General features: G+C 64.0%; 74 protein-coding genes and 1 riboswitch. Of the genes, 35 read left to right on the top strand and 39 right to left on the bottom strand.

Features of this window, described 5'->3' with window-relative positions:
- Positions 1–334: 334 nt before the first annotated feature.
- The 14 genes from ftsZ to FJ426_RS27640 all read left to right on the top strand — a co-directional run bounded on the left by ftsZ (position 335) and on the right by FJ426_RS27640 (position 16,773).
- Positions 335–1,372 (top strand): cell division protein FtsZ, encoded by a 1,038-nt coding sequence (gene ftsZ, locus FJ426_RS27705; protein ID WP_140497755.1) that lies wholly within the window; start codon positions 335–337, stop codon positions 1,370–1,372.
- Positions 1,373–1,731: 359 nt separating this feature from the next.
- The gene (locus tag FJ426_RS27700; protein WP_181165158.1) at positions 1,732–2,706 is read left to right on the top strand and encodes a sugar-binding transcriptional regulator; all 975 of its coding nucleotides are present in this window, start codon (positions 1,732–1,734) and stop codon (positions 2,704–2,706) included.
- Between the two features lie 45 nt (positions 2,707–2,751).
- On the top strand, positions 2,752–4,197 hold the full coding sequence (locus FJ426_RS27695) for an extracellular solute-binding protein (RefSeq protein ID WP_140559298.1): 1,446 nt from the start codon (positions 2,752–2,754) through the stop codon (positions 4,195–4,197).
- A 160-nt stretch (positions 4,198–4,357) separates the two neighbouring features.
- Complete coding sequence (locus FJ426_RS27690) at positions 4,358–5,281, top strand: sugar ABC transporter permease (protein ID WP_013896837.1); 924 nt, start codon at positions 4,358–4,360, stop codon at positions 5,279–5,281.
- A gap of 12 nt (positions 5,282–5,293) precedes the next feature.
- A complete protein-coding gene (locus FJ426_RS27685) occupies positions 5,294–6,151 on the top strand; it encodes a carbohydrate ABC transporter permease (protein ID WP_140497759.1) in 858 nt (285 codons plus the stop codon).
- A gap of 4 nt (positions 6,152–6,155) precedes the next feature.
- Entirely contained in the window at positions 6,156–7,274 is a 1,119-nt protein-coding gene (locus FJ426_RS27680; RefSeq protein WP_140497761.1) for an ABC transporter ATP-binding protein, read from the top strand.
- On the top strand, positions 7,271–8,395 hold the full coding sequence (locus tag FJ426_RS27675) for an ABC transporter ATP-binding protein (RefSeq protein WP_140559299.1): 1,125 nt from the start codon (positions 7,271–7,273) through the stop codon (positions 8,393–8,395). The genes FJ426_RS27680 and FJ426_RS27675 overlap by 4 nt, the downstream gene beginning before the upstream one ends.
- Entirely contained in the window at positions 8,395–9,948 is a 1,554-nt protein-coding gene (locus FJ426_RS27670) for an FGGY-family carbohydrate kinase (protein WP_140559300.1), read from the top strand. The genes FJ426_RS27675 and FJ426_RS27670 overlap by 1 nt, the downstream gene beginning before the upstream one ends.
- 10 nt (positions 9,949–9,958) lie before the next feature.
- Complete coding sequence (locus tag FJ426_RS27665; RefSeq protein WP_140559301.1) at positions 9,959–10,999, top strand: 2-hydroxyacid dehydrogenase; 1,041 nt, start codon at positions 9,959–9,961, stop codon at positions 10,997–10,999.
- Positions 11,000–11,044: 45 nt separating this feature from the next.
- Positions 11,045–12,562 carry a glycerol-3-phosphate dehydrogenase gene (locus FJ426_RS27660; RefSeq protein WP_140497769.1) on the top strand — a complete coding sequence of 506 codons (1,518 nt, stop codon included), beginning with the start codon at positions 11,045–11,047 and terminating at the stop codon, positions 12,560–12,562.
- Positions 12,563–12,610: 48 nt separating this feature from the next.
- Positions 12,611–13,552, top strand: a complete 942-nt coding sequence (locus FJ426_RS27655) for a TIM barrel protein (RefSeq protein ID WP_140559302.1) — start codon at positions 12,611–12,613, stop codon at positions 13,550–13,552.
- A gap of 235 nt (positions 13,553–13,787) precedes the next feature.
- Complete coding sequence (locus FJ426_RS27650; RefSeq protein ID WP_181172716.1) at positions 13,788–14,621, top strand: transporter substrate-binding domain-containing protein; 834 nt, start codon at positions 13,788–13,790, stop codon at positions 14,619–14,621.
- Positions 14,622–14,686: 65 nt separating this feature from the next.
- Positions 14,687–15,985, top strand: a complete 1,299-nt coding sequence (locus tag FJ426_RS27645; RefSeq protein ID WP_246675621.1) for a cation:dicarboxylase symporter family transporter — start codon at positions 14,687–14,689, stop codon at positions 15,983–15,985.
- Complete coding sequence (locus FJ426_RS27640; RefSeq protein WP_140559304.1) at positions 15,982–16,773, top strand: amino acid racemase; 792 nt, start codon at positions 15,982–15,984, stop codon at positions 16,771–16,773. The genes FJ426_RS27645 and FJ426_RS27640 overlap by 4 nt, the downstream gene beginning before the upstream one ends.
- 21 nt (positions 16,774–16,794) lie before the next feature.
- Here the strand turns inward: FJ426_RS27640 and fba are convergent, their stop codons facing one another.
- Positions 16,795–17,859: a class II fructose-bisphosphate aldolase gene (gene fba / locus FJ426_RS27635; RefSeq protein ID WP_140559305.1), complete on the bottom strand. Its 1,065-nt coding sequence runs from the start codon at positions 17,857–17,859 to the stop codon at positions 16,795–16,797.
- A gap of 261 nt (positions 17,860–18,120) precedes the next feature.
- On the opposite strand from fba, the gene FJ426_RS27630 reads away from it, so the two are divergent.
- Genes FJ426_RS27630 through FJ426_RS27620 form a run of 3 tightly spaced genes read left to right on the top strand, consistent with a single transcriptional unit; the run spans position 18,121 to position 20,146 of the window.
- Positions 18,121–18,891 carry a DeoR/GlpR family DNA-binding transcription regulator gene (locus FJ426_RS27630; protein WP_140520894.1) on the top strand — a complete coding sequence of 257 codons (771 nt, stop codon included), beginning with the start codon at positions 18,121–18,123 and terminating at the stop codon, positions 18,889–18,891.
- An 18-nt stretch (positions 18,892–18,909) separates the two neighbouring features.
- Positions 18,910–19,668, top strand: coding sequence for a triose-phosphate isomerase (locus FJ426_RS27625; RefSeq protein ID WP_140559306.1), 759 nt, complete (start codon positions 18,910–18,912; stop codon positions 19,666–19,668).
- Positions 19,669–19,702: 34 nt separating this feature from the next.
- Complete coding sequence (locus tag FJ426_RS27620) at positions 19,703–20,146, top strand: RpiB/LacA/LacB family sugar-phosphate isomerase (protein ID WP_140520892.1); 444 nt, start codon at positions 19,703–19,705, stop codon at positions 20,144–20,146.
- On the opposite strand, the gene dhaL is transcribed toward FJ426_RS27620, so the two are convergent.
- From dhaL to FJ426_RS27600, 4 genes are all read right to left on the bottom strand, one after another.
- Positions 20,143–20,778 carry a dihydroxyacetone kinase subunit DhaL gene (dhaL, locus tag FJ426_RS27615; RefSeq protein WP_181167182.1) on the bottom strand — a complete coding sequence of 212 codons (636 nt, stop codon included), beginning with the start codon at positions 20,776–20,778 and terminating at the stop codon, positions 20,143–20,145. The two genes, FJ426_RS27620 and dhaL, sit on opposite strands and share 4 nt — an antisense overlap.
- Positions 20,779–20,788: 10 nt before the next feature.
- On the bottom strand, positions 20,789–21,796 hold the full coding sequence (locus FJ426_RS27610) for a dihydroxyacetone kinase subunit DhaK (protein ID WP_140559307.1): 1,008 nt from the start codon (positions 21,794–21,796) through the stop codon (positions 20,789–20,791).
- Between the two features lie 77 nt (positions 21,797–21,873).
- The gene (locus FJ426_RS27605; protein WP_140497787.1) at positions 21,874–22,347 is read right to left on the bottom strand and encodes a 6,7-dimethyl-8-ribityllumazine synthase; all 474 of its coding nucleotides are present in this window, start codon (positions 22,345–22,347) and stop codon (positions 21,874–21,876) included.
- A gap of 76 nt (positions 22,348–22,423) precedes the next feature.
- Positions 22,424–22,626, bottom strand: a riboswitch (FMN riboswitch).
- A gap of 59 nt (positions 22,627–22,685) precedes the next feature.
- Positions 22,686–23,876, bottom strand: a complete 1,191-nt coding sequence (locus FJ426_RS27600) for an MFS transporter (protein ID WP_140559308.1) — start codon at positions 23,874–23,876, stop codon at positions 22,686–22,688.
- A 49-nt stretch (positions 23,877–23,925) separates the two neighbouring features.
- On the opposite strand from FJ426_RS27600, the gene FJ426_RS27595 reads away from it, so the two are divergent.
- A complete protein-coding gene (locus FJ426_RS27595; protein WP_140497789.1) occupies positions 23,926–24,465 on the top strand; it encodes an Lrp/AsnC family transcriptional regulator in 540 nt (179 codons plus the stop codon).
- A 148-nt stretch (positions 24,466–24,613) separates the two neighbouring features.
- A complete protein-coding gene (locus FJ426_RS27590) occupies positions 24,614–25,432 on the top strand; it encodes a methyltransferase domain-containing protein (protein WP_140497791.1) in 819 nt (272 codons plus the stop codon).
- 58 nt (positions 25,433–25,490) lie between these two features.
- Here the strand turns inward: FJ426_RS27590 and FJ426_RS27585 are convergent, their stop codons facing one another.
- Together FJ426_RS27585 and oiaX are read right to left on the bottom strand one after the other, a co-directional pair.
- Positions 25,491–26,813 carry a four-carbon acid sugar kinase family protein gene (locus tag FJ426_RS27585; protein WP_140559309.1) on the bottom strand — a complete coding sequence of 441 codons (1,323 nt, stop codon included), beginning with the start codon at positions 26,811–26,813 and terminating at the stop codon, positions 25,491–25,493.
- An 8-nt stretch (positions 26,814–26,821) separates the two neighbouring features.
- Positions 26,822–28,072, bottom strand: coding sequence for a 3-oxo-isoapionate-4-phosphate decarboxylase OiaX (gene oiaX / locus FJ426_RS27580; RefSeq protein WP_140559310.1), 1,251 nt, complete (start codon positions 28,070–28,072; stop codon positions 26,822–26,824).
- A 282-nt stretch (positions 28,073–28,354) separates the two neighbouring features.
- Here oiaX and FJ426_RS27575 point away from each other — a divergent pair, with 282 nt between their 5' ends.
- Positions 28,355–29,068 carry a transcriptional regulator NanR gene (locus tag FJ426_RS27575; protein WP_140514647.1) on the top strand — a complete coding sequence of 238 codons (714 nt, stop codon included), beginning with the start codon at positions 28,355–28,357 and terminating at the stop codon, positions 29,066–29,068.
- A gap of 2 nt (positions 29,069–29,070) precedes the next feature.
- Here FJ426_RS27575 and FJ426_RS27570 read toward each other — a convergent pair whose 3' ends face one another.
- The 10 genes from FJ426_RS27570 to FJ426_RS27525 form a co-directional block, all read right to left on the bottom strand.
- The gene (locus FJ426_RS27570) at positions 29,071–30,909 is read right to left on the bottom strand and encodes a hypothetical protein (RefSeq protein ID WP_140559311.1); all 1,839 of its coding nucleotides are present in this window, start codon (positions 30,907–30,909) and stop codon (positions 29,071–29,073) included.
- A complete protein-coding gene (locus FJ426_RS27565; RefSeq protein WP_140559312.1) occupies positions 30,906–31,940 on the bottom strand; it encodes a Gfo/Idh/MocA family oxidoreductase in 1,035 nt (344 codons plus the stop codon). The genes FJ426_RS27570 and FJ426_RS27565 overlap by 4 nt, the downstream gene beginning before the upstream one ends.
- Before the next feature lie 2 nt (positions 31,941–31,942).
- On the bottom strand, positions 31,943–33,007 hold the full coding sequence (locus FJ426_RS27560; protein ID WP_140497803.1) for an ABC transporter permease: 1,065 nt from the start codon (positions 33,005–33,007) through the stop codon (positions 31,943–31,945).
- On the bottom strand, positions 33,007–34,554 hold the full coding sequence (locus FJ426_RS27555; RefSeq protein ID WP_140559313.1) for a sugar ABC transporter ATP-binding protein: 1,548 nt from the start codon (positions 34,552–34,554) through the stop codon (positions 33,007–33,009). Before FJ426_RS27555 ends, FJ426_RS27560 begins: the two co-directional genes overlap by 1 nt.
- Positions 34,551–35,195: a DUF2291 family protein gene (locus FJ426_RS27550; protein WP_140559314.1), complete on the bottom strand. Its 645-nt coding sequence runs from the start codon at positions 35,193–35,195 to the stop codon at positions 34,551–34,553. Before FJ426_RS27550 ends, FJ426_RS27555 begins: the two co-directional genes overlap by 4 nt.
- A gap of 76 nt (positions 35,196–35,271) precedes the next feature.
- A complete protein-coding gene (locus FJ426_RS27545) occupies positions 35,272–36,213 on the bottom strand; it encodes a D-ribose ABC transporter substrate-binding protein (RefSeq protein ID WP_140559315.1) in 942 nt (313 codons plus the stop codon).
- A gap of 275 nt (positions 36,214–36,488) precedes the next feature.
- The gene (locus FJ426_RS27540; RefSeq protein ID WP_140497811.1) at positions 36,489–37,316 is read right to left on the bottom strand and encodes a phosphogluconate dehydrogenase C-terminal domain-containing protein; all 828 of its coding nucleotides are present in this window, start codon (positions 37,314–37,316) and stop codon (positions 36,489–36,491) included.
- Between the two features lie 104 nt (positions 37,317–37,420).
- Entirely contained in the window at positions 37,421–38,470 is a 1,050-nt protein-coding gene (locus FJ426_RS27535; RefSeq protein ID WP_140514656.1) for an ABC transporter permease, read from the bottom strand.
- Positions 38,467–40,947: an ATP-binding cassette domain-containing protein gene (locus FJ426_RS27530; RefSeq protein WP_140514658.1), complete on the bottom strand. Its 2,481-nt coding sequence runs from the start codon at positions 40,945–40,947 to the stop codon at positions 38,467–38,469. The genes FJ426_RS27535 and FJ426_RS27530 overlap by 4 nt, the downstream gene beginning before the upstream one ends.
- A 74-nt stretch (positions 40,948–41,021) precedes the next feature.
- Positions 41,022–42,044, bottom strand: coding sequence for an ABC transporter substrate-binding protein (locus FJ426_RS27525; RefSeq protein WP_140520883.1), 1,023 nt, complete (start codon positions 42,042–42,044; stop codon positions 41,022–41,024).
- Between the two features lie 360 nt (positions 42,045–42,404).
- Between FJ426_RS27525 and nanR the strand changes: the two genes are divergently transcribed.
- The 4 genes from nanR to FJ426_RS27505 all read left to right on the top strand — a co-directional run bounded on the left by nanR (position 42,405) and on the right by FJ426_RS27505 (position 46,239).
- Positions 42,405–43,118: a transcriptional regulator NanR gene (gene nanR, locus FJ426_RS27520; RefSeq protein ID WP_140497819.1), complete on the top strand. Its 714-nt coding sequence runs from the start codon at positions 42,405–42,407 to the stop codon at positions 43,116–43,118.
- Positions 43,119–43,223: 105 nt separating this feature from the next.
- Positions 43,224–44,486 carry a ribulose-bisphosphate carboxylase large subunit family protein gene (locus FJ426_RS27515; protein ID WP_181172717.1) on the top strand — a complete coding sequence of 421 codons (1,263 nt, stop codon included), beginning with the start codon at positions 43,224–43,226 and terminating at the stop codon, positions 44,484–44,486.
- 46 nt (positions 44,487–44,532) lie between these two features.
- Positions 44,533–45,378: a phosphogluconate dehydrogenase C-terminal domain-containing protein gene (locus tag FJ426_RS27510; RefSeq protein WP_140559318.1), complete on the top strand. Its 846-nt coding sequence runs from the start codon at positions 44,533–44,535 to the stop codon at positions 45,376–45,378.
- 60 nt (positions 45,379–45,438) lie between these two features.
- A complete protein-coding gene (locus FJ426_RS27505; protein WP_181172718.1) occupies positions 45,439–46,239 on the top strand; it encodes a sugar phosphate isomerase/epimerase in 801 nt (266 codons plus the stop codon).
- Between the two features lie 37 nt (positions 46,240–46,276).
- On the opposite strand, the gene mtnA is transcribed toward FJ426_RS27505, so the two are convergent.
- Both mtnA and mtnK read right to left on the bottom strand, forming a co-directional pair.
- Positions 46,277–47,371, bottom strand: coding sequence for an S-methyl-5-thioribose-1-phosphate isomerase (gene mtnA, locus FJ426_RS27500; protein ID WP_140559320.1), 1,095 nt, complete (start codon positions 47,369–47,371; stop codon positions 46,277–46,279).
- Positions 47,368–48,639, bottom strand: a complete 1,272-nt coding sequence (gene mtnK, locus FJ426_RS27495; protein WP_140559321.1) for an S-methyl-5-thioribose kinase — start codon at positions 48,637–48,639, stop codon at positions 47,368–47,370. Before mtnK ends, mtnA begins: the two co-directional genes overlap by 4 nt.
- A gap of 134 nt (positions 48,640–48,773) precedes the next feature.
- Here mtnK and FJ426_RS27490 point away from each other — a divergent pair, with 134 nt between their 5' ends.
- The 3 genes from FJ426_RS27490 to FJ426_RS27480 all read left to right on the top strand — a co-directional run bounded on the left by FJ426_RS27490 (position 48,774) and on the right by FJ426_RS27480 (position 52,466).
- The gene (locus FJ426_RS27490) at positions 48,774–50,285 is read left to right on the top strand and encodes a sugar ABC transporter ATP-binding protein (RefSeq protein ID WP_140559476.1); all 1,512 of its coding nucleotides are present in this window, start codon (positions 48,774–48,776) and stop codon (positions 50,283–50,285) included.
- 92 nt (positions 50,286–50,377) lie between these two features.
- Positions 50,378–51,373 carry an ABC transporter permease gene (locus tag FJ426_RS27485; RefSeq protein WP_140520875.1) on the top strand — a complete coding sequence of 332 codons (996 nt, stop codon included), beginning with the start codon at positions 50,378–50,380 and terminating at the stop codon, positions 51,371–51,373.
- Positions 51,374–51,413: 40 nt separating this feature from the next.
- Positions 51,414–52,466, top strand: coding sequence for a substrate-binding domain-containing protein (locus FJ426_RS27480; RefSeq protein ID WP_140520874.1), 1,053 nt, complete (start codon positions 51,414–51,416; stop codon positions 52,464–52,466).
- Between the two features lie 74 nt (positions 52,467–52,540).
- Here the strand turns inward: FJ426_RS27480 and FJ426_RS27475 are convergent, their stop codons facing one another.
- The 4 genes from FJ426_RS27475 to FJ426_RS27460 all read right to left on the bottom strand — a co-directional run bounded on the left by FJ426_RS27475 (position 52,541) and on the right by FJ426_RS27460 (position 56,256).
- A complete protein-coding gene (locus tag FJ426_RS27475) occupies positions 52,541–52,813 on the bottom strand; it encodes a type II toxin-antitoxin system YafQ family toxin (protein ID WP_140559322.1) in 273 nt (90 codons plus the stop codon).
- A gap of 1 nt (position 52,814) precedes the next feature.
- Positions 52,815–53,072, bottom strand: coding sequence for a type II toxin-antitoxin system RelB/DinJ family antitoxin (locus tag FJ426_RS27470; protein ID WP_140559323.1), 258 nt, complete (start codon positions 53,070–53,072; stop codon positions 52,815–52,817).
- Positions 53,073–53,156: 84 nt separating this feature from the next.
- The gene (locus tag FJ426_RS27465; RefSeq protein ID WP_140559477.1) at positions 53,157–55,211 is read right to left on the bottom strand and encodes a bifunctional aldolase/short-chain dehydrogenase; all 2,055 of its coding nucleotides are present in this window, start codon (positions 55,209–55,211) and stop codon (positions 53,157–53,159) included.
- Between the two features lie 79 nt (positions 55,212–55,290).
- Positions 55,291–56,256 (bottom strand): sugar-binding transcriptional regulator, encoded by a 966-nt coding sequence (locus FJ426_RS27460; protein ID WP_140497839.1) that lies wholly within the window; start codon positions 56,254–56,256, stop codon positions 55,291–55,293.
- Between the two features lie 193 nt (positions 56,257–56,449).
- On the opposite strand from FJ426_RS27460, the gene FJ426_RS27455 reads away from it, so the two are divergent.
- The 4 genes from FJ426_RS27455 to FJ426_RS27440 all read left to right on the top strand — a co-directional run bounded on the left by FJ426_RS27455 (position 56,450) and on the right by FJ426_RS27440 (position 63,704).
- Positions 56,450–58,090, top strand: a complete 1,641-nt coding sequence (locus FJ426_RS27455) for an acyl-CoA synthetase (RefSeq protein WP_140559324.1) — start codon at positions 56,450–56,452, stop codon at positions 58,088–58,090.
- 405 nt (positions 58,091–58,495) lie between these two features.
- Positions 58,496–59,104: a TetR family transcriptional regulator gene (locus FJ426_RS27450; protein ID WP_140497843.1), complete on the top strand. Its 609-nt coding sequence runs from the start codon at positions 58,496–58,498 to the stop codon at positions 59,102–59,104.
- A gap of 56 nt (positions 59,105–59,160) precedes the next feature.
- The gene (locus tag FJ426_RS27445; RefSeq protein ID WP_140497845.1) at positions 59,161–60,306 is read left to right on the top strand and encodes an efflux RND transporter periplasmic adaptor subunit; all 1,146 of its coding nucleotides are present in this window, start codon (positions 59,161–59,163) and stop codon (positions 60,304–60,306) included.
- Positions 60,307–60,554: 248 nt separating this feature from the next.
- Positions 60,555–63,704: an efflux RND transporter permease subunit gene (locus tag FJ426_RS27440; RefSeq protein WP_140559325.1), complete on the top strand. Its 3,150-nt coding sequence runs from the start codon at positions 60,555–60,557 to the stop codon at positions 63,702–63,704.
- A gap of 77 nt (positions 63,705–63,781) precedes the next feature.
- On the opposite strand, the gene FJ426_RS27435 is transcribed toward FJ426_RS27440, so the two are convergent.
- The 16 genes from FJ426_RS27435 to FJ426_RS27360 all read right to left on the bottom strand — a co-directional run bounded on the left by FJ426_RS27435 (position 63,782) and on the right by FJ426_RS27360 (position 81,549).
- Entirely contained in the window at positions 63,782–65,491 is a 1,710-nt protein-coding gene (locus FJ426_RS27435; RefSeq protein ID WP_140559326.1) for an APC family permease, read from the bottom strand.
- A gap of 251 nt (positions 65,492–65,742) precedes the next feature.
- The gene (locus tag FJ426_RS27430; RefSeq protein ID WP_140559327.1) at positions 65,743–68,112 is read right to left on the bottom strand and encodes an aminomethyltransferase family protein; all 2,370 of its coding nucleotides are present in this window, start codon (positions 68,110–68,112) and stop codon (positions 65,743–65,745) included.
- A gap of 307 nt (positions 68,113–68,419) precedes the next feature.
- Positions 68,420–69,046: a sarcosine oxidase subunit gamma family protein gene (locus tag FJ426_RS27425; protein ID WP_140497853.1), complete on the bottom strand. Its 627-nt coding sequence runs from the start codon at positions 69,044–69,046 to the stop codon at positions 68,420–68,422.
- Positions 69,039–72,020 (bottom strand): sarcosine oxidase subunit alpha, encoded by a 2,982-nt coding sequence (locus FJ426_RS27420; protein WP_140559328.1) that lies wholly within the window; start codon positions 72,018–72,020, stop codon positions 69,039–69,041. The genes FJ426_RS27425 and FJ426_RS27420 overlap by 8 nt, the downstream gene beginning before the upstream one ends.
- A 202-nt stretch (positions 72,021–72,222) precedes the next feature.
- The gene (locus FJ426_RS27415; RefSeq protein WP_140559329.1) at positions 72,223–72,498 is read right to left on the bottom strand and encodes a sarcosine oxidase subunit delta; all 276 of its coding nucleotides are present in this window, start codon (positions 72,496–72,498) and stop codon (positions 72,223–72,225) included.
- Positions 72,499–72,508: 10 nt separating this feature from the next.
- Positions 72,509–73,762 (bottom strand): sarcosine oxidase subunit beta family protein, encoded by a 1,254-nt coding sequence (locus tag FJ426_RS27410; protein ID WP_140497859.1) that lies wholly within the window; start codon positions 73,760–73,762, stop codon positions 72,509–72,511.
- 35 nt (positions 73,763–73,797) lie between these two features.
- Positions 73,798–75,105 (bottom strand): type III glutamate--ammonia ligase, encoded by a 1,308-nt coding sequence (glnT, locus tag FJ426_RS27405; RefSeq protein WP_140514695.1) that lies wholly within the window; start codon positions 75,103–75,105, stop codon positions 73,798–73,800.
- Between the two features lie 63 nt (positions 75,106–75,168).
- Complete coding sequence (locus FJ426_RS27400; RefSeq protein ID WP_140514697.1) at positions 75,169–76,497, bottom strand: FMN-binding glutamate synthase family protein; 1,329 nt, start codon at positions 76,495–76,497, stop codon at positions 75,169–75,171.
- A 6-nt stretch (positions 76,498–76,503) separates the two neighbouring features.
- A complete protein-coding gene (locus FJ426_RS27395; RefSeq protein ID WP_140551135.1) occupies positions 76,504–77,235 on the bottom strand; it encodes a GXGXG domain-containing protein in 732 nt (243 codons plus the stop codon).
- 4 nt (positions 77,236–77,239) lie between these two features.
- Positions 77,240–78,136 (bottom strand): glutamine amidotransferase family protein, encoded by an 897-nt coding sequence (locus FJ426_RS27390; protein ID WP_140497865.1) that lies wholly within the window; start codon positions 78,134–78,136, stop codon positions 77,240–77,242.
- A gap of 86 nt (positions 78,137–78,222) precedes the next feature.
- The gene (locus FJ426_RS27385) at positions 78,223–78,552 is read right to left on the bottom strand and encodes a hypothetical protein (RefSeq protein WP_140497867.1); all 330 of its coding nucleotides are present in this window, start codon (positions 78,550–78,552) and stop codon (positions 78,223–78,225) included.
- Positions 78,549–79,238, bottom strand: coding sequence for a hypothetical protein (locus FJ426_RS27380; RefSeq protein ID WP_181165153.1), 690 nt, complete (start codon positions 79,236–79,238; stop codon positions 78,549–78,551). Before FJ426_RS27380 ends, FJ426_RS27385 begins: the two co-directional genes overlap by 4 nt.
- 43 nt (positions 79,239–79,281) lie before the next feature.
- The gene (locus FJ426_RS27375; protein ID WP_140514701.1) at positions 79,282–80,685 is read right to left on the bottom strand and encodes an amino acid permease; all 1,404 of its coding nucleotides are present in this window, start codon (positions 80,683–80,685) and stop codon (positions 79,282–79,284) included.
- A gap of 14 nt (positions 80,686–80,699) precedes the next feature.
- On the bottom strand, positions 80,700–80,861 hold the full coding sequence (locus FJ426_RS27370) for a hypothetical protein (RefSeq protein WP_140514703.1): 162 nt from the start codon (positions 80,859–80,861) through the stop codon (positions 80,700–80,702).
- A gap of 14 nt (positions 80,862–80,875) precedes the next feature.
- Complete coding sequence (locus FJ426_RS27365; protein ID WP_140497873.1) at positions 80,876–81,253, bottom strand: hypothetical protein; 378 nt, start codon at positions 81,251–81,253, stop codon at positions 80,876–80,878.
- 14 nt (positions 81,254–81,267) lie between these two features.
- Entirely contained in the window at positions 81,268–81,549 is a 282-nt protein-coding gene (locus tag FJ426_RS27360) for a hypothetical protein (protein ID WP_140497875.1), read from the bottom strand.
- A gap of 283 nt (positions 81,550–81,832) precedes the next feature.
- On the opposite strand from FJ426_RS27360, the gene FJ426_RS27355 reads away from it, so the two are divergent.
- Genes FJ426_RS27355 through FJ426_RS27340 form a run of 4 tightly spaced genes read left to right on the top strand, consistent with a single transcriptional unit; the run spans position 81,833 to position 85,615 of the window.
- Complete coding sequence (locus FJ426_RS27355) at positions 81,833–82,966, top strand: aminomethyltransferase family protein (protein WP_140514707.1); 1,134 nt, start codon at positions 81,833–81,835, stop codon at positions 82,964–82,966.
- Positions 82,967–83,006: 40 nt separating this feature from the next.
- A complete protein-coding gene (locus FJ426_RS27350) occupies positions 83,007–83,603 on the top strand; it encodes a dimethylamine monooxygenase subunit DmmA family protein (RefSeq protein WP_140559330.1) in 597 nt (198 codons plus the stop codon).
- A complete protein-coding gene (locus FJ426_RS27345) occupies positions 83,600–84,565 on the top strand; it encodes a PDR/VanB family oxidoreductase (RefSeq protein ID WP_140559331.1) in 966 nt (321 codons plus the stop codon). The genes FJ426_RS27350 and FJ426_RS27345 overlap by 4 nt, the downstream gene beginning before the upstream one ends.
- 9 nt (positions 84,566–84,574) lie before the next feature.
- The gene (locus tag FJ426_RS27340) at positions 84,575–85,615 is read left to right on the top strand and encodes a DUF3445 domain-containing protein (protein ID WP_140559332.1); all 1,041 of its coding nucleotides are present in this window, start codon (positions 84,575–84,577) and stop codon (positions 85,613–85,615) included.
- Positions 85,616–85,709: the final 94 nt, after the last annotated feature.

Below are 85,709 nucleotides of genomic sequence, written 5' to 3'. Positions count from 1 at the left end.
CTTCGACGCCAAAACAGAAGCGGACAGATCATGTGCTACCAAACCGGACAACTTGATTAGCTACCGACAGGCTCGGCATCGGGCTTGGCGCGCGCAGGGTGAAGCCGGGATGCCGGCATCACTCTCGGGCATGCGCGGCCGTCGTGGGGATATGAAACGTCCCTATCACAAATCTTGACCTTCCCCGCACTTGCACCTCTGGCCGCTCTCTGGCTTTTTGGGACACCCATCCGAGCGGACTGATTCGTCACGCCGCTCTGCGTCGATTGCCGTTTTGCGGTGTGATCGATCTGGCGGGGCGTGAAGCGCGAGCGACTGGCGAAGGAGAAGACGCATGGCCGAGTTCAAGAAGCCCGAGATCTCCGAGATGAGACCCAAGATCACCGTTGTCGGCGTCGGCGGCGGCGGCGGCAACGCCATCAACAACATGATCGCCGAGCAGCTTCAGGGCACCGAATTCATTGCCGCCAACACAGATGCACAGGCGCTCACCATGTCCAAGGCGACGCGGCTGATCCAACTCGGCGCGCATGTAACCGAAGGGCTGGGCGCCGGATCGCTTCCCGAGATCGGCCGCGCCGCGGCCGAGGAATCGCTGGACGAGATCATGGACCATCTGGCCGGCACCCACATGTGCTTCGTCACCGCCGGAATGGGCGGCGGCACCGGAACCGGTGCCGCGCCGGTCATAGCCCAAGCGGCGCGCAAGGCAGGCATCCTGACGGTCGGCGTCGTCACCAAGCCGTTCACTTTCGAGGGCAGGCGCCGCATGCAGATGGCCGAAGAAGGCATCGAGCGGCTGCGCGAAAGCGCCGACACCGTGATCGTCATCCCCAACCAGAACCTGTTCCGGATCGCCGACGCCAAGACCACCTTCGCCGATGCCTTCGTCATCGCCGACCGGGTGCTCTATGCCGGCGTCAGCTGCATCACCGATCTCATCGTCAAGGAAGGCCTGATCAACCTCGACTTCGCCGACGTCAAATCGGTGATGCGCGGCATGGGCCGCGCCATGATGGGAACCGGCGAGGCGTCAGGCGATAGCCGGGCGATGAAGGCGGCGGAAGCCGCCATCGCCAACCCGCTGCTGGACGAAATGTCGATGAAGGGCGCCAAGGGCGTGCTGGTCTCGATTTCCGGCGGCCGCGACATGACCCTGTTCGAGGTGGACGAGGCCGCCACGAGAATCCGTGAAGAGGTCTATGAAGACGCCGACATCATCGTCGGCGCCATCTTCGACAAGAGCATGGAAGGCCGGTTCAGGGTTTCGGTGGTGGCCACCGGCCTCGACCGCGGGCTCGGCGTGGAAGATGCCGATGCCGGCATGGCGCACGACCATTCCATGCCATTCGCGGCGCGGACGTTGCAATAGGCGCTGCTCGCCGGCGGCCTTGGCCGCTGCCGGGCACCTCGACGTCGCCGGCGCACCACCAAGTTCAGCCTGGACCTGATCACCCGAAAGCGGCTTGCCGAATGGTGCGATCCGCTCACCGGCGAATGCTGGGCGCCGCCGCTTCGCCTGGACGGCGACGATGGTGATCGAGTTCCTGTGCGAAACGTAAGTCGACACCGCTTTCTTTCGCTGCCGCTGTGACCCTGACCGGTGCCACGCCCGGTGTTCGCTCGTCCATTCTCGTTGAAAATCAGCGTTTGCAGGCGCTTGGCGCTTGACTCCGATGCGTCCATGTGAAAAATTTTGCAGAAACTGAAAAAAATATCAGAGGGCGGAACGTGGTTGGATTTGGAAACGGCCTCTTGCGCGATGATGAAACCGGCATGGCGGCACGCGCCGCCTGGCTTCATTACGCCGGCGGCCTGACCCAATCCGAGGTTGCCAAGCGCCTCGGGCTGACCAGCCTCAAGGCCCACCGCCTGATCACCAAGGCCAATCAGGAAGGGCTGGTGAAGGTCTATATCGACGGCGAAGTCTCGGAATGCGTCGAGCTCGAGGACGAGCTGTCGCGCCGCTACGGCCTCGATTATTGCGAGGTGGTTCCCGATTTCGATTCCGAGGAGTTGCCGCTCAAGGCGCTCGGCATCGCCGGCGCGCAATTCCTCAAGCGTGAGATCGAACGCGGCGAGCAGGCGCTGATCGGCGTCGGCCATGGCCGCACGCTCGCCGCCTGCGTGGAATACCTGCCGCGCAGCTCGACAGACAAGATCCGCTTCGTTTCGCTGCTCGGCGGCTTGACGCGGAAGTTCTCGGCCAACCCGCATGACGTCATTCACCGCCTCGCCGAGCGCACCGGCGCCGAAGCCTATGTGATGCCGGTGCCAATGTTCGCCAACACGGTGGACGACCGCGCGGTGTTGCTGGGACAGAAGGGCATCAGCGAGGTTTTCGATCTCGCAAGATCCGCCGACCTTTTGTTTGCCGGCATCGGCACGGCCGAACGCGAAGCCTCGCTCGTCGCCACCGGCATGATCGAGAAGGGCGAGATGGAGGAGATCCGCCGCAATGGCGGCGTCGGCGAATTGCTCGGCCATTTCTTCGACGATGCCGGCAAAGCGGTGGCGACAACCCTTTCCAATCGGGCGCTGGCGCTGGCGCGCGAGGACATCGCCAGCCGCCGGATCGTCGCGGTCGCCGGCGGCAAGGTCAAGGTTCGAGCCGTCAAAGCGGTGCTGGAGGGCCGCTATCTCAAGGGCCTGATAACTGATGAGCGGACAGCGCGATCGCTCGTGGAGGAGACGCCAGTCGGGTAGCCGGCGTCGGTTCAGTTAAAACTACCCTGTGGAGGAGAAGACCAAATGCATGAGAAAGAGAAAGACCTCATTGACGCTTTCCTGCGCGGACAAGTCGACCGTCGTGGGCTGATCAAGGGCCTGGGTGCGATGGGCCTTGCCGCCGGCACGGCCGGTACGCTGCTCAATTTTGGGCAGACCCGGGCGCTGGCCGCCGACTTCGACTGGAAGGCGCACCAGGGCAAGACCATCAAGCTCCTGCTCAACAAGCATCCCTATGCGGATGCGATGATCGCCAACCTCGAAAACTTCAAGCAGTTGACCGGCATGAATGTCGTCTACGACGTGTTCCCGGAAGACGTCTATTTCGACAAGGTCACGGCCGCGTTGTCGGCGAGCTCGCCCGAATACGATGCCTTCATGACCGGCGCCTATATGACCTGGACCTACGGCCCAGCCGGCTGGATCACCGACCTCAATGAATGGATCAAGGATCCGGCCAAGACCAACCCCAACTATGCCTGGGATGACTTCCTGCCCGGCGTCAAGAACTCCTGCGCCTGGAACGGCAAGCCGGGCGGGGCCCTGGGGTCCGAAGACGCCAAGCAATGGTGCATTCCGTGGGGCTTCGAACAAAACAACATCACCTACAACAAGGGGATGTTCGACAAGGCAGGCGTCAAGGTTCCCGGCAATATGGACGAGATGGTGGCCGCGGCCGCCAAGCTCACCAAGGATGTCGGCGGCGGCGTCTACGGCATTGGCGTGCGCGGGTCGCGCTCCTGGGCGACGATCCATCCGGGTTTCCTTTCGGCCTACGCCAATTTCGACCAGAAGGACCTGAACGTGTCGGCCGACGGCAAATTGTCGGCCGCCATGAACACCGCCCAGTCCAAGGCTTTCCACAAGCAATGGGTGCAGATGATCCAGGAAAGCGGTCCGAAGGACTGGTCGACCTACACCTGGTACCAGGTTGGCGCCGATCTCGGCGCCGGCGCCTCGGCGATGATCTTCGACGCCGACATCCTCGGCTACTTCATGAATGGCGGCGACAACAAGATGGCCGGCAAGCTTGCCTTTGCCGCCTTCAAGGCCAACCCGGAGGCCAAGGCGCCAACGCCGAACATCTGGATCTGGTCGCTGTCGATGTCCAACTTCTCCAAGGACAAGGACGCCACGTGGTACTTCATGCAGTGGGCCTCCGGACCCGAGCATGCTCTGTTCGGCGCCACCAAGATGGATTTCGTCAATCCGGTCCGCCAGTCGGTCTGGAAGGATGAGACGTTCCGCGAGAAGCTGAACAAGAGCTATCCCGGTTATGTCGAAATGTTCGACGCCTCGGCGCCGGGCGCCTCGATCAAGTTCACGGCGCAGCCGCTGTTCTTCGATCTCACCACCGAATGGGCGGCGACGCTGCAAAAGATGGTGGCCAAGGAAGTGCCGGTGGACGAGGGTCTCGACAAGCTGGCCGAAAGCATCAACGGCCAGCTCAAGGAAGCCGGCCTCGGCTAGATGTAACAGAGGACCGGCCAGCCTTGGCAGGCCGGTCCTCACCTGACCTTTTCAAGATTGCGACGCGGGGCCGTAAGGTGGCCGCCAATTCGCCCGACCGGCCGCCTTGCTCCCTTGGGCGGCCGGCAGGGCGGAGCGACAGGGACAACGGAGCAGCACGATGACTGCGGTGGTATCGCAAAGGCCCAAGCCCTCGGGCTTCAGGATCAGCAAGAGAGTGCTGCCCTACGTGCTCAGCCTGCCGGCTCTGCTGGTCTGCATCGGCATCCTGATTCCGTTCCTGACCTCGGTCGTCTATTCCTTCCAGCGCTATCGGCTGAGCCAGCCCTGGGCGCGGCAGTTCAACTGGGGCGACAACTATATCTCCTTCTTCACCGATCCGAAGTTCTGGAACACGCTCAAGATCTCGCTGCTCTATGCCGGCACCACGGTGGTGCTGGAACTGCTTCTCGGCCTCGCCATCGCGCTGCTTTTGCAGAAGCGCTCGACCCTGAACAACTTCATCTCGATCATGCTGCTGATGCCACTGATGACGGCGCCGGCACTGGCCGCGCTGATGTGGAAGCTGATGACCAATCCCGGCTTCGGCGTGCTGAGCTATCTTGCCAGCCTCATCGGCTTACAGGATTTCCGCTGGGCCTCGTCGCCGTCGACGGCTTTGTTCACCGTCGTTCTCGTCGATATCTGGGTCTACACGCCTTTCATCATGATCCTGCTGCTTGCCGGCCTGCGCAGCCTGCCGACGCAGCCCTTCGAGGCCGCGGCCCTCGATGGCGTGCCGAGGAGCTTCGTCTTCTTCCGCATCACGCTGCCGATGCTGACGCCGTATATCCTGACGGCGACTTTGTTCCGCCTGCTCGATTCCATCCAGCAGTTCGACATCATCTACGCCATGACGCAAGGAGGACCGGGCGACACGCTGACCGTCTTCCAGGTCGAGGCCTATCTCAACTTCTTCCAGTCGACCAATGTCGGCCGCTCGGCGGCGCTGATGATCATCCTGTGGGCGATCACCTATTTCCTCTCCAACATCTTCATCAAGAACTGGCTCAGGCTGCGCGAGCGCGCCCGTGGCCAGGCATAGGAGGAGGCAGCCATGGAACACACCTCCTTGCTTGAACGCACCCTGCGCGGCGCGGCACTCACGCTGGTCGTGATCTTCTTCATGTTCCCGATCGTCTGGATCCTGATGATGTCGTTCCAGACCAACGAGACCATCCTGCGCATTCCGCCGCAGCTGGTCTTCGAGCCGACGCTTGCCAACTACACAGCGCTGATCACCGGCAAGCTGACGACCGCCGCCGGGACGCTCGACATCGCCTTCATGCGCAACCTGTGGAATTCGGTGTTCCTGTCGGTGACCTCGGTCGCGGTCTCGCTGCTGCTCGGCGTCCCGGCGGCCTACGCCTTCGCGCGGCACAAGTTCCGCGGCTCGGAGGACATCGCCTTCACGCTGCTGTCGTTCAGGTTCGCGCCGGCCCTGCTGGTGCTGTTGCCGCTTACGCTCTATTTCCAGAAGCTCGGGCTGGCCAACACCTATATCGGGCTGATCTGGGTCTATCAGCTGATCTGCCTGCCGCTGATCCTGTGGATCGTGCGCGGCTATTTCGAGGATATTCCGGCCGACATCGAATATGCCTATCGCATCGGCGGCCATTCCTGGTTTGCCACCTTCCGCAAGATCGCGCTGCCGCTCGCCGGCCCCGGCATCGCCGCTGCCGGCCTGCTTGCCTTCATCTTCGCCTGGAACAATTTCGTCTTCGCGCTGGTGCTGGCCTCGGCCGACAAGCAACCGGTGACGGTCGGCGCGCTCGCCTTCATCACCTCCTCGGGCATCCAGTACGGCCAGATCTCGGCGGCCATCGTCCTGTCGATCACGCCGACGCTGGCGCTCGCCCTCTATGCGCAGCGCTACCTTGTCGAAGGCCTGTCGCTCGGCGCGGTGAAGGGGTAGTTCCATGGCCAGCCTCGAACTCAGAAACCTCGTCAAGCGCTACAAGAGCCAGACCGTGCTCGACAATCTTTCGCTGACCGTCGCCGACGGTGAGACGCTGGTCCTGTTCGGACCCTCCGGCGCCGGCAAGACGGTGCTGCTGCGCCTCGTCGCCGGCGTCATCGACCCCGACGAGGGCAAGATCCTCATCGGCGGCGAGGACATGACCGACGTCGATGCCGAATTTCGTGGCGTCGGCATGGCGTTCCAGAATTTCGCGCTATTTCCGCATATGAGCGCGTTCGACAACATCGCGACGCCGCTGGAGGCCAAGCGGTCGTCGCAGGGCGCGATCAAGGCCGGCGTCGAGAGCGTCGCCAAGCTGTTGAAGATCGCCCATGTGCTCTCCCACAAGCCGCGTGCGCTCTCCAATGGCCAGAAGCAGCGCACCGCGCTTGCCCGTGCGCTGGTCGGCTCGCCACCGCTGCTGCTGCTCGACGATCCCTTGCGCAATGTCGATGCCAAGCTGCGTTTCGAGATGCGTCTCGAACTGCCGCGCCTGCTAGCCGACCGCGGCGCCACCGTCGTCTACGTCACCCAGGATTATAAGGAAGCCATGGCGCTCGGCGACCGCATCGCGGTGATGTCGCAAGGCGTCATCAGCCAGCTCGGCACGCCCGAACAGATCTATCGCGAGCCGGCCAACATCGAGATCGCGCGGCTGTTCGGCGACCCGACCATCAACCTGCTCGACGTCAAGCCGGCGCTTGGCGCCAAGGGAATCCATGTCGCCCTGTCGAATGTGCAGGTCCATCTCGGCGGGGCTCCCGAGACCGCGGTCGGCCGCGACTGCATCATCGGGCTCAGGCCGGAAGCACTGCATTTCGTCGGAGAAAATGAACCCGGCGCCATTCCGGTGACGGTCGAGGCCGAAACCCCGCTCAACGAAAAGATCGTCACGCTGGTGCGCACGTTGCGCGGCCGCGAGATCCTGGTTTCGCGGCCGGCCGGAACACCGGGCCGCAGCGAAGGCAAGGCCCACATTGCCGTCGACGGCAAGAGCGCCCTGTTGTTCGATCGCGCCGGCGGCGAGCGCATCGGCTCGAAGAATGTCGTCAGTTTGCGCAACGGAGAAGCCGCATGAGCGCGAGCGCACTCACCATTTCCGGGGTCGACAAATTCTATGGCCCGATCGACCGGGGCGTCCACGCCGTCAAGAAGCTGACGATGGAGATCGGCAAGGGCGAGATCGTGGCGCTGCTCGGTTCGTCCGGCTGCGGCAAGACCTCGACGCTGCGCATGATCGCCGGCTTCGAGGAGGTGTCGCGCGGCGCGATCTCGGTCGCCGGCCGCCAGGTGCACACGCTGCCGCCGGTCAGGCGTAACGTGGCGATGGCCTTCGAGGGCTATTCGCTCTACCCGCCGCTGACGGTGCGCGAGAACATGGCCTTCGCGCTCAAGGCGGCCCGGCTGCCCAGAAGCGAGGTCGAGGCCAGGGTCGCCAGCATCGCCAAGCTGCTCGAGATCGAGGATATATTGGAGCGTTACCCAAGCTCCATCTCCGGCGGCCAGCAGCAGCGTGCCAGCCTCGGCCGGGCGCTGATCCGCGACGCCGATTTGCATCTGCTGGACGAGCCGATGGGGCAGCTCGAACCGCAGCTGCGTGCCGTGCTGCGCGGCCGCATCAAGCATTTCATCAAGGAGCGCGGCTTGACAGCGATCCTGGTCACGCACGACCAGACCGAGGCCAATGCGCTTGCCGACCGCATCGCGGTGATGGAAGGCGGCGTGCTGCAGCAGTTCGATACGCCGGACAGGATCAAGGAGCGTCCGGCGAACCTGTTCACCGGCACCTTCGTTGGCGAGCCGCCGATGAACGTCTTCGAGGCCTATGTCGGGACGGCCGCCGGCCGCATCAATCTCAGGCTTCCCGACGGGCTGTCGCTGGACTACGACAAGGACGCCTTCAGCGCTCCGGTCCGCGACCAGCTGCTCAGCCGCGAGCGGGTGGTCATCGGCATCAGGCCTTATGCGGTGCGGCGCTCGAAGGAGGGTGTTCCCGCCAGGGTCTCGGCCAACCAGTGGCTTGGCGACCAGACCCATATCGCGGCCGATTTCGCCGGCGGCTCGCTGGTCCTGGTCGAGCACGACCGCACCCGGCTGGACCTTGGCGCGCCGATCAATGTCAGCATCGACCCGAAGAACCTGCATGTCTTCGACCAGGCGAGCGGCGAGGCCATTTCGCACGGCATGGAGCTCGCCTGATGCGTGATCTCTTGATCGGTATCGACGCCGGTACTTCCGTCATCAAGTCCATCGCCTTCGACACGAAAGGCCGGCAGATCGCCGCCGCGGCAACGCCGAACCATTACGAGACGCTGCCGGGCGGCGGCGCCGAACAGGATCTGGCTTGCACATGGGCCGACGCGGCGGCGACCTTGCGCCAGCTCGCCGAGAAAGTGCCCGATCTCGCCAGCCGGACGATCGCCATCGCGGTGACTGGGCAGGGCGACGGCACCTGGTTGATCGACGGCAAGGGCGAGCCGGTGGCAAAGGGCTGGCTCTGGCTCGACGCGCGCGCCGCCGGCGTCGTCGAGGAGATCCGCGCGCGGCCGGAAGACAGGCTGCGCTTCGAAAAGACCGGCAGCGGCCTCGCCGCCTGCCAGCAGGGCTCGCAGTTCGTGTTCATGAAGCGCAACATGCCTGAAATGCTCGACAAGGCGGCGACGGCGTTTCATTGCAAGGATTGGCTCTATTTCAAGCTGACCGGCGAACGCGCCACCGATCCTTCCGAGGGAACCTTCACCTTTGGCGATTTCCGCACCCGCGACTATAGCGAGGATGTGCTCGACGTGCTCGGCGTCGCCGACCTCAGGCATTTGCTACCGCCGGTCACAGACGGCACCAGGCACAGCGCCGGTCTGTCGCAGGCGGCGGCCGCCGCCACCGGCATGCTTGCCGGCACGCCGGTCGTGCTCGGCTATGTCGACGTCGTCTGCACCGCGCTTGGCGCCGGCCTGCTCGACCGCGAGCGCAAGCCCGGCTGCACCATCATCGGTTCCACCGGCATGCATATGCGGCTGGCCGAGACGCCGGACGACGTGCAACTGAACGAGGCGGCAACCGGCTACACCATGGCCATGCCGGCGCCCGGCGTGTTCGCGCAGATGCAGTCCAACATGGCGGCGACCCTCAACATCGACTGGGTGCTTGGGCTCGCTTCCGGCATCCTCGCTTCGCAAGGCATCACCCGCAGCAATGGCGAGATGATCGCGCTCGTCGACACCTGGATCGCCGCCTCGCAGCCCGCCTCGCTGCTCTACCAGCCCTATGTGTCCGAGGCCGGCGAGCGGGGGCCGTTCGTCGATGCCAATGCCAGGGCCGGCTTCGTCGGCATATCCTCGCGCCACGGCTATGCCGACCTGGTGCGCGCCGTCTTCGAGGGATTGGCCTTCGCCGCGCGCGATTGCTACGCCGCCATGGGGCCATTGCCGCGCGAGATCCGGCTGACCGGAGGCGCCGCCCGAAGCCCGGCGCTGCGCAAGATCCTCGGAGCCGCCGTCGGCGCAGACATCCGCACCAGCCAGCGCGAGGAGGCCGGGGCGGCCGGCGCGGCGATGATAGCCGCGGTCTGCGTCGGCCTGTACAAGTCGATGGACGAATGCGTCGCGGAATGGGTGACGCCGCTGCTTGGCGAGGCGGAGCCGAGTGATCGGGACCTCGCCGCGATCTACGACAGGATGACCCCGTCCTACATGTTGGCGCACCAGGCGCTGCGGCCGGTCTGGCGCGCGATGGCTTCGGTGCAGGCAAATTGAGAAGTCGAGTATGCCCAGGAAAATAGCGATCATTGGTGACAACTTCATGCTTCCGGAGGTGTTTCGCGCCAAAATCGAGAAGGTCGCGAGCGGTGACCTCGATGTCAGGACATTGCAGACCGCCTGGCCCGACGAGCCGATGGAATTCGGCGATCCGGCGCTCGGCCTCGACAAGGTCAAGGAGTATTTCGGCCGTCCCGACGAGGTCGTCGAGTTCATTGGCGATGCCGAGATCCTCGTCACCCAGCTTGCACCATTGTCGGAGGGCATGATGCGCCGCCTGCCGGCCCTGAAGCTGGTCGCGGTGTCGCGCGGCGGCCCGATCAACATCGACATGGAAGCGGCGCGCGCGCATGGCATCACCGTCGTCAACGTGCCCGGCCGCAACGCGACCGCCGTGGCCGAATTCACCATCGGCGCGATATTGGCCGAAACGCGGCTGATCCGGGTCGGCCACGAAGCGCTGCGCAGGGGCGAATGGCGCGGCGATCTCTACCGCGCCGACCGCACCGGCCGCGAGCTTAGCGAGATGACGGTCGGCGTCGTCGGTTACGGCAATATCGGAACAAAGGTAGTCAGGCTGCTGCGCGCTTTCGGCTGCCACGTTCTGGTCAGCGACCCCTATGTGCAGTTGAGCGCCGAGGACCGCAACGCCGGCGTCGAACTGGTCGCGCTTGACGATCTCCTATCCCGCTCCGACGTGGTCACGCTGCATTCGCGGGTGACGCCGGAGACGCGCGGCCTGATCGGCAAGGACACCATCGCGCGGATGAAACCCGGCGTGATCTTCGTCAACACGGCGCGCGGGCCGCTGGTCGACTATGACGCACTCTATGAGGCGCTTGTTTCAGGCCAGATCGCCAGCGCCATGCTGGAGACGTTCGCGGTCGAGCCGGTGCCGTCGGACTGGCCCTTGCTGCAGCTCCCCAACGTGACGCTGACGCCGCATATCGCCGGCGCCTCGGTGCGCACCGTGACCTATGCGGCCGAGCAGGCCGCCGAGGAAGTGCGCCGCTATCTCGCCGGGCTGCCTCCGGTCAATCCGTGCTGAGGCGGCAGCCATGGTGTGTAAATCCGGCAGCGAGATCGTGACGAGATGAGCGGCGGACCCGAAATCGTCGACCTTTTCGTCATCGGCGGCGGCGTCAACGGCGCCGGCATAGCCCGCGATGCGGCAGGCCGCGGCCTCTCCGTCATCCTGTGCGAAAAGGACGATCTGGCGGAAGGCACCAGTTCGCGATCGGGCAAGCTCGTCCATGGCGGCCTGCGCTACCTCGAATATTACGAGTTCCGCCTGGTGCGCGAGGCGCTGATCGAGCGCGAGGTACTCCTGGAATCGGCACCGCACATCATCTGGCCGATGCGCTTCGTGCTGCCGCACAGTCCTGACGACCGGCCGGCCTGGCTGGTGCGGCTCGGCCTGTTCCTCTACGACCATCTCGGCGGCCGCAAGCGGCTGCCGGCCACCCGCACGCTCGACCTGCGCACCGCGCCCGAGGGCGCGCCGATCAAGGACGAGTTCAAGCGCGGTTTCGAATATTCCGATTGCTGGGTCGACGACGCCCGTCTCGTGCTGATCAATGCGCTGGATGCGCGCGAGCGCGGAGCGAAGATCTTCACCCGAACCGCCTGCACCGCCGCACGCCGGGAAGGCGGCCTCTGGTCGGTGGAGATGCGCGACGGCAAGACCGGCGTGAAAACCACCGTGCGGGCGCGGGCGCTGGTCAATGCCGCCGGCCCTTGGGTCAACGACATCATCAACCGCGTTGCTGGCCAGAACTCGACGCGCAATGTCCGCCTGGTCAAGGGCAGCCATATCGTCGTGCCCAAATTCTGGGAGGGCCGCCAAGCTTACCTCATTCAGAACAGCGACAAGCGGGTGATCTTCATCAATCCTTATCAGGGCGATCTCGCCTTGATCGGCACCACCGACATTCCCTATGACGGCCGACCCGAGGACGTGGCGGCGGATGAGAGCGAGATCGAATACCTGATCAGGGTGGTCAACCGCTATTTCAAGCGCGGCCTCGCGCGCGGCGATGTCGTCTATTCGTTCTCCGGCGTCAGGCCGCTCTATGACGACAATGCCGACAACCCGAGCGCCGTGACCCGCGACTATATTTTCGAACTCGACGCGCCGGATGCTGAGGCGCCGCTGCTGTCCGTCTTCGGCGGCAAGATCACCACCTTCCGCAAGCTCGCCGAGCATGCGCTGGACAGGATCGCTCCGTTCTTCCCCCGGATGGGCAAGCCCTGGACGGCGAAGGCCCATCTGCCTGGCGGCGACATCGCCAATGCCGATTTCGAACAGTTTCTAGGCGATCTCGGGCGGGAGTATCCATGGATGCCTGCATCGCTGCTCAAGCACTACGGCCGGCTCTACGGCACCAGGACACGTCTTCTGGTCGGCGCGGCCCGTTCGCTCGCGGAACTCGGGCGATGCTTCGGCAAGGATTTCTTCGAGCGCGAGGCCAGTTACCTGTTCGAGCAGGAATGGGCTGAGACACCGGCCGACATTCTCGAACGGCGCACCAAGCACGGCCTGCATCTTTCCGCCGAGGAGAGATCGGCTTTCGAACACTGGTGCGCGAGCCGGCTGGCGAGGGCAGGGTGATGGCAATCATCGCCAATGTAGCGCGACAGGGCTGAGAGGATCGCGATCGTGGCATTCACGCTCTCCCTCAACACCAATCCGCTGGTCAACCGCTTTGCCGAGCCTGACGACCTGGTCGATACCATCGCCTACGACATCGGCATCAGGGACATTCAGCTCACGCATGAATTCGTCAATCCGGGCTGGCCAGCGGCGACGATCGTGAAATTCGTCCGCCTGTTTCGTGGCGCACTCTCCCGCACGGGCGTGCGCGTGACCTCGGGCATGACCGGTCCTTACGGCCGGCTCAACCATTTCGGCCATCCAGACGCGGACGTGCGCCGCTACTATGTCGGCTGGTTCAAGACCTTTGCCGACATCTCGGCCGAGCTTGGCGCCGGCGGCATGGGTACCCAATTCGCGATCTTCACCCATCGCGATTATGATGATCCCGCGCGCCGCGCGCGCCTGTTCGACATTGCACTGGAATGCTGGCGCGAGGTCGCCGAACACGCCCGCGCGGCCGGGCTTAACTACCTGTTCTGGGAGCCGATGTCGGTCGGCCGCGAGTTCGGCCACACGATCGAGAATTGCAGGCTGCTGCAGAATGCGATCGACGCGGCCGGGATGGCCATTCCGCTGGAGATGATGGTCGACATCGACCATGGCGACGTCACCTCCAGCAACCCGGCCGATATCGATCCCTATGCCTGGGCCGAGGCTTTCCCCAGGAAGTCGCCGATCATCCACATCAAGCAATCGTCGATGAACAAGGGTGGCCATTGGCCGTTCACCGCGGCTCACAACAGGGACGGCCGCATCACGCCTGAAAAGCTGCTGGAGACGGTGCGGCGCGGCGGCGGCACCGACAACGAGATCTGCCTCGAACTGTCGTTTCGCGAGCGCGAACCGGTCGACCACCAGGTGGTCGCCATGATCCGCGAATCGGTCGACTACTGGGCGCCCTTTATCGACACGGGCAGGCCTGACCTGCTGCCGAAAAACGGGTAGAGGTCGGAGTGGGGAGCCGATGCCACTCGCGCCTGTTGGCGGTCCAACCGGTTGGCCCGCCAGCGAAGCAATCAGATATCCCAGATATATTAGATAATGCGAGTATTGCGGCAGCCTGCATCGTTGATTGCTATAAAAGTACAATGCGAAAGATACTTTTGTTTAACTTCGCCATGCATACTGCGAATTGGTCCGATTTGTTTGTCCGGCTTCCCTCGCGAACTGGAGAATCCGCATGTCGGTTACACGTCGCACGCTGCTCACGGCCGGAAGCGTCGGCTTGCTGGTCGCGCAAGCTCGGGCGGCCAATACTCCAGGACAGCAGGCGGAGATCGCTCCTGTCGTCGGCGACAATGCGCTGCGCATTGCAATGCCGGCCTTTGCCTCCGATCCATTCTTCCCGGCCGATGGATCGGGGAACAGCGGCATAGACATGGAACTGGCCCGCGGCATAGCAGCGGAGCTTGGCGTCGAGCCGGTGTTCGACCGATCCGCCGCAACGTTCGACGGCATGGTGAAACAGCTGACTTCCGGCCAGGCGGACATAGCCATCGGCAAGCTCAGCCGAACCCTTCGCCGTGGCCGCTCAATCCTCTATTCCCGGCCCTATGCCATGCTGCACCAAGGCCTCATCGCCAATCGCCTCAACCTGGCGCGCATCGCGCAAGGCAAACCACCCGAGCAGATCATCCGCGATTTCTCGGGCGATCTCGGCGTGATCGAGGGCTCTTCATTCGCAACCTATGCGGCGACGACCTTCCCGCATGCACAAGTTTATCGTTTTGCAGGCTGGGACATGGTTGTCGATGCGATCCGCGATGGGACGATCGACATGGCGTATCGCGACGATTTCGAGATCAAGAAGCTGATGGTCGACGATCCGTCGATGACGGTCGCCGCGCGCTCGATCACGCTGACCGACAAGGTAGACACGATCGCAATCGGTGTGCGACCGGACAATCCGCATCTCGCGGCGTTTATCGACCTTTACCTCGATCTCGCGCGCGGTCAGCAGGTTCTCAACACTGACGAGATCATCGCGCGCTACCGGTTGGGGAGCAAAGCCTGACGATGGCCGTCACGGAAGCAGCCGGACCCTTGGCTTTCGATTGGCGCCTGGCGGCGAGGCGCATATTGCGCTCGCCCGCGACGACGATTGCGATGATCGGGGCGGGAATCCTTTGCGGCCTCTATTATCCAGCATTTGCCCATGCGATCAGCCCTGTGGCGCAGCTCTACCTGAATTTCCTCAAGATGGTCGTCCTGCCCTACTTGGTCTCGTCGGTCATCTTCTCGATCATGTCGATGGTTCAGGATCCGAACTCGGTCCGTTACCTTGGCCGGGTGGGTATGGCGGTGCTGGTCGTGTCGTTCCTGAGCGTATTGGTGAGTGGCACCTACTCGCTTGTCCTTCAGCCGGGCCAGATCGAGAATCCTCAATCGCGCATCGAGCTTGGCGAGTTCATCAATTCGCAGGGTAGCGTATCCACCGATCTCGCATTCCCCTATCAACCGCCACCCAATGAAGGCTCCGACAACGGGCATTCGATACTGCTCGATCTTGTGCCGAACAACGTCTTCAGCGCGCTGGCCTCCGGTCAAACCATCCAGGTCCTGCTGTTCTGCCTGCTTTTCGGGCTCGCGATGGGCAAGATTCCCCAGCCTTCGTCCATGAGCCTGTCTCAGGCGCTGAACGCGGTTTACCGGGCCTGCACGGTCCTTACCAACTGGTTCATCTGGGGATTGCCGTTTGCAACCTTCATCCTGATCGCGGATCAGACCGCGTCGACCGGAACCAAGCCGCTCACGCTGATGGGCGGTTATCTGCTGGTGATGGGTCTTTCCTGCCTCACATTCATCGCCGGCGCATTTGGCGTTATCGCCATCCGCTCTCGGCGAAGCTACTGGGCCACGATCAAGACCTGTCAGCCCCTTCTCATGGTAGCCATCACCACGCGCTCTACCGTCGCCTCGCTTCCGTGGGTCATAAACCTGCTGAGCGAGCGTCTGCGGTTCAGCCTTGTGGTCGTCGAACTGCTCGTGCCGCTGCAGGCGGCATTGCTGCGGACAGGCCCGGCGCTGCTTTACACGTCGGGTGTTCTTTTCATCGCTCAGCTCTACGGCCGTCCCCTGGCAATCCCCGACCTCCTGCTCGTCGGCATCACCTCGGCGCTTCTCGCGCTGACGACTGGCGGCATGGGCAGCCTGCTCATCCTGTCCCAGATGTCGATCGTCTGTGGCTACCTGAAGATTCCCTTCGAGGCGGCGTTCGCCCTGTTCGTCGCGGTCGACGCGGCCGTCGACACGTTCATGACGCTGTCCAGCGTCTGCACCGTGGCGGCGAGCACCGCAATGATCGCGCCCAGCCACAGGGAGACGACGCAGCCTGTCGAAGCGGCGTCGGAACAGCTCGAAGCCGAGCCCGTCCGATGATCGACCATGGCGTCAGCCTCCAGCTCGGCGTCATCGGCGGTCTCGGGCCGTTGGCATCGGCTGACTTCTACTTCAAGCTGACCCGAATGACCCAGGCGTTCCGGGACAATGAGCATGTGCCCGCCGTCATCCTCAGCGTGCCTCAGCTGCCTGACAGGACCGAGGCGATCCTTGCCGGCCATGACGGTCCGTTGCCGTCTTTGAAAGCCGCGGTCTCGACGCTCAATGCGCTCGGCGTTGCCTGTATCGCGATGCCGTGCAACACCGCCCATCATTGGTATGAGCAGCTGGCGGCGAGCTCGCAGGCGCGGATCATCCATATCGCCGACGCGGTCGTGGCTGAAACCCATCGTAGCCTGAGCCGAGGCAAGGTTACGATCCTCGCCACGCAGGGCACGCTGGTCTCCGGCTTCTATCGGGACAGGATGTCGGCGGCGGGATTTGAGCTCTGCTTTCCCGCCGTCACGGAATTCCAGGGCCGCGTCGATAGCGCGATCGGCCTGGTCAAGGGTGGTTCGATCGCGGAGGCGGCGAGCGAAACCGAGCGCGCGCTTGAAATCGCGCGATCGGCCGGCGCCGATACGGCCGTTCTCGGCTGCACCGAACTGTCGGTGGTGGCCGCCAGCCTCAACCCTACGAACGGATTGGTCGTCATCGACAGCAATGCAGCCTTGGCGCGAGCCTGTTTGACACGGTTGGGCTTCGCCGCGCAGGACGTTCCGCGACCTCGGCCGGTGTTCTCATCCCGTAAAGAGCTGGAGCGGTTCGGCGGTTCTATCCAACACTGAACCGCTCCGGGAACTGGTCGTTTAGCCGAATTTCGGATCGAGGCTGCCCGCTTTGTAACGCTTGGCCATTTCCGAGACCGGCAGCGGCTTGATCTTCGGCGCGTTGCCGGCGGTGCCGAACTGCTCGAAACGCTCCTTGCACAGCTTCCTCATCGCCGCCATCGCCGGCGTCAGATATTTGCGCGGGTCGAATTCCGAGGGATTTTCCGTCAGCACCTTGCGGATCGCGCCGGTCAGCGCCATGCGGTTGTCGGTGTCGATGTTGATCTTGCGCACGCCATGCTTGATTCCGCGCTGGATCTCTTCCACCGGCACGCCCCAGGTCGGCTTCATCTGCCCGCCATATTTGTTGATGATCTCCTGCAGATCCTCTGGCACCGAGGACGAACCATGCATGACCAGGTGCATGTTCGGCAGGCGGCGGTGGATTTCCTCGATGACGTTCATCGCCAGCACCGCGCCATCCGGCTTGCGCGAGAATTTATAGGCGCCGTGGCTGGTGCCCATGGCAACCGCCAGCGCGTCGACATGGGTGTCGCGCACGAACTGCTCGGCCTGCACCGGATCGGTGAGCAATTGGTCGTGGCTGATCGCGCCTTCAATGCCGTGGCCGTCCTCCTGCTCGCCGCCGCCGCTCTCCAGCGAGCCCAGCACGCCGATCTCGCCCTCGACCGAAACGCCGCCCCAATGCGCCATGTCGACAACGCGCTTGGTGATGCCCGAATTATACGCGTAGTCGGCCGGCGACTTGCCGTCCTCCTTGAGTGATCCATCCATCATTACCGAGGTGAAACCATGTTGGATCGCGGTGACGCAGGTGGCTTCGTTGTTGCCGTGGTCGAGATGCATGCAGACCGGGATGTCGGGATGGATCTCCACCAGCGCATCGATCAGCTTGGCCAGCACCACGTCATTGGCATAGGCACGCGCACCGCGGCTTGCCTGCAGGATGACCGGCGACTTGGTCTCTTCCGCCGCCTCCATGATGGCGAGGCCCTGTTCCATGTTGTTCATGTTAAAGGCCGGCACGCCATAGCCGTATTCGGCGGCGTGATCGAGCAATTGTCTCAGTGTGATGCGAGCCAACGAATAGTCTCCCGTATCTGGTTTCGAACCTGTGGTTGCGGGCTGTCCGCGCATCGTCCAGCCCACCGATGCTTCTGGCCGGATTTCCCTGCAACCGCAACCGTCAGACACTGTCCCGGCAGCAATTCTTGTTACAGGGTCGTGATGAAAGCCACGGGAATGTCCCAGGAAAATATCTCATTATCACAAAAATCATGATAGTTTCAGGAAGAAATATGTTACCTTTATCGAGGAGCCAGCGTCGGTTAGCGGACATCGGCGATGAAGAGCGATAACAGGCGTCAAGGCATCATGGACTTTCTGATGGACGTCGGCGCGGCGAGCGTCGACGATCTTGCCTCACGCTTTGGCGTCTCCAGGATGACGGTGCATCGTGATCTCGACGACCTTGAGGAGAGCGGTTTCCTGCGCAAGGTGCGTGGCGGCGCTTCGATCCAGCCGAGCGGTCTCTTCGAAAGCGATTTTCGCTACCGGCAGAAGCAGGCGACAGGGGAAAAGCAGCGCCTTGCGGCGGCCGCCGTGGCGATGATCGAACCCGGCCAGACTGTCATCATCGACGACGGCTCGACGGCTGGCGGCATCGCACGGCATCTCGCCGATTTCAGGCCGCTGACGGTGATCTCCAACAATCTGGCCGTCATCCAGGACCTGGCCGGCGCCGGGGGCATCGACCTGATTGCGCTCGGCGGCCAGTATAGCAAGAAGTTCCACGGCTTCTTCGGACTGCTTGCCGAGGCTTCGCTGAGATCGCTGCGCGCGGACGTCGCCTTCCTGTCGTCATCGGCTATCCACGGCGCCTCCGCTTTCCACCAGGACCAGGAGGTGGTGCAGATCAAGCGGCTGATGATGGAAGCAGCGACCCGCAAATACCTTCTGGTCGATCACGGCAAGTTCGGCCGCACGGCGCTGCATTTCCTGACCGAACTCGAGGCGTTCGATGCCGTCTTCACCGGTCGCGCGCCCGAGCCCGGAATGCGCGCCGCACTGGATGCCGCCGGCGTTTCGCTGACGGTGGTCGCCAACAAGGATTGAGGATCAAGGAGCGCAGGCGTGGTTTATTGGGTCGGTACAAGCTGGAAGATGAACAAGACGCTCGCCGAGGCGCTGGATTTCGCCGGGGCATTGGCCGGCTTCGTGCCAGGCTTCGACGAGCGCATCCAGCCTTTCGTCATCCCGCCGTTCACGGCGGTGCGCGAGGTCAAGCAGGCGCTGTCGTCGACGCGGGTCAAGGTCGGTGCCCAGAACATGCACTGGGCCGATGCCGGCGCCTGGACCGGCGAGATCTCGCCGCTGATGCTGAGCGACTGCGGCCTCGATCTGGTCGAACTCGGCCACAGCGAACGGCGCGAGCATTTCGGCGAAACCGATCGCACCGTCGGTCTGAAGACGGCGGCCGCCGTCAAGCACGGACTGATACCGCTGATCTGCGTCGGCGAGACGCTGGCGGAGCGCGAAAACGGCAAGGCGGATGCGGTGTTGACCGGCCAGGTCGAGGGTGCGCTGCTGTTCCTCGAAGGCGAGGCGAAGGCGGCAAAAATCCTGTTTGCCTATGAGCCGGTCTGGGCGATCGGCGACAAGGGTATTCCGGCCAGCTCCGCCTATGCCGAAAAACAGCAGGCGCTGATCAAGAAAGTGGCCGGCGGCCTGCTGCCGTCCATCCCGCCGGTGCTCTATGGCGGCAGCGTCAATCCCGGCAACGCGGCCGAGCTGATCGGCCAGCCCAGCATCGACGGCCTCTTTATCGGCCGCTCGGCCTGGCAGGCGGAGGGCTATCTCGACATCCTCAGGCGCGCCTCGGCGGCGATCTGAACGAACGAAATCTCATTCAAGGAAGGATACGACCATGAAAATAGCCATTGGAGCCGACAGCGCCGGCAAGCCGCTGCTCGATGTCATCGCCGCACATTTGGCGACGAAGCCCGGACTTGCCGTCAGCGATCTCAGCCAGGCCGGCTTTTATGCCGACCTGTCACAAAAGCTCGCGCAGACGATCATCGACGGCGAGAACGACCGCGGCATCCTGTTCTGCGGCACCGGCATCGGCGTCTCGATCTCGGCCAACAAGGTGCCTGGCATCCGGGCGGCACTCACCCACGACACCTATTCCGCCGAGCGCGCGGCCAAATCCAACAACGCGCAGATCATCACCATGGGCGCCCGCGTCATCGGCCCGGAACTCGCCAAGGCGATCGTCGATACCTGGTTGGCCTCGGAGTTCGACGAGAAGGGCCCGTCGGCCGGCAATGTCCAGGCGATCAACAAGCTCGATGAAGCGAAGCAGGCCTAAGCCAGGCTTTCGCGCAACGCCTCGATGACGGTCACAGCCGAGGCGGCGCCGGGGTCGATATGGCCGAGCGAGCGTTCGCCGAGCCGCGAGGAGCGGCCCTTGGCGGCGATCATGTCCTTGGTCGCCTCGGCCCCCCGGCGCGCCGCGTTCACTGCCGCATCAAGGCTTTCGGCAAGGCCTTTTCCCGCCGCATTGCTGGCGCCGGCTGCTTCCGCCGCCGGCAGCCAGGCGTCGATCATCGTCTTCTCGCCGATCTCGGCCTTGCCGCGATCGCGCATGCCTTGCGCCATCGCCTGGAACAGCGCGACGACATCCGCATCCGCCAGCGTGGTCTTGCCCTTGACGGCAGCGGCGGCGCGCATGAAGGCGGTGGCATAGAGCGGGCCAGACGACGCACCGACCGCGTTGAGGAACGATTTAGCCGCCATGTTGAGAAGCGCGGTCGGCTCGGTCGCCGCCAGGTCGAGTGGCGCCAGCGCGTCGCGCACTGCGTTGAAGCCGAGCGCCATGGCGATACCGTGATCGGCGTCGCCGATGACGCCGTCGAGGTGGCAGAGCCGGTCCTTGTCGGCTTCGATCGCCACCGCGATCGCATCGAACATTCTCTTCAGGTCAGCGCTATCGATGCTCACGGATCACTCCTCAGCCGGCGCGGAACATGGCGCAGTCGCACGGATGGTCGAGCATGGTCTGCAACTCGCCATCGAGATGGAACAGCGTCACCGAGGCGCCGGCCATTTCGAGCGACGTGCAGTAATCGCCGACCCAGGTCGCATGGATGGAAACGCCGATGTCGTCGAGACGCTGTTTGACACGACGGTTCATGATGTAGAGCTCCATCAACGGTGTCGAGCCCAGCGAATTGACCAGCACCGCAACCTTGTCGCCAGGCGAAGGCGCCATCTCGGCGAGGATCTTGTCCAGCATCTCGTCGGTGATCTCGTCGGCGGTCCCGAGCTTGCCGCGCGCGATGCCCGGCTCGCCATGGATGCCCATGCCGATCTCCATCTCGTCGGCGCCGATCTCGAAATTCGGCCGCCGGGTCTGCGGCAGCGAGCAGGGCGACAGCGCCACGCCCATGGTGAAGGTATGGTCGTTGGCCTTGCGCGCCATGCGCTCGCATTCGTCGAAGGAGAGCATGCGGTCACAGGCCGCGCCGGCCGCCTTGAAGACGAAGAAATTGCCGGCGACGCCGCGACGCTTCTGCCGCTGGTCGCGCGGTGCCGAGGCGACATCGTCGGTGGTCAGCACCGTGCGCACCTCAATGTCGTCCATGGCGGCCATTTCGGCCGCCATGTCGAAATTCATCACGTCTCCGGCATAGTTGCCGTACGTGAACAGGACGCCCGCGCCGCCGTTCGCCGCCTTGGCGCATTCAAGGATGGGATCGGGTGGCGGCGAGGCAAAGACATTGCCAATCGCCGCCGCATCCGCCAGGCCCTTGCCGACAAAACCGAGAAAGGTCGGCTCATGGCCGGAGCCGCCGCCGACGACGAGCCCGACCTTGCCGGGACGCGGTCCGTTGCGGGCGATGATCGAGCGCGGGCTGCCGTCCGCGCTCCTGAGATGGCTGGGATGCGCGGCCAGAATCCCCTCTAGCATCTCGTCGACGGCACGGTTGCCGTCATTGATGATCTTCTTGGTCTGCACCGGCATCCTCCCGAACTCGGCATTTTCCCGAGATACTACAGGCTGTTACCGCGATTTCCACCCCGCTCTCGGCTGTTTCAGGCGGCGATGTGCCTTCGCGCCGCCAGAATCTGGAGGCATGCGCCGGCCGCTTCCTTGCCCTTTACCTGGAAGTGCTCGAGGAAGAAGCGGTGGTGCTCGGAGCTGTCGTGGTAATTGTGCGGCGTCAGTACCGCCGAAAGCACCGGCACGCCGGTCGTCAACTGCACATTCATCATGCCGTCGATGACCGCGCCGGCGACGAATTCGTGCCGGTAGATGCCGCCATTGACGACGAAGGCAGCGCCGAGGATCGCGGCGTAGCGACCCGTCTCGGCCAATGTCTTGGCGTGCAGCGGGATCTCGTAGGCGCCGGGCACGTCGAAGATTTCGACGGCAAAGCGGCCGTCGCCCAGTGCAGCAAGCTCCGCCTCGAAGGCAGCGACACACTGGTCGACGATATCCGCGTGCCAGCGCGCCCTGACAACGGCAACGCGGGTCGTTTCATAGTCTTTGTGGGAATGCTGATTCATGGGTCCATCCTTCCGTTTCGAACCAGAATCAGGACGCACGATACGAAAACCGGCCGCCGGGGCGGTCCGTCTTCCGTTTCGTTCTCTTCCATCCGGACTGTAACCGTCGGCTCCGGAATCACACCGGATCTGCTGACCCTTCCGGTTTTGCCGGAAAGCGCTCGCGGGCTTGGGTCCCGCGCATGACCCCGAAAACCGGACCGGTTTTCGGAAAGAAATCATGCGCAATCAGGAGTCCTTACCGCCGGTGGGGACTTTCACCCCGCCCTGAGAACATTAACGGCTTTGTATGGAAGGGCAGGGGCGCCGCTGTCAACCGCGCGCGGGCTGGTGGCCCATCACGTCCTGTGTGGCTGGCGCGTGCGCCAGGCGGCGGCCGAAGCCGCGACCAGCATCAGCAACGCCGCCACCATTGCCGATGCGGCAAAGCCGAAATCCGAATATAGCGGCCCGAAGCCGGTGGTGCCGACAAAGACCGCCAGATATGTCACCGCGCTGTTCAGGCCCATGATCGTGCCGCGCCGTGACGGATCGAGCGCCGACAGACGCATCACCAGCACGTTCAGACCGAAGTGATTGGCGAGACCCCAAGCCGCCACCATGGCGAGCATCATGCCATAGCTGTTGCTTGTCGCGGCGATCGCGACATAGACGATGGCGACGAGCAGGTAAGCGAAGGGCATGACGCGGCGAGCCCCCAGGCGATCGATGATGCCGTCGAAGAGCGCCGCCGTGCCGAACCCGGCGCCATAGGCGAGTGCGGCCAGGCCGTTGGCGCTGACCGGCTGACCCAGCCCGCTGTGCAGATGGTCGCCAAGATAGCCATAGACACCATAGAAGGCGGTCATGAAGGCGCCGCAGGCGATCAGAAGCGGCACGATGCCGGGAATGCCGAGCGCCTCGAGCGGCGCCGGCGCCGGGCCGGCCTTTCTGACATCCGGGAGTGACGACGCGGTAAGGCTGCCAAGCGCCAGCGCCGCCAGCAGCGCCACGGCGGCGAAGACGGCCCGCCAGTGCACGAGATCGGCAAGCACCGCCGACAGCGAAACGCCGGCCACCATGCTCAGCGTCCATCCGGTCAGCACAACGCCGATCGTCCCGCTTTCCCGTCCAGGTGGGGCAATCGCCGCGGAGCTGGCATAGATTGCCGGCATGGCGACGCCGGCGGCGACGCCGGCGAGAAGCTGCGCGGCGACCAGCGCCGTCACCGTCGGCGCCGCAGCGCTTGCGACAAGCGCCAACGCCAGCAGCAGCAAGGCCGCCTGAAGGATCCGGCGCGCGCCGACCCGGTCGATGTAGCGCGCCAGGAACAAGGCGCTCGCCGAGGTGCCGAGGCCGAACGCGGCGGCCGCCATCATGACGACAGGCACGCTGGTCGCGAACGACACGGCCACGGCGGGAGCAATCGGACCCAGCACCAGGGAGTTCGAGCCGATGACGGCGATGCATCCGGTCAAGAGATAGGCCAGCGCCGGGATGGGCGGCCGGGCATTCGCACCCAGGGTTGCTGCTTGATCGCTGTTCGACATATATTCATAATGGCCGTATTTTATTCGGCTACAATCGGGAATTTCCACTATGGACGAAGAAACAAATGGCATTCCGCAGAACAGGCCGGCGCCCCGCGATCTCGACGCGATCGACAGAAAGATATTAGGCGTTCTCGTCGACGACGCCACGGTCAGCTATGCTGAGCTTGGCGATCGTGTCGGCCTCTCGCCGCCCGCCGCGCATGAGCGCGTCAAGCGCCTTCGGCGCAGCGGCGCCATTCGCGGCACGGCTGCCATCATCGACCCCAAGGCGGTCAAGAAGCCGCTGCTGGCATTCGTGCATATCGACACCAAGGGCTGGGGCAAGACGCCGGAGCTGATGGCGGTTTCGCAATATCCGGAGGTCGAGGAGATCCACACGGTTGCCGGCGACACCTGCATGCTGCTGAAGGTCCGCACGGAGGACACGCGGGCGCTCGAAGGCCTGCTGTCGCGCCTCTACGAGACACCCGGCGTCACCTCGACGCGCAGCTACGTGGTGCTGTCGACCTATCTCGAGCGGCCGGTTCAGCCCGGCGTCACGACGCAGTGGCCGGCGCCCAGGCACATGGCCGAGCCCCTGTACTAAGGCCTGATGCCATAAGCGCGAAGCGGTTTTCGGACGACGTCATGCTTTATCTCTTTGATTTGGAGCTGGACTCGCCGCCTCCGCCGAAAACGGCGCAAAACAAGCAATGATATGCTAATCTCCCGAGCCTCTAGGCAGAGGGCGGGTGATGGCAACGCTGGAAACGGACAAGGTATTCGCTGGCTCCATACCGGAAAACTACGACCGCTATATGGTGCCGTTGATTTTCGAGCCGTTCGCTGCGGATCTTGTAGCGCGAGCAGCGTCCCTGTCGCCCGCCGCGGTTTTGGAGACGGCCGCCGGCACCGGGGTCGTTACCCGAGCATTGGCGCCGAAATTGTCTCCCGGCGCAAGCTATACCGTAACCGACCTCAACCAGCCGATGCTCGACTACGCCGCTTCGCGACAACCTCCCGACGGTCGCATCACATGGCGTCGGGCGGACGCCTTGGCGCTGCCGTTTGAAGATGCGGCCTTCGACCTCGTCTGCTGTCAGTTCGGTGCGATGTTCTTTCCCGACCGGCCATCTGCCTACCGCGAAGCCAGGCGTGTCCTGAGGCCGGGCGGACATTTCCTGTTCAGCGTATGGGATCGCATCGAGGAGAACGTCTTTGCCGATGATGTGACGAATGCTCTCGCAAGGATCTTCCCCGACGATCCGCCGCGCTTTCTGGCACGCACGCCGCATGGCTACCACGACAAGGCAGTGATCCGTCGCGAGCTGGAGGAGGCTGGCTTTTCTCCTGTGATGATCGAGACGAGAGCCGAACAAAGCCGTGCATCCTCGCCGCGCCTTCCCGCCGTCGCTTATTGCCAGGGAACTGTGCTTCGCACCGAAATCGAGGCCCGGGAGGCAGGGAAGCTGCAAGCCGCGACCGACTACGCCGCATCCGCGATTGCAGACAGACATGGCAGCGGCGCGGTGGCCGCCAAAATTCAGGCCCACGTCATCATGGCAACGGCTTAGAGCAATTCCAGGAAAAGTGTGTACGGTTTTCCGTCCGGAATTGCGCAAAAACAAACGTCTAGCTTCCCAGCCGGATCGTCTCGAAATAGGCGTCGGTGCCGACCTGGCCGCCCTTGAGCGCGATTTCGAGTCCATCGATCGCACCGCCGCCATGGGCGACACAGAGCGGTGATCCCGGCGATTGCGGCAACGGCATGCGCACGGTCAGCGCGTCGATGGCCAATTGTCCGAGCGCGTGACTGGAGGTGTCGCCACCGGCGATCACCGCGCGCTTGAGTTTCTGTTCCACGATTAACCGGCGCAGGATTGTTCCCAGCGCTCGCCCGAGCGTGTTTCGCGCACCTTCGATCCGGTCGATCTCGGCGCCACGGTCGGCCTGTGGGCCAAGCGCAGTGTAGAGGATGACGCTGCGCCCCGCAGCCAGGCTTGCCAATCCGCTCGCGACGGCGCGCTCGATTGCCTCCTTGGCGCCCTCCGTGACCAGTTGCATGGCATCCATCTCGACGCCGTCGAAACCGTGGGCAAGGGCGTGGCGGATCTGCTTTTCGGTGGTCGGCGACACGCTGCCCGAGACCACCGCGAGGCGGTCTACCGGTCCCGGCGGCGCGAACGACGCCTGCCCGGAGGCAATGCCTTTGCCGGCCCATTCGGCAAGCAAGGCATATTCGACGCCCGAGGATCCGACGACGAAGCCATGGCCTTGGTCATGGATGCGCCAGATCTGTTCGCCGACGCGTCTCTGTGTCTGGCGGCTTTCGACATCAAACAGGATGATCGCCCTGTTTTGCACGGCCTGGTCGACCGTTTGCGCGAGATCGTCGGTCTGCAATGCAGCCAGGTCGACAAGGCCGGAGCTGAGACTGGTCTGGCGCGAGAGATGCACGAGCAGGTCTGCTTCGTTCATCGGCGTCACCGGATGCCTGCTCATCACCGGATGCCTGTCGATGCGGAAATACTCGCCGCGGAACGCCGCGAAAAGATTGCCGAAGGCCGTGTAGCGCTTGAGCTGCGGCGCGCCGACGACCATAGGCACGCTGCTCTGGCCGAAGATGCGCCGGCCGATCTCGATAGCGCGGCCGATATTGCCGACCGTCGGACTGGAATCGAAGGTCGAACAGATCTTGTAATGGCAGACCGCCGCTTCGAGGCCTTTCAGCCATTCGAAGGCCGGCGCCAGATTTTCCTCCATCCATCGCGGCGTTTCGCTTCGGCTGGTGCCGGCCAGTCCAACGGCCCGGCAATCGGCAAATCGCGCCAGCAGGCGCTCGTCGGGCCGACGCATGAACAGCACCGTCGGCACGCCGCCGAGCTCGAGCGCCTCCATGACGTCGGTCGAGCCGGTGAGGTCGTCGCCATAGTAGCTCAGGAGCAGGTTCTGCATGGCTTCGCTCAGGCCGCCTTGCCGTCGCTGAATTTCTCGATCGAGCGTGCCAGCTCGGCATGGTCGCGCGCGAATTCGTCGAGAGCAATGCCCTCGACTGCGGCCTGCCACGCTTGCAGCACCGCGCGCACGCCGGCGCCGGGCCCGTCCGGATGGCTGACGATGCCGCCGCCGCAGAGATAGAGGAGATTGACCGTGCGGCCGGTGCGCTCATAGGTCTCGGGCGCCTGGCCGCCCCATTGGCCGGAGCAGGCCACGGGCAGCGCGCAATCGTCTGATGAAAACAGCGGCGTGGTCACCGCTTCGAAGGAGCGGATGAAAGAATCGTCCGACTCCCAGTATTTCGAGCCGATGCCGTTGATCTGGAACTGGTCGACGCCGAGCAGCCGCCAGAATTGCTGCCATACCTTGAAATCCATGCCGAGGCCGGGATGGCGGGTGAGAATGTCCCAGCCATTGCGGTGCGCATGCAGCACCAGCCCGGAGCGCTTCCTGAGGAAAGCCATGCCGCCGAATCCGATGGAGTTGATGTTGACGACCGCGCAATTGCCGCCGGCTTCGAGCACCAGATCGTGGTTGCGCATCATCTCGTCGGGATCGGCATGCGAGATTCCGAAGGCGTACATTACTTTCTTGCCGGTCTTTTGCTCGTGGTCACGGATCAGCGGCATGATCGCCTTCACCCGCTCAGCGAGCGGCGAATAGGCCGGGCTCATCAGCTTCTCGTCGTCCTTGATGAAATCGACGCCGGCTTCGATCAGTTCGCCCACCATCGCGGCTGTCTCGTGCGGCCTGAGGCCAAGCGCCGGCTTGACGATGGTGCCGATGATGGGACGGCCCTCGACCCCGGTCAGCCTGCGGCTGCCGGCAACGCCGAATTGCGGGCCGGGATGGGCGCCCCGGTATTGTTCCGGCAGCTTCATGTCGATGACCCGGATACCGGACAGGCCCCTGATCGAATAGGTGCCGCTGATGGCGATCGTCATCAGCGCCGACAGGTCGGTGCCGATGGCGTCGAACGGGAAGCCGATATCGACATCGGCGCGCCGGAAGGGGCCGTTCCCGGATCCGGGAAGCGACGGCTGCTCGGCATCGGGCAGGGGCCTGATCGCCAGCACACGAGCCGCCACACGCGCCTTTAATTCCTCGGTCTCGCCGGGCAGTGGGACGAAGGTGCCGGTCGACTGGTCGCTCGCGATCTTGGCCGCCAGCGCTTCGATGCTGCCAGAGGTTTCGATGCGATAGGTAAGCGTGATCATGGTCTGTCGGCCGCTCGAAAAGGGTTCGAAAAAAGTTTTGTCGCGCAGGAAATCTGGTATAATGAGTACCTAAGTATTGCAAGCAATATCCCGACTTCGGCAAGAGGGCCGGCTTCGGCAATTCCGGGAAATGAGCGGCGTTTTTCGTTCGGAATGCCTGGAACAAACAGCTGGCGCGGCTTGGCGATTGCATGAAATCGCGGGACCGCTCCAGGCGCAGGCATTCCGGTAATCCTGCCTGGAATGCTAAACAGGAACCGGGCCAGGGAGTGATTCGTCACGATGAACCGTTCGGAGCCGATCGTCCGGCGCAAACTTTCCGACGAAGTCTTTGCAAGGCTGAAGCGGCTGATCACCAGCGGCGAGCTGCAGCCGGGCGACGACATGCCGTCCGAACGCGAGTTGATGGAGCGCTTCGAGGTCGGCCGGCCGGCGATCCGCGAGGCCATGCAGGCGCTGAGCAATATGGGACTGGTCGCCATCTCGCATGGCGAGCGCGCCAAGGTGCTGCAACTAACCGCCAAATCGATCATCAAGCAGGTCGACGGCGCGGCCAAGATCATCCTGTCTTCATCGAGGGACACGCTGGAGCACCTGAAGACGGCGCGCATCTTCTTCGAGCGCGGCATGGTCAGGGAAGCCGCGGAAAAGGCGACCGCCGAGGATGTGCAGCGGCTCAGGGCAACGGTGGCCGAGCAGCGCGCCGCGCGCGGTGATTCCGAAGCCTTCATCTCCGCCGACATGAAGTTCCACACCCAGATATCGGCGATATCGGGCAATCCGATCTATGTCGCAGTCAGCGAAGCCACGCTCGGCTGGCTGAAGGAATACCACACCGAGATGCTGATCTGGACCGGCAAGGAACAATACACGCTTACCGAGCATGAGGAGATCATCGACCGCATTGAGCACCGTGATGCCGACGGCGCCGAAAAGGCGATGATCAAGCATCTCGAACGCTCGCGTGCGCTCTATGTGATGAATTCCGATAAGTAGCTCTAGCCAACCCGGACAATGGCGTAGGGCGACATCGTAAGATGGCCCTGACCCAGTGCCGAAACATCAACCGGGACGTCGTTCGCCGTCAGGTTCGCCAGCCAGACGACAATGTCGCCCGAGGCGGCGCGACCGGCCAGCGCCGCAACACGCGTCTCGTCGCTTGTTTTCGCGGCAACATGCGCGAGCCCAGCCAGTTCGCAAAGCCCTTGGACGGCCCGGAAAATCGGCCGCGGCGATCCCTCGGCGACAGGTTCGCCGGATGCGGCCAGCACGCCGAATGGTCCGGTGATGCTGGACAGTGTCAGCATCTCCAGCCCGGCCGGCGCGACGCGCGCGGCATAGCCAATGGTCCAGGCGGCGGCAAACTGCGCGGCATGGCGGGGATCACGGTTCGCCATGGCAATGCGTTGGCCGGCAAAATTGTCCTTGGTCGCGCCGCCATAGGGGTTCTGTCGCATGGCAATGGTCGACGGGCCGATCCGGTAAGGCTTGTCGCCGAAGATCGCCCGGGTCGACCGGGTGATGAAGGGCAGCGCCTCCAGCGATTGCATGACGCTGAGATCGTCGGCGGCGTGAACGATCGGACAGGTGCAGTGCGTGACGAAATCGAGTTGGTCGGCGGGCACGCGCTTACGGTTGAGCTCGGTGAAATAGCTGAACATGCCGCCGCCGAGGCGGATCCCGGGAAAGGCGCGCCGCGCCGCGGCATAGATTTCTTCCAGCGGCGGGCATGCCGGCCAGGCGCTGCCCGGCGGCGTCGACTGGCGGTCGACCGAAGGCGAGACGGCAACCGCATCGAGCCGCAGGCCGACCCGGCGCACCATATCGGCGACATCGGAGAATTCGGCATCGAGGTCGCCCGTGCAGGCCACCACGCATTCGAGCGTGGTCGAGGCGGGATGCGCCGCGGCGAGCCGGGCATGGGCGCGCAGCGCGTCCAGGCCGTGGCCGCGCGTCGGATCGAAGTGGAACAGGAGTTGCTGCGGACCGAGCCTTGCGAGCATCGGCAGTTCGGCCAGCGTTGCCTCGACGTCCTCGGGATAGACGATCACGCCGACATCGGGCAGCCTCGGCCCGGTCTCGCCGAGTTCGATGCGGACCGGTTCGGCACTCGCGGTCGCGGCGGGCATCCCGGCGCTGCCGGTGAGGCGCAGGCTCACCGTCTGGCGCAGCGGTTCGCCGGCCGGCAGCACATAGGGCCACGGCAAGGCCAGCGGCCGCACATAGGTCTTGTAGGAGGCGTCCGACCAGTTGCGCTGGTCCTCCATTTCGAAAGTATCGCCTTCCATCCTGCATTCGGCGCTGACGCCGGGACGCACTGCATGGGTGATGGCACGCAGGTCCTTGAAGGGCTGCCATGGGTCGATCAGATCAGGCAGTTCCGTGTCCACCACCCTGCCATCGGTGTGCTCCACCGTCACCGGGCTGCCGGCGAGGCCGGCGATCGGATGCAGGATGCAGAAGCCGCAGCGGTTGGTCTCGAAATCGCTCTCCGGCAGTGCGGCCACATCGAAGACCAGCCTGCCGTCGGCGGAGCCTTCGATCGTCGCGTGGAAGCGCAGGCTGCTGCCGCCCGGGCCGGTGCAATTCGCCTCATAGCTTACCGAGAAACGGTCGACCTTCTGGTCGATGGTCAGGTCCGTCAGCTCCGGCTCATAAGTGCCCCAGTCGCGGTCGCGTACGATATAGGCGATGGCGCGCAGCACTTCGGTGCCGGCATGCCGGATTGTGCGCAGATTGCCATTGACCAGCTCGGCACTCAGCGCGCCCGCCTGCAGCAGGATCGGTGCCGCTTCGGCCGCCCGTGTGCCGTAAAGATCGAACACGTCGGCCGTCATTGCAGCAAGGCTTCGATCTGCACCGGTTCGCGGCTCGCAGCACCCGCATAGGCGGCCTCGACCAGGGCGAATGTCTTCAGATTGTCGGCGCCCGAGGTCGCCGGCTCCTTGCCGCCGACAAGGCAGTCGACCCAGTGCCGCTGGATGGCCAGCACGCTTTCCTGGATGTTGTGCCATGGCCGCGAGGCCCAGGGCAGGAGCGGCGGCGAGACATCGCTCACTCTGGTTCCGCTCTTGCCGGTGACGGTCAGCCGGTAGCCCTGCGCCAGCCGGATCGTGCCGTCGACGCCGTCGAGCTCGATAAGTGTTTCCGGGAACGGCTCGGTGGCAAGCTTGGTCGCATAGCTGCAATCGACAACCGACGTGGCGCCGCCGGCATGATCCATGAGCATCGTCGCCACATCCTCGCCGGCGATCGCGGGGTTGATGCGTGTGGTCCGCGCGGTCAGGCTCGTGACGTCGCCGAGCAGGAAGCGGGCGATGTCGAGGATGTGGATGCCGAGGTCCTCGATGATGAAGCGTTTTCCGGTCGCCAGATAGGGCTGGCCGGAAAACACGTCATAGCCGGAGCGGAAGGAGATGCGGCCGAAGAACGGCGTGCCGATCTCGCCCTTGTCGAGCAGGGCGCGCACCGCCTGGATCGGCGACTGCCAGCGGAAGTTCTCATGCACCATAAGCGGCACGCCGGCCTTGGCACAGGCCGCGACCATCGCCTTGGCATCGCCAAGCGTCGACGCGAACGGCTTCTGGCAGATGACGGGAACACCATGCGCGGCCGCCATCTCGACCAGCGGTCGATGGCTGCCGACAGTGGTGGCGATGTCGACGAAGTCGAGCGTCTCGGCGGTGAAAAGTTCCGCCGCATCGGTGTAGCGCCGCGCCACGCCGAACTGGTCGCCGACGATCCGCAACCGCTCCGGATCGCGGTCGCAGATGGCGACGATCGAGGCGCCCTCTATGTCGCGCCAGGCATGCATCTGGTTGACGGCGAAGAAGCCGCAACCGATCAGCGCTCCACGCAACTCCGCCATGCTCAGCCCGCCTTTGCCATCTGCATCAGGGTAACGCGCTGCTGCAGCCGGCGCTGCGCCTGGTCGACGACGACGGCGACGATGATGACGAGGCCCTTGATCACCATCTGCCAGAACGAGCTCACGCCCATCATCACCAGCCCGTCCGAAAGGATGCCGATGACGAAGGCGCCGACGATGGTGCCGCCGATCGTGCCGCGGCCGCCCGACATCGAAGTGCCGCCAAGCACCGCCGCGGCGATGGCGTTGAGCTCAAAGCTCTCGCCCGTCGCCGGATGCGAGGCCATCAGCTCCGACGAGATGATCAGCCCGACGATTGCCGCGCAGAAGCCGGAGAACATGTAGACGAACATCTTGACCATATTAACGCGCACGCCCGAGATGCGCGCGGCGCGCTCATTGCCGCCGACGGCGAAGATGTGGCGGCCAAGCGGCGTGTAGCGGGCGAGATAGGCCGCCCCCAGCGCCACCACGATCAGGATCCAGATCGAGACCGGCAGGCCGAGCAGCCGGCCGGCACCCAGGAAGCCGAAGCCGGTGGTGCCGAGTTCCGGCTTGCCGACGAGATTGGGGAAAGTGCGGCCGTCGGAGGAAAGCAGCGCGAAGCCGCGCGCCACATAGAGCACGCCGAGCGTGGCGATGAAGGGCGCGACGTTGAGCCTGGTGATCAGCAGCCCGTTGACGGCGCCGATCAGCATGCCGACCGCGAGCGTGATCAAGGCGATCTCGACGACATTGAAATAGATGGTGTAGCCGATCTGCAGGTCGATGCCGTTGAGCACGAGGTAGCCGGCCACCATGCCGCACAGGCCGACGATCGAGCCAACCGAAAGGTCGATGCCGCCGGTGATGATGACGAAGGTCATGCCCATGGCGAGAAAGGCATTGAGCGCCACGTGCTTGGCCATCAGGATCAGATTGGCGGCCGACAGGAAGTTCGGCGCCGCGATCGAGAAGAACACCAGCACGGCGATCAGCGCAATGAAGGTTCTGAGCTTCATCAGCGTCAGCAGCGCCGAGCCGCTGGAGGCGGAGGAAGCGGCAGCCTTGGCCGGAATGTCAGTCATCAGCGTTGCTCCCCATGTGCGGCCGGTCCGTGGCCCAGCGCCGACGCGGCGACGATCGCCGCCTCCGTCGCTTCGGCGCGGTCGAACATGCCGGTCAATCTGCCATTGCTCATCACCGCGATGCGGTCGGACAGCGCCATCACCTCGTCGAGGTCCGAGGTGGCGAACAGGATGCCCAGCCCGTCGCGCGAAAGCTTGCGCATGGTGCGGAAGACATCGGCCTTGGCGCCGACATCGATGCCGCGGCTGGGCTCGTCCATCAGAAGCACTTTCGGTCCGGTGAGCAGCGCCTTGCCGATCACCACCTTCTGTTGGTTGCCGCCCGACAGCGACGAGACCTCCTGCGCCGGGTCGGCGACCTTGATTGCGAGTTCCCGCACCATCTGCATCACAGCCTGCCGCTCGGCACCGCCGCGGATGTGAAACAGGCGCACGAAGCGCGACAGGCTCGCCATCGTCAGGTTGCTGGCGACCGACAGGATCGACACCAGGCCCTCGCGCTGGCGGTCCTCTGGGATCAAGGCCAGCCCTCGCTGGATGCGGCGCGTCGTGTCGCGCTCCTTCACCTGCTTTCCGGCGATGAATATCCTGCCGCTGGCATGGCCGTGACGGCCCATGATGCAGTCGAACAGCTCGCTGCGCCCCGCACCCATCAGCCCGTATATGCCGAGAATCTCGCCGGCGCGCAGCGACAGCGAGACGTGGTCGACCGCCAGCCCGCCGGTGACGCGTGGCAGGCAGATCTCCTCGGCGCGGAAGATTTCCGCGCCCGGCACATGGCCGTCGGCCTTGGCGAAGTCCTTGGCGTCCGAGCCGATCATCTGCCGCACGATCCACTGCGTATCAACGTTTTTCATCTCCTCCTGGCCGGTGATGCGGCCGTCGCGCAGCACGGTGATGTAGTCGCCGATGCGAATCAGTTCCTCCAGCCGGTGCGAGATGTAGACGATGGCGACGCCGCGCGCCTTGAGGTCGGCGATCACCTTGAACAGGATCTCGACTTCGGCGGCGCTCAGCGCCGAGGTCGGCTCGTCCATGATGAGGATCTTGGCGTCGAGCGAAACCGCCTTGGCGATCTCGACCAGTTGCTGCTGGCCGATGCGCAGATCCTCGACCAGCATGTCTGGCCGGATGCCGGCTTCCAGCCGCTCCAGGAATTCACCGGCCCGGCGCTCCTGTTCCTTGCGGTCGATCTTGCGGAAGCGGTTGGTGATCTCGCGCGTGGCGAAGATATTCTCGGCGACCGAAAGGTTGCCGAACAGGTTCAGCTCCTGGAACACCATGCCGATGCCGCGGTCGACCGCATCTCCCGACGACGAGAAAGAGACCTCTTCGCCTTCGAGCAGGATGCGCCCTACGGTCGGCTGCTCGACGCCGGCGATGATCTTCATCAGCGTCGACTTGCCGGCGCCGTTTTCGCCGACCAGCACGTTGACCGCGCCCTTGCGCACTTCGAAATTCGCCTGCTTGACCGCGACCGTGCCGGCATAGACTTTCGAGACATCCTCCAGCTTGAGGATGACGTCATGGCCATTGGCCTGGCTCATGGCTTCGGCCCGATCTCGGCCTCAGACGGCGTCACCAGCGGCAGGTCCTGGCCGCCTTCGATCGTATAGGCGCCGAGCACCTTGGCGGTGCGGCCTTCCAGCGCCTCGCGCGGCAGCTTGGAGAGCACCGTCTTGGCCGCATGGGCGTTGAAAGCCTTGCCGAACTGGGCGAAGTCGATCTGGTTGGTGAAGTCGTTGAACTGGACGAAGTCGAGGCTGTCGCGCAGTGCCGTGCCGCGCATCGCCGGCCCGATCTGAACGCGCGCGTCCGCCTTGCCGTCACCGTCGGCGTCGACATCGATGGTGGCCGCGCGCGACTGCGTGTTTGCCGCGACGATCTTGCCCTCGACGCGCACGGCGAACGTCCATGGCGAATTCGCCTGCTTCTTCGGATTGCCGTATTTGGCGCCGGCCGCGGCCGGATCGGTCTTCGCCAGCGCATGGACCTCGGCGAACGGTCCAGCCTTCTGCTGCAGATAGGGAATGACTTTCGCCGCCCAGATGTCCTCGACCATCTTGTCAGGGTTGAAGGCGGAGGCATTGCCGTCGCCTTGCGCCGATGGCGTCGGAAGGATCTTGCAGGCGCTGAGCGCGATGCCGGCGGTCAGGGCAAGGATCGGCCAACTCGGCTTTTTCTGCATGGCGGTCGAGGCATCCTGGTGAAAAGGAGCGAGGGACGAACCTCGGTTCGCCCCCCGCTGTTCGCGTTGCGCCGGCTCAGTTCTTGAGCGCGAAGGTTTCCAGCTTGGCGGCATTGTCGCCATTGATGAGCACGCAGTCCATCAGCTGCTTTTCCTTCTCGGGCGACTTCTTGTTCTTGATGAAGTCGTTGGCCTGTTCGACCGCCATCTGCGCCTGGGCATAGGCCGGCTGCAGCACCGTCGCCTTGATGCCGCCCGAGGTGATGGAATCGCGCACGTCGTTCGATCCGTCGAAGCCAACGACGATGACGTCCTTGCGGCCGGCCGCGGCAAGCGCCGCATAGGCGCCCATCGCCATCGTGTCGTTGCCGGAGATGACGCCCTTGATGTCAGGATTGGCCTGCAGGATCGATTCCATCTTGGAATAGGCCTCGGTCTGGCTCCAATTGGCCGATTGCTGCGCGACCATCTTCAGGTCCGGATAGTCGTCGATGACGTCGTGATAGCCCTTGGAGCGGATGCCGGCATTGGTGTCGGATTCCTTGCCGACCAGCTCCACGAAATTCCCCTTCTCGCCCATCAGCTTGACGAATTCCTGCGCGCCGAGCTGGGCGCCCTGGTAGTTGTTGGAGACGATCTGAGCCACCGCGACGCCGGTGGCGTTGATCTCGCGGTCGATAAGGAAGGAGGGGACGCCGGCCTCCTTGGCCTTCTGCACGGCGGCGACGGTGGCGTCGGCACCGGCATTATCGAGGATGATCGCCTTCGCGCCTCGGCCGATCGCGGTGTCGATCAGTTCGGACTGCTTGTTGGCGTCGTCGTCATGCACCAGCACCAGCGCCTCGTAGCCCAATTCCTTGGCCTTGGCTTCGGCGCCGACGGCTTCCGCCTTGAAGAAGGGATTGTCGTGCGATGGGGTGATGATGGCGATGAGATCCGCCGCGTAGGCGGGCATCGCCGTGCCGAGTGCCAGCACGCCTGCGAAGGCGGCAAGCGTCATTCTACGTGTCAGTTTCATGAAGTCCTCCCGTTGAAACCCATGCCTCGATCGTTTCGAGGCCTCTATCTACGATTGAATTCGTCAGGCAGGGCCGGCAGCGCGCCGCCCGGATTTCAGAGCCGATCGCCGGCTGTCATCCGAACTGCTCCTCGCTCCGCTCCCGCCGTCCTCACTCGCATCAACTTCAAACTTCCAACGAAGCATGACCGATCCGAGTCCGGGAACAGCTAAAGCTAACTGGTATAATGAGTCAACCACTAATTCAGGTGATCTGTATCTAAGCGGCGGCCCACTCAGGTAATCCGCTGGATGCTGGCTGCGATCTCTTCCGGTTCGAAGACCCGCTTCCAGTCGTCGCGCATCAGCACCGGCTTGCCGAATTCGATGGCCTTGTTGCAGGCGTCGGAGAACACGCCTTTGGTTTCGCCGAAGATTACGGCGCCGAGCACATTCATGTGGCCGAGCAGGAAATCGAGGGCCGCCTGCTGGTCGACGCCCCGCGCCACGACCTCGTCGACAGCTTCCTTCATGACCACCAGCAGCGAGGCGCACACGGTCTCAGAAAGGCCGGGCTCGAGCAGCGCCATCTGCTCGACGGAAACGCGGTGCGAGCGCATCACCGGCGCCCAGATGATCTTGGCGATGGCCTCGCCCTTGGCGTAGTCCGCTTCCGGTCCCTGCATCAGTGCGCTGACCATGTGCTGCTTGGCCTTGACGCCGCCGAAATAATCCTTCTTGGCCGCCATGTCGGTTTCGTCATTGAAGATCGGCGGATGGCAGGGGTGGGTGACGAAGTAGGTCAGGTCGGGACGATCAGGCAAATGGCCGGCAAACGGCGCCGCGGCATCGAGAACGATCACCATCGTGCCCGGCGCAAGCTTGCTTTCGATGCTTGCCGCGACCTTGCCGATATGGGTGTCCGGAACCGCCAGGATCACCACCTCGGCGCCTTCCAGCGCCTCGTCGGCACTGACCGTATCGAAGCCCAGCCCGGTCTTCAGCCGCTCGCGCCCGGCGTCGCTGACCTCGACATGGCGGATCGTATAGGGCGAGCCGCGGAAATTGGTCGATAGGCGGTAACCCATTTTGCCGCCGGCACCGAACAGCGCGATCGTCGTCATCTAGCCTTGCTCCTAAACATTGAACGATGGTTTCGCCAATCGTCACCTTATATACTGGTATGATCACTCTACCATCTTGGCAAGAGAAATCATTCTCTGCTTTGTCACTGCGGCCTGATTGCCGCAGCGCCCGCCTTAGGTTTCGCCGTGCCGTCGCCGGCTGCGCTCTCGAGGGCGGCGGGGTCGATGGCGGCGCGCCGCGACAGCACCTGCCGGCCGGCCAGCGCCAGAACGAAAATGACCACGATGCCCTGGACGATGTCCTGCGCGCCGGGCGGCAGGCCGATGATCTGCATGGTCGTGACGATGAGGATCAAAAGGATGCTGGCGAACAATGTGCCGAGCGCCGTCGCGGAGCCGCCGAAGATCAGCGTCCCGCCCAGCACCACCGCGGCGATGGATTGCAGGAGATAGGGCTGGCCCATTTCAAGAAAGGCGCCGCCGATATAGGCGCCCAGCAGCAGCCCGTTGAGCGAGGCCAGCACCGAGGAGATGATGAAGGCCGAGGCGATGACCCGGTTGTTGCGGATCGCTGCTAGCCGCGCCGCCGCGCGGTTCTGGCCGACTGCCGAGAGCAGTTGTCCGTAAACGGTATAGCGTAGCACGAACGACGTTGCGGCGACGCCCAGGATGGCGATGACTGCCATGATCGGCACGCCCGCGACGCGGCCCGTCGCCAGCGTCTTCAACAGCGGACTGACGGCGAAGCCCGATATCGCGCGGTTCGACAGCAGCGTTGCGGTTGCCAGCACATAGCCCGTCGCCAGCGTGGCGATGATGGCCGGTATGTTCAGCCCGACGACGAGCAGCGCGTTGAGAGCGCCGACCGCAAGGCCGAGCAGGATCGCGGCGCCGACGCCGACGGCGAGGTTGGCGTCCTGGCCCTTGATGGTCAGCAGCGCCACGAAAGCGCTGAGCGTGATCACCGAGGCCACGGAAAGGTCGATATTGCCGCGCCCGGTGGTGACGACGAACATCTGGCCGATGCCGACGACCGTTAGGAACGAGGCCGACAGAACGATGCCCGACAGGCTGGAGAGGCTGAAGCGGTTGGTGACGATGGACAGCACCAGCCAGAGCAGCAGCACCCCGATCGCCGACCAGATCCAGCGGTTTTTCTGCGCCCAAGGGCTGAAGGCGGCAAGCGCGTTCATTGTTCGCTCCTGCGGTCCGCGGTCAGGCTGCGCAAGGTCAGCAGGGCGATGAGGATCAATCCCTGCGTCGCCGCATTGAAGTCGCTGCTCACGCTCAGCGTGCCGAGCAGGGCGCCGATCAACGCCAGCGTGACCGCGCCGGCGACGGCGCCGACCGGCGAGATGACGCCGCCCAACAGCGAACAGCCGCCCATCACCACGGCGGCGACGCTGAGCAGGGTGAATGAATTGCCGGAATTGATGTCGCTCGCCGTATTGATCGCCGTCAGCGACAGGCCGGCGGCGGCGGCGAACAGCCCGGCGACGAGGTAGCGCACCAGCGCGTAGCGCGTCGGCGACCAGCCGGAACGGATCATCGCGGTCGGATTGTTGCCGAAACCGCGCAGCACCACGCCGAGCGGCAGCCGGTCGATCACGAACACCACGATTGCCACCGCGGCGATGAGGATGATCGAGGTTGGCACGAAGCCGAGCGACCAGTTGAACATTGCCGACAGCCATTCGGGGCTGGCGCCGCCCGGCGTCGGCTGCAGCGCATAGCCTATCCCGACCCAGATGAAGGACGCGCCCAGCGTGACGACGATGGCCGGGATCTTGCGCGCCTGGATCAGGCCGCCGAGGCCGGCATAGGCGGCGATCGCCGCAGCCAGCGCCAGCGCGCCGAGCCACGGCTGGTCGTAGAGCAGCGTGGCGCTGAGCACGCTGACGAGCCCCGCGAACGCGCCGACGCCGAGGTCGATCTCGCTGCCGCCGACGATGAACATCTGCGCCGCGGTCACCAGTACCAGCGACAGCGCCGGCATCAGCAAGAGGTCGAGCCCGAAAATGGAGGCGACCGCCGGATTGGCCGAGATCATCACCGCCAGCACGGCGGCGAGGCCGATGAAGGGGGCAGCATTCACCAGCCTGCGGGCAAGCCCGGCGCCGGCAGCGCCGCTGCGTCCCGCACTGGCGGCTTTGTCCGTCTGCTGGGCAAAGGACGCTCCAACGACGGCTGATTCCGTGATCGCCTCGCCGGCCAGTTCCTTGACGATGCAGCCGCCTGAAAACACCAGCACGCGGTCGCAGGCCAGGAGTTCGGCATCTTCGGTCGTGTGCCAGATGAGCGTGCGCCCGCCTCGCGCAATGTCGTTGCAGAGGCGGTAGAAGTCCTGCTTGGTGGCGATGTCGACGCCGCGTGTCGGGTCGTCGAGCAGGACGATCGGCGTGTCGGCGACGAGCGCCCGGGCGACGAGCGCCTTCTGCTGGTTGCCGCCGCTGAGCTCCAATATGTTGGATCCGAAGCGGGTTTCGTCGAGCCGCAGCCGGCCGGCGGCATCCGCCGCTGCCGCGCGGTTGGCGCGGTCCGAGACCAGGCCCAGCGCCGGGCGGCGTGCCAGGGCGCCGATGCTGATGTTCCCAAGCACGCTCCACAAGGGGAACACGCCTTCCTTCTGGCGGTCGCCCGCGATGAAACCGGCTTCACCGTTCCTGGCGACGGCCGCATCCGTTCCGGAATCGGGCTTGAAGATTGCGTGCAGCAACTCCTTCTGGCCGCTGCCTTCGAGGCCTGCCAATCCGATGATTTCACCGCGGCCGATCTCGATGTCGCGGCCGAGTTCGGCCGTCAGGAACCCGGACAATCGCACCAGCGCTTCGCGGCTGCCGGTGGTGGCGGTACCATGCTGGTGGATCGAGTTGGCGTCGCCCCCCATGAGCTGCACCAGCCTGCCGATCGACGTCTCGGCCACATCGCCGCGCCAGGCGGTGCGTCCATTGCGCAGCACGACCACCTGGGTGGCGATGTCGATGATTTCCTGAAGCTTGTGGCTGATGAAGATGAAGGCGAGGCCGGATTTGGCCCGCTCGCGGATGAAGGCCCGCAACTGTCTCGAGCGATCGAGATCGAGCGAGGAGGTCGGTTCGTCAAGAACGATCAGCTTGACACCGGGGGTCGCGGCGGCGCGCGCAATCTCGACCATTTGCCGTTCGGCGATGGAGAGGTGGCCGACTTCGGCATTCACATCGATGCCGTTTGCGGGGAAGACGGCGTCCAGCGCCGAGCGGGCGCGCGCCCTGTAGAGTGCCCGCCAGCCCGGCCGGTTGGCGGCATCCGCCGGAATTTCCAGGAAGAAGTTTTCGGCCACAGAGAGGTTGGCGCACAGCGACAATTCCTGGTGCACCATGCGGATGCCGCGGCGCTGTGCTTCCGCCGTGTCGTAGCCGGCGAAGCCGATATTCTGGCCGGCAAACGAAATCGAGCCCAGGGTCGGCCACATCGCCCCGCACAGGATGCGCATCAGCGTCGATTTGCCGGCGCCGTTGCCGCCGACCAGCCCGATGATCTCGCCGGTGGAGACGGCGAGGTCGATCTCTGCATTCGCCAGCGTCGGTCCGAAGCTCTTGGTGATCCCGGAAAGCGAAACAACGCTCTGCCGGGTCGGATCGGCGAGCACCGCGGCGGCTGCGCCTTCCGGGGCTACGGCGAGATGGGACATTCGTCCTCCGTTTCTTCACGGGCAGGGACCGGGCGCGGCCGTTCCGCGGCGCCCGGTCCCTGGCATTGCCAACCTTACTTGCTCAGCAGGTTCTGCTTGACCCAGTCGAGCGAATAGCTGGGGCTGATGATCTGGCCGCCAGGCAGCTTTGCATATTCCTTGAGGTTGCCGGCATCGACGGTGGCCACCGGCATGATCATCATCTTGGGTGCCTTGGCGCCCTTGAGCAGCGACAGGCCGAGCCAGAACGCGGCGCCGCCAATACCGGGCGTGGTGTTCATCGAGACCGTCTGGTAGCCGTTCTTGGCGTTCTCCTCGGCCCACCATTTGACGAAGTCGGTGCCGCCGCCGCCTTCGATGATCGGCATCTTGCCGGCATAGTCGCCGCCATACTGGACGAACGCCTGGGCGATGCCGACATCGTCGCTGCCGCCTTGTGCGAGCACGGCGTCGACATGCGGCAGGGAGGGCAGCACGTTGGCGATGGCCGCCTGTGCGACCGACGCGGTCGCCTGGCCATAGACCGTGGCGACAACCTTGATATCGGGATATTTGGCCAGCACCGACTGTTGCGCGTTGAACATGTCGTTGTCGGGCGCCGAACCCTTGACGCCGCGCACCTGGATGACGTTGCCCTTGCCGCCGATCATCTTGAAGACGGCCTCGGCCTGGGCTGCCTTGTAGCCCTTGAAGTCGAAGTTGAGCTGGTAGTTGCAGGGCGCCGAGGCGACCGAATCGAACGAAACGACGATGATGCCGGCCTTGCAGGCTTTTTCGATGATCCCGTTGACCGCGGTTTCCGACGCGGCATCGACGGCGAGCACGTCGACCTTCTTGAGGATCAGCTCGGCGATCTGGCTGTTCTGCTGCGCCACCGAGCCGTCGCCGTTCATGACGATGTAGTCGGCAATCTGGCCGGCCGCCTTGGCTTCCTTGGCCGAGGCTTCGAAAGCCTCCACCATCTGGTGCCGCCAGGTGTTGCCGTAATAGGCGTTGGCGAGCGCGATCACCGGCGCATCCGGTGACGCCATTGCCGGCACAGCCGAGACGCTGACCAGCGCGGCGCCGGCAAGCGCCGCCACGGTTGAAAACTTCATGATATTTTCCTCCCAAAAAACACCGGCCGATACGTCGGCCTTCTGCCATTCCGTTACGACGTCCTCCGAAAGACGCCATACCAGCTACATGTTATACCAGCATACCAAATAGGCAAGCGGGCACCGGAACCTCGATTGCCGAAACCTCCTTCGATTTAAGGACGAGACGAAGCTCGGCCGTCAGCTTCGTTCTTCCTTGGCCAAACGGAGCCGGCCTGCTCCAGCAACTGGTGACCAGTCCAAAGTCGGCCGTAGACGGACGTTAGGTCATCATATATGTAATGTCAATCGATGGCGCGACCCTTGTCTGCCGACGCGACTCGGGATCGATTGTTCCGCGAACACCCCAGGGAGGGACAGATGGAGCCGGTCCAGAAAAAGAAATTGTATGTGGAGGTGCTTGACCGGCTGATGGCGGCAATCTCGACGTCCGAATTCCCGCCCGGCTCTCAATTGCCGTCGGAAAAGGAACTAATGACGATGATCGGCGTCGGCCGGCCCTCGATCAGGGAAGCGATGCTGTCGCTGCAGCAGATGGGACTTATCAGGATCTCGCACGGAGAACGTGCCCGCGTCATCAATCCGACGCCTGATGTCATCGTCGATCAGGTCTCCGCGGCGATGGTCATGATGCTGGCGACGAACTCTCGCGGGCTCGAAGAACTCAAGGAAGTCAGGCTCTTGCTGGAAACCGGCCTGGTTCGGATAGCCACGCGGCGCGCCACGGCCAAGAGTCTGGAACGCCTCGCGGAGACCTTGCGTCATTTGCGCGAGGCAAAGGGCGACCAGGCCCGGTTCGTGGCGGCCGACATGGAGTTCCACGCCGTCATTGCGGAGATGAGCGGCAATTCGATGATAGCGGCGGTGGCGAAGGGAATGCTCGAATGGCTGTCCCGTTTCAAGCGGGATCTGGTGGCGATGAAAGGCGCCGAGCGGCTGACGGTCGAGGAGCATGAGCGGATCTACAAGGCAATCGCCGGCGGCGATCCGGAAGGCGCGAGCGCGGCAATGGCCGACCACATTGGCCGCGCCAACGAGCTCTATTCGAAACTGGCCGGCGGTGGAGCCGGCTGAGCGGCCGCCGAAATTTTTTTGCCCGAGAAAACTCATATGATGACATGATTTCTTTTTGGTGCTAACGGTCACTCCGTGAACGTCATTCCAGTCGGGAAGCCTGCATTGTCCGGTCGCCTCCGCGCCACCTATCTGATCGAAACCCGCTACCCGCTGGAGGTTGCCGCGGCTGCGATGGCGGGCGAACAATCAAGCGGGACTTTCCGCGCCATACCCGGAGAAACGCCGGAGCTGCTGCGCAGGTTCGGAGCCCGCGTCGAATTCATCAGCGATGTTGCCGAGGTCGACAGCGAGGCGTTGCCGTTCTCGCGCTCGCCAAAAAATGCGACCGTGAGGCCGCACCGGGCCAAGGTGGGCCTTTCCTGGAACATCGAGAATACGGGGACAGTGCTGGCTTCGGTCTGGTCGACGGTTCTCGGCAATCTATTCGAGCTGCATCATTTCTCGGCCATGCGTCTCCTCGACGTTACCTTTCCCGATGCCTTCGCGGATGCCTACCCAGGGCCGGCCTTCGCCGTCGAGGGAACGCGTCGCCTGACCGGCGTCGACGGGCGTCCGCTGATCGGCACCATCGTCAAGCCGAGCGTTGGTCTTACCCCGCAGGAGACGGCGGCCCTGGCCGACACGCTGATTGCCGCGGGGCTTGATTTCATCAAGGACGACGAATTGATGGGGGACCCTCCGCATTCGCCGTTCGAACACCGGTTCGAAGCGGTCATGGCGGTGATAGACAGGCACGCCGACAGGACCGGGCGCAAGGTCATGTATGCGGCCAACATTTCCGGGGACATCGACGCCATGCGTCGCCAGCTGGATCTGATCGAGCGCCGTGGCGGGACCTGCGCCATGCTGGTCCTGAATTCTGTCGGCCTGTCCGCCGTCATCGAGATGCGCCGCCACTCCGCCGTTGCGCTGCACGGCCATCGGGCCGGATGGGGCCTCTTCAGCCGCTCTCCCGATCTCGGCATGAGCTATCTCGCCTATCAGAAATTCTGGCGCCTGGCGGGCATCGACCACATGCACGTCAACGGGTTGTCCAACAAGTTCTGCGAGCCGGACGAATCGGTGATGGCGTCGGCCCATGGCTGTCTCACCCCGATGTTCGAGCGGGCTGGCCGTCCCGATACGGTCATGCCGGTGTTTTCGTCTGGACAGACCGCTGTGCAGGCAGCCGAGACCTATACGAGGCTCGGCTCGGACGATTTCATCTATTGCTGCGGCGGCGGGATCATGGCGCATCCAGGCGGGCCGGCCGCCGGCGTTCGAAGCCTGCATGATGCTTTCGAAGCCGCGGCGGCAGGGATTCCCGCACGCGACTATGCCGCCACGCATCCGGAGCTCGAAGCCGCGCTGCAAGCGTTCGGCTGAATCTGCGCCATCGGCGCGCCATCAAGGCAAATGGGAGAGAAAGCAAATGACGACATCCGTGGCGGTGCTTGGGGCCGGAGGGAAGATGGGCTTCCGCGTGACACGCAAGTTGATCGAAGCGGGCTACGATGTCCGCGCCGTGGAGATCGGCGAGGCCGGCCGCAAGCGGCTGGGAGAGGCCGATATCGGCGCCGTCGCCATGGACGAGGGCATTCCCGGCGCCAAGGTGGTGGTAATGGCCCTGCCGGACAATGTCATCGGCCAGGTGGCGCGGCAGATCTCGCCGATGCTTGCCGCGGGCACCATGATCCTCATTCTGGATGCGGCAGCGCCCTATGCCGGCGACTTGCCCGGCGATCGGCCGGATCTCACCTATTTTGTCGGCCATCCCTGCCACCCCCCGCTGTTCGGCGACGAGACGGAATGGGCCGCGCGTCGCGATTACCATGGCGGCATCGCCAGGCAATCGATCGTCTGTGCCCTGATGCAAGGTCCGGAAGAGCACTATGCGCTTGGCGAGGAAGTGTGCAGGGCCATGTGGTCGCCGATCATCGACAGCCATCGCGTCACGGTCGAACAACTGGCGATCCTGGAGCCGGGCCTGTCCGAAATGGTGGCCATGCCCTTCGTCGACACCATGGTCGAGGCTGTCGAGGAGTGCGAACGCAAATATGGCATTCCCAGGAAGGCGGCGCTGGACTTCCTGATAGGTCATCTGAACGTCGAGATCGCCATGTGGTTCGGCTTCTCTCCGAAAGTGCCGTCCGATGCGGCGCTGCGCCTGATGCGATTCGCCAAGGGCGTCGTGGTCCGGGACGACTGGCGCGAAGCGCTCACACCGGCCAAGGTGAAGGAAGCTTCGGAATTGATCGTCTACGGCAAGGGAGCCTGAGCCCTGCCTTCGCCGGCCCGGATCATATCGGTATCGACCGCGCTCTTCGATGGCTATTCCATGGAATTGGCCATCGAGGAGATTGCGGCGGCCGGCGCCCTCCATGTCGAGCCGGCCTTCATTCGCGGCTATGTCGATTTCGATGAAGGCATGTTTGCGGCTGCGCACGCCGCGAAGCTGCGCCAGGCAGCGGAACATGCCGGGCTCGGGATCAATGCCGTGTCGGCTCATCTCGACCTGTCGGGGGCCGATGCCCCCGACGCCTTGTCCCGGCGCATCGGCTTTGCCGCCGGTCTTGGTGCGTCCTTCCTGATTACCAATGCCGGCCCGGCGAGAAACAGCGCGGCGATCCGCAAAACGATTGACGCCCTCCTGCCGAGGCTGGAGGAAGTCGGCATCGTGCTGGCGCTCGAGAATCCCGGACATGGCCAAGGCGATCTGCTCGGCAGTGCCCGGATGGGGGCAAGCTTCATTCGGGACATCGCATCGCGACACGTGCGCCTGAACCACGACGCCGGAAATGTCTTTACCTACAGCAACGAGACGGTGCAGCCGGCGCCAGATATCGCTGATGCCATCGAGGCGATTGGGCATGCCCATCTGAAGGATGTCGCGAGCACCGGCGAGGGATGGGCGTTTTGCGCCATCGGCGACGGCTCGATCGGCTACGGACCGTACTGGGCAGCGCTTCCCGCGACGCTGCCGGTCAGCATCGAACTGCCATTGCGGCTGCAGCGCCCCCAGCGCCGTGATCCCCAACGGCGGAGCGCGCCGGTGGATATCGCCACCATTCGGAGCGCGCTGCGGCGTTCACTGGATTTCGTCAATTCGCTGGAGATCGCAAAGAGCAGCACCTTCTGAACAGCGAAAGGTGGTTCCTTGCCTTTGCGAGAGCCGGCTATCCACGCTCCGGGAACATCGCCTTCAGCCCTTCACGCGAGGCCTTGGCGACGCCGCGTTCGGTGATCAGGCCGGTGACCAGCCGCGCCGGCGTCACGTCGAAGGCGGGGTTTGCCGCGGGCGTCGCTTCCGGCGAGACGCGCACCTGGGCGATCTCGCCGCTCGCGGTCTTGCCCCACACCAGCGAAACCTCGTCGCCGGAGCGTTCCTCGATCGGGATTTCGGCAAGCCCGTCGCCCACCGTCCAGTCGATGGTCGGCGAAGGCAGCGCGACATAGAACGGCACGTCGTTGTCTGCGGCGGCGAGTGCCTTCAAATAGGTGCCGATCTTGTTGCAGACGTCGCCGTCGGCCGTCGTGCGGTCGGTGCCGACGATGACCATGTCGATTGCGCCGCGCTGCATCAGATGGCCGCCGGCATTGTCGACGATCAGCGTATGCGGCACGCCGTGGCCGGCCATCTCCCAGGCCGTCAACTGGGCGCCCTGGTTGCGCGGCCGCGTCTCGTCGACATAGACATGGACCGGAATGCCGGCCTCCGTTGCCAGGTAGATCGGCGCGGTGGCCGTGCCGTAGTCGACGGTAGCCAGCCAGCCGGCGTTGCAATGGGTCAGGATGTTGACGGTTTCGCCCGGCTTTTTGCGCGCCGCGATGTCCTTGATGATGGCGAGACCGTTCTCGCCGATGGCGCGATTGAGCCCGACATCCTCGTTGGCGATCTCGCTGGCGCGACGATAGGCGGCTGCGGCGCGTTGTTCCGTCGGCAGCGGCCGCAGGAACCGCCGCATCTCATCCAGCGCCCAGCGCAGATTGATCGCCGTCGGACGCGTCTCGTGGAGCGTCTCCCAGACGGCATCGAGCGCGGCATCCGCCGGATCGTCCGCCATCTGCATGGCAACGCCATAGGCAGCGGTGACACCGATCAGCGGCGCGCCGCGCACCCACATGTCGCGGATGGCGGTGGCGATGCCATTAACGGTGTCGACCTTCACGATACGGAAGTCATGCGGCAGCCAGCGCTGGTCAATGATCTCCACCGAGCGCCCATCGTCGCTCAGCCAGATGGTGCGATAGTGGCGCTCGCCGACGTTCAAATGCGGTTCTCCTGTTCGATCAGCGCGGCCAGGTTGTTGACCTCGTCGATGCTGTGAATATGACGCCTGTTGACGGCGATGTGGCGGCCGAACTTCAGCGCCCTCGCTTCACATGTGGCGCGCAGGTCTTCGTCGGCAATGGTTTCGAAATCGGCATTGTGGGCGAGGCCGAGGATGCGCCGGTGCACCTCGATGCCGGCAAAGCCGAGGAGGTCGTCCCATATCTGGTGCAGCACATGGTCGAGCGCCTGTTCTGCGCCCAGCCTGTCGCCCTGATCCTCGAACAGGCTCTTTTGATAAAGCATGCCGTTGCGCTCCGTGCGCCACAGATGCGAGAATTCGGTGCGGAACACCGACCACGTCTGCGCCGTGACATCGAGCAGATAAGCGCGCATGGCGTCGCGCTTGCCGCTCTGCTCATGACCCCGCTGCGAGAAGAAGGCCATCCAGAAATTGGCGAGCAACATGCCGACGTCGAACGCCATCGGCCCGTAGAAGGCGAATTCAGGGTCGATCATCCTGGTCTCTGTATCCGTGACCATGATCGAGCCGGAATGCAGGTCGCCATGCAGCAATGTCTCTGCATTGGCGGCGAAAAGATGCTTCAGGCGCTGCGCTTCCACCTTGAGGTCGCGGTCGGCGCGCAACTCGGCGACCAGGGCGTCGAGTTGCGGCGAAGTGTGCCGGTTCATCTTGGCGTCGAAATAGGGGTCGGAGAACACCAGGTTCTCGGTGATGTCGCACAGCTCGACATTGTCGGCGAACAGCGCCAGATCCGCCTTGCGTTCCTTGGTCACCATCGAGAAGTCGGAGCCGCGGAACAGGGTGCGGGCCATGAACAGCCCGATATCCCTGGCGATGTTCGGCAATTGCCGGCCCTCGATCAGCGCCCGCCGCAAAATGATGTGCGGCGACAGATACTCCATGATGATCAGCGCCTGGGTCTCGTCGAAATGGTAGATGGCCGGCACCGAGCCCGGCGCGCGCGCCTCCTGCCGCGTCAGCGCGTGATATTCGAAGAAGGAACGCTTCAGCGGCAGCGGCCAGCTGTCGCCGACCAGCCGGACATAGGGCAGGGCCTGCTTGACGACAGCCGCGCCCTTGTCGCCCTCGACGATGAAGACGAGATTCAGATTGCCATCGCCGACCTCGCGCACCTTCCAGCGGCTGGTGTCCTCGCCGATGCGCTGGGTGAGCGCCTCGTTGCTGCCGAGCCGCGTGGCGAGCGTCTCCACCGACAGTGCTTCGAACGGCGTCTTCCCGGTCATCCTCACCTCTCCTGCTCGTCCCCTATAGTAGCGGAGCCACGGCGGCGGGGCCAAGCTAGGTAGCGCTCTGGCAATTGTCAATCGTGTTGACAATTGCCGACGTAGCCCATAGCGTCACCGTCAGGGAGGAACGCATGGTCGGCAATGCCGTGTTCCGCGTAGAGGGACTGAGGAAATCCTTTGGCCGCAACGAGGTGCTTGGCGGCGTCTCGCTCGAACTCCATGCCGGTGAAGTGACCGTCCTGATGGGCGCCAACGGCGCCGGCAAATCCACCCTCGTCAAGATCGTCAGCGGCGTCTACGAGCGCGACGGCGGCACCATGACCCTGGCCGGCCAGGACTTTGCGCCGGGAAGACCGGCGGAAGCGATCCGCGCTGGCGTCGTCACCGTTCACCAGAACATCAATGACGGTGTCGTCGCCGACCTTGACGTGGCCACCAACCTGACATTGGACAGGCTGAGCGGCAGTGGCGCCCCGGTGCTCTTCAACCCGGTCCGTGTGCGTCGCGAGGCCAAGGCGGTTGCCGACCGCATGGACCTGGCGATCGACTTGAAGGCGCGCGTCAGCGATCTCTCGCTGGCCGATCGCCAGATGGTGGCGATTGCCCGCGCGCTGGCACATCAGCCGAAAGTGCTGATCCTCGACGAACCCACCTCATCGCTATCGAGCGCCGAAGCCGATCGGCTTTTTGCGCTGGTCGACAGGCTGCGCGCGCAAGGCGTGGCGATCCTCTATATCTCGCACCGCATGTCCGACATAAGGCGGCTTGCCGACCGCATCGTCTCGATGCGCGACGGCGCCGTGTCCGGCGTCTTCGACAAGAAGCCGCTCGACTACGAAGGTGCGGTCAATGCCATGCTCGGCCGCAAGATCCACCTCGACCAGATCGTCGCCAGGCACTCGGCCAAGGCGGTGCTGACCGTCGAAGGCCTGCGCATCGCCCAGGGCGCCAGGCCGATCTCGCTGACCCTTGGCGACGGCGAGGTCGTTGCCGTCACCGGGCTGGTCGGCGTCGGCAAGACAGCGCTTGCCGAGACGCTATTCGGCGTGCGCAGGCCGATCGCCGGCACCATGACGATGAACGGCAAACCCTACGCGCCGCGCTCGGCCGGCGATGCGATCGCCGCCGGCGTCTTCCTCATCGCCAAGGATCGCGCCACCAGCGGCATCGTCGGCGGCTTCAACATCGAGCGCAATGTCAGCCTGCCGTTCCTGAGGCGGATGTCGAACCTGGGCGTGCTCAAGCGCCGCCTCGAACGCGCCACGGCGCGCCGGCAGATCCAGGAACTGGGCATCGTCTGCCGCTCCGAGAAGGACGAGATGTCGGCATTGTCCGGCGGCAACCAGCAGAAGGTGATGGTCGCCCGCTGGATGGCGCAGGATGCAAGCCTGTTCATTCTCGATGAGCCGTTTCAGGGCGTCGACATCTCGGCGAGGCGCGACATCGCCGCCAAGCTGAGGGCAAGCGCCAATGGCCGCGCGACGCTTTTGTTCGTCACCGAACTCGACGAGGCGCTGGAGACGGCCGACCGTATCCTGGTGATGTCGGAGCAGACCGTCGTCGGCGAACACCGCAACGCGGACATCGATCTCGATCGCCTGCTGGCCGAGGTGGCCGGCGGGCTGCCGCACCGCGCGGCTTGACCGGCTGGAATTGAAGAGCTGACGATGACAATTGGAATGGAGAGCATGGGTTCGAGTTGGGTAAAAACGGCAGCGGCGCGCGGGGGCGCTGAATGACGCAGCGCAACCACGCCATCCGCTACGGTTTCATCGTCCTGTTGTTCGGGCTCGTCGCTTATTTCGCGATCGCCGCCGACGGTTTCGTTTCGCCGCAAAGTGCGGTCTTCATTTTCCAGTCGGTCGCCATCACCGGCGTGCTGGCGCTTGGTGTCACCGCCACGCTGGTCGTTGGGGGTTTCGACCTGTCGATCGGCTCGGTCGCCACGTCAGCCATGATGGCGGCGGCCTATGTCATGGTCGTGCTGGAGCAGAACGCTGTCATCGCGGTCATCGTCTGCCTGCTGATCGGCGTTATCGTTGGGCTCATCAATGGTTGGCTGATCGTCTATATGCGCGTGCCGGACCTGCTGGCGACGCTCGGCATGATGTTCCTGCTGGTCGGCCTGCAGCGTATCCCGACCGAAGGCCGCTCGATCGCCACCGGCATGACCATGCCCGATGGCTCGGTCGCCAACGGCAAGTTCGGCGAGGCGTTCCTGGCGCTCGGCCGCCACCGCTTCGACTTCTTCATTCCCAATCTCGTTCCGGTCTCGGTCGTCGTCCTGGCGGTGCTCGCGGTGCTGATCTGGTTCTTCCTCGAATACACCCGCTTCGGCCGCATGATGTATGCAGTCGGCTCCAATGAGCGCGCCGCCGAACTCGCCGGCGCGCCTGTCAAGGCATACAAAATCTGGGCCTATATCATTTCAGGAGTTTTTGCCTCGATCGGCGGTATTTTGCTCGCCGCCCGGCTTGGACGCGGCGACATCGCCTCGGGTAATAATCTTCTGCTCGACGCTGTCGCCGCGGCGCTGATCGGCTACGCGGTGCTCGGCGCCGCCAAGCCGAACGCGTTCGGCACGGCCGTCGGTGCGGTCTTCGTAGGCGTCCTTCTCCAGGGTCTGACGATGATGAACGCGCCGTACTACACGCAAGATTTCATCAAGGGCGCCGTTCTGGTCGTCGCCCTTGTCTTCACCTTCGCTCTTTCCGGCAGGGGCAGGACATAGATTTCGACCGGGTTGCATTTCAACAAGTGGAGGAAACGACGTGAACATCACAAGAAGACTTTTGGGCAAGGCAGCGCTCGGGCTCGCCGGCGCGGCGTTGCTGATGCAGGGGACGGCCCTGGCTGCCGATCGCCCGGCACCGTTCGACAAGCCTGGCGTCAAGATCGCCCTGGTGCGCTATCTCTCGACCGGTGACTTCTTCCAGGCCTATCTGTCCGGCGTCGAGGCGCAGGCCAAGGCCCTCGGCGTCGACCTGCGCGTGCTCGACAGCCGCCAGGACGCCGCCCTCCAGGCCGACATGGTCGACCAGGCCATCGCGCTTGGCGTGCAGGGTATCATCATCCAGCACGGCCTGACGGAATCGATGAAGGACGCCGCCCAGCGCGCGGTCGACGCCGGCATCAAGGTGGTCGCTTTCGACGTCAACGTCGAAAACCCCAAGATCCCGCAGATCGAGCAGTCAGACCGCGACCTTGCGCGCCTCGCGCTCGAGCAGGCGGTCAAGGACAATGGCGAGAGCTGGAAGGCCGGCTATGTCTATGTCGCGGGCATAGCCCCGCTCGACCGCCGCAATGAAACATGGGTCGACGTGAAGAAGAAATACTCGGGCATCAACGAAGTCGCCATGTTCGGCACGCTGGACAACCCGATCGCCAACTCGGTCGCCAACCAGGCGCGCTCGGTGCTGACCGCCCATCCCGACATCAAGGTGATGTTTGCTCCCTATGACGAGTTCGCCAAGGGCGTGAAGATCGCCGTCGACGAGGCGGGCCTGAACAAGGACATCAAGATCTATTCGGCCGACATCTCGACCTCCGACATTGCGGCGATGCGCGAGCCCGACAGCGCCTGGGCGGCAACCGCGGCCACCAACCCGGCCGTCGTCGGCCAGGTCTCGGTGCGTGCGCTGGCGCAGCTGCTGGCCGGCGAAGACCCCGGCCACAACGTCGTCGTGCCGCCGACGCTGATCACCCAGAAGGACCTTCTCGACAAGGACATCAAGAACATGGAAGACCTATCGGCCAAGCTGCCGCAGTTCGCCCATGCTGATGTCGCCATGCCGGCCTGGATGCCGAACCCGAACGCGAAGTAGGCCAATCGATATTGCAATTCGCTCACACTTGGAACAGCCGCTTGCAGCAAGTGCAGGCGGCTTTTTTGCTGTCTTCATTCGTTGAACAGATCGGAGTAGGAGCCGGTGCGGGCAAGCCGCAGCTCATCGTCGGCAATGCGGTAGATCAAGAGCCAATCAGGTTCTACATGCGCATCCCGATAGTCTTTCCAGTCGCCTTTTAGAGGGTGATCCTTATAACGCGCCGGCAGTTCCAGTCCGGCGATGAGCAGGCCCAACAACTCGCGCAATTTAGCGAGGTCTTTGCCACGCTTCTCCATGCGCTTAACGTCCCTGCGGAATTGCCCGGAGTGAACGGGCGTCGGCATGTCAGATGCCCAAATCCTTGAACAATTCGTCGGCTGACGCGAAACGCTTGCCTTTGCCTTTTTCCAATTCGGCAATGGCCTTTTGGGTGGTTGCGTTCGGCACCTTCACCGGAAAGGGAAATTCCTTGTCGGCGGCGACGCGGACCAGCAGCAGGCGAATGGCGTCGGAGACCGACAGTCCCATTGCCGCCAGGGCTTCGGTAGCCTGGTCCTTTGTCGCGGCATCAATTCGAGCGCGGACAACCGTATCCGTAGCCATGTTGCGACTCCTTACTGTTGAGCCACAATGTAGCTACAAACGGGTGTTCTTGCAAGCCTGCCGTCTGCGCTGTGCGTGACCGTGCTACCGCAGCGCCGCCGCGATATTGCCGCCGTCGACCGTCGTTACGTCGGCGGTTGTGCGGTCGGCCAGCGCGTGGTGCAGGAAAGCCTGCGCCACGTCCTGCGCCGTCACCTCCTGGCCGAGCAGATTGCCGGACATGTACTCTTTTTCCGACACGCCGCGTGCGCCCGATCGGCTGGCGATCATGGCGTCGGTCAACAGCCCGGAGCGGATGCGGTCGGCATTGACGGCGTTGGAACGGATGCCATGCGCGCCGTAATCCAGTGCATATTGCCTGGACAGGAACAGCGTCGCCGCCTTCGGCACGCCGTAGGCGCCGAATTTCGGACCCGGATTGACCGCCTGCTTAGAGGTGTTGAACAGGAGAGCGCCGCCGGTACCCTGTTCGAGCATGATGCGCACCGCGTTCTGCGCCACCGACTGGTGGGCGAAGAAATTGAGCTCGAAGCTCTTGCGCAGCAGCGCGTCGTCAAGTTCGCCGATCCGGCCTTCCCAGGCGGCACCGGCATTGGACACCACTATGTCGACGCCGCCATACACGGCGACCGCCTTGTCGAAGGCTGCACGCACTTGGTCCGGATCGGTGATATCGGCGGCGACCCCGATCGAATTGTTGCCGGCCTTCTTGGCGGTTTCAGCGGCTTTTTCGCCATCGAGATCGACGACCACCGCATGCGCGCCATTATCCGCAAACAGCTTGGCGGTCGCCGCACCGATCGCACCGGCACCGCCAGTGATCAGCACGACCTGGCCGGTCAGCGGCTTCGGCTTGTTGGAGGCGAGTTTGGCCTGTTCCAGCGACCAGTATTCGAGCGGGAACAGGTCGGCCTTGGAAAGCGGATGAAAACGGCCGACCGCCTCGGCGCCACGCACGGCCTCGATCCACATTTCGCCGACATCGGAAGCGATCCTGGCATCCTTCAGCGTGCGGCCATGGCCGAACATGCCGAGCCCCGGCACCAGCGTCAGCCGCGGCATCGGGTCGAGCATGGTGCGTTTGACGTCGTCGAGCGCGTCATTGGTCTCGAAATAGGCGCGGTATTCCTTGGCGAAGGCGTCGACATGGTTCTTGATGACGGCCTTGTAGTCGCCGGCCTTGTCCGCATCTGGCGCCGGCACCGCCATCGGCCCGGTCTTGATGCGGATCGACAGGTCCGGCGTCGACACGCCGCGCGCGGCGTAGTCGGCGATCTCGGCCGAATTGATGAAATCGACGATCGCATCCGAGGTGCGGAAATCGCTGATCATGCGGTCGAAGCGGCCTTCGCCGCGTGCCACCGCCACGGCGCCGCGCAACATAGGAGCGATGGAAGCCGGCGTCGCGAGCTTCGCCGGAAGCGCGGCCTTTGCCGCCCTCGGCTTGGCGTGGCTGGCAACATACTCCTCGGCGACATTCACATAATGGATCATCCGGTCGTAGGCCTGCTTGGCGTCGTCGCCGAAGGTGAAGATGCCGTGCTTGTCGAGGATCAGTCCTTCCACATCAGGGTCGGCGTCGAAAACATCGGCCGCCGCCTTGGCGAGGTCGAAGCCCGGCATGATGTAGGGCACGTAACCCATCTTGGCCCCGAACACCGTCTTCACCAGCGGCTTGCTGTCCTCCTGGTCGACGATCGCCAGGATGGCGGTCGAGTGCGTGTGGTCGACGAATTTGTGCGGCAGGAAGGCATGCAGCAAAGTCTCGACCGAAGGATTGGGCGAGGACGGATCGATGAGGTTCGCCCGCTGCAGCGCGACCATGTCCTCGTCGGAGAGCTTGTTCAGCGCGCGCGCCTTGATGAGCGCGCCCATCTTCACCGCCGGCAAGCCCTGCGGCTCGATGACGGCCATGTCCCAGCCGCTGCCCTTGACGCACAGCACGTCCCATTCGTCGCCGACGAGGTCGGTCGCCTTGGTCTTGCAGGAAGTGTTGCCGCCGCCATGCAGCACCAGTCGCGGTTCGCCGCCCAGCAGGCGCGTCGTGTAGACGCGCAGCGCGAGATCGCGTCCGACGCCTTTCTTTGCATAGTCGGCAACCATCTTCTCCGCGTCGCCGTCATTCCACAGGTTCTTCATTAGCTTCGTCCAGTTGCTGTCATAGTGGTGAAACAGGAATGCCACGACGCCTTGATGACGGGCGCGGCAGGAATGGTCTCTAGGATACCTTTTTGCCTGGCGCTCCGGCATGATCCAGAAGCCGCTGCGCCATATCGGCGCCGACCACCAGATGCGTGCAAAGGCCGCCGGCGATCGCAGCGAGCAGGGGTTCGAACTTGCTGTTCTCCTGCACCACCATCAGCCGCTTCTGAATGGCGCGCAGCGAGGAAAGCTCCGCCGAGATCACCCGCCGGTTGTAGCCGCAGTCGAGCACCTTGCCCTCGGCATCGATGATCTGCCCGGCAATGACGCCGGCCGCGCCCGCCTTGCGCAGGTCGGCCATTTCGTCTGATGTCAGCGCGCCGCATTTGACCAGATGGCTGTCGGCATCGACGGCGCCGACCGAATACAGCGCCAGATCGCATTCGTGGATGCTCGACAGCTGTTCGCGGATTACAGGCTCGGCCCGCAGGCCGCGCGCCAGCTCTTCGGTGGTCAGCACGAGCGGCGCGTAGAAATTGATGCCCTTGGCGTTGAGCCGCCGGGCGATCTCCATCGTGCACTGGTCGGGACGATAGGAATAGGGCGCGCCGAGATTGCCGCAGAGCTGCACCACGGTGACATCCTGGAGATCGGCGTAGGACATGATGTCGGCGATCATGTAGACGGTGCGTCCCCAGGCGACGCCGATGCGGTCGCCTTTTTTCACCAGTTCGAGAAAGACGCTCGCCGCCAGCACCGCGATGTCGGTGGCGGGATCGGCGATATGGCCGTTTTCCGGCGCGATCCAGACCGCGTCGAGACCGAGTGCATCCTCGAGCTTACGCGCCATGACGTCGTCGGTGAAAAGCTGGGTCGAGGTCGAGATGTTGACGATGCCGGTCTCTCGCGCCTTGCGCAGATACATGGCAACCGAGGCGCGGGAAATGTTAAGCTGGCTCGCCACCTGGTCCTGGCGCAGGCCATGCGCATAATAGAGCCAGGCGGCCTTGTGGATAAGTTGTTCTGCCGGTCGGATTGCCATGCCTTCTCCTCGGCTGACATTAGTCACGGCTCTCGACAAAAGTCAAACCGCGCGGAGGTACGCGATGCCTTTACGCGCGCCAAATCTAGATCATCATTGCGCCAGACGCGCTTTGTCGTGGCATCGTTGCTGGTGACGCGGCCCCAGCCTGTGGTTAGAACATGTCGGCAAAGGGACATACGGGGAGGACACGATGGGCAACCCTTACGAACAGGATCTCGACAGGAACGCTGCCAACCACCAGCCGCTGACGCCGCTCACCTATCTGGAGCGGGCAGCCAAGACCTATCCCGATCATGTCGCCATCATCCATGGCCGGCAGCGCGTGACGTATCGCGATTTCTGGCGGCGTTCGCTGCAGCTCGCCTCGGCGCTCTCCAGGCGCGGCATAGGCAAGGGCGACACGGTGACGGTGATGCTGTCGAACACGCCGCCGATGCTGGAGGCACATTTCGGCGTGCCAATGACCAAGGCGGTGTTGCATTCGCTCAACACTCGCCTCGACGCCGCCGTGATCGCTTTCCAGCTCGACCATGCCGGGACCAGGGTGCTTATTGTCGATCGCGAATTCTCCGGAGTGGTTCGGCAAGCGCTCGATCTGGCCAAGGTGAAGCCCCTGGTCATCGACTATGACGATCCCGACTACGCCGCGGACGCTCCCTATCCGAAGGGTGGTCGCATCGGCACTCTTGATTACGAGGCCTTCGTTGCCGAGGGCGAGGAGAATTTCGCCTGGTCGATGCCAGACGACGAGTGGGACGCCATTTCGCTCAACTACACCTCGGGCACGACAGGCAACCCGAAAGGCGTCGTCTATCATCATCGGGGTGCTGCGCTGATGGCCTACGCCAACACCGTCCATGCCGGCATGGCCAAGCACGCGGTCTATCTGTGGACACTGCCGATGTTCCACTGCAATGGCTGGTGCTTTCCGTGGACCTTGGCCGTCCAGGCCGGCACCCATATCTGTCTGCGCTGGGTTCGGCCGAAGCAGATCTACGACGCCATCGCCGACCATGGCGTCACCCATCTGTGCGGCGCGCCGATCGTCATGTCGGTGCTGATCAACGCCAGGGATGAGGACAAGCGCCAGTTCCCGCAAGCCGTCACCTTCAACACGGCCGCCGCGCCGCCGCCGGAAGCGGTGCTCACCGGCATGGCCGATGCCGGCTTCGCCGTCACGCATCTCTATGGTCTGACCGAGACCTACGGCCCGGCGGTGGTGAACGAATGGCACAATGAGTGGGATCATCTGGAGAAGGGGCAGAGGGCCACGAGGAAGGCCAGGCAAGGCGTCCGCTACGCCGCGCTCGAAGGCCTCACGGTGATGGATCCCGAAACGATGACGCAGACGCCCGCCGACGGCCAGACCATCGGCGAGGTCATGTTTCGCGGCAACATCGTCATGAAAGGCTATCTCAGGAACCGCAAGGCCACCGACGAGGCGTTCGCCGGCGGCTGGTTCCACTCCGGCGATCTCGGCGTCATGCATGCGGATGGATATATCCAGCTCAAGGACCGCTCCAAGGACATCATCATTTCGGGCGGCGAGAACATTTCCTCGATCGAGGTCGAGGACGCGCTCTACAAGCACCCGTCCGTTGCGTCTTGCGGCGTGGTGGCGCGGGCGGACGAGAAATGGGGCGAGGTGCCGGTCGCCTATGTCGAGCTGAAGCCTGGCAAGACGGCGACCGAGGCAGAGATCATCGAGCATTGCCGCGCGCTGCTTGCCCGCTTCAAGCTGCCGAAAGCGGTGGTGTTCGCCGAGATCCCCAAGACCTCGACGGGGAAGATCCAGAAATTCCGGCTAAGGGAGATGGCGAAGGAGGCGTAGGCCGCATGGCCGCTCTTGCCATGACCTCGACAATTTGCGGCGGGCCTTGTGACTTCGTCATCCCAGGGGGAAGCAAGGACCAAGCGACGCGGCGCAGACCCTAGGATCCATGCCCTGATGTCAGTCAAAAAATGAGGTGGATCAGGAAGTTACTGTAGCCTACAGCAGCCATCCTCGACTGCCGGAGCACGGCCGCAAGGCCACGGCATGGATCCTAGGATTTCCGCGACGTCGCTTCGCGACTGCTCCACCCTGGGATGACGAAGTGCGAGGCGAGCCACCCCCCTCACTGTCACCATCTGTCACCATTTTGTACGCGTACGCCGAATCCGCGTTGACATCGCGTTCCTTTCGATTTACGAGTGACGAAAATCAAAATTCATCACTAGTAAATCGAAAGAGGCTATGTCCGAAACCGCCAACCTCGTCGCCGATGCCGCTCGCCAGGAGAATGTAACGCGCATTCTCGATTGCGCCGAGCGCCTGTTCCGGCACTATGGCTACGGCAAGACCAATGTCGCCGACATTGCCCGCGAACTCGGCATGTCGCCAGCCAACATCTATCGCTTCTTTGCGTCCAAGGTCGAAATCCACCAGGCGGTCTGTGGCCGGATGCTCGGGGCCAGCTACAGGATGGCCTACGAGATCATGCATTTGCCGATCAGCGCCGAGGAACGGCTGCGGCGCTACGTGCACGCGCAGTACAAGATGACGATGGAGGTCATGCTCGACGACCAGAAGGTCCATGAGATGGTCATCGTCGCTCTCGAGCGCGATTGGGGCGTCATCGACAAGCATGTCGACAGTATCCACGATCTTTTTGCCGAGGTGATCCGCGAGGGCATCGCGGCCGGCGAATTCAGGGAACAGGATCCGGTGATTGCGTCGCGCTGCTTCGGCGCCGCCACGGTCATTTTGTGCCACCCGCAGATGGTGGCCCAGTGTCTTGCCAAGACCAACCGGGCAATGCCCGACGACCTCATCGACTATGCGATCAAGGCCTTGAAGAAATAGCCGCCGCCCGCCGGGCGCCGGCAATGACAATCAATCTCCAGTTTGGGAGTGCTAAGGTGTCTTCGTCCAATTCCATTATCCGCTGGCTGCCCGTTGCCGGCCTGATCGTCGCGGCACTCGGCCTGGCCGGTTGTTCCCAGGAGAAGGCGGAGGTCAGGGATATCATCCGCCCCGTCAAGGTCGTCGAGATCGGCGCGGCGCAGACCACCCGCCAGCTCGATTACTCCGGCTCGGTGCGTGCTCGCACCGAGATGAATCTCGGCTTCCGCGTTGCCGGCAAGGTCACCGAGAGGCTCGTCGACATCGGCCAGCATGTCACCTCGGGCGACGTCCTCGCCCGCATCGATCCCTCCGATTACGAGCTTTCGGTCAAAAGCGCCGCGGCGAGCCTTGACGCCGCCGAGCGCCAGGTCGAGACGGTGGATCTCGCCAGGAAGCGCGCCGAGCAGCTTTATGCCAAGAATTTCGCGCCGAAATCGCAGCTCGAGCAGGCGACGCTGGCCTACAACCAGGCGGTCGCGACGCGCGATGCCGCCCGCTCGACCCTCGCCCAGGCTCAGAACCAGGTCCACTATACCGACCTCAAGGCGAGCGAGAACGGCATCGTCACCGCGGTCAGTGCCGATGTCGGCCAGGTGGTCGGTGCCGGCACGCCCGTGATGACGGTTGCCGTCGATGGCGAGAAGGAAGTGCTGATCGCGGTACCGGAAATGGATATTGCCGGCTTCAGGCCGGGCAAGGAGGTCAAGGCAAGCTTCTGGGCGGACGATGCGCTGACGCTTGCCGGCAAGGTCCGAGAAGTGGCCGGCAGCGCCGACCCGCAGTCGCGTACCTTCGCCGTTCGCGTCTCGCTTCCCAACGATCCGCGCGTGCTGCTCGGCATGACCGCCAACGTGCAGGCCTCGATCGACAGCAAGACCCAGCTGGTCTCGATCCCGCTCAGCGCCCTGGCTGAAAAGGACGGCCAGAAGATCGTCTGGGCCGTGGACCGCGGCAGCGACACCGTGCATTCGCGTCCGGTCAAGATCGCGAACTTCACCGCCGATGGCGTCGCGGTTGCCGACGGCCTCAAGCAGGGCGACGTCGTGGTTGCCGCTGGCACCCAGTTCATGACCGACAATCTGAAGGTCAAGCTGTCCGGCGATAGTCTCCAGCAGTCCGCCTCGGCGGCGGACGACGCTGCCACCAGCAGCCTGCGCTGACAGCCAGGCACTACGAAAGCCCCCCTGTCTTGGCGGCGCGAGCCGCAAGGCCGGGCAGGCCATGGTTTCCGGGCGGCAGGCGCCCGATCGTCGAGACGCCGGCAAGATGGCTCCCCCGCATCATTGTCGCGTCACACGCGATGCGAGTCTCTCCGCTTGAGGGAGCTTCGCCGCCCGGAAGCCAGACGAAGAACGCATGAACGGCATGATGAACCTGCCCTGCAGATCAATTGGACTGGACTGGCGCCATGACCACCGACAGCAACACTGAAAAGCGGCCTTTCAACCTCTCGCGTTGGGCGATCGGGCATCCGAGCATCGCACGTTTCCTGTTCGGCCTGATCATCCTTGCCGGTGCGCTCGGCCTGATGCGCATGGGCCAGAAGGAAGATCCCGATTTCACCTTCCGCGTCATGGTCGTGCAGGCGATCTGGCCGGGTTCTTCGATCCAGGAGATGGAAGACCAGGTCGTCAACAAGATCGAACGCAAGCTGCAGGAAACGCCGCATCTCGACTTCGTGCGCTCCTACACGCGCGCCGGCAGCGCCATCATCACGGTTCAGATCAAGGGCGACACCAATGCTGCCCAGGTCAACGACGCCTTCTATCAGGTGCGCAAGAAGGTCGGCGACATAGCAGGCGATCTGCCGCAGGGCCTGCTCGGCCCCTATTTCAACGATGAATTCGGCGACACCTTCATCACCTTGCATTCGATCAGCGGCGATGGCTTCAGCTATCCCGAATTGAAGAAGTTCGCCATCCAGGCCCGCGATATGCTGCTGACGACGCCCGGCGTCGAAAAGGCGGTCATCATCGGCGACCAGCCCGAGAAGATCTATATCGACGTCTCGTCCAAGGCGCTGGCCGAGCGCGGCCTGACGCTGACTGACCTGCAGAACGCGATCAAGGGACAGAACAATGTCGACCCGGCAGGCTCTGTCGACACCGGCCTGCGCTCGGTCCGCATTTCGGTCGAGGGCGACGTCACCAGGGCGGCTGACATTCGCGAGCTGCGCTTGCGCGCCGGCAACCAGGTGACGCGCCTTGGCGATATCGCCACCGTGAGCTCGGGGCTGGAGGATCCTTTCGAGCGCAAGTACCGGTTCAATGGCCACGAGAGCGTCCAGCTCGGTGTCGTCATGGCCAAGGGCTTCAACGTCACCGATGTCGGCAAGGACGTCGAGGCGACCTACAAGCGATTCGAGGAGGCGCTGCCCTATGGCGTCTCCGTCGACCAGATATCGGACCAACCCGAGGTCGTCAGGGACGCTGTCAGCGAGTTCATGCATGCGCTCGGCGAAGCGCTGCTGATCGTGCTCGTCGTCTCGTTCCTGTCGATCGGCTGGCGCTCCGGACTTGTCATTGCGATCGCCATCCCGCTGGTCCTGGCCGCCACTTTCGCCATCATGTACGAGATCGGCATCGACCTGCAGCGCATTTCTCTCGGCGCCTTGATCATCGCGCTCGGCCTGCTTGTCGACGACGCCATGATCGTCGTCGAGATGATGGAACGCAAGCTGGAGGAGGGGCTGGTCAAGATCGAGGCGGCGGGTTTCGCCTATTCCTCGACCGCTTTCCCGATGCTGACCGGCACGCTGATCACCACCGCCGGCTTCATTCCGGTCGGCTTCGCCGCCTCCACCGCCGGCGAATATGTCCGCACGCTGTTCTACGTCGTCGGCATCGCGCTCGTCGTGTCCTGGTTCGTGGCGGTCTATTTCACGCCATGGCTGGGATATATGATCCTCAAGCAGCGCAAGCATGCCGGCTCCCACCACGACGTCTTCGACACCAGCTTCTATCGCCGGCTTCGCTCGACCGTTACCTGGGCCGTGCGCCATCGCATCATCGTGCTGACGATGACGCTGGTGACCTTCGCCACCAGCCTGTGGGCCTTCCAGTTCATTCCACAGAACTTCTTCCCGCAATCGTCGCGCCCGGAAATCCTCGTCGATCTCTGGCTGCCGGAAGGCACCAGCATCAAGGAAGTCGAGACGCAGGCCAAGGCGCTGGAAGCCAAGATGATGGACGACAAGGACAAGCGCTTCATCGCCACCTATATCGGCGAAGGCGCGCCGCGCTTCTTCCTGCCGCTGGACCAGCAGCTCAGGAATCCTAACTTCGCCCAGCTTCTTGTGATGGCCAATGACGAGCCGGCGCGCGAGCGGCTGATCGTCAAGCTGCGCACCATCCTGGCGCAGGACTTCCCCTCCATCCGCGGCAAGGTCGACCGCTTGTTCCTCGGCCCGCCGACAGGCTGGCCGGTGCAGATGCGCGTCATGGGCCCGGACCGCCAGGAAGTGCGGCGCATTGCCGACCAGGTGAAGGCGAAATTCCAGGCCAACCCGCTGCTCAGCGCCGTCCACGACGACTGGCTGGAACCTGTGCCGGCGATGAAGCTGGTCATCGACCAGGACCGCGCCCGCGCGCTGGGCGTCACCTCGCAACGCATTCGCCAGATGCTGCAGGCGTCCATGTCCGGCGCGCCGCTGGGCGACTTCCGCGACGGCGAAGAAACGGTGTCCATCGTCGCCCGCGAACCGGATGCCAGCCGCGCCCTGCTGTCCTCGGTCGATTCCATCTACATCCCGACCGATTTCGGTGGCTTCGTGCCGCTGTCGCAGGTGGCCAAGGTTGTGCCGGTGCTGGAGCAAGGCGTCGAGTGGCGGCGCGACCGCTTGCCGACCATCAGCGTGCGGGCGACCTTGCCCGACGGCGTGCAGTCCAACGATGTCGTCACCAAAATGTACAACGACATGAAGGATCTGCGCGACGGGCTTGCGCCGGGCTACAAGATCGAGATCCAGGGCGGTGCCGAGGACTCGGCGGAAAGCCAGGCTTCCATCGCCGCCAAGGCGCCGATCATGCTGGCCGTCATCGTCATATTGCTGATGGTCCAGCTGCAGCATTTCGGCAAGGCGATGCTGGTGCTGGCCACCGGTCCGCTCGGCATCATCGGTGCGGCCGCGGCCCTTTTGATCAGCGGCGCGCCGTTCGGCTTCGTCGCCATCCTCGGCGTCATCGCGCTGCTCGGCATCATCATGCGAAACTCCATCATCCTCGTCGACCAGATCGACCAGGACATCGCGAAAGGCATGGAACGCTCCGAAGCGATCATCGGCTCGGCTGTGCGCCGTTTCCGGCCGATCGTGTTGACGGCAATGACCGCGGTGCTGGCGCTGATCCCAATCTCGCGCGGCGTGTTCTGGGGGCCGCTCGCCTACGCCATGATGGGCGGCATTCTGGTTGCAACCGTGCTCACCATCCTGGTGCTGCCCGCTGGCTACGCCCTGTTCTTCGGTCGTGAGCGAAAGAAGGTGCCGACCGACGAACAGACGCCCGAACCGGAAACCGTCGAAGGCGTCGAGAGGCCGCAACTCGCTTTGGCGGCTGAATGAACCAAATCGGCCGGTCTCATTTGAGACCGGCCGATTTCTGTTCTTGCGGAGCCGAAGGCCGCTTGCCCGTCAGGCAATCAGATGACGAAAAACCAGTTGGCGATCAGCATTACCGCCACTCCGGCGACCAGCGTCAGATAGGGCAGCATGCCCGCCTTTTTCACCGAGAGGTCCGCTCCCCCCATGCCGAGGTCGGCCAGCATGTGGTCGGGGAACTTGCCGCCGTCCTGGATGTAATGGCGGAAGCAGAACACCGGGATGATCAGCGCCGCGGTGATCAGCCCGGCCCACAGCGCCATCGGGTTCCACACCTTGGCGCCGGCGCCCATGAAGATCGCGTTGACATAGGCGAAGACCGCCCCGATCCCCAAGAGCCACGTCGGGGCCTTCCATGGCCGCGCGATATGGCCGTTGTCGATGCGATGGATCCAGCCGGCATTGAGGTTGAGGAAGTTGAAGATGATGTAGCCGCAATTGGATACGGCGAGAATGAAGAAGAAGCTCGTCGCATCGGCCGAGGCGATCGCCAGCACGATCAGGTTGAAGCACAGGTCGGTCCACATCGCCCGCGTCGGCGCGCCATGCTCGTTGACGTGACTGAGGTAGCGCGGCAGCCAGCCGTCGACGGAGCCCTGGTAGAGCGTGCGCGAGGAGCCGGCCATCGCCGTCATGATGCACAGCACAAGCGCCAGGATCATCAGCATCACCAGCAGGCTGTGGATAAGCCCGCCGCCGCCGACCATGCCGGCGAGAGCATCCGCCACGCCCGAACCGTCGACGATCGGCGTCGCCAGCATGCCGTTGAGGCCGAGCACGCCCTGGAAGGTGAACGGCACCAGGATGAACAGCAGCATGCAGAGCAGGCCGGAATAGAAGATGGCCTTGAAGGTATCGGTGCCCGGGTTCTTGAACTCGGAGGTGTAGCAGACGGCGGTCTCGAAGCCGTAGGTCGACCAGGCGGCGATGAACATGCCGCCGAGCACCAGCGTCCAGCCGGCGATGTTCCAGGCGCCGGGCTCTGGCGCATAGGCGGCGGCCAAGGGAACCAGCGGCGAGAAATTGGCCCAGTTGATCTGGCCGGTGAAGATCGGCACGACGCCGACGATCAGCATCGGGACGATGACCAGCAGGCCGATATATTTCTGCACATTGGCGGTGCCCAGGATACCGCGATGCTGGATCGAGAAGATCATCAGCATCAGCACGGCGCCGATGAAGAAGGTGGCGTTGAAGGTGAAGGACACCGGACCCAGCGTGTGGCTGAACGCCGACCACGTGCGGATCGCCGGGGTCGCCGCCGCGGTCACCGCGGTAATGGCGTCGGCGGCGCTCGTTCCGGCATGTGCCGCGATATAGGCGGCGACCTCGGGCGACGTGTCGGTAAAGATCGGCACCGGCGCCAGCGCGTTGAGGATATAGGCGGCGGCGATCGAGCAGCCGAGCGAGAGCACCGGCGACCAGGCGAACCAGTTGCACCACACCGACAAGGGCGCGATGAACTTGGAGTAACGCAGCCAGGCGGTGGCGCCGTAGATCGAGGCGCCGCCCGATTTGTTCGGGAACAGGCCGGCGATCTCGGCATAGGTGAAGGATTGCAGGAAGCCCATGACCATGGACACCGTCCAGATCAGGAAAGCGAGCGTCCCGGTCGTGCCGGCAATGCCGCCGATCGAGAACAGGACGAGGGCTGGAACGCCGCTCGCCACCCAGAAGGCGCCGCGCCAGTCGATATGCCTGAGCAGCTTGCTTTCGGCAGGCTGGTCCAGGACCGTGCTTATGGTGCTCATGTCGGTGAATTCCCCTTTTTGATGTTCCCCGCCGGCGACGCCTCGGCTGTGCGAAGCTTGCTCCCGGCCAATATCGCCGCGACTTCAGTGTTTCCACTCAGTCGTATTTTTTTCTTAGGAGTGAAGATTGATCCGGCGCGCTTTCACGTCAAGCGTTTTGTCGCGCCGTGCACATCACGCTTGCGGGCGGGCGCACAAATGTGCCCCGCGGCGCCGCCGACGGGCAATCCCGTATGCCCGGAAGGCCGCGGTCAGGAACGCGGCCTGGTCTTCTGCGGATCGTAATGGGCGAAGGCCACGACTCGCGCCGGCAGCCGCTTGGCGTGGCCGTCGAGCTTGCCGATTTCAACTCGCGCGCCGATGGCGGCGTGGGTGACATCGAGCCGCGCCAGCGCGATGGTCTTGTTCAGCACCGGCGAGCGCATGCCCGACGTGACGACCCCGATCTGGGCGCGGCCGACATGCACGCAATCGCCATGGCCGACCGCGACGTTGGCATCGATGTCGAGCCCGACCAGTTTGTTCTGCGGGTTCTCCTTGCGCCGGATCAGCGCCTCGCGGCCGATGAAGTCGTCGGTCTTGGACTTCAGCGGCACGGTGAAGCCGATGCCGGCCTCGAACGGGTCGGTCTGGTCGGAGAACTCGTAACCGGCGAAGATCAGCCCGGCCTCGATGCGCACCATGTCCAGCGCCTGCAGGCCCATCGGCTTCAATCCATGCGGCTGGCCGGCGGCCCAGATCGCGTCGAAGACCTTTTCGGCGTCGCGCGGATGACACCAGATCTCGTAGCCGAGTTCACCGGTATAGCCGGTGCGCGAGACGACGACCGGAACGCCATTGCCGCCGCCGATGCGCGCGACGGCGAAGCGGAACCATTCCAGTTCCTCGATCGACGGCTGCAGCGGCGAGGTCCAGATCACCTTCCTCAGGATGTCGCGGCTCTTCGGCCCCTGCACGGCGATATTGTGCATCTGGTCGGTGGACGAGCGCACCAGCACGTTGAGGCCGAGCTTTGTCGCCGTCTCGCGCAGCCATTCGCCGGACAGATCGTCGCCGCCGACCCAGCGGAAATTGTCCTTGCCGAGCCTGAGCAGCGTGCCATCGTCGATCATGCCGCCATGCTCGTAGCACATGGCGGAATAGACGACCTGGCCCACGCCGAGCTTCTTGACGTCGCGGGTCAGCGTATATTGCAGCAGCGCTTCGGAATCCGGGCCGGTGACCTCGAATTTGCGCAGCGGCGACAGGTCCATGATCACGGCGTCCTGCCGGCAGGCCCAGTACTCGGCGATCGCGCCTTCCCTGGCGAAGGAATTGGCCAGCCAATAGCCCCTGTACTCGACGAAGTCGCGGGTGTGCTTGGCAAAGCTCGAATGAAAGGAGGTCTCGCGGGTCATTTTCGGTTCCGAATCGGGCGTCATGCGTCTGGCGATCGCACGCGAGAATTTGTGCTGGCCGGAATAGGTGCGCACATGGATGTCGGTCAGGTCCCAGCCATTGGCCGGCGTCGTGTCGTCGGGGCAGGCGGAGGACACGCAGACGATGTCGGTCAGCGCCCGCAGCAGCACATAGTCGCCTGGCCGCGACCATGGCTCGTCGGAGACCATGACGCCATGCGCGTCGATTGCCGTGTTGAAGAAGAAGTTGATAGCCATCCAGCCGGCGCGTGGCGTGACGCCCTTGTCCGACAGCGCGCGGTTGAAGTTCTCCGAGCAGTTGGCATGGCCGGGATAGCCGATGTCATCGTAATATTTGGCGGCGCATGCGAGCGCGAAGGCGTCGTGCCGGCCGCATGTGTCCTGCACCACTTCGACCAGCGGCTCCATGTCCTGGTCGTAATATTTCGAGTGCAGCCCCGGCATCGGATAGCTCGCGCCCATCAGCGTGCGTGTCGTCGTCACATCGAGCGGATGGTCGAGCCCCTTGTCCAGCTTGCGCGCCGAAAAGCACTGGAAGTCGGTGCATTGGCGCCCGTCGACGTCGATGATCTGCAGATAGTCGCCGGCTTTGACGAAGTAGGATTCCGCCGTCGCCGAATGGACGCGCAAATCGAGCACCGGATCGGCGAGCGGGTCGGCCAATAGCGACTTCGCCGCCGGACGGATGGTGGCACGCCGCACGATCACGGTAAGCGGCGTCGCCGTATCATGGCCGTCGACCAGCATCGGCCCGCCGGGCGCGGCAATCACCACCGAGCCGTCGCGCACGACGGTGAAAGCTTGTTCGGTGCCGGCCGGCGTGGCGCCGCCGAACACGCGCACCGCCTTGGCCTGGTCGAGCCGCACCTGCCGGCGTGCGAGCCCGCGCCGCAGGGACGCGAGGCTGTCATCGCCCTCGGCAAGCAGCGCCTTGATGCCGGCGGCATTGCTGTTGGAGTTTTCCCCGAGGATGGAGGGATCGGTCGCACCGGTGCCATCCCACGCCAGCAGTTCGCAAGCCTGGCCGCCCTCGACATTGCGCACCGTGATGGTGTCGCCGGCCTCGACCTCGATCAGCACCGCACCATTGCCCTGGACCGTATAGCGCTCCATGCCCGGCGGCAGCGCGATCTGGCCGGGCCGCAGGATCAGGCTCGGCCGGGGTGGTCCGGATGCGACGGCAGGGTAGGGCGACTGGCTCATCTCAGCCTTGCGGTTCGAGAAACAAGTTTGCCTGTGTGTGAAATTATTTTAGCAGCAAGAATAGCAGTGCGGGTGGGTTTGGCAAGGCGGTGGTGGGGCAGGTTCTTCCTTCTCCCCTTGTGGGGTCTGAAGGACGGGGCGAGATCCGTGGCTCGCCCCAGGGCGGTGGATCAGTGCGCAGCGCCGAGACGGTCGAGGGGGTGGGTGACGGAGTGCCGTCATTGCCAAGCTGGAGCACCGCTCATCCGACCTCGCTCCGCGCGGCCACCTTCTCCTACAAGGGGAGAAGGGAAGGGCGCGCGCAAGGCTACGTCACTTCCTCGGAATGGCTGATATCCACACCATATTCCGCCGCCGCATCGAGCATCGTGTGCCACAGGCTCTCGGCAAAGGTCGCGAAGACCAGAGCGTTGAACATCGGCTGTCCGTCCGCCCGATCATTCCCACGCCAGAGCGAGACGCTGGTGTGATCCATCGAGGTTGCGGCGGCAGAGCCGACCGCGAACACACCGGCATGCAGATCGAGCGATGAAAGCTTGGCCAACATCGCCCGCGCCTTGTCACCGGAGATGCTGATCAGCGCCCGCGCATGCGACTGGTCAGACAGCGAAGCCGATCCGGCAAGCAGAGGAGCAAGCGCCTTCATCCCGTGCTTGCCACTCTTCGACAGCACGAAAAACTGATCCGGCCCGGACCAGATCAGCGTGGCGTCCGCAATCCGCACCGCCTTGGGCGCATCCGGACCGGCAATGCCGAAACACGCCGTCGCAGCCCTGGCCAGGTCACCCGCCTTGCCGCGGCGTGCCATCACTTGCACGAGGTCGAAATTGCGGATCTCGGTCAGCGAAACGCCGGCATCGCCCTGCGCGCCATGCGGACCGACGACCAGCGTGCGGTCGAGAGGGCTGCGCGCATCCCAGGTAAATTCAGCCACGCTGGCGCCCTCCATCCGGATCGTAGAAGACGGGATTGCACAGTTCGACATCATACTCCTCTGCGCGCAGCGGATCGTGCGCGCGCACGGTCTCGCCGATACGCTCGCGACCACGTTCCACGAGAGCAAGCCCGATCCATTGATCCGATGTCGGCGAGAAGCAGACCGAGGTGACATAGCCCTGGTCGTTATCAGGTCCGGGCGTCTGGCCCTTCGGAACGATGTGCGCGCCGGAGCGCAGCCGCCGCGCCTTGTCGGTCGGCTTGATGCCGACGACGACCTGCCGGTCCGGCGCGACCAGCGCCTCGCGCCCGGCCATGACGCGGCCCACAAAATCCTTCTTGGTCGACATCATCTTGCCCAGGCCGAGGTCGGCGGCCGTGGTCGTGCCGTTCAGTTCCGGTCCGGCGACATGGCCCTTTTCGATGCGCATGACGCCAAGAGCCTCGGTGCCGTATGGCGTCACGCCGAACGGCTTGCCGGCCAGCATCAGATTGCGCACGAGCGCCTCGCCATAGCGCGCCGGCACCGAAATTTCGAACGCCATTTCGCCGGAGAAAGAGATGCGAAACAGCCGTGCCTTGATGCCACCGCGCAACGCAACTTCGCGCGCGCCCATGAACGGGAAGCCCTCGTTCGACAGATCCTCTGTCGGATCGACGATCTCCTTCAGCAGATCTCGGGTCTTCGGCCCGGCGATCGAGAATTGCGCCCACTGGTCGGAGACCGAGGTCAGTTGCACGTCCAATTCGGGAAACAGCACCTGCCGGCAGAATTCGAGATGCTGCATCACCAGTCCGGCCTTGGCGGTGGTGGTGGTGAGGAAATAATGATCCTCGGCCAGCCGCGAGGTCGTGCCGTCGTCGTAGACGAACCCGTCTTCGCGCAACATCAGCCCGTAGCGTGCCTTGCCGACGGCGAGGTTGGAAAAGGTGTTGATGTAGACGCGGTCGAGGAAGGCGCCGGCATCGGGGCCGTGCACGTCGATCTTGCCGAGCGTCGAGACATCGCAGAAGCCGACGCCGGAACGCACCGCCTTGACCTCGCGGGTGACGGATTCCAGCCAGTCCTTCTCGCCCGTGCGCGGATACCATTGCGCGCGCTTCCACAGGCCGGTGTCGACGAAGACGGCATCCTGTTCGGCGGCCCAGTGATGCGAAGGCGTCAGCCTTGTGGCGTGGAAAGTCTCGTCGCGGTGATGGCCGGCAACGGCGCCGATCGCGACCGGCACATAGGGCGGGCGGTAGATCGTCGTGCCGGTTTCGGGAATGGACTTGCCCGACACCGCAGCCATGATGGCGAGGCCGGCGACGTTGGAGGTCTTGCCCTGGTCGGTCGCCATGCCGAGCGTCGTGTAGCGCTTCAGATGCTCGACCGATTCAAAGCCCTCGCGCTGCGCCAGTTCGATGTCGGAAGCTGTGACATCGTGCTGCTGGTCGACGAACGCCTTGCCCTTGCCGGCGACATGCCAGAGCGGCGTCAACGAGAACGCCTCGTCATCGGCGATCGGCGCTGTGCCGGCCTTGCCGCTGCGCCCGGCGTCGAGCGCGGCCGCCGCGCCTGCTGCAAACCCTCCCGCCAGGCAGGCGCCGAGACCGAACGAGCCATTGGCTGCACCGGCGGCGACCATGCCGGGAGGCGCTCCGTCGGGCACGAAGGCGGCGATGTCGTCGCGCCATTTCGGCCGGCCGCGATGATAGGGGGTGAGCCCGACCGCCGGGTTCCAGCCGCCGGAGACGGCAAGCCCGTCCGCTTCCACTTCGGCTCGCGCGCCGCCGGTGAGAGAGACGGAGATTTTCCTCACACCGTCCTTGCCGCCGTCCGCACGGCTGACGGCGCCATGCAGCACCGGGAAGCCGCTCTTCGAGGCGAGCGAACGATGGGCGGGCGAGACGTCAGGCCGTGCGTCGATGACCGCCGCAATCTGCAAGCCTGCGCCGAGTACTGTCTCGACCGTGCGCCAGCCATCCTCATTGTTGGTGAACAGCGCGATGCGTTTTGCCGGCGCGGCGGCATAGCGCGCGACATAGGTCCGCATGGCCGAAGCCATCATCACGCCGGGCGTATCGTTGCCGGCAAAGACGACCGGCCGCTCGAGGGCGCCGGCCGCGACGACGCAACGCCTGGCCACGATGCGCCACATGCGCTGGCGCACCTGGTGCTCGGGCGGCGAGGGCAGATGGTCGTTGACCCGCTCGATCGCGCCATAGGTGCCGCCATCGTAGACGCCGAACAGCGTCGTGCGGGTCATGATGCGGACATCGGGCATTGCCTCGAGTTCCGCCAGGGTTCGCGACAGCCACTCGGCTGCCGGCAGCCCGTCGATCGTGCCGCCATCCGAGAGCAGGCGGCCGCCGGGAATAAAATCCTCTTCGCACAGGATGACGCGGGCGCCGGAGCGGCCGGCGGCAAGGGCCGCCGCAAGCCCGGTCGGGCCGGAGCCGGCGATCAGCACGTCGCAATGCGCCCAGGCCTTGTCATAGTGGTCGGGATCGGCAACGCCGGCGGCGCGGCCGAGGCCTGCGGCGCGGCGGATCGCCGGCTCGTAGATCGCCTCCCAGAATTTGGCCGGCCACATGAAGGTCTTGTAGTAGAAGCCGGCGACGAAGATCGGCGCGAAGATCTGGTTGACCGACATCACGTCGAAATGGAGCGACGGCCAGCGGTTCTGGCTGGCGGCCTCGAGCCCTTCATAGAGCTCGGCGGTCGTGGCCTTGGTGTTCGGCTCGCGGCGTGCACCGGTGCGCAGTTCGACCAGCGCGTTGGGCTCTTCCGAGCCAGCGGTCAGAATGCCGCGCGGACGGTGGTATTTGAACGAGCGGCCGACCAGCTTGACGCCGTTGGCGATCAGCGCCGACGCCAGCGTGTCGCCCTCGAAGCCGAAGAACGTCTTGCCATCGAAGCGGAAGCTCAGCGGTGACGAACGATCGACGAGGCCGCCAGTGGAGAGACGATTGGACTGGGAGGAAATCACGATGCAGCCCCATGCACTGGCGTCGCGCTGCCCCTCATCGCCCTGCCGCTTCTTACCCTCCCCCTGGTGGGGAGGGTCGCTGCGAAGCAGCGGGGTGGGGGGGCGGCGCCGACCCCCACCCAAACTTGCGGTCCGACCTCCCCACAAGGGGGAGGTAAAGACGTACCGGCCTTCACCGCGGCGCTGAGCTGGACAGAAAAATTCATTTCGCAACCTGCCTCGCCCCGGCGCCCGCCGCCGGCTCCACGGCCGAAATTTCGTGCGTCAGCGTGTTGCGGGTGACCTTCAGCCACGCTCGGCAGCCGCCGCCGTGGTACCAATTCTCGTCCATCACGCCGGCGACATTGTCGCGCAGGTAAACGTACTCGAAGACGTCGTCCTCCGAAGCGCCAGCCTCCGGACGCATCGGCTTGGCGTCGCCGAGATAGGTGAACTCGCCGAGGTCGCGTTCGCCGCAGAAGGGACAGGTGATGCGCATGGCAGGGCCTTCAGTGCAGGTTCGGTTGGGCGCCCTGGCCCTTTTCGTCTATCATCGCACCAGACCGGAACCGGTCGAGGCGAAAGCGGGCGGCCTCCTTGTGGGATTGGTCGCGGGCCAGCAGGTGGGCAAAGACGAGGCCTGAGCCCGGCGTCGCCTTGAAGCCGCCATAGCACCAGCCGGCATTGAGGTAGAGCCCGTCGACCGGCGTCTTGTCGATGATCGGCGAGCCGTCCATCGACATGTCCATGATGCCGCCCCACTGGCGCAGCAGGCGCACGCGGCCGATCATCGGCATCAGCGCCATGCCGCCTTCGCAGACGTCTTCCATCACAGGCAAATTGCCGCGCTGGGCGTAGGAATTGTAGCCGTCTATGTCGCCGCCGAAGACCAGGCCGCCCTTGTCCGACTGGCTGACGTAGAAATGGCCGGCGCCGAACGTCATCACATTGGGGATGAGCGGCTTGATCGCCTCGGAGACGAAGGCCTGCAGCACATGGCTTTCGATCGGCAGGCGCAGGCCCGCCATCGCGGCGACACGCGAGGAGGAGCCCGCGACGGCCATGCCGACTTTCCCGGCGCCGATCTTGCCGCGCGAGGTCTCCACGCCGGTCACCTTGCCGTTGGCGTCGCGCACGAAGCCCGTCACTTCGCAATTCTGGATGATGTCGACGCCGAGCGCGCTCGCCGCATGGGCGTAGCCCCAGACCACCGCGTCGTGCCGCGCCGTGCCGCCGCGCCGCTGCAAGAGCCCACCTTGCACGGGAAAGCGCGCATTGTCGAAATTCAGGAACGGCATCATCTTCTTGACCGCGGCAAGGTCGAGCAATTCGGCATCGATGCCGTTGATGCGCATCGTGTTGCCGCGCCGCGCATAGGCATCGCGCTGCGCATCGGAATGGTAGAGATTGATGACGCCGCGCTGGCTGACCATCGTGTTGTAGTTGAGGTCCTGCTCCATCCGCTCCCACAGCTTCATGGACAATTCGTAGAAGCCGGTGTTGCCGGGCAGGCCGTAATTGGAGCGGATGATGGTGGTGTTGCGGCCGGCGTTGCCGGAGCCGATCCAGCCCTTTTCCAGCACGGCCACATTCCTGATGCCGTACTCGCTGGCGAGGAACCAGGCGGTGGCCAGACCATGCCCGCCGCCGCCGATGATCACCACGTCGTAGCGGTCCTTCGGGCTGGCGTCGCGCCAGGTGCGCTGCCAGTTCTTGTGGCCGGAGAAGGCGGCGCGGGCGAGCGAGAAGATCGAATATTTCATACGTTCATTCCGAGGTCGCTCGCACGCTGCGCCGGTCAGATATCCAGCGTGTGGTCGCGCTCCCATTGCGTGAAGTGCGAAGCATAGGAATTCCATTCCTGGTGCTTCAGCTTTAGATAAGCCGACGAGAATTCCTCACCCAGCGCCGTCTTGAGCGATTTGTCGTTGTCGAATTCGCGCAACGCGTCGAGCAGGTTGAGCGGCAATTTCGGCGCGCCCTCCACCGTGTGACCGTGCTGGTACATATCGATGTCGTAGCGCCTGCCGGGGTCGGCCTTGGAGCGGATGCCGTCGAGGCCGGCGGCGATGATGACGGCTTGCAGCAGATAAGGGTTGGCCGCGCCATCAGGCAGCCGCAGCTCGAAACGGCCGGGACCGGGCACGCGCACCATGTGGGTGCGGTTGTTGCCGGTCCAGGTCACCGTGTTCGGCGCCCAGGTGGCGCCCGAAATGGTGCGAGGCGCGTTGATGCGCTTGTAGGAATTGACGGTCGGGTTGGTGATGGCGGCGAGAGCCGAGGCATGTTTCATGATGCCGCCGAGGAAGTGCTTACCCTTGGCCGACAGGCCGAGCTCCATCGAATTGTCGGCAAAGACATTGGTCTTGCCTGATTTGTCCCACACCGAGATGTGCGCATGGCAGCCATTGCCGGTCAGTCCCTGGAAGGGCTTGGGCATGAAGGTGGCGCGCAGGCCGTGCTTTTCCGCGATCGACTTGACCATGAACTTGAAGAAAGAATGCTTATCGGCGGTCGCCAGCGCATCGTCGAAGGCCCAGTTCATCTCGAACTGGCCGTTGGCATCCTCGTGGTCGTTCTGGTAGGCGCCCCAGCCGAGCGCCAGCATGTGGTCGCAGATCTCGGCGATGACGTCGTAGCGGCGCATCAACGCTTGCTGGTCGTAGCATGGTTTCGCCGCCGTATCATATTCGTCGGAGATCGTTTTGCCGTCGGGCGAGATCAGGAAGAATTCCGCCTCGACGCCGGTCTTGACATGCATGCCGTCGTTAGCGGCTTCCGCGATCAGTCGCTTAAGCGTGTTGCGCGGTGCCTGGTCGACCTCCTTGTCGTCCATGATGCAGTTGGCGGCGACCCAGGCGACGTCAGGCTTCCAGGGCAGCTGGATAACCGAATTCGGATCCGGCACCGCCAGCATGTCGGGATGTGCCGGCGTGAGGTCGAGCGAGGTAGCGAAACCGGCGAAGCCGGCGCCATCCTTCTGCATATCTGATATCGCCTGCGCCGGCACCAGCTTGGCGCGTTGCCCGCTGAACAGGTCGGTGTAGGAGATCATGAAATATTTGACGTTTTTCGCCCTTGCGAACTCTGCAAGATCAACTGTCACGGAAGTTCCCCATTTTTTGTCGATTGTTGGCCCTAGAGCATATGGCCTTCGGCCCTTTGTTGATCAGAAGCCGTTCTTCCCCGGTATCCAGTTGGTGCCGGCCAGCGGCACGCCGGCCATCGCGGCGGCCTCGATCGTGAGCGCGACGAGATCCTCGGGTTCGAGATTATGCAGGCTGTTCTTGCCGCAGGCGCGGGCGATGGTCTGCGCCTCCAGCGTCATCACCTTGAGATAGTTCGCCAGCCGGCGGCCGGCGGCCACCGGATCGACCCGCTTCATCAGTTCGGGATCCTGCGTGGTGATGCCGGCCGGGTCGCGGCCTTCGTGCCAGTCATCATAGGCGCCTGATGTGGTGCCGAGCTCGTTGTACTCCGCCTCCCAGCGGGGATCGTTGTCGCCGAGCGCGACAAGGGCAGCCGTGCCGATGGAGACCGCGTCGACGCCGAGCGCCAGCGCCTTGGCGACATCGGCGCCGTTGCGGATGCCGCCCGAGACGATCAGCTGCACCTTGCGATGCATGCCGAGATCCTGCAGCGCCTGCACCGCCGGCCTGATGCAGGCGAGCGTCGGCTGGCCGACATTCTCGATGAACACTTCCTGCGTCGCCGCCGTGCCGCCCTGCATGCCGTCGACGACGACGACGTCGGCGCCGGCCTTCACCGCAAGCGCTGTGTCGTAGTAGGGGCGGGCGCCGCCGACCTTGACGTAAATCGGCTTCTCCCAGTCGGTGATTTCGCGCAGTTCGAGAATCTTGATCTCGAGATCGTCCGGCCCGGTCCAGTCGGGATGGCGCGAGGCCGAGCGCTGGTCGATGCCCTTGGGCAGCGTGCGCATCTCGGCGACGCGATCGGAGATCTTCTGTCCGAGCAGCATGCCGCCGCCGCCGGGCTTGGCGCCCTGGCCGACGACGACCTCGATGGCATCGGCGCGCCGCAGGTCGCGCAGATTCATGCCATAGCGCGAGGGGAGATATTGGTAGACGAGTTGCTTGGAATGGCCGCGCTCTTCCTCGGTCATGCCGCCGTCGCCGGTCGTGGTCGAGGTGCCCGACAGCGTCGCGCCGCGCCCGAGCGCTTCCTTGGCCGGGCCCGACAGCGAGCCGAAGCTCATGCCAGCAACGGTGATCGGGATTTTCAGCTCGATCGGCTTCTTGGCATGGCGTGAGCCCAACACGACTGATGTGTCGCAGCGCTCGCGATAGCCTTCGAGCGGATAGCGCGAGATCGATGCGCCCAGGAACAGAAGGTCGTCGAAATGCGGCAGCTTGCGCTTGGCGCCGGCGCCCCGGATGTCATAGATGCCGGTGGCCGCGGCGCGGCGGATCTCGGAAAGCGTGTAGTCGTCGAAAGTCGCGGATTTGCGCGGCGTCGTCGGCGGGTTGCGATAGGTCATGCTGCCTCAATACGCGTCGGCGTTGTCGATATTGAAATTGTAGAGCGTGCGCGCCGAGCCGTAGCGCTTGAACTCCGACGGCTTGACGCCGGTGACGCCGGCGCGATCGAGCAGGCCTTGCAGGAGTTCGAGGTGTTCGGGCCGCATTTCCTTGGCGATGCAGTCGGCGCCCAAACTGTCGACCTTGCCGCGCACGAATAGCCGTGCCTCGTAGATGGAATCGCCGAGCGCGTCGCCGGCATCGCCCAGCACCACCAGATTGCCGGACTGTGCCATGAAGGCCGACATATGGCCGATATTGCCGTGCACGACGATGTCGATGCCTTTCATCGAAATGCCGCACCGCGAGGACGCATTGCCCTCGATGACGAGCAGCCCGCCCTTGCCGGTGGCGCCGGCATACTGGCTGGCGTCGCCTTTGACTGTTATCGACCCCGACATCATGTTTTCGCCGACGCCGGGTCCCGCCGAACCATGCACGGTGATGGCACTGCCGGAATTCATGCCGCCACAGTAATAGCCGACGCTGCCGCGCACATCGATGCTGACCGGCTGGTCGACGCCGACGGCGACCGAATGGCTGCCCTTCGGGTTCAACACTTCCCAGGCGGTCTCGTTCGAGCCTGGCGTCAGATTGTGCAGTGCCTGGTTGAGCTCGCGCAGCGACATCTGGTCCAGGTCGAACACCCGGGAGGCATGGTCGCTCGCCGCCGCGGTTGAAAGTTTTGTTGCCGGCATGAACTCAATGCTCCCAGAAATAGACGGTTGCGGGTTCCGGTTCCCAGACTCTCGCATTGTCTATGCCGGGCAGTTTGGTCAGCGCGCGATATTCCGAGCCGAAGGCGACATACTGGTCCGTTTCGGCCATCACGGCGGGCTTGCAGGCGATCGGGTCGCGCACCACGCCGAAGCCGTTCTTGGTGCCGACGACGAAGGTGAAGAAACCGTCGAGATCTGAGAGGGTGCCCTCCAGCGCCTCGCCGAGGTTCTTGCCATGCGCCATCTGGGAGGAGAGATAGGCGGCCGCCACTTCGGTGTCGTTCTCGGTCTCGAATTTCATGCCTTCGCGGACCAGTTCGCGGCGAACGTTGTTGTGGTTGGACAGCGAGCCATTGTGCACCAGGCACTGGTCGGCGCCGGTCGAGAACGGATGCGCGCCCATCGTCGTCACCGCCGATTCCGTCGCCATGCGGGTGTGCCCGATGCCATGCGTTCCGGTCATCCCACGGATGTCGAAGCGGTCGACCACAGCCTCGGGCAAGCCGACTTCCTTGTATATTTCCACGGCTTCGCCGGCACCCATGATGCGGATGTCGGGCCTGAGCGACTGGATGGTCTCACGCGCGGCATCGACCTTTTCGGGCGTGGTCCTGATGACGGCATGCGTCGATTTTACCATGACGCTCACCGGCACGCCGAGCGCCTTGGTGAGTTCGGCGTCCAGTCCACGGAAATCACGCTCCGGCCTCGGCGACTGGATGGTGATCTTGGCCTCGTTGCGGGACGGCGCGCCATAGATCGCGATGCCGGCGCTGTCGGGTCCGCGATCGCTGAGCGATACCAGCATCTGCGACAACATCGCACCGAGCTGCGGCTCCAGCGCCTTGTCCTTCAGGAAAAGTCCAACGATTCCGCACATGCCAGCCTCCAGACCCTTTGTAGCTAAAAATGATGTATCGAATGAGTTCGGGGAATTCAATTGGTATGAAAAAAATATTCCTCTCGTTACGCGTTGTGTTTTGTCCCATCCGGCGGCCCATCGCCTTGCCGGCGCATGGAATGGGCCCATTTGGCGGTCCGGATACGAGCCATCTTGTAGGCGTCAAGGATCGACAGCGCATAGATCAGGAAGCCGCCGGCGTGGCGGCCGACAAAGCTGGCGTCGGGCGGGGCGATCTTCGCCGTCACCCAGGCCAGGATGACCATGAAGAAAAGAAACTGCAGGCCGCGCGTGGGAACGCCCAGCATGACGTGGCCGCTGCCCGGCAGCAGGGTTGCCGCGCCCAAGACGATATATGGGCTGGTAGGTCCGGGCGAGGGGGTTGCGCCGGTCATGCCGCTTTCCGTTCGTTCCTGTTGATCGCGTCGCGCAGTCCCGAAAGGGATACGAGCAGCCGCGAGATCAGCGCCGGGTCGATTTGCGCGTCACCGAAAGCGGCTTGCCGGAAGACACCGTAGCGGGCCCGCTCGGCTTCGGCCAGCAGCCAGACGATACGCACACCCTTTGGCGTGATCAGTAGCTCCTTGGCGCGTCCTTCTGAAAAGGGCTCCAGATGGTCGGCGATGATGTTTTGCGGGAAGCGCACGCCTCTGCGGTCCGTTCGAAGCACCGCCTCGGCGGGAAAGCCGGGCGCCTTCGGCAGCGTGTGGTCGAGATGGTCGAAATTGGAGAATGTCGTCGGCGAGCCCGGCCGCATCATCATGTCGAAGGTGCCGGGCACGGCTGTTTTCTCCGTTATCGATACGCTGAGCCAGCGCGCCGGCAGCTTTCTCGTCGCCAGCGTGTCGACGATGGTGCGCAACTGCACGCGCTGGCCGTTCCACGAGCCTTCCCACGTAACGACGCCGGCAGTACCGTCCGAGACATCTTCGGCGTCGGCAATGACGGCGCGGATGCTGGCCTGGTCGGCGGCGCGCGCCACGGCAGCCCTGTCGCGGCTGCGGCGTGCCAGCCAGGCAAAGTGCAGGACGAGAGCCAGGACAGCCGCCCCGGCAAGCAGTGCTGACGTCACCTCGGACATTTCGTCATGCCAGGCCCGCCCAATTCGGACGGGCCTACTCCCATCAATAGCCCTGCGGTTTCGGCCACGGCATGGTGAACTGGTCGCCGCGCCGCACGAATTTGTAGCGGTAGAAATGGAACCACAGCGAGATCAGGAAATAGAACGCGACCATGGCGATGAGCTGCGAGCCGAAGCCGAGGAAGATGGCGAAGAAGGTGACCACGCACAGGCAGAACAAGACGATCGCCGGCAGCGGGTGAAAGGGATGCGTGTAGCCGCGGCGGATCGAACCCAGAGGCCACTTCTTCCGGAACATCATGATGTTGATGCTCATGAACGTATATTGCAGCACGCCGGACAGGATCGAGAAGGTGATTGCCTGGTTGAGGTCGGCGATAAAGGCGAAGGCGAGCGCGATCGGCAGCAGGAACAGGATCGAGCGGTAGGGCGTGCGGTATCTCGGGTGCACCGCCGAGAACCAGCTCGGCAGGTAGCGATCGCGGCCGAGCGAGAACCAGGCGCGCGCCGCGTCGTTGATGCAGCCATTGGCGGACGCCAGTGCGGCAAGCAGCGTGGCGATGAACAGCAGGTTTTCCAGCAGCGGGTTGCCGGTCAGCTTGCCGGCGTCCCACAGCGGATAATAAGTGATGCCGAGATATTCCCAGGGCATCAGCGAGGCGCAGACATACCAGGTCATGGCGGCGGCGATCAGAAGCGTGATCATGCCGGCCATCGTGCCATAAGGCAGCGAGCGCGCGGGCGAGCGCACTTCCTCGGCCGCCTGCGTGGTGCCCTCGATGCCGAGATAGTACCAGATGCCGAACTGGAAAGCGGCGATGACGCCGATCCAGCCATAGGGCAGCGCATTGTCCGGGGTGACCAATTCGTTGAGCTTCAGCACCGCGCCTTGCGTCCACGGGCTGACCGAGAAGAACAGGATGACGATGGAGATATAGGCGATCGCGGTGATGACGAAGTTGACGTTGAGCGTCATCAGCACGCCGCGATAGTTGAGCCATGCCAGGACGACGATGGTGGCGGCGATGAAGGAGTTGTGGGTGAGACCCTCGACGCCCGCCTTGGCGACGATCGTGTCGCCGAGCAGGATGGCGTCCGACACTTCGAGCATCGTGTAGGCAAAGACCAGGAACAGCGCGACGTTGAAGGCCATCAGCGGCCCGACGATGTGCTTGGCCTGCGCATATTGGCCGCCCGCGGCGGCGACCGTCGACGTCACTTCGGAATCGATCATGGCGACCGAGGTATAGAGCAGCCCGACGACCCAGCAGACAATCAGCGCGGCAAGCGCGCCGCCCTTGTCGGCGGAGAAATTCCAGCCGGTGAACTCGCCGACCAGGACGATGCCCACACCCAACGCCCAGACATGGGCCGGGCCAAGCACCCGAAGCAGCGAGACCCTGTCGCCATTTGTTGCCGAACCCGCAGTTTCAACCACGACCGTCATCGATCAATCCCCACTCAGATCCGGTGTTTTTCGGAAGCGGCTTCAAGTTCGCCTTCGCGCGAGGACGTCAGCATATCCTCGGAGTAGGTCGTATCGACCTTGAACCAATCGTAGAGCATCCACAGCGCAAGCACGATCGAGATGCCCCAGCATGCGTAAGAGAGTACTATCCACATGGTCTGTCCCCGGATTATTTCTCGTCGAACTTCTCGTTGATGACGTCGCGATATTCACGGTCGGATGCCCGGAACAGGAACACGAAATAACCGATCAACACGGCTGCCATGACAACAAGCGTCGGCCAGTCGATGATGTAGTGGAAACGGTTCTGGATTATGTCGTGCGCGGTCTCCGGCGTATAGCCGAGCCTTTCCCAGATCGACGCCATGGTCGGGTTCTGGCCGAGCGCCTCCCAGGTCTTGGCGTCGAGCGCGTCGATGGACTTGGCTGCTCCCGCCAATCCCAGTTTCAGCGGCAGCCACAGCGCCACGAAGATGGCGACCACGACGACGGCGATATCGAAGACCTGCCCGGCCTTGCTCTGTTGCGGCGGCGTGTAGCGGGACATGCTTCTCTCCCCCCTCAGGATTTGCGGTTGCGGTCGTAGTTCTTGATGTCGAGCCCATAGATGAACTCCTTGTCCTCCTTGTAGTGGTTGACCATGGCCAGGATCGCCGCCGTGTTGAAGATCAGCACCGCGGCGGCGGCAATCGCGACGACGGCCTTGATGCCGTCATGCGGGATATGCGGCCATGTCATGAAGAGGACGAAGAGGATCGTCGCCCACAGGCAGATGATCAGGAGCGCGGATCCGCGCAAGTCGGAACGGTACAGCGCCTCGATGCGCTGCTGCAGGTCTGACATCGGTTTTCCCCTTTTTCGACGTCCGGTTCCGAATCCACCGTCCGCCGTTCTCTTTCAAGAGAGTGAAATTTTTTTCATAAATTCAGACCGAATTCGGAAATTGTCAAGACGAATTTACGCAGAGTTAACCGTCTTGTTCGGATGACGAATTTTGCCTGACAATGAAATTATTTGCTTTCAGGGGATTGCAGGCCCCACGCGTTTGCGATCAATATTCGCTCAAAGCTCCAGCCCGCGCGCACAGGAGCAGGGAACATAATCAAAATATCGAACGGAGGATCGGATGACGGCATCCTGGAGATTTTCAACCCTGGCGGATCGCCATCGCGCGCTGGGTTCGAAACTCGAAGACTGGAGCGGCATGGGCACCGCCTGGACCTACGACAAGGATGCCGACGAGGAATACATCGCTATCCGCACCAAGGCCGGGCTGATGGATGTCTCGGGCCTGAAGAAGGTCCACATCACAGGCCCGCACGCCTCGCACCTCATCGATCTCGCCACCACGCGCGACGTCGAAAAAATCTATCCCGGCAAATCGGCCTATGCCTGCATGCTCAACGAGGCGGGAAAATTCACCGACGACTGCATCCTCTACCGCACCGGGCCGAATAGCTGGATGGTGGTGCATGGCTCGGGAACCGGACATGAGGAGTTGCAGCGGGCGGCGATGGGCAGGGACGTGTCGCTGCGCTTCGACGACAATCTGCACGACCTCTCGCTGCAGGGGCCGGCGGCGGTCGACTATCTTGCCAGGCACGTGCCGGGCATTCGCGACCTCAACTATTTCCATCACATGCAGACGCAGCTCTTCGGTTTTCCGGTGATGATCTCGCGCACCGGCTATACCGGCGAGCGCGGCTATGAAATCTTCTGCCGCGGCCAGGATGCCGGCACGATCTGGGACAGGATCCTCGACGAGGGCAAGAGCGCCGGCATTATCCCGTGCCGCTTCACCACGCTCGACATGCTGCGCGTCGAGAGCTATCTCCTGTTCTATCCCTACGACAATTCGCAGAAATATCCGTTCGAGAATGAAGGCCCCGGCGACACGCTGTGGGAACTCGGCCTCGACTTCACCGTCAGCCCGGGCAAGACCGGCTTTCGCGGCGCCGAGGAGCACTACCGTCTCAAGGGCAAGGAGCGCTTCAAGATCTATGGCGTGTTGCTCGACGGCAAGGAGCCGGCCGACGAGGGCGCCCCGGTCTATCGCGATGGCAGACAAGTCGGCGTCGTCACCTGCGCCATGTATTCGCCGCTGGTCGAGAAATCGATGGGCATCGCCCGCCTCGACGTCGACTGCGCCGTCAAGGACACAAGGCTCGAGATCCGCAACAGGAGCGGATCGATCAAGGCGACGGCGCAGCCATTGCCGTTCGATGACCCAAGGAAGACCAAGCGCACGGCGAAAGGCTGAGGCATAGTCGAAGGCGAGGGTTCGAGGCACGAAGCAGAGAATGGCAGCCAAGTCGATCATCAGCCGGCCCGTCTACGGAACCTTGTCGCCGCAGCCCGGCAAGCATCATCTTTTCATCGCCGATGCCGAGGGTGCGCTCGCGATAGCGGACATGGCCAAGACGGCTCCGGACAGGTTCTTCGACGGTGCCGAAATCGTCTTCATTCCCGGGCCGGACGACAGGCATGTCGCCGCTCTCGAAGCGCTGAAACCGGCGCGCTTCCACCAGGCGCCGTCCTTCGCCAGCCTGCTGCCGCGGCTGAAACAGACGCTTGATAACGCGCATATGGGCCTGCGCCTCTATCTCGCCGGTACCGAAGGGCTGATCGGCCAGGCCATGCAGGTGGCGCTCGAAGCCGGCATCGACCACACCGCGATCCAGACCGAACATCGCGGCTCGCTGGCGCGCCGCGTGCAGTGCGTGCATTGCAAGGGCATCACCGAGAATGTAACGACGCAACCCGCCACCTGCTCGCATTGCGGCCTGCTACTTCTGGTGCGCGACCACTATTCGCGGCGGCTGGCGGCGTTCCAGGGCGTCTGCATCAATGCCGAGGATCGCAGCGAAATTCCTCCGATCGAGGAGGTCTTCCGATGAGCACCGGCACCACCAAACTCGACGTCGTCGTCAGCGATGTTGTTCCCGTCAACGAACTGGTCACCCGCTTTCATTTCCGCCGCCGCGACGGCGAGCTGTTGCCGACCTTTTCAGGCGGCGCCCATGTCGTGGTCGAGATGCGCGACGGCGATCGCACAAGGCTCAATCCCTATTCGCTGATGGGCTCGCCGCTCGACACGCGCGAATACACGATCTCGATACGTCGCGACGATGTCGGCCGGGGCGGCTCGCTTTTCATGCACCGGAGCGTCAGGCCCGGCCTGGAGATGGTGATCTCCTATCCCGTCAATCTGTTCTCGCTCGATCTCAGGGCGAAGAAACATTTGATGCTGGCCGGCGGCATCGGCATCACGCCCTTCATGGCCCAGACCGCGCAGTTGGCAGGCGAGGGCGGCAATTTCGAACTGCACTACACCTGCCGCACGGCTTCGCTCGGCACCTATGCCGATGTGCTGCAACAGCGCTACGGCCGCCGGGTCCGGCTCTATCACGACGACCGCGGGGAACGCATAGACCTCGACCGGCTGCTGTCGTCGCAGCCGCTCGGCACGCATCTCTATGTCTGCGGTCCGGCAGGCATGATCGGCTGGGTGCGCGAGCGCGCCGCCGCGCTTGGCTGGCCACCGGAGACCGTGCATTTCGAGCATTTCGCGGCGCCGCAACCGGGATTGCCCTTCGATGTGACGCTGGCCGTCAGCGGCAAGACCATCCGCGTCGGCGAGCAGCAGAGCCTGCTCGAGGCGATCGAGGCGGCCGGCGTCGATCCACCCTATCTTTGTCGCGGCGGCGTCTGCGGCCAGTGCGAAACCAACGTCATCTCGTCCGACGGCAAGTTCATCCACAACGACCATTGGCTGAGCGAGGAAGATCATCGCTCCGGCTGCAAGATCATGCCGTGCGTGTCGCGCTTCGAAGGCAAATCGCTGGTCTTGGAAAGATAGGAGGCGAGCTTGGGCATCACCTTTCGCAAGGAAACGTTCCGCGACGACTTCACCTTCAGGAACAGCCCTGAGCACATCAGGCGGTTCCCGTTTCCGTTCCACGAAGACAGCTACATGTATGCGGTCAACATCGAGCCGCATGTCGTCGGTCCGAAGGGCAGCGTGCTGGAAAACCTGATCGATGTCGACGAGCACTATGTCGCCGAGATGCAGGACCGTGCTCTGGTCCTGGCCGAGGATCCACTGCGCTGCCAGTCGCTGCCGCACATGACGCTCGCCGGCTGGGACCTGCTCGAACTTCTGATGGAGCAGCAGGCGCTGGGCTATCCCGAGCATTTCACGCTGACCCGCGACGGCGATCGCTGGCGCTGGATCAACCGGCCGCTCGGCATCGACGACACCTTCACCTTCGGCGACACCTCGACTTTGCCTTACGGGCCGATGGAATACATCACCCGCCAGAGCCAGGGCGATTTCTGCATCCTCGACCAGCGCGACGGCAATCTTTGGATGGATGCCGGAATGGTCACCACCCAGGCCGACTGGTCGCTCGACTTCGACATCGGCATGAACTTCTTCGAGTGGCACGCGCCGGTGCCGCTGGCGCATGAAAAGGGGATTTTCGTCAGGGCGCTGAAGTTCCTCACCAATATCCAGCAGGGCAAGCCGGCGCGTCGCCTGAACTGGACCATGACCGTCAATCCGCGCCTCGACACCAGCCCCGAGAATTACCACAAATGGGGTCCGGACCGGGCGACGGTGACGCCCGACAATGTCGGCGACAAGGTGCATCTGCGCGTCGAATTGCAGAGCTTCTGGCGCCTGCCGCGCTCCAACGCCATCGTCTTCCCGATCCGCTGCTACCTGATCAAGATGGACGAGCTGGTGACGCAGCCCAAATGGGCGCGCCGCCTGCACCGCGTCATCCGCGACCTGCCCGAGGAGCTTGCCACCTACAAGGGGCTGACGCGGTATCGGCCAACGCTGGTGGAATGGCTATCGAAGTTGGATGATGGAAGTGCGACGTCACCGGGATTCGGGCCGGATTGATTGCTGTATTGACGCTGCCCTCCAAGCAGCCAATCTCCCCCCAAGAGGGGGAGATGCCCGGCAGGGCAGAGGGGGGCGCCGTGGAGCGCAGGCC

The organism is Mesorhizobium sp. B2-6-4 (genome assembly GCF_006441495.1).
Classification (GTDB): Bacteria; Pseudomonadota; Alphaproteobacteria; order Rhizobiales; family Rhizobiaceae; genus Mesorhizobium.
The sequence above is the reverse complement of the archived record's forward strand: the minus strand, read 5'-3'. Positions and strand labels throughout refer to the sequence as shown.

Bases quoted from the DNA above. Each gene is read 5' to 3' on its own strand.
- FJ426_RS27350 (WP_140559330.1), top strand. From the start codon at position 83,007: ATGGCAGCCAAGTCGATCATCAGCCGGCCCGTCTACGGAACCTTGTCG.
- FJ426_RS27345 (WP_140559331.1), top strand. From the start codon at position 83,600: ATGAGCACCGGCACCACCAAACTCGACGTCGTCGTCAGCGATGTTGTT.
- FJ426_RS27475 (WP_140559322.1), bottom strand. From the start codon at position 52,813: ATGCCGACGCCCGTTCACTCCGGGCAATTCCGCAGGGACGTTAAGCGC.
- FJ426_RS27555 (WP_140559313.1), bottom strand. From the start codon at position 34,554: ATGAGCCAGGCCAATGGCCATGACGTCATCCTCAAGCTGGAGGATGTC.
- FJ426_RS27540 (WP_140497811.1), bottom strand. From the start codon at position 37,316: ATGACGACGATCGCGCTGTTCGGTGCCGGCGGCAAAATGGGTTACCGC.
- FJ426_RS27440 (WP_140559325.1), top strand. From the start codon at position 60,555: ATGACCACCGACAGCAACACTGAAAAGCGGCCTTTCAACCTCTCGCGT.
- mtnK (WP_140559321.1), bottom strand. From the start codon at position 48,639: ATGACCGGGAAGACGCCGTTCGAAGCACTGTCGGTGGAGACGCTCGCC.
- FJ426_RS27650 (WP_181172716.1), top strand. From the start codon at position 13,788: ATGTCGGTTACACGTCGCACGCTGCTCACGGCCGGAAGCGTCGGCTTG.
- FJ426_RS27550 (WP_140559314.1), bottom strand. From the start codon at position 35,195: ATGCAGAAAAAGCCGAGTTGGCCGATCCTTGCCCTGACCGCCGGCATC.
- FJ426_RS27530 (WP_140514658.1), bottom strand. From the start codon at position 40,947: ATGTCCCATCTCGCCGTAGCCCCGGAAGGCGCAGCCGCCGCGGTGCTC.
- FJ426_RS27680 (WP_140497761.1), top strand. From the start codon at position 6,156: ATGGCCAGCCTCGAACTCAGAAACCTCGTCAAGCGCTACAAGAGCCAG.
- nanR (WP_140497819.1), top strand. From the start codon at position 42,405: ATGGAGCCGGTCCAGAAAAAGAAATTGTATGTGGAGGTGCTTGACCGG.
- FJ426_RS27590 (WP_140497791.1), top strand. From the start codon at position 24,614: ATGGCAACGCTGGAAACGGACAAGGTATTCGCTGGCTCCATACCGGAA.
- FJ426_RS27450 (WP_140497843.1), top strand. From the start codon at position 58,496: ATGTCCGAAACCGCCAACCTCGTCGCCGATGCCGCTCGCCAGGAGAAT.
- FJ426_RS27640 (WP_140559304.1), top strand. From the start codon at position 15,982: ATGATCGACCATGGCGTCAGCCTCCAGCTCGGCGTCATCGGCGGTCTC.
- FJ426_RS27380 (WP_181165153.1), bottom strand. From the start codon at position 79,238: ATGTCCGAGGTGACGTCAGCACTGCTTGCCGGGGCGGCTGTCCTGGCT.
- FJ426_RS27430 (WP_140559327.1), bottom strand. From the start codon at position 68,112: ATGAGCCAGTCGCCCTACCCTGCCGTCGCATCCGGACCACCCCGGCCG.
- FJ426_RS27660 (WP_140497769.1), top strand. From the start codon at position 11,045: ATGAGCGGCGGACCCGAAATCGTCGACCTTTTCGTCATCGGCGGCGGC.
- FJ426_RS27565 (WP_140559312.1), bottom strand. From the start codon at position 31,940: ATGGCGGAGTTGCGTGGAGCGCTGATCGGTTGCGGCTTCTTCGCCGTC.
- FJ426_RS27375 (WP_140514701.1), bottom strand. From the start codon at position 80,685: ATGACGGTCGTGGTTGAAACTGCGGGTTCGGCAACAAATGGCGACAGG.
- FJ426_RS27560 (WP_140497803.1), bottom strand. From the start codon at position 33,007: ATGACTGACATTCCGGCCAAGGCTGCCGCTTCCTCCGCCTCCAGCGGC.
- FJ426_RS27490 (WP_140559476.1), top strand. From the start codon at position 48,774: ATGGTCGGCAATGCCGTGTTCCGCGTAGAGGGACTGAGGAAATCCTTT.
- FJ426_RS27415 (WP_140559329.1), bottom strand. From the start codon at position 72,498: ATGCGCATCACCTGTCCCTTCTGCGGCGAACGCGACCTCGGCGAGTTC.
- FJ426_RS27365 (WP_140497873.1), bottom strand. From the start codon at position 81,253: ATGTCCCGCTACACGCCGCCGCAACAGAGCAAGGCCGGGCAGGTCTTC.
- FJ426_RS27630 (WP_140520894.1), top strand. From the start codon at position 18,121: ATGAAGAGCGATAACAGGCGTCAAGGCATCATGGACTTTCTGATGGAC.
- FJ426_RS27470 (WP_140559323.1), bottom strand. From the start codon at position 53,072: ATGGCTACGGATACGGTTGTCCGCGCTCGAATTGATGCCGCGACAAAG.
- ftsZ (WP_140497755.1), top strand. From the start codon at position 335: ATGGCCGAGTTCAAGAAGCCCGAGATCTCCGAGATGAGACCCAAGATC.
- FJ426_RS27685 (WP_140497759.1), top strand. From the start codon at position 5,294: ATGGAACACACCTCCTTGCTTGAACGCACCCTGCGCGGCGCGGCACTC.
- FJ426_RS27595 (WP_140497789.1), top strand. From the start codon at position 23,926: ATGGACGAAGAAACAAATGGCATTCCGCAGAACAGGCCGGCGCCCCGC.
- FJ426_RS27605 (WP_140497787.1), bottom strand. From the start codon at position 22,347: ATGAATCAGCATTCCCACAAAGACTATGAAACGACCCGCGTTGCCGTT.
- FJ426_RS27435 (WP_140559326.1), bottom strand. From the start codon at position 65,491: ATGAGCACCATAAGCACGGTCCTGGACCAGCCTGCCGAAAGCAAGCTG.
- FJ426_RS27600 (WP_140559308.1), bottom strand. From the start codon at position 23,876: ATGTCGAACAGCGATCAAGCAGCAACCCTGGGTGCGAATGCCCGGCCG.
- FJ426_RS27670 (WP_140559300.1), top strand. From the start codon at position 8,395: ATGCGTGATCTCTTGATCGGTATCGACGCCGGTACTTCCGTCATCAAG.
- FJ426_RS27575 (WP_140514647.1), top strand. From the start codon at position 28,355: ATGAACCGTTCGGAGCCGATCGTCCGGCGCAAACTTTCCGACGAAGTC.
- FJ426_RS27455 (WP_140559324.1), top strand. From the start codon at position 56,450: ATGGGCAACCCTTACGAACAGGATCTCGACAGGAACGCTGCCAACCAC.
- FJ426_RS27665 (WP_140559301.1), top strand. From the start codon at position 9,959: ATGCCCAGGAAAATAGCGATCATTGGTGACAACTTCATGCTTCCGGAG.
- FJ426_RS27535 (WP_140514656.1), bottom strand. From the start codon at position 38,470: ATGAACGCGCTTGCCGCCTTCAGCCCTTGGGCGCAGAAAAACCGCTGG.
- FJ426_RS27400 (WP_140514697.1), bottom strand. From the start codon at position 76,497: ATGACCTATCGCAACCCGCCGACGACGCCGCGCAAATCCGCGACTTTC.
- FJ426_RS27695 (WP_140559298.1), top strand. From the start codon at position 2,752: ATGCATGAGAAAGAGAAAGACCTCATTGACGCTTTCCTGCGCGGACAA.
- FJ426_RS27460 (WP_140497839.1), bottom strand. From the start codon at position 56,256: ATGGCAATCCGACCGGCAGAACAACTTATCCACAAGGCCGCCTGGCTC.
- FJ426_RS27690 (WP_013896837.1), top strand. From the start codon at position 4,358: ATGACTGCGGTGGTATCGCAAAGGCCCAAGCCCTCGGGCTTCAGGATC.
- FJ426_RS27395 (WP_140551135.1), bottom strand. From the start codon at position 77,235: ATGCCGGCAACAAAACTTTCAACCGCGGCGGCGAGCGACCATGCCTCC.
- FJ426_RS27410 (WP_140497859.1), bottom strand. From the start codon at position 73,762: ATGAAATATTCGATCTTCTCGCTCGCCCGCGCCGCCTTCTCCGGCCAC.
- FJ426_RS27545 (WP_140559315.1), bottom strand. From the start codon at position 36,213: ATGAAACTGACACGTAGAATGACGCTTGCCGCCTTCGCAGGCGTGCTG.
- FJ426_RS27510 (WP_140559318.1), top strand. From the start codon at position 44,533: ATGACGACATCCGTGGCGGTGCTTGGGGCCGGAGGGAAGATGGGCTTC.
- FJ426_RS27675 (WP_140559299.1), top strand. From the start codon at position 7,271: ATGAGCGCGAGCGCACTCACCATTTCCGGGGTCGACAAATTCTATGGC.
- FJ426_RS27570 (WP_140559311.1), bottom strand. From the start codon at position 30,909: ATGACGGCCGACGTGTTCGATCTTTACGGCACACGGGCGGCCGAAGCG.
- FJ426_RS27465 (WP_140559477.1), bottom strand. From the start codon at position 55,211: ATGAAGAACCTGTGGAATGACGGCGACGCGGAGAAGATGGTTGCCGAC.
- FJ426_RS27390 (WP_140497865.1), bottom strand. From the start codon at position 78,136: ATGTGCGGAATCGTTGGACTTTTCCTGAAGGACAAGGCGCTGGAGCCG.
- FJ426_RS27355 (WP_140514707.1), top strand. From the start codon at position 81,833: ATGACGGCATCCTGGAGATTTTCAACCCTGGCGGATCGCCATCGCGCG.
- FJ426_RS27370 (WP_140514703.1), bottom strand. From the start codon at position 80,861: ATGTGGATAGTACTCTCTTACGCATGCTGGGGCATCTCGATCGTGCTT.
- FJ426_RS27485 (WP_140520875.1), top strand. From the start codon at position 50,378: ATGACGCAGCGCAACCACGCCATCCGCTACGGTTTCATCGTCCTGTTG.
- FJ426_RS27360 (WP_140497875.1), bottom strand. From the start codon at position 81,549: ATGTCAGACCTGCAGCAGCGCATCGAGGCGCTGTACCGTTCCGACTTG.
- FJ426_RS27525 (WP_140520883.1), bottom strand. From the start codon at position 42,044: ATGAAGTTTTCAACCGTGGCGGCGCTTGCCGGCGCCGCGCTGGTCAGC.
- FJ426_RS27385 (WP_140497867.1), bottom strand. From the start codon at position 78,552: ATGACCGGCGCAACCCCCTCGCCCGGACCTACCAGCCCATATATCGTC.
- FJ426_RS27620 (WP_140520892.1), top strand. From the start codon at position 19,703: ATGAAAATAGCCATTGGAGCCGACAGCGCCGGCAAGCCGCTGCTCGAT.
- FJ426_RS27585 (WP_140559309.1), bottom strand. From the start codon at position 26,813: ATGCAGAACCTGCTCCTGAGCTACTATGGCGACGACCTCACCGGCTCG.
- oiaX (WP_140559310.1), bottom strand. From the start codon at position 28,072: ATGATCACGCTTACCTATCGCATCGAAACCTCTGGCAGCATCGAAGCG.
- FJ426_RS27505 (WP_181172718.1), top strand. From the start codon at position 45,439: ATGGAATTGGCCATCGAGGAGATTGCGGCGGCCGGCGCCCTCCATGTC.